The following is a 114,574-nucleotide window of genomic DNA, read 5'->3' on the forward strand; positions in this document are numbered from 1 at the left end:
CTGCGCCCAAACATCCAATGTGATCACCTTCCATAATGGTCAGTGGCCTCATTTTCAGTTGGCGTTTTTGGCCCTATTTTCGGTTGGCGTCAACAGATTCGAAGGGTATTGGCTTCTCGAAGTGAGTGGGCAGCTCATCCTGCAACTTGTCCTGGATTTTCAAGTGACTCTGGTTCTCGAACACTTCAGAATCACAATCGAAGAGAGCTTCGTTCTTGAGCATCCCGATGGCACTTCGCATGTAGTCAAGCCCGGCGGCGATTTCGACCAACTCAGTCCCGTTCTGCCGCTCTCACGGTCCAAGGTGGTAGCTGAGGCAAAAGCGTTCGACGACGGGCGGCTTGAAATCGTCATCCGGGACGGCTTGCGGCTGAGTGTGGTGCCAGAACCCGAGTCGGTGTTCGAATCGTGGAACGTCACGGGCCCGGACGGACTAATGGTCGTGTCCTTACCCGGAGGTGAGCTAGCCCTGTGGGGCAACCCGAAAGCCCATCCCTAAGCGGGCAGGACGTTGTAGTTTCCGAAACCTCTTACGGTATTGCAACGAAGAACCAGTTTGGATCTGTCGGATCTGATGGAGCACTTTTCAGCCCATAGGGCCCGGACGGTCGCCAAAACTTACCCACGCAAGATCAGAGCAACTCGGCGTCTTGAAAACCCTTTATCGGTTCTGCCGCAACTCGTATCCCGTTGCACCCCGAAGCATCCTGATCGTCCACGGTGGCTCACCGGCAGGCTTGATTGGAACTGCAAGGTATTCCATCTCGTAGGCAGACGAAAGCGATTTACGGAATACGCGAGTGAACACCTCATTACTCAGCGACTCATAGAGAGCGTGTTCGAATGCATCACTTTGACCAAGTTCGGTGGTGAGGAACTTCGCCATCTCATGGTTAGCACCAGACATGAACTTCTTGGTCATGGCCTTGCCCCAAACCGCCAGCCCCACAGTCACTAACACCAGCACAAGGGCAAAAGGGATGAAACTTTGTGTGGCAAGCAAGACTGCTTCGATGACCACGAACAACAGAAGGATCAACACTGTTGGTATGTGCGCGGCGTTGCGTTTCTTGAGGATCTCGTCAGGGAGAAGCAACGTGACGTAGGGGCGGTCCGTTTTATCCTTTGAAGCCGCATCATCCATACCTGGCTACCTTACCGGTCGGCCTGGGTGCACAAGGTCACAGCACCCAATGCTTAGCTGCCTACTTCTGCCGCTGTCCGGGCGTACGAGGTGCTGCGGTTCGACTACGCCACCGACCTTCCGGGGGTTGATGCGGCTTTACATCTGCCCCGCCGGGTCGGCCTCGCGGACCCCTACGCCCTTAAGCAGAAATACGCCATCCCGAGTACGCCCCGATAGCCCTCTTCATACGCAGCGCGCTGTTCCTCATATCGCTGACGGACGTGCTCCGCGGCGGGATGGTGGTCATCATGTGCTTCCAGCCAACGGGTGAACTTGTCGCGATACCCGGCCTCGAAGACGTCCCACTCCTGAACGGTTGCCTGATCGTCGTCCACCACCTCGAAGCCGGCGGCGCGGATCTGCTCGCGTAACGCATCTCGCGTCAGGTACTCGTCGTCACGTCCAGCCAGAGGGGCGGTGGCAGCCGGATGAGGTGTTGCTGACCAGATCGCCTCGCCGTAGACGAGTCGGCCGCCGGGAAGCACCAGTTCTCGAAGGGCGCGCAGTGCTGCGGCGTAGTCGAGCGGCTCCGCGTCCTCTACCGGCGGCCCCCAGATCTGGCTCGCGCCGATACAGATGACAGCGTCTGCGGAGCGATCCTCGGCCTCCAGCCCGGGCACCGACTCAAACGCCACCCTGTCGAGCAGCCCACGGGTCAAGGCCTGTTGCCTGGCCCGGTCGATAGACACGGAAGAAATATCCACTCCGCGTCCCTGTGCCTGCGGTGCCGACCCCAAAACCCGAAGCAGCAGTTCACCCCATCCGCACCCCATGTCCAGAACCTCAGCCGGCGCCGGGTCGGACAGGAACGCCACAAGGTGTGCGGCTCGTTCCTCAGAGAGCGGGGTAAGCCAGGTCAGAGACTCGTAGAGGGGCGGCAATTCCAGCGAAGTACTGTCGGTCATCCCCAGATGTTCTCACGACACACAAAAGCGACGGCCTGTCCGTAAGCCGGCACAGCCAACGCTTGAAACCGGCACCCGGGCGACAGGCCGCAAACGCAAGCGGACGACGGCGGGAACCTCCCGCCGTCGTCCGCTGCTGTTTGGCTTTGGCTACTTCAGCGCCCCCTCCCGCACTGCCGCCGGCGTGAACGCTGCACCCGCACCCGGGAATACCGGCACGTCGATCCTGGCGTGGGTGTGGATTTCGGTGACCGTGGCCTTGGTGTGCCGGGCGATCTCCTCCATGGTGGTCACCCACATGCCGTCCAGGCCCTTCACCCGCTCGATGAGCTGCTCCAAGGCCACTGCCTTGGAGGGCCGGCCGGAGATGAACGGGTGGTTGGTGAGGACGAAGCAGCTGCCCTGCGAGTGGTGGGCTTCAGCCTCGAGCGTCCACATTTCCAGGACCTTGGCGGGGCTTTCGATGACGCCGCTGCCGGTGACTCCCGGGTAGAAGGCGTACTGCTCCCAGTCGTCCAGCGTCCAGTCCACCGGGATCTCCACGATGTCCCGCGGATCGTCGGCGGCGACGGCGAAGCGGTAGGGGGCGTCGCCGTCGAGCAGGCTCGAATCGTAGAGGAACCCGCGGTCCGCCAGCAGGCCCGGCGAGTGCCAGTTCAGCTCCCACCACGGCGCCCGGTATCCCACCGGCCGGACGCCTGCCACCTTGGCCAGGGCTTCGAGGCCGCGGTCCATGTAGCTGGCTTCGGTGGCGGCGTCGATGCCCTGCATCGGTTCGTGCAGGTAGCCGTGGTGGCCCACCTCGTGCCCGCCGTCCACGATCTGCCGGACGATGTCCGGGTAGGACTCGGCCGTGAAGCCGGGGATGAAGAACGTGGCCCGGATGTCCTGGCGCTCCAGGATCTTCAGCAGCCGCGGCACCGCCACCTTGGGCCCGTAGGACTGGTGGGTCATCAGCGACATCCGCCGCGTGCTGGTGGGGTCGTGGGCGATGGTGCAGGATTCGGCGTCAACGTCGAACGTGAAGGACGCTGCGGCCTTCTTGCCTTCCGGCCAGGTGGTGGGGTGCAGGAGGTCCGCGATGGCGGGCTGGTTCACGATGGCTTCCTTTCGGCGGGCGCAGTGCGCCCGCCTGAACAGCTGGGGTGTTGAGTGGAAGTGCGGGTCAGATGACCGGGAGGGCAGCGGCGCTGTCCGGGTTTTCGGCAGCCGCGGGTTTGGCGTCGGTGCCGGAGCCGGTGACGTAGCGGCGGTGGACCCGCGGGCCGAGGATCGCGTAGACACCGGCGCTGGTGAGTCCGCCGGCCAGCCAGGAGAGGTCCCAGCCGCCCAGTGCCACGGCGATGGGGCCCTGCATGGCGGGTACCAGGCCGTACATGAACAGCCAGGTGGCGAAGATGCCGGCCAGGAGCGAGGTGACGCCGGCCCAGTTGACGCCGGGGAGCCGGCGGGTGCCGATGCCGTCGAAGAGCCGCTCGGCCCCGCCCGGCCAGCGCTTCTCCAGCCAGAAGTAGTGCACCAGCATGACGCCGCCCCAGGCAGCCACCCAGGCCACGAGGCCGATCAGCCAGGCGTCCAGCACCTCGGCGAAGTTCTCCTGGAAGATGAAGAAGACGACGGCGGCGAGGGAGAAGACGCCCACGAACAGGTTGAGTTTGCGGCGGCTGATGGTGATGTCCAGGGCCTGCGTGGCAACGGAGAAGGTGTAGATGTTCAGGATGTTGGTGGCGATGGGGCCGTGCAGCACCATCAGCAGGACCGGCAGCGCCAGCACACCGAAGTTCTGCACGATCAGCTTTCCTGGGTCCACTTCGCCGCTGTTCGTGGCGAGGCTGGCGCCGAGGATGCCCAGCCAGACCACGGGGATGAACTGGCCCAGGACCGAGGCCAGGTAGACCTTCTTCTTGGGGACAGAGGTGCTCACGAAGCGGGAGTAGTCAGCGGCGTAGGTGAACCAGGTGATGCCCCAGCCGATGCCGATGGCGGTCATAACGGCGCTCATGGCGGCGATGCGTTCGGAGCCTTCAAGGATGTTGCCTGCGGGGCCGGCGTAGCCCCAGTCGATCTTCATGCCGAACCAAGCCACGGCGGACATCACGGCCAGGATGATGATGGTGGGCGGCACCGTCCACTTTTCGAACGCGGCGATGGCTTTGTAGCCGAACCAGGCAATGGCAACCTGGGCGGCCATGATGGTGGTGGCAACGCCGATCTTCCAGGCGTAGTTGTGGGCTTCCGGGTCCACCCAGCCGAGCGTTCCGAAGAGCGCCATCACCAGGTCCAGGATGATCCAGGTGTTGACGGCGCACCATCCGATCACCAGCAGCGCCTGGATGGCGGCGGGGAGGTAGTTTCCGCGCCGGCCGAAGGCTGCACGGGCCAGGACCATGCCGGTGGCTCCGGTCTTCTGTCCCAGCAGGACGAAGCAGCCGAACAGCAGCATGCCGATCAGGTTGCCGAGGACAAGGACGGTGACCGTGTCCGCGAAGCCGAGTCCCAGGTGGATCCCGAGCGCCCCGAGTACCCAGTTGATGGGTGCCAGGTTGGCGCCGGCCCAGATCCAGAACTGGCCGGACACCTTGCGGGTGCGGGCGGGCTCAGGGATGGGCTGGAGCCACGCTTCGTGGTCGATGGTGGAGTGGTCCGTGGTGGAGTGGTCTGTGTGGCCGTTTGCGTCAGAACCAGCGCGCCTTTGCGCTGAACTTGAAAGCTTTTCTTGCATGGGGGCCTCCGTGAGGTGGATTTCGTACTCACAAGGCTATGTGGCCCCAATCACAGTAAACAAGATACGATGTGTCGAACAGATTCCCCTTCTACGTTACGGACTGTCGTGTCAGTGTCCCTTGGTGAAATACTCGCCCATTCAGCCCTCGCCGCAGCCGATCCCGTGGTCCATCCGCTGGGCACGGACACGTCCGCTCAGCCGGTCCGCTGGGTGCACTCAAGTGAAGTCCTGGACATTGCGCCGCTGCTGCGCGGCGGTGAGCTGCTGCTGTGCGGCGGCATCACCCTGGCCACGGCCACTCCCGCCAGGCGCGGGGACTACGTCCGTGAACTGGCCCAGCGCGGCATTGCGGCCTTGGCCATCGAGACCGGCGGAGTGCTTCCCGAGGTGCCCGGGGACATGCTGGAAACGGCGGCGGAGTACGGGCTTCCGCTGGTGGAACTGCGCAAGGTGGTGCCTTTCGTGGGCGTCATGCAGGCCATCAATTCCATCCTGGTCAGCGAGTCCGCGGGTCACCTGCACCAGGCGGACGCCGCCACCCGGGCCATGGCTGCCGAGCTGGCCCACGGGGCCTCCCTGGACAAGATCCTGGGCGTCCTGGCCGGCACCACCGGGTCCGCCGTGCGCCTGGTGTCCCCCTGGGGCGTTGACCTGGGCAGTGCGCTGCCGGAGGGTTTGGAGGCGGCTGCACGTCAGGCAGCGCACGACGCCGGCACGGACGGCGGTGGGCCGGCCGACGTCGGTGCGGGGCATGGCAGTGGTACAGCGCATGACAACGGTACGGCCAACGCTGCCGGGCATGGCAGCAACGCAGCGCCCGACGGCGGCGCGGGCGGCGGCGCGGACGGCGGCGCGGACGGCGGCAGGGAAGCCGACGGCGGCGTGGCAAGTGACGCCGTCGGGACCCACGCCGGTACAGACGCGGTCGGACCAGGCGAGTTCACCGATACGGGGGACCCTACGGAGGTGCCCTCAGCTCCCGAAGTTCCAACCGGAACTGTCATGAGCGTGGACATTCCCGTGCGCGGGGTCCTGATGGGCAGGCTGGAGGTGTTGGTGCCGCACGGCGGGGACACGGCGCTGGCGCAGGTGGCCGGGGAACGCGCCGTGGACATCCTGGGCCTGGCGCTGCTGCAGCACACCCCGCCCGGCCTGCATGCCCAGGCCGGCGCCGAGCTCATGCGCGCCGTGCTGACGTCCGCACCCGAATGGCGCCTGGAACAGCTGGCACCCGGGGCTGGGTTTCCGCTCGATTCGCCGCTGGTGGTGACAGCCGTGCACGCAGCGTCCCCACAGGAAATGCGGGGGGCCATCGAAGCGTTCCTGGGCGCCGGGCGGATTCCCAGCGCCGCCTACCTGGATGACGCGGAACTGGTGGTGATGGCGGGACTCCCCTGCGCCGACACAGCCAGGGTGCGGCGTGAACTGCTTGCCTCGCTGCAGGGACTGGAAGGCAACCACGATGCGGTGATCTCCGTGGGCCCACTGGTTGACGGCGTGGCGGACGCCGCATGGTCCCTGGCCGAGGCACGGCGCGCCCTCGACGTCCGCCAGGTGCGGCGCCGCAACGCCTCACCGCGCAGGCGGCCGCCGGCCCACGGCCTGGTGGTGATCGACGCCGACGACGCAGCGGTGGAGAGCCTGGCGTTGACCGAGCTGGCAGCGTCAGCCCGGGAGGCGTTCGTCAACCATCAGCTGCGTGCCGTCCTGCAGCATGATGCGCAGCGCCAGTCCCAGCTGATGGAGACGCTGCAGGTCTGGCTGGATTCGGGCTGCAATACGGCACAGTCGGCCCGCGAACTGCACCTGGAGCGGCAGTCGATGCACCACCGGCTGCAGCGGATCTTCGATCTGTGCGGCGGCGATCCCCGCGGAACGGGCAGGCTGGCGGCGCTGCACCTGGCCGTGCGGATGGCCGGCCTGCCGTGATGCTCCGGCTGGCCGGCGGCTAAAGCAGTTCCCCAAAAATCAGCTGGCCTACGCGTGCCACCACGACATTGTAGTTCACAGCATCCTGGCGGTCCGTCCTGGTCATCACGGCAAGCGTGAGCGGACGAGCCTGGTCCGGCCACACCACGCCCGCGTCATTCACCACTCCATAGTGGCCGGCCCCTGTCTTGTCAGCGAGTTCCGCTCCCGGTGGTACAGCCGCGCCCAACCGCTTGCCGGCTGTGGTGTTGCGGAGCATCCAGCCACGGAGACGGGCCTGCCCCAGTACGCTGAGTGCGTCTCCGAGCAGGAGGGACTCGTAGAGTGCCTGGATGTCCCGTGGTGTGCTGGTATCGCGGAGATCGCCGGGACGTGCCTCATTGAGGTCCGGCTCCCAGCAGTCCAGCCGGGAGGACAGGGCGCATAGGCGCCGACTTCCGAGGGACCGCCAATGAGTTCGAGCAGGAGGTTTCCGGCAGTGTTGTCGCTGAAACGCAGGGCGGCATCGGCGAGCTCCTCCACGCTCATGTTCCGGTCCTTGTCGGCAGCGCAGATGACCGAGTCCACCACCACCTGATCCTTGCGGAAGGAGATGCGGCGCTTCCAAAACTCATCGTCATAGGCGTGGTCGCGGAGCAGCCGGGCCACAACGAGGGTCTTGAAGAGGGAGCACATGGGGAATGCGTCGCTGCCACGGTATGCGTAGACGGGGCTTTGCCCCTGCCGGCCCGCGGCGATTCCGATAGTGATGCCGTATGTGGATTCGATGTCGCCGATGGCCCGGTCGAGGCGCCGGCGGACGTTTTCCGCGACGGAAGCTTCCTCCTGCGCTGAGGCGGGGCTTGCGATGCCGGCCACCGAAGCGGCCAGCGCTCCGCCTGCACCAAGGACGAGGAATTTGCGACGGGTCGATGGGAAAGATTGCTGGGGCATGTGAATGTGTTCCATGCGGCCAGTCTGGGCCGGACCTGGTGGTTGCCTCAAAGCCATGAATGACAGGATTTATGCATTCACGGCATGATTGGGGAGATGGACCTCCTCAGCGGTGCGCGTGCCTTCGCCGCCGTCGCCCGCCGGCAAAGCTTCTCCGCAGCCGCCCGGGACGAACAGACGACGCAGCCCGTGGTGAGTCGCCGCGTCGCCGGACTCGAGGCACACCTGGGCGGCGCACTTCTTGAGCGGAATACACGTCAGGTGCGGCTGACTGCCCTCGGCGCAGCCCTCCTCGAACATGTCCACGCGCTGCTGGGCGCAGAACGCTCGCTCATCGATGCAGCAGCATCCCACCGCCGCGGCACGGTGAGGCTCCTCGTGCCAGCCGGCCTCGACCCCTCGCTGTGGGCGGCCCTGAGACTACGTGCACTCGCAGCAGGCACCGACCTTCACATCGAGGAGGAAGACAGGGAACGGCGCACGGTGCGGTTTCGCATCGGGGATGCGGATGCGGCGCTCCTTCCGGTGGAGACCGCACGGGCCGACTGGGTGGTGCCGCTGGGCCTCGCCCAGGCTACCGACAGGCTCAGGCCCCTCACACTGGCGGCTTTGCGTCCCACCCGCGCCCAGGCGCCAGAGGCAGCTTCGCGCATTGTGGTGCTGGCGGAAGACGCGTCCGGCCAGCTCCTGTCCCCGCTGCGCGAGTCCGCTGCGGCATGTGGTTTGGCAGCGCACCAGGTTTACGAGTCCCATAATGTGGTCAGCGCCCTGGCGGGAGCACTGGCGGGCGACGACTGGATCCTTTGCGCCCGGGAGCAGGCGTCCGGGTGGCGCCTGCAATGGTTTGAGGTGCCGGAACTGGCGCTCGCACGCGCCTACCGGCTCGAGGCGCGCACACCGGACGGGCTGCGGCTGTTCGACTCAGTACTTCGGCGGGACGTTGCTGCGGCGCTCGGCGCCATACGGCGGGAGCAACAGTGACTTTCCCCGCGTACGACGCCGGCGCCCGCGCCAGTGCCCTGCGCCAGGCAGCGTTGGTCCTTGAGACCGCGGGCCTTCAGGGATCGATCCTGGTGCGTCACCTCGGCACGGGCCATGAGATTGCACTGGACGCGGACCGTCCTTTCCCGCTGGCGTCCGTTGCCAAGTTGCCGCTCGCAGCTGCCGCACTGGACGCCGCGCACCGGGGTGACCTCGACCTTGCGATGCCGGTACGGATAGACGACGCCAACCGGTCCCAGGGCGGCCCGGGCATGGCCCGCTTTGCCCACCCTGCCACGATCGCCGTAGGGGATCTTCTCCGGCTTGCGATGGAGATCAGCGACAACACCGCCGCAGACGCTGTTTTCCGCCTCATCTCTCCAGCGGACGTCACGGCGTGGCTCAGGAGCCATGGCAACAGCGGCATCACCCTGCGGCATCCAATTGGCGAACTCTATGCCTCGCTCGCGACGCAGGCGGCCGTCCGCGATGCTGCCACCGTGCACTCGCTCGTGGTCCATGCCGACAGCGAAGGGCATCCTTCACCGTTGCCCCAGCTGGACATCGAACGGGCCAACGCCGGAACCGCGCGGGGGCTTGCCGATCTCCTGCAAATGGTCTGGAACGGCAGCTTCGACAATGCGGTGGCCGGACCCCTCCGCGAAATGCTCGCTGCAAACGTGTTCCGGCACCGCCTTGCGCCGGACTTTTCAGCCGACACTTCCACCTGGTATTCGAAGACAGGTTCCTTCGTCCATCTCCGTCACGAGGCAGGCGTCGTGGAGCACAGCTCCGGCCAGGCTTTGGCCGTCGTTGCGCTCACGCGGAGCCGCGTGCCGGCGGTCATCCAGCCGTCAGCCGAACAGGCCATGGGTCAGGCCGCCCGGATCCTGCACGATGAACTTGTCTAGCCCAAGCCCGTCAGGACCCGGTCAGCGTGGTGCCCGCCCACCGAGGCGGGTGGTGACCTGGGCGGCCGCGGCCATGCAGGCTTCGCCGAGGTCTTCCAGCCGTTCGCGTGAGACGCGGAACCTTGGGGCGGGGATCAGTACGACGGCGGTCACATCGCCGCGGTGGTCGTAGGCGGGCGCAGCGACGCCCACTTCGTCCATGGACGATTCGCCGTAGTTCCCGGCCCAGCCGCGCCCCGCAACCTCCGTGAGCCGGGCTTCGTAAGCCGCCAGGCCAGCGTCGTCCATTCCCGGGAAGGTAACGGCGCCGCTGCGCAGCAGTTCGCGGACCCGCTCGGCGGGCTGGTGGGCGAGGAAAACCTGGACCGAGGCGCTCATGGCGTCCCGGTAGCGGGCACCGAGAGGCGTGGTGTGTTTGATCTGGTGGGGGCTGGCGATCTGCTCCACGCAGATTGCCTCGTCACCGTTCCAGAGCATGAGGGCGCTGGTCTCCCCCGTTTGCTCTGTGAGCCTGCGCAGCACGGGGTACGCCACGCGGCGTTCGTCCATTTCGGCCAGCAGCGGCCCGGCCACGGCGATCAGCCCCAGGCCAAGGCGGAACCGGCGGGTTTCGGGGTCCCGTTCCACCAGGCCTTCCTGCTCCAGGGTTGCCAGGATCCGGGAAACGGAGCTCTTGTGCATGCCTACGCGGCCGGCGATTTCGGTGACTCCCAGCAAGGGTTCCTCGGCGCTGAAGGTGCGCAGCACGGCGATGGCGTTGACGACGACGGAGGCACCTTTGGCGTCCGCCCCGCCATTGGTGCCGGTGCCGGCGGTGCCGTTGTCACCTGCGGCATCGTTGTCCGCTGCGTCTTTTTGGCTGGTCTTTGCAGGAGTCATGGTGGACACCATCTTTCCCTAAACGGCGGAAGCGGCGCCACGTGTGCGTGACGCCGCTTCCGATGCTGGACGGTTAGGCCTCGATGATGTTCTTCTCCGGGCCGAACGGGAACTTGGTGATGTTCTCCACGGAGTTGTCCTCGCCGATGACCAAGATGTCGTGCTCGCGGTAGCCGCCGGCGCCCGGCAGGCCATCGGCCACGGTGATCATGGGCTCCATGGAAACCACCATGCCCGGCTCCAGGACGGTGTCGATGTCCTCGCGCAGTTCCAGCCCGGCTTCGCGGCCGTAGTAGTGGCTGAGGACGCCGAAGGAGTGGCCGTAGCCGAAGGTGCGGTTGGCGAGCAGCCCGTGGCTGATGTAGATCTCGTTCAGTTCCGCGGCGATGTCCTTGCAGACGGCGCCGGGCTTGATGAGTTCCAGGCCGCGCTTGTGCACCTCCACGTTGATGTTCCACAGTTCGAGGGAACGCTCATCCGGCTGGCCCAGGAAGAGGGTGCGCTCCAGGGCGGTGTAGTAGCCGGAGGTCATGGGGAAGCAGTTGAGCGAGAGGATGTCGCCCTGCTGCAGCTTGCGGGTGGTGGCCCAGTTGTGGGCGCCGTCGGTGTTGATGCCGGACTGGAACCACACCCAGGTGTCGCGGACTTCCCGGTCCGGGAAGGTCTTGGCGATCTCATGCACCATGGCCTCGGTGCCGATCAGGGCGACCTCGTACTCGGAGATGCCTTCGCGGATGGCGTTGCGGATGGCTTCGCCGCCCAGGTCGCCGATGCGGGCACCGTGCTTGATGACCTCGATCTCCTCGGCGGACTTGAACATGCGCTGGCGCATGGCGTCCTGCGAGATGTCCAGGAGCTGCGCGCCGGGGAACGCGGCGGCGATCTTCTCGCGGGTCAGGCCGGGGAGGAAGTCATCCTCGACGCCGAGGCGGGTAGCCTTGACGCCGCGCTGGCGCAGGGCCTCCTGCAGGCCGAAGTAGAAGTTGTCGCGCCGCCAGTCGGTGTAGACGATGTTCTCGCCGTAGGAGGTGCGCCACGGCATGCCGGCGTCGATGTTCGCGGTGATGGTGACCGAGTCGTCGGCGGTGACGACGAGGGCGTAGTTGCGGCCGAAGGTGGTGAAAAGGAAGTCGGAGTAGTACTTGATGCCGTGGTAGCTGGTCAGGATGACAGCATCCAGGCTCTTGGCGGCCATGATCTGGCGGAGGCCGCCCAGGCGGCGCTCGAACTCGGCGTCGGAGAACGTGAGCTTGCCCTTGGAGCCGTTGTGGAGGACCTTGAGGCGCTCGAGTTCGGAGATGGACGAGGCGTTATCGGCGGTGATAGTCACTGTTGTGCCTTTCGTTGATGCTTCTGGATTGTCCAGTGCGGTTTTTGTGGATCGGAAGGGTGGTTGGGGGGCCTTGCGGCGGGCCGGTTTATACCGGCGGGTCAGACGTGTTTAAGGGGCTTGCGCGACGTCTCGGTGGCGAACAGGACGGCCGCCAGGGACACAGCTGAGGCTGCAACCAGGTACCAGCCCGGGGCGATCTTGCTCTGTGTCATCGCGATCAGCAGCGTGGCCATGAACGGCGCAGTGCCGCCGAAGAGGGCGTTGGAGAGATTGAAGCTCACGGCAAACCCGCTGTAGCGGACCTTTGTGGGAAACAACTCGGCCAGGAAACTGGGCAGTGTTCCGTCGTTGAGCGTGAGCATGCCGCCCAGGAGGATCTGGACCAGAACGATAATCAGGAAATCCCCGGTTTCCAGCAGCATGAACGCCGGAACGGTGAGGACCATGAAAAGGATGGATGCCGTGATGAGCATCCGCTTGCGGCCGAATACGTCCGAGGCCATGCCGGTGAGGAAGATGAACCCGATGTAGCTGGCCAGGGCAATGGTGGTGGCCAGGAAGGATTCGGTGGGGCCGAAGCCCAGTTCCTCGGAGAGGTATGTGGGCATGTAGCTGAGGATGACGTAGAAGCCGACGGCGTTGAGCAGCACCGCGCCGCAGGCGATGACCAGCTGCTTCCGGTAGGTCTTGAACATGGCCAGCGCGGGAGCCTTGGTTTCGGTGCCCTCCTTCGCGGCCAGTTCCCGGAACGCCGGGGTGTCCTCCAGTTTGGTACGGATGTAGCGCCCGATGAGCCCCATGGGGGCGGCAAGCAGGAACGGCAGCCGCCAACCCCACTCATGCAGCTGGTCTGTGGTGAGCACCGCGCTTAGGAGTGCGGCGATGAGTGAGCCGAGGAGCAGCCCGGCCGCGGTGCTGGCCGGGACCACGGCGGCGTAGAGGCCACGCCGGTTAGCGGGGGCGTACTCCACCAGGAAGGCCGAGGCGCCCGCGTATTCGCCGGCGGCCGAGAAGCCCTGGACGATGCGGATGAGGAGGAGCAGTAACGGTGCCATCAGCCCGATGGATGCATATCCCGGTATCAGGGCGATGCAGAACGTCGACACGGACATGATGACGATGGAAAGGGACAGGGCCTTCCGCCGGCCGAGCCTGTCGCCGATGTGGCCCCAGAAAAAGCCGCCCAGGGGCCGGACGAAGAAGGAGACCGCGAAGACACCAAAGGTGGCCAGCAGCGCGGTTTGCCGGTCGGCCTCCGGGAAGAAGACCGAGGAAATGACAGCGGCCAGGTAGCCGTACACCGCGTAATCGAACCATTCGACGAAGTTGCCGATGAAGCTCGCGGTGACTACCCGGCGTCGTACGTCCTTGCTGGGCGTTAGGGGGCTAACGCCGCCGCCTGACAGGGGGGAACCATCGGCATCCTTGGCGATGACTCCCGCCTGGGGCGGTGTTGTTTCGTGACTCATAGAACCACCAATGAAAGTCGGAGTTGCACTGATTGCAACGTCGTTGTTTCAACATAGGTGGTGACCGCGGACACAGTCAAGAGATTCGCTGACTATTTCCGCGAACGCAGCACCGGTATTCCGGGCACCCATCGCTTGGAGGCAGCGATTCCGCAAAAGTTGATCATGTTGCACTCGAAGCAACATTGTTGAAACAGGATTGAAACCTGTTGCGGCTACGTGAACAGGCATGCAGCCTGGTCCTGCACCGGACCCTAAAACGCAAAAACAGGCGACGCCGGGATAATCCCGTCGTCGCCTGTTGTTGTTCCTGCTGTCCTAGGTGGAACTGCCGCCCAGCTTGTCCCCATCAGTGTGGGGCTGATCCGGCGGAGGCTCATCCCCGTGCGGGTGATCCTTGTGGCGGGCTTCCTGGAGGTGGTGCTCCAGCTTTTCCTCCGCATCGCGGCGGCGTTGGCCCACCGTGCGCATCTGCTGCGTGGTGGGCGTGGTGTGGGCATGCAGATGCGGGCCTGCATCATTCGGGCTGTCAACCCTGTTTTCCTGCATAGGAACATCGTCCCACCACAGCCGTGGTGCGGGTAGGGAAGGCGGACGACGGCGGGCGCCCACCCGCCGTCGTCCGCTTACAACTGTGCGCAGTCTGATGTGGGCGACTACTTGCTGAAGGGGACCTTCTCCCAGCTGAGGACGTTGGCACCCTTGGAGGCGTTGCCGGCCACGGTGAAACGGACGTAGTTGGTGGCGTTATTGGAGCCGTCCACGGTGATGCGCTGCAGGTTGTCCGCGACGGGTGAGCCGTAGATGCCAAGCCAGGGCGAGCCCTCGGCCAGGGGATTGTTCTCGGCGAAGACATGGCTGTCGCCGTTCACCAGGTAGACCGGGGCTTCAGTCCTGTTCGATTCGTCCACGATGGCTCCGACGATCCCGCGGAAGCCTGACATGGTCTCCGGGTTCGCGGACGCTGCGGCGAGCAGCGACGGGTCGAACATGTCCGCCTGGGTCATCAGCACCACGGCGCGGTCATTGCTGCGACGGGCGTCGTGGAAGGTCTGGTGGATCTGGGCCAGGACGGCGTCCGTCCGGTGTTCCACTTCGGCGAGCTGCTCCGGGGTTGCGGCCGTCTTGCCCAGTCCGGTCCAGGGCTGCAGCGAGTTGTTGCTCCCCTGGATGTTGAGCACTGAGAAGGCCACCCGGTTCTGCGTGAAGCGGACGTCCTCGGGCAGGCCCAGGCTTTCCTGGGACTTGACCGGCATGGTGGCGCCGAGGGTCTTGCCGGGGTGGTTGAAGAACACCTCGCGGATCTTGTCCAAGCGTTCCAGCGGATTGTAGGCGCCGTTGTTGGTGCGGTGGCAGTCCACCCATTCGTTGTCTCCGGGGGTGAAGACCAGCGGGTGGGTGAAGGTGTCGAACTGGGTGCGGATGTAGGAGAAGTACTCGTCGGAGCAGACGGTGGAGCCGTTCTTGATATCGCCCACATGTGCTACGAACTTCAGGTCCTTGTCCGCGTTGAGGTCCTGGATCCGTGAGGGGAACTTGGCGATTTCGGCATCGCCGTAAGGGATGTCGCCGATCACGCCGAACGTGAAGGCCTGGCCGTCTTTGGTGTCCGCCGGGGCGGAGCCGGCCATGGCGGGCGGGGAGGTGAGGAGGCCGAGCGCCAGGGTGAGCGCCGCCGTCGTGATTTTCATGGTGCGTGAAGGCATGGGGATGGTCCCGTTCTGGGTAGTTGGCTGCGCGGGTGTCAGGCGCTGCGGGCGGCGAGGAACTGCTGGAGTCCTGCGAGGTCGTCGGTGTTGATGTGGTCCACACCGGCATCGGCGAGTTCGCCCCACAGAGCGTCGCGGGCAGCACCGGGCTGGTCCTGGGTGGCCCAGAAGCGGACCCTGTATCCGTTGGCGTGCGCCTCGTCCACGTAGGCGCGGAGCTTGGCCCGCTCGGCCGTCGGCATGGGGCCGACACCCTGCCAGGTGAAGAGCTTGGTCCAGTTGTCGCTGACCAGCGGCATCAGTGCGGCAGGCATGCCCGACGCGAGGTCGCCGGAGCGGCCGTCGTAGAAACTGAAACGCTTTGCCTGCGCCTGGATGGTGGCGAGCGGGCGGTTTCCGCTGATCACCGCTGTGACCGGGCCGGTTTTAGTGCTGCCGTTGGTGTAGCGGCTCATGATGTCCCTGTGTTCGGCCAGTTCCTTCTCGATGGCCGAATATGTGGACTCGCCCTCGCTCTTGATGTCGATCAGCAGCTGCAGGCTGCCGTCCCAGTGCGGGTACACGCTGTGGCCGGGCTGGCTGCGGATGAGGTCCTGCAGCGGGTCCAGGTAGAGGCTCTCAAGGGTGACACCCTGTTTGGCATCGGCCAGATCGTGGGCCACGCGCAGCTCGCCGTCAACCAGCCAGACGTCCGCTTCAACGCTGGTGAACCCCTGTTCCAGGGCGTCGAACAGCGGGCGGCCGTGCTCATAGTCGTTGTGCGCATGGGCCTGGGCCAGGGGTTGGCCGACGACGACGGCAGAGGGCTTGGGTGCCCCGGCCTGGGCGGGTGCCACTGCCGTTCCCGCCAGCGAGGCGAGGACGGCCAGGGCAGCGAGGGTGCTTCTCACGAACACGGAGTACTCCTTGGAATGGGGGATTCTCCGCCCGGTATGCGGAGGCATGCAGGGCAAAAGGGTGCGTGAAAAGACTGCTGGGCGCGGGCAAACGGGTGGCGAATTGCCCCGGCCGAAAGAGTGGCGGGCGGATGAACCGGAGGGGATGGGACGGCGGGCAGCCGCCGGCAGGGCTCCGGACGCGGGCACGCGAACGGCCGCCAAGCGGTTGCTTGGCGGCCGTTCGGTGCTGGGCTGCCCCTAGGGGCGGATCCCGGGTCAGCGCCTGAAACCCCGCCCCTTCCAGGTCCTGTCAGATCCCGGTGTAGACGGTCTTGCCCCACGTGAAGAAGTCCAGCGCGGACCGGCCCTGCTCACGGAACGTGTTCGTTGACGAGTCCTTCACGCCGCCGAAAGGCACGTTCAGGTCCAGCCCCGCGGTGGGCCTGTTGACCTTCACCACGCCGGCCTGGGCGCGGGCAGCGAAATTGGTGGCCCGGGCCAGGGAATCGGTGCAGATGCCGGCGGTGAGGCCGTAGCGCGAATCATTGACGGCCGCCAGGCCTGCTTCGTAGTCCTGGACTTCCAGGACCGCCACCACGGGGCCGAAGATTTCCTCGGTGACAGCGGGGTCGTCCGCGGGCAGGTCGGTGAGCACGGCGGCGGGGAAGAACAGCGCACCGGAGGGGTCGCCGTCGTACTTTCCGTGCAGGAGGGTGGCCCCGCGTTCGACGGCGGCGCGCACCGCATCCTGGTCCTGCTCGAATTGCTGCCGGCTCACCACGGCTCCCATGCGCGATGTTCCGCCTGAGCCAGCGCCGTCCAGGCCGTCCCCGGCGGTGTACTGCGCGGCTTCGGCCACCAGTGCCGCGACGAACTCCTCCTTCACGCCCGGCGTGACGTAGACCCGCGACGTTGCGGTGCAGGCCTGGCCGGTAAGTCCGAAGGCGCCGGCGGCCACCACCTGCGCAGCATTGGCAGGGTCTGCGTCGTCGAGCACCAGGACGCCGTTCTTGCCTCCCATCTCAAGCTGGACGCGGGCCCGCCGGGCGTTCAGGATTTCCTGCAGCCCCAGGCCAACACGGGTGGAACCCGTGAAGGAGAGACCGGCGATGCGGGCGTCCCTGGCCAGCGCCTCCCCCACCACGCGCCCCTTGCCGTGGACCACGTTGAAGACACCAGCGGGCAGCCCGGCATCCTGCAAGGCCCAGGCCAGGTGGGTGGCGGAGAGCGGGGTGAGTTCGGCCGGCTTGATCACCACGGCGTTGCCGCTGATCAGGGCCGGGGCGGACTTCCATGCCGGGATGGCGATGGGGAAATTCCAGGGCGTGATCAGGCCCACCACGCCCAAAGGCTCCCGGCGGGTGGTGATGGTGGTGTCCGGCAGGCCGCTGGGCAGCACCTCTCCGGTGGCCGCCCAGCCGAGCGAACCGAAGAACCGCATCACGTCCGAGGCACGCTTCACTTCACCCTTGGCCTCGGCCAGGGTTTTGCCCTCCTCCCGGACCAGGTCTTCGGCGATGGCGGTCTGGCGCTCGATCAGCAGGTTGCCGGCGGCGATGAGGATGGCGCCGCGCGAGGGTGCGGGCAAGGCCGCCCAGGCAGGCTGCGCTGCCGCCGCAGCAGTGACCGCGGCATCCACGTCCGCGGCGGTACCGCTGGGCGAGACCGCTGCGATCTCGCCGGGGCGGGCCGGGTTCATCCGCTCCGTGTCCGCTTCACCCAGCCACTGGCCGTTGATGAGGTGCCGGGCGGTCATGGCTTTCCGGGAGGTAGCGGATTCGTCGGTTTCAGTGTCAATGACGGTGGAGGTCATGGTGGGTCCTTTGGAACGTTGGGTTAGAGGCTGCGGATCAGGCCGCCGTCGCAGCGGAGCGCCACGCCGGTGATGTACGACGCCGGGGCGCTGCACAGGAAGGCGGCGGCCGCACCGAACTCGGCGGGTTCCCCGTAGCGGCGGGCGGGGATGGTCTTGCGGGATTCGAGCTGGATCTCTTCCAGTGTTGCGGCCCGGCGTTTCGCGGCGGCCTGGTCCAGCTGGGTGACCCGGTCAGTGGCGATCCGGCCGGGCAGCAGGAGGTTCACCGTGACCTCATCCAGGGCCACTTCCGCCGCGAGGGTTTTCAGGTAGCCGGCAAGCGCGGCCCGTCCGGTGTTGGAGATGGCCAGGTTGGGCAGCGGTGCGGTCACGCCGCTGGAACCGATGGCGAGGATCCTCCCCCACCGCCGCTCCCGCATGCCCGGCAGGACCCGGGACACCAGGGCATGGTGCGGCTTGACCAGCAGGTCGAAGGCGGCTGCCATGTCTTCCGAAGTGAGCGTCGCTGCGGCACCCGGTCTGGGCCCTGGACCGTTGAGCACCACGATGTCGATGGGGCCGAGGTCCGCCACGGTCTGCTCGACGGCTGATTCGATGCCCTCCGGCGTGGTCAGGTCCGCTTCGATGGCGACGGCGTCGAAGCCTGCAGTGTTGCTACCGCTGCCGGTTCCGTACGCGGCCTGGAGTTCGGCCACAATCTCCTTGGCGCGGTCCCGGCGCCGGCCCACAATGGCCACGCGGACGCCTTCCGCAGCAAGCGCCCGGGCCACGGCCAGGCCCAGGCCTCCGGTGGAAGCAGCCACCAGGGCTGTTTTGCCGGCGATTCCCAGATCCATCAGTAGCTCCTTGCCGTGGTGAGTGCCGGGGACTGTGCCTGGGCCGTGGCCGTGGCGTTGCCGAGCGCATCGGCTGCCTCGCTGAGGTGGGTGTGCATGGCTTCACGCAGGCTTTCGGGGAAGCCTGCCGCCGGTGCCCGGACTCCGGAGTCCTTGATCAGGCCGCGTTCCCGGAGGCATTCCTTCCGGATGGCCAGCGCCACCTTGGCCTGCTGTTCGAAGTTGATCAGCGGCAGGTACGGCAGCAGTTCGGTGCGGGCGGCCTCGTAGCCCCGCTCCCGCCAAGCGGCCACGCAGGCGATGAGCGCCTCCGGGTAGGAGAATCCGGTCATGGCCCCGGCCGCACCGGCCTGGAGTTCATCCAGCAGCCCCTGCCCGCCCAGGCCACCAAATATGGAGACTCCGACGGCGGCGCTCAGCTCGGCGATGGCCACGCTGGTGGGCGGTGCCTCGGCTTTGACGGCGATGACGAACGGGCACGTGTTGACCACAGAGATCAGTGCCGCCGTGGCGATGCTGACGCCGCTGGCCAGCGGGTAATCCTGCAGCACCACCTTGGCGCCCGTGGCACGGTGGATGGCGTCCAGGTGGGCAATCACAGCGTCCGGCCGGGCCGAGTTGGCCTGCACCATCACTGCGGCCAGGCGTCCACCAGCCATCTCCTGCGCCGCCCGGACCTCCTCGATGGCCGGCCTGGTGGCCAGCGCGGTCACTCCCACCACCAGCGGAAGCGACGTGCATTCGACAACGGTTTCCAGGACGTGGCGCCGTTCATTAGCCGTCAGCGCGGCAGCTTCTCCGAACACGCCCAGGACCGTGAGGCCTGTGGCGCCGATGGCTTCGTAGTGCTCCACCAGTTCGGACAGGCTGTCCAGGTCCACGTCGAGGGTGCTGCCCTGGAACGGTGTGGCCACCACGCCCCACACACCCGCGGGCAGTGCGTCCGTGGACAGGTTTCTGGGCGCAAGGGATTGCTGCATTGTTCTGTTTCCTTTCGAAGCGAAAGCGTGTGAAGGTACTGGCGGAGGGACGGTGGCAGGTCAGCGGCCGGGCCACACGGGCTGGCGTTTTTCCTGGAAGGCGCGGACGCCCTCAGTCGAGTCCTCGCTGTCCAGCGCGGACATCAGGGCCGGGAGCCGGAGCCCGCGGGCTTCCGTGGCGGTGAGGTGGCCGGTTTGCGTGACCATCTGTTTGACGGCGCGCACGGAAGTGGGTGCGCAGGCCAGGATCTGGTCCACCCAGCGCTGCACCGCGGCGTCGATCTCCTCTGCTGGGACAACCTCGTTGACCAGGCCCATGGCGTGCATCTCCGTGGCGTCCGCTTTCCGGCCCGTGAGCAGCATGCCCATGGCCTGCGTGTAGGGGACGCGCCGCACCAGCTGGTGGATGCCGCCGTCGAGCGCCAAACGGCCGACGCGGGGTTCGGTCAAACCAAACTTCGCGTTCTCCGCTGCCACCACGATGTCCGCCCCGAGCACCATTTCCATGCCGCCGCCCAGCGCGTAGCCGTTGACTTTGGCGATCACCGGTACGTCCAGCGTGGTGCGGAGGCTCAGGCCGCCGAACCCGTTGGGGTCAAGGCCGGCCCAGTACTCCAGGCCAGTCTTGTCCACGGCGGACGCGGACATATCCGCCCCCACGCAGAAGGCGCGCGTCCCGGCGCCCGTGATGACCACGGCGCGCACGTCAGCGTCCTGCTCCAGCTGGTCCCAGATCTCGTTGAGCCGGGCCTGGGCGGTGCCGTCCACGGCGTTAAGGACGTGCTGCCGGTCGATTGTCACGGTGGCCACGTGGTTCTCGATGGTCAGCGTGACCTGGTCCACCCGCTCGTCGACGGTGGTTTCTTCCATGGTGGCGCTCACCGCAGGACCCCCAGTTCCTGCAACCGCTTGATCGTGGCCGCGTCGAAACCGTTCTCCAGCAGCACCTCCACGTTGTGTTCACCGAGGCGGGGCGCCACACGGCGGACCGTGGGCGGGGTGGCGGAGAGCCGGATGGGGGCGTTGAGCATCTTCACCGTGCCCACGCCGGGATGTTCGGCTTCCACGATCATGCCGTTGGCTTCGGTCTGGGCGTCGGCGAGCGCCTGTTCCAGCGTGTGGACAGGGGCGTTCAGCAGCCCCTGTTCCTCGAGCTTCCCGGTCCAGTACTCGGTGGTGTTGGTGGCAATGTGTTCCCGGAAGATGGCCTGCAGCGCGGGCTTGTGCTTGAACTGCTGCTCGAGGTTGGCGAACTCGGGGCGCCGGGTGAGGTCCTCGTCCAGGCCCAGGGCGTCGGAGATGCGGGCCAGCGGATCCGGGGTGAACCCGCCCACCATGCACACAGCGCCGTCCGTGGTTTCGAAGACGCCGCTCAGCGGCATGGCGCCCCAGTTGACCTCGTACCCGCGGTTGAGCTGCATGCATGCCTCCTGCATCTGCAGGTGCAGCATGGAGTCGTACATGGTCACCTCCACCTTCTGGCCTACGCCGGAGGTTTCGCGGGTGCGCAGTGCCAGCAGGATGCCCTGCATCAGATGCATGCCGGTGATGTAGTCGCACAGGGTAGTGGGGTAGATGGCCGGTTTCTGGTCGTCCGATTCACGCCGCCACATCACACCCGAGTAGGCCTGGGCGATGGCGTCCTGACCGCCCTTGTGCGAGTACGGCCCCACCGGGCCGAAGCCGGTGCCGGAGGCCCAGATGATGCCCGGGTTCTCCTGTTTGAGCTCTTCGTAGCCGAAGCCCATCCGCTCCATCACGCCTGAGCGGAAGTTGCTGACTACCACGTCCGCGTCCGCCATGATGGCGTGCAGGACGTTTCGGCCCTCCTCAGTGCGGGTGTCGATGGAGACGCTGCGCTTGTTGCGGTTGATGGACAGGAAGATCGGGTTGTCCTGGCCGTCCTGGTCCGGAAACGAGTTCCGCGAGATGTCCCCGGCGCCCGGGCGTTCCACCTTGATGATGTCCGCGCCGTAGTCTCCCAGCATCTGGGTGCAGGACGGGCCCATGAACACCTGGGTGAAGTCCACGATCTTGATGCCGTCGAGCGGCAGCGGGGTGGCTGGCCGCGCATCCCCAGCGAGGGGTGACGCGGAGGCGCCTGCCGCCGTCGTGCGTCCTGTTTGCCGCCCTGCGCGTTCCGCACGTTGCTCCAACGTCGCGCTGCTCATGCCAGGACCGCCGCTTCGGCGTCCACGGTGGCGTTCGACGACGGGACGTCGCCCGGGTCGGCGCCGTGCCGGCGCATGCCCTGCTGGATGTCCAGGGCGGACACGTCGCGGACCAGGACGTTGTTCTCGACGGCGAGCGCTGCGGCGACGCCGACGGCCTGGCCCATGGCCATGCAGGGCGGGATCTCGCGGGACATCTTCTGGGCTTCCGGGGTGGCGGAGTAGTGGCGGCCGGCAACCAGCAGCTGGTCCACTTCCTTGGGCAGCAGCGACCGGTACGGGTAGTAGTAGTCGCGGCCGCGGGCCACGGTGTCGGCGAAGTGGCGGCGCTGGGTGACGTCGTCCTTGGTCATGACGTATTCGCCCTGCAGCAGGCGGGTCTGCCGGACGCCCATCTGGGAGGCCACATCCAGCATGTAGCAGTTCTCGAACCCGGGAAGGTGGGCGCGGACGTACTCCACGGCCTCGGAGATCCTGTCCCGCGCAGCGAACTCGGCGGCCGTCATGTCCGCGGGGTCCGTGCCGTCGAACCCGGACATGTGCGGGGCGTTGCACCAGACCACACCGTCGATGGGGGTCTTGAGCCACCACAGTTCCCAGGCGCCGCCGAGGAGGCGCTTGATCTTGCGGTTGATCGCGCGTGCTTCCTTGGGGTTTGCCTGCTCGAAGGCCTCCGCGGCCCGGGTGTCCACGTTGCCCAGGCGGAACACCAGCGTGGTGATGTAGTTGTCCTTGGCGTAGCTGGCACCGGCCCGGGAGGCGACGTCGATGTCGCCGGTGGTGTCGATGACCACGTCCGCCATGAAGGCCTGCGGGCCCATCTTGGTTTCGGTGATGACGCCCTTCATCACTCCGTTGTCCACGATGGGGCGGGAGAACCAGGAGTGCAGGCGGAGGTCCACGCCGGCCTCGCGGACCAGGTCGTTGGAGACCCGCTTCCAGCCGTCGGGGTCGAAGGCCGCGGCATAGCAGATGGGCTTCGGGTTGGTGTGGGAGTGGAAGTCGAAGGTACCGTAGCGGCCCCACTTGTTCCACAGCTCCTCCGAGGTCTTGCGGTCATCTGCCGGCGGGACAATGGCCAGCCCCAGCTTCTGCAGGCGCTCCACGTACTCGGAGACGATGCCGGTGACTGTGATTTCCTGGCCGTTGATCATGTCATCCAGCACCAGCACCATGCCGCCGGAGGCGAGCCCGCCCAGGGATGAGTAGCGTTCCAGGAGGGTGACTTTAGCGCCGGAGCGGGCCGCGGTGACTGCGGCGGCAACGCCGGCGGGGCCACCGCCCACCACCAGGACGTCGGACCGGGAGATGACCGGGGCGGTGAGGTCCGCCGTGGTAGTGGCGAGTTCCAGGGAGCCGTTGAAGGCGTTTTCGGGCGCGGTGAAGCTGGGTGTGGTGTTCATGGGAGGGTTCCTTACTTGCCGACGAAGATGCCGTTGCTGCGGCGTGCGGCGATGTAGAAGACGATGCTGAGGATGGACAGTACGGCCACGTAGACCGGGAAGATCCAGGTGAGGTTCAGGGACTGGAACCAGACCAGAAGGTAGGAGGCGGTGCCGCCGAAGAGGGCGACGCCGATGCCGTAGCCCAGGGCTACTCCGGTACCTCGGATGTTCTTGGGCATCAGGGAGGAGCTGACCACGTTGTAGAGGGTCATGTTCAGCACCAGGACCACCGAGCCGCCCAGCAGGACCGCCGCGAATGCGCCGATGCCGGGCTGTACGTAGAGCAGCATGAGGAACACTGACGGGATGGCCAGGATGCGGGTCACCAGGAACCAGCGGGACATTGCCCTGCCGTCGGCCAGCTTGCCGATGATCCAGGAGCCCGCCACCAGGATGACGCCAAGCACTGTGGTGAGCGCGAAGACGGCGGTGGGGTCTTCCTTGAAGCCGCTGCGGGCTGCGCTGGGCAGGCCCACGTTCCAGGCGTAGTTGTAGGCCTGGGCTGCGCCCACCACGAAGATGATGGCCAGGACGGAGAGCCAGTGCTTGCGGACGCCGGACCAGACAGCGCGGGGCGTGTTGGTTGCCATTTCCTCTTCTTTGAGGGTTTCCGGCAGCGAGCGGCGCAGGTACAGGACCACAAAGCCGAACAGGGCGCCGAGGATGAACGGCACGCGCCAGCCCCAGTCCCCCATGGCCGCCCCGCCGATCACCAGGCTGCAGAGGAAGCTCACCAGCGAGGCAAGCAGGATGCCGATGTTCACGTAGAAGGACATGATGCCGGCCACGTAGCCTTCGCGGCCTTCCGGCGCCAGCTCAACGGCGTGTGAGGTGGAGAGCGGCGCTTCGATGCCGGTGGAGATGCCCTGGAGGACGCGGCACACCAGCAGGATGATGCCGGCCAGGGGGCCAATGGTGGCGTAGCTAGGCGTGACGGCGATGACCAGCGTGGTGCCGGCCATCAGCATGATGGACAGCAGCATCACCCGGCGCCTGCCGATCCTGTCGGCCAGGGTGCCCAGAAGGATGCCGCCGAGGGGGCGGAAGGCGAACCCGACGGCGAACACGGCCAGCGCATTCAGCGTTGCGGACAGCGGGTCCGTATTGGGGAAGAAGTTGGGTCCTATGAAGGCGGAGAGGAGGCCGAAGACCATCCAGTCGTACCATTCCAGGGCATTGCCGAGGCCAAGGCCCAGCAGGCCCTTGCGGACTTCGGGGGTGAACTTCTCGTGCTTTTGGGGGGATGAATGGATGGTGCGGGGTGTCGGGACAGCATTGTCCGTGGTTTGGGTGTCAAGCATGGGATTTTCCTTACGCTTGCGCCCCGGAGGGCGTAAGAGGGTATGACGCAGGAACGCCTGTTGGAGGAGGCGCCTGATGCGAAAGTGGCAAGGAGTGTCAGCGGCCACGGAGACGTGTCCGGACGGTTAGGGGTAAGCGCCGGCACCGGTTAAGGCCGGCAGGCCTACAACGCGTGGGGAGCGTTGACCCAGATGGCTACGCATACCTCTTCGTAGCTGTTCTTGTACCAGTGGGGGATTTCCGAAGAGTAGGTGATCGAGTCGCCCTCTTCGAGGCTGTAGCAGACGCCGTCAAGGTAGACGTCCTTCCGGCCCGAAATGATGTAGCAGAACTCTTCCCCGCTGTGGGTGAAGGGCGTTGCGCTGGTGTCGTGCCCTGGGGGCGTGCTGATCCATTGCGCTTCGATGGTGCCATCGCGGTCCGGGGTGAGCAGCTCATGAATTGCTTCGCCGACAGACTCGCGGGTGACGTTTTGGAGGTTGCGCCGCGCGGATCTCCGGACCACCGGGGACCTGGACTGGTCCTGGCCGATAAAGAACCTTCCCACGGGGATGTCCAGTCCGTGGGCCAGCTGCGCGAGGGTAGTGAAGGACGGGTTGGCCATTCCGCGTTCGATCTGGCTGACGATCGCCTGGCTGAGTCCGGTGATCTCCGAGAGCCGGGCCAGGGTCATTCCCCGGTCTTTTCGCATGGACCGCACCTTGTTGCCGACAGTGGCCAGCAGTTCGCTGGTGGCCGGCGGGGCGGTGGTGCTAGTCTCGGTGGTCATCGCTTGTCTTTCACTGGGTGATGCTACTCACACAACTATAGTGAAGATTTCCGGCCAGTCAACGGATTTTCCTAACTATATTGAAGATTTGCCCTTCGGTGCTCCTGCGCTGAGTCTCCGCGCCGGGCCGAAAGACACATGCAAAACCCTCTGGCCAGGGCGCATACTGTCGCCATGAGCGACGCCGCGCGAAAACCGGACCGGATCCTTTTCGCGCTGATCGGCGTCGTTGGCCTGCTGGTGGTGGTTGCGCTGGCGGTGGTCTTCACGCGCGGCGAGCCCGCCCAACTGGATGAAGCCAGCCCCGCCGGAGTAGTGCAGCAGTACAGCAAGGCCGTGATCGACGGCGACAACAGCGCCGCGGATTCCTACCTCACAGATGCCGCCCGGACCAGATGTCGCGGAGGCTTCCAGGGCGAGCCACGGCCGGCGCGCGTTGTCCTTGTCTCGACGGCGGAGCGCACCGATTCAGCCACGGTGCGGGTTTCGATCGTCCAGCAGTCCCAGGGCGGCCCGTTTGGCCCGTCCGAGTACGAGATGGAGGACGCTTTCTCGCTTCTGAAGGTCAACGGCACCTGGAAGATCGACCAGCCGCCCTACATCCTGACGGCCTGCTCAGTAGTTCCGGCTAAACAATGACCACGCCGGCAACCACCACCACCCGCGCTCCCGCCGGCGGCCTGGCCACCCTCCGCCGCCTGATCCTCTACGTCCTGCTCTTCGCCTTGGTGGTGATTGCGGCCTCGGGCGTGAGTGGACTGCTCGAACGGCTCTTCCGCACGGCGTCCGTGCTGGTCACCGGCGATCCTGCCAGCCTGGCGCTGCCCCTGGCGTTCACCCTGATCGGCGGCCCGCTGGCTCTGCTCTTGTGGTGGTTTGCCTGGCGGCGCCTCGACGACGCCGCGGAGCGCACCGCCGCCGGCTGGGGCCTGTACCTGTCCGGGATGTACGCCGTCTCGCTCATCATCGCCACCACCGCGCTGCTGAACCTTGCAACGTCTTTTATTGATACGCAGGCAAGCCAATGGCAGTCCCCGCTCGCCAACGGCCTGGTGTGGGCAGCCATTTGGCTCTGGCACCGGTGGATGTGGAAGCACCCCGCCAAGCCGTCGACGCACCTGGAGGACGTCAGGACACTCCTCGGATCGGTCTTCGGCCTGCTGCTGGGCGCCGGCGCGGCGATTGCCGCCCTCAGTGGCCTGTTGGATGTGGCCATCCGCGGGTTCCCGCTCAGCGCGGCGGTTGAGCCATGGTGGTTTGACCCGGTCCGTTCGCTGGTGTGGGCCGCGGGCGGCGCACTCGTGTGGTGGTGGCACTGGTTCAGGGAAGGCGGCCGGCACTTCCGGACCGGCCTGGCGGATGTGGCCATGATCGCCGTCGGCATCTTCATTGCGGGCATCGCAGCCCTGGGCGGTGTGGGGGTGGTGGTGTTCGTGCTCCTGCGGCTCGCCTTCGATCGCAGCGATCCTGTGAACCTGCTGCTGGAGCCACTGGCGCCGGCAATCGCAGCCGCGGCCATCGGTGCCGTGGTGTGGCGCTACCACCGGGCGGTGGCGGTCACCCGTTCCACCGAAACCAGGCGCGCCAGTCTCCTGGTGACCTCCGCCGTTGCCCTGGCCGCGGCGGCGTCCGGCGTGGGGGTGGTGGTGAACGCCCTGTTGGCTGCCGCCGTCTCGCCGCTGGCCGGCGGAGCCGCACGCACCCTGCTGCTGGGCGGCATCAGCTCCCTCGTGGTGGGCGGCCCGGTGTGGTGGCTGGCGTGGCAGCCGCGGCACCAGCCCAGGGCGGCGGGAGAAATTCCACCCGGCCGGCGCATTTACCTGGTGGCGTTCTTTGGCGTCAGCGCGGTGGTGGCCCTGATTACGCTGCTGGTGACGGGTTACCGGGTGTTCCAGTACCTGCTGGGCGATGTCTCCGGCGGAAGCCTTTTGGACCGGATCCGGGCACCGCTGGGCCTGCTCGTGGCGGCTGGGTTAGTGGCCGGCTACCACTTCGCGTTGTGGCGGCACGACCGCACGCTGCTGGCGGCCGCGGCGCCCGCCCGGCGTCGGGTGATTGACCAGGTCACGCTGGTCAGCGGCTATATCCCAGGCACCGTTGACGTCCGCGCTTTGGCGCGGGGCATCGCTGACGTCACGGGAGGCGCCAAGGTGGCCGCCTGGCTTCGGGCGGACGACGGCGGCACTTGCCTGCCGCCGTCGTCCATCCCTGCGCCGGGGTCACCGGCCGCCCAGCCCGACGACATCATTCGGCAGGTGGCAGCCGCACTGGACGATGTGGCCGCGCCGCACGTCCTGGTCATCGTGGGCCCGGGCGGCCTCGACGTGGTTCCGCTGGCCGCGCCGCCACCGGACACACAGGGCTGACGGTTATTGGCGGCCGCTCAGTTCTTGCTGTGGATGGTCAGTCCAAAGGACTGTGGCTGCGCCGGAGTGCACCCGGGGCAGCACGCGGCTGCGTCCTGCCCGCTGGTGGCATGGCTGGCGGCGGCGTCCGCATTCCCGCCGTCCCGCGGCACGGCAAGCGACTCAGCGTGGGACTCTGTGTGGGACTCTGCGTGGGGCACCGCGCAGCAGACGTCCCCGCGCCAGGCGTTGAAGCCTTCCCGGACGGCGATGCCGGCGATCACGATGGCCGCTGCAGCGTCCGCCCACCACCAACCCAGGGTGCTGTTCAGGACCAGCCCCACCAGCAACACCGCGGAAAGGTAGGTGCAGAGCAGCGTCTGCTTGGAGTCGGCGACGGCGGTCCTGGAGCCAAGCTCGCGTCCCGCCCGGCGCTGGGCCCACGAGAGCACGGGCATGATGGCCAGGCTCAGGGCGGCGATCACAATGCCGGGTGTGGAGTGCTGGGCCTCTCCCCCGCCCGCCAGGGACCGAACGGCGTCCACGGTGACGAAGGCTGCGAGCGCGAAGAAGGAGATCGCGATGATTCGCAGCGTGAGGTGCTCGCGCCGCTCAGGGTCCTTCGCGGAGAACTGCCACGAGAGTGCCACCGCCGACGCGACCTCGATGACCGAATCCAGTCCGAACCCGATCAGCGCTGACGAATCGGCCACGCCGCCGGCCCAGAGCGCAACCACGGCTTCGATGACGTTGTAGGTGATGGTGGCGGCTGCGAAGAGGCGGATCCGGCGCGTCAGGACGGACCGCCGCCCGGACCGGAGGGGCCGGGCCAGGGTTCCGCTCATGCCAGGCACTCGCCGTCGGGCGCGCAGCAGGCAGGGTCCACGGCAAGGACGACGCCGAGGAGGTCCTTGATGGCGTGGCCCAGCCGGGCGTCAGCAAGTTCGTAGCGTGTCCGGCGGCCGTCCGGGACCGAGACCACCAGCCCGCAGCCGCGCAGGCAGGTGAGGTGGTTGGACATGCTCTGCCGGGACACCCCGATGGAGTCGGCCAGATCCGACGGGTAGGACGGTGCCTCGGCGAGGGCCAGCAGGACCTGCGCCCTGGTGGGGTCCGAGACGGCGTAACCAAAGCGCGCCAGGACCGGGGCGTGGGTGAGGGTCTGCATGCCTTCGAGAGTACATCCTGGGATGTATCCATTCAAGGCTGTAGTTACCCGCCTCCCCGCCGCAGTAATCGGTCACGGGTGCTCAAGCCGGGACGTCGCCAAGGAAGCGGACGACGGCGGCCGCGTCCCGCCGTCGTGCGTGGGCCGTTCCTCTTGGGCGTCTGCTCCCCTTAGTCTTCCGTTCCCTTTGCCGGCGTTGCTGAGAGAATGACCCCATGGAAATCGCCCTGGGCCTTCTGGTCCTCGTTGCCGTGGTGTGTGCCGGCAGCGCCCTCGGCCGGAAGCTCAACGTTTCGGTGCCGCTGCTGCTGGTGCTGATCGGGGTGGCGGGTTCGTTCCTTCCGTTCATACCGGACATCGAGCTGAACCCGGAACTGGTGCTGGTGGGGCTGCTGCCGCCGCTGCTGTATGCGGCTGCGCTGCGGACATCGCTGTTTGATTTCGGCTCCAACCGCCGGGCCATCGGCCTGCTTTCGGTGGGGTATGTCATCTTCGGCACCCTCACTGTGGGGCTGGTGGTCTGGTGGCTGTTTCCGGAGATTCCGCTGGCTGCGGCGTTTGCGCTGGGGGCCGTGCTGGCGCCGCCGGATGCGGTGGCGGCGACGGCGATCGCGCGGAAGGTGGGGATGCCGCGCCGGATCGTCACCATCCTTGAGGGCGAATCCCTGGTCAATGACGCCACCGCCCTGATCTGCCTGCGCGCCGCGATCGCCGCCATCTCTGGAGTGGTGTCCGTAGCCGGAATTGCCGGAGACTTCCTGCTGGCCGTGGGCGGCGGACTGGTGGTGGGCATCGCCGCGGCCTACGTGCTCACCATGCTCCGCAAACGGATCCGCAACGTTGCCATCAACACCTCCACGTCGCTGGCGGCGCCCCTGGTGGCGTACCTGCCGGCGGAGGCGATCCACGCCTCGGGTGTGCTCGCCGTGGTGGTCACCGGCCTCATCATGGGCACCAAGGCGCCGTCCATGCCCAACGGTGCGGCGCGGCTCAGCCAGCGGAGCAACTGGAACACGGTGCAGTTCCTGCTGGAGAATTCGGTGTTCCTGCTTATCGGGCTGCAGGTGCGCACCATCGTGGACGGCGTCCAGGACGACTCCCTGGGCGCGGGCAGGATCTGGGCCGGCTGTGTGGTCATCCTGCTGGCCGTGCTGTTCCTCCGGCCGGTGTGGGTATTCCCGGCCACCTACCTGCCGCGGCTGATCCCGTCGGTGCAGCGGAAGGATCCGGCGCCGCCGTGGCAGTTTGCAGCCATCGTGTCCTGGGCCGGGATGCGGGGCGTGGTCACCCTGGCCGCCGTACTCGTGTTGCCGGAGGACCTGGAACACCGGTCAGTGTTGATCCTCGCCGCGCTGGTGGTGGTGGGCGGAACGCTGACGCTGCAGGGTGTCACGCTGCCGGCGCTGGTGCGGATCCTCCGGGTGCAGGGGCCGGACCAGCGCGAGGACGCTTTGAACCAGGCGTCGCTCATGCAGCTGGCCACCGCCGCGGGCGTCGCGAAGCTGCATGAACTCAGGACGGATGACGACCCGCCGGAGGTGGTGTCCATGCTGAAGCGGCGGACGCAGGAACGCGGGCTGGCGGCATGGGAGCGGCTGGGGCGGCCGTCGGCGGAAACGTCCACGCCCAGCGAGCGCTATGCCCGGCTGCGGCTGGCCATGCTGGAGGCGGAGCGCGAGAAGGTGCTGGAGCTCCGGCGTGGTGGCGAGTATGCGCACGAGGTCCTGAGCGCTGTCCTGGAGCGGCTGGACGTTGAGGAATCCATGCTGGACGTGTCCCTGGACGAGATTGACCCGTCGGGCGGTGGCGGCGGCGAAGGCGTGGCCAAACCCGGAGGCGAGTGCGACCACCTGGAATCCGCGGCACCCCGTGAGGTTCCCGGCGGTGCCTTCTGCGAGGACTGCGTCCGGGAGGGAACGACGACGGTCCACCTCCGCATGTGCCTGGAGTGCGGCAACGTGGGGTGCTGCGATTCCTCCCCCGCCACCCATGCCTCCAGGCACTTCGAAGCGACCGGGCACCCCGTCATGCGCAGCATCGAGCCCGGCGAGGACTGGCGCTGGTGCTACCAGGACGACCTGCTGGGGTGAAGGGGCTCGGACTGAAGGGACTCGGGATGGAGGGGCTTCGGCTGGAGGGGCTCGGGCTGGGTGAGTGGGCGGATGTGTGGCTGGCGCACGTGACGGTTGCGGTCAGTGCCGAAGGCGGGCACTGATAGCAGCGTGCGGCCGGGCACCCGCCTCAGTGCGCCCCGCTACGGAAACGACGTCAAACCCCGCGCCCCGGATGAGTCCTTCCAGGCTGGGGACCGGCCAGAAGTAGGCAGGGGCTACGGCGTGCGGGAACTGTTCCACCCGGGCGCCTTCGAAGAACCCGAGGAGGAGGGCTCCCCCGGGTGCCAGTTTTCCGGCCAGTTCTTCGAGTACGTGGGGCATGTCCGCCGGTTCGGTGTGGATCAGGGAGTACCAGCACAGGATGCCGGCCGCGGAGCCAGCGGCAACAGGAAGGTCCTTGGTGCCTGCAACCCGGAAGGAAACATTCGGGAACCGCACGCGTGCGTGCTCCACAAACTCCGGGACCGGGTCGAAGCCATCCACATCCTTGCCCTGGTCCGCCAGGAAGCTGCTCCACTGGCCAGGTCCGCAGCCCACGTCCAGCACGTGCCCCGTCAGCGGTTCAGCCCATTCCGCGATGAGGGACCTGTCCTCAGGATGGGTGGACTCAAGCGACCCGAACCGGGAAATGTACTCGGCTGCGCGCGCCGCATAAGAAGCCCGAACCTGGGCCTCAGTCCCGGGGCGCCCGTGCACGGCTTCTGGTGGCGAAAAAGCCCGGCACGCTGATCATGAAGGCGCCGACGCCGAGGACCAGCAGCATGGCGAAAGGGAGCCCGCCTTCCCTGATGCCGTATTCATCGGCAAGCAGGGCATAGTTCCAGGTTGCGACGGCGCCGCACACCAGCAGCGTCGCGCTGGCCACCAGCGCGAGCGCCCAGAAGTCAGTGCGGCGTGTCATCGGTTGGCTGGCCGCCCGCGCCGCTGCCCGCTCCGGTAACCGGCCCAGAAAGCGAGGACCAGCAGGCCCAGCACGGCGATGCCCAACCCGATCTGCGTCCCCTGCGTTACGAAGGTCATGCCTGATCCGTTGAAGGTGTCGTTGCTTAGGGGCGCGTAGGCGAACCAGCCAAAACTGGCGGTCGCCTGCTGGTTCCACGCAACAATGCACCCCACCAGCAGCGCGGCGACGCCGAGGAGAGGCATCACGGCCGCACTAAGTCTGGTGGGTTTGGCCGGCGTGTGCTGTTCAGGTTTTTCGTTGTCCCCCATGTCTGCGAGTCTAGCCGTGGGTGCTGACTGCCCTTCCCGGGTCAGCCCGTCCGGTCTAGGCTGGGCGGATGCCCGGGCACATGTTTCGAGGCCTCGCCCTCAGCGAGCGCCGCCGATGAGATTCCGGAGCAGCCCGATGGCCCCAGAACCCGAGGATGGATGATGACCATTACGCCTTCGCAGGACACCGTTCGCACGCCAGGGCCCCAGATCTATGTCAGCTTTCCCGGAACTGCGCGGGAGGCCCTGACGTTCTACCGGGACGTCTTCGGCGGCGAACTTGCCCTGCACACGTACCAGGATTTCAGCAGGAGCGACGGCCCTCCGGACGCCATCGCCCACGGAACGCTGGCCGGCGTCGTGGCGCTAGGGGGCTCGGACGCGGCAGCCGGCGAGGCGAGCGTCCGCACCGAAGGCGTCATGCTCTCGTTGCTGGGGACCGCGGAACCGTCAGTGCTGCACGAATGGTTCCGCAGGCTTTCCGACGGCGGCACCGTGGTTGATGCCCTCGCGCCAAAGCCGTGGGGCGCCTCGGACGGCCAGGTCATCGACCGGCACGGGCTCCACTGGCTAATCGGGTACGAAGGCTAACGGCGGAATCAGCTTCGACGGAGATGTTCTACCGGCCGGGCCGCCGGCCTACCCTGAATCCGGCCCAGAATGCCAGCACCAGCAGTCCAGCGACGGCGATGGCCAGGCCCGCCTGGGTTCCCTCGGTGATGAGGTCGGCACCGATGCCCGTGAACGGCCTGTTGCTGTTCGGCGCGTAGGCGAAAGAGAAGGACGCGTTCCGGTTCAGCCAGGCGGTCAGGATGCCCGCCAACACGACGGCCGCGCCCAGCAGAGGTACGACGGCGGCACGCCATTTGGTGCGTTTGGACGGCATGCGGTCTTCAGGTGTGTTGTGCTCCCCCATGGAGGCGAGTCTAGCGGGGCGCGCTCGTCCCTCCAGCGCGAAAAGCTGCCTGCCAGGCCCTGACACCCAGCTCAGGACAGGTTTAGGCTGGGCTGATGTTGACCATCGGCACTATCGTCCTCGGCGTCAACAACGTCGCCGCCGCTACCGACTTCTGGCACTCAGCCTTGGGCTATGTCCCGCGGGAACAAGGTGACGACACGTGGGTAACCCTCGCGCCGCCGTCGGGCCCTGGCGCGTTGCTCTCGCTCATGCTGAGCGAAACGCCTGTCCAGGACCGCCCGCGGATCCACCTTGACCTTTACGCGGAGGACCAGGGGGCCGAGGTGGAGCGGCTTGTCTCGATTGGCGCCCGGCGTGTGGACTGGGATCTCTATCCGGAGGACCCGGACTTCATCGTCCTGGAGGATCCCGACGGAAACCGCTTCTGCGTTATCGACAAGAGCGGCGGCTAACTACCGCTGCCTTGCTTGACCCTTGCTCCGGTGCCGCGCTCTGAGGTTCCTAGAGCATGGCGGTTTCCTCCTCCGCCAGCCGGATCAGCCGCAACTCGTCCTCGACGGCGCGCGCCGGCCAGTAGTCCTTGGCCAGACCGCTCGCCCAGTTCCTGTCCGCGTCCGGGAACAGCTTGTGCAGCAGCCCTGCCGCCTCAAGCAGTGCGATGAGGGCCAAAGTCCTCGTTTCTTGCGCCCCGGCAGCGGGGTTCTTGGTTTGCGTTGCGGGCTCCTCCGCGCTGCCATCAGCCGGATCCGTCACCACGGTTGTGGGCGTTGCTCCGCTGAGCGTTGACTCGATCCTTTTGAGGAGCGCCGCCTCGGTTTCGTGGTCCTTTTCCGGGTAACGCACCGGCCGGAACCGTGCCAGGTGTTTCTCCCCGACGTGCTCCACGATGCCGAGGGCCGCCATGCCCTCGTAGATCCGGTGAACCTGGGCGCGGCCTTCCATGATGGAAACCCATCGGGCGGGAGTGTGCGGGCGGGACTTGCCGCGGATCAGTTCCAGTTCGGGTGCAAGGTCGTCCCTGGCGGCCGATCCTGTGGCCCGGACGTGCTTGCCCAGCAGCTCGATCGCGCCAGCCAAGTCCAGCTCGGCCAGGATTGCCCCTGCCACTGTGGTTCTGAGCGCGAACAGTGGTACTTCTGGTTTTCCATCTTTGTCGTTCGTTGCCAGGAGCAAGAATTGCTGGGGCAGGTTCAGGTTCACCGCGGCTGGTGCTTCAGTGTTCATACGGCCATGGTGGACCTGCTGGGCCGCCGCAACTACGGCCTTTCGTACCTACCTCGCCCAGAGATGCATCCAGCCGGGACCTGAGTCCTGCTGATGCTTGCCGGGTCGGGACGCGCACCAAGTGCCGGTAAATTTGAGCGAATGATCCATATTGACCGGGACGATCCCGTACGCGGTGATGTCCACCAGCTTCTGAGCGAACATCTCGCGGACATGTTCGCCACTTCTCCTGCCGAGAGCGTGCACGCGCTGGACCACACGGCCCTGTCCGTCCCCTCGATCACTTTCTGGACAGCGCGCGAGGACGGCGAGTTGCTGGGGTGCGGTGCCCTCAAGCTTCATGAAACAGAGTCCCACCCAGTCGACGCCACAGAACCCCACGGCAGCGCAGTTCACGGAACGGAACGTCACGGCGCTGGCCGGCTCGGCGAGATCAAGTCCATGCGTACGGCAGCGGCCGCTCGCGGGCGTGGTGTGGCTACCCTCATGCTGAAGCACATTATCGAGCAGGCCCGCTCCCGAGACCTCGAGCGGGTCTGCTTGGAGACCGGAACCGAGGACTACTTCGCTCCGGCCCGGCGCCTCTACGCGCGCCACGGTTTCACTGAGTGTCTGCCTTTTGCCGACTACGTCCTGGACCCGAACAGCGTCTTCATGGAGCTGCGCCTTTAGCCGTTGCTGCAGCTGAGGCGGACAGGCCTTGCCTCCAACCACGAACCGCTGCCTTGAACACAGGGTTTCCGGCGACTCCGCGTGGCAAAGTTACAACATGCGCCTGCTCGTGATCTTTGGTCCGCCCGCCGTCGGAAAGATGACCGTGGGACGCGAGGTCGCACGGCAGAGCGAGTTTCGTTTGTTTCATAACCACGCGCTTATCGAGCCACTACTTGAGGTCTTCAAATACGGGACACCGCCGTTCAATCGGCTACTTGCCAATTGGCGGGAGGAAGTCGTCAAGGAAGCTGCCCTTTCAGACACGGACTTGCTGCTCACATTTGTCTGGGGCCTTGAGCAGCAGGCAGACGCCGACGAGGTTAGGAAATACATCCGCCCTTATGTCGAAAAAGGTGCGGAGGTAGCATTCGTTGAACTGGCGGCGGATCTGGATACTCGGCTTCAGCGGAATCGAACCGACTTGCGACTTGCTGAGAAGCGGTCGAAGAGAGACGTGGAGTGGTCTGACGCGAATGTTCGCGAAATGGAACGCTTTCTTATGAATACTGGCCTCGATGCCACTTTGGATCTGCCCTTACCCGGGACCGCGCTCCTAACAGAACACCGGCATATGCGCCTCGAAAACGGCGATCTCACACCACAGGAGGCGGCCGCTCGGATTCTCGCTTGGTTGGACAACTTCCCAATGCGCCGCTCGTAGCCGGCTGAAGCAGGCTGGCCAGAGGTGCTGTGCATAACGAGGTTGTCTACACGCCCGGGTTCTCCAGAGAAGGCAGGGCACGGACAGCTCAGCACACAGCTGCCCTTGACTGAGCAGTAGAACGCAGCGCCGTGTCGGCTACGGACATCCGCGGGAGCACGCGCAGACGACTCGCCAACATCAGATGCGCTCCAGATTCCTAGGCAGCAAGGTACGCAACGAGGGCATCCTCCAGCGGGCTGACGTCTCCGACGGCACCGCTAGTTCCCACGGGGTTTCCGCCTTCAAGGTTTGGAGGCATGGTCGAATCCCCGGCAAGCAGCGCGAGTGGCAACCGTGGCGGCAACCAGTCCGGTTGTTCCGCCGGGTAGTGGCGACCTGTAGGTGAGGTCCAGCCCGGCGGCTCATTCTTGCTGGCCGGAGTAGGTGTCCAGGAACTTTGATGCTTGAGCCTGTGATGTTTTGGGCACAGCTGTCCCAAGTTGCTGATTCCCGTTGCCCCGCCGTGCTGCCAGGCGATGAGATGGTCGTTCTCGTTGTCCTGTGTGTGGTTGCTGCAGCCCGGGAAGGTGCATTTGCCATCCCGCATCCTCAACCAGCGCTTCAAACTCTCCGGGAGCCGGTAGTTCGTCCTGCCGATCTCCAGCGGCGCCCCATCGCGAGGGTCCACCAGTACCCGGTAAAACGACCCCGCCCCCTCGGCAACGATCCTCCGTGCCACCGACGCGGGGACAGGCCCGAAACCGTCCACCTCCCCCGGTTCGTCCGTAACGCCAAACGTTGAGAAAGCGGGGACGGTCATCAAAATGTCAGCCTTCGGCGTCGGTGGGTTTTCCAGATCCTGCCCCACAACGCCCAAGAGCAGGTTAGCGCTGACGTCTGCCCGACGCTGGCTCAGTGTGCGCGGGTCATCGGGACTCTGCAAACCACGCGCGATGGAGGTGACCTTATTCCAGATTGCGCAGGCATTTTCACCGGGAAGTATCAAGGTGATCCGGCCCATTCCGTCAGCCTCGGGCTGATACTCCATGCGCCGCTCGGCAACACTCATTGCCCGCCGCAATTCCAGCGAGTCGGGATACTGGCGCTCCCGCCACGCACGGACCTTCCTACGGAAGCGCGACGGCACCAACTCCCCGGGAGCGGCACCACGGGCAGCATGGGGCGCGTCGGGATCAAAGAAGTGCGCTTCAAATGCTTTGACGCGGTCAGGTTCCAGGCCCGCTGTTTCATCCGCGAGAATCCGTGCATGCTGCCAGGAGATGGCGCCCGCCTGCAGCTGGTCCAACGCCGCAGGCAAAGAGTTCGTCAGCGCGTGCGCTTCACCCAACAAGGCGGAGGCCGCCCGCTCGCCGACGGTCAGCACACATGCAACCTCAGCCACCAGGGATTTCTCACGCGCGGAGGCCTCATAAGCATCGGCGGCCGGGCCCTCGATCTGGGCTGACGCCTCAGCGTACGCGGCTACCATCCGGACCTTGGCGGCCGCTGTGGCAGCTTCGACGCGGGCCAGTAGTTCCAGCCCTGCCAGGCACGATTCGGCCAACTCCCCCAACGGATCATCGCCTGATGCCGCCATGGGGCCGGAGACAAGGCCCGCCAGTTCATTAACGAGACCGGCCACCGATGCAACGGCAGCGGCCACAGTGGCCTTGCCTTCCACACCCGTAACCGCTCCGGTTTCCATACTTGAAGCATGGCAGGAGGGTCTGACATTTTAAGGGGCTGCCCGCCTAGGCAGCGAGAGGCATATCGAACAGTTGCTCGGCCAACCGGATCAGGTGCCGGGGAGCGTCTGCTGCCTCCCCTGGTTCTGCGTTGCCCAGGAACGTGACGGTCCCGTGGATAGTGCTGTCCACGTCCATCCCGGCTTCCCGAAGAAGGACTTCCGCCCGAACATTGTGGTAGATCCGGCCCGACTCATTGCTCAGGTACGCACGCCAGTCATGTCCGTCAAGCACCGCAACCTCCCCTGCCGCCACACGCTGCTGTGATGCGGCGTCCAACTGCAAGGGCCGGATATGGACGGGGTGGGCGAGCCTGGCAGGAATCACCAGGGCGCTAAGGAGGGTGTTCATGAGTCGTATGTCTTTCGTCCGTACGCTGACCGCTGACCGCTGATTGCTGGGCGAGGGGCGCGGAGTGTCCTTCGCGGATAACTGCGCGATGCACGCCGTAGCCCACCGCGGAGCGAAGTGAGCCCGGTAGTCGCCCCCTGAGCGATAAGCATCAGCTCCGGGCGCCGGAGGGCGGTTGCTGCACAGTGACGCGGGCGGCCAGACGGGGCTAGGAGTTCCCCATCCAGCCGCCCGCGGGCTTTTAGCGCTGGTTCTTGCGCGGCTTGGCGAAATTCAGTTCACTGTTTTCGTGCCTGGCCTTTTTATCGGCCCGTTTTTCAAGAATCGACTTGCCCGCTTTTTTCGCGGCGCCGCCTTTGGGGGATTTTCCGGACATCGGAATCACGCCTTTCTGTGCTTGCGTTAACCGATACCATACCCACTTTTTATTTTTATGCCAGTCCTGCGAGGAAGCACCCCCATCGGAGCGCTTCCCGCTCAAAGTCGCGCAAGCAGGCGTGACCAAGGCGGTCAACCCGGCTGACATCTTTCCACAGAAAAGCGCCTGCCGGGTCTTTTTCTGTAAGCGTCAGGTTACAGAAAAAGACCGACATAGCCTTCACTTTCCGGATTCTCCAGAAATAGCACAAAGTGGGTCATGGAAAACCAAGACCAGCCACAGTTTTTACGCCGCAAAAAACCCAACCCGGATGTTATCCAGAGGGTCAGCGCCAGAATTCGCCGAGTTTCCCGGCGAGGCCCAACCCTTGGTGATACCCAGCGCGGGCAGCGGCCGGCCGCAACGACACATCCATCGCATTGGCACCGAACATATGCTCAGAAGCGCTGTCCGGGAAGACCGTTTCCACCGTGCTGCCGCCGTCGCGCAACCCGCTGACCTGCGATGCCAGGTTCATGCCCCAGTCAGCGGGCGTCCGCGACCGGCCGGCAAACGGGGACAGGACAAGCACGCGTGCATACCCTGCCGCCAGGTCGGCATTCTCGGCGTTGGCCCGGTAGCCGCCGTCGATATAGGCACCCCCGCCGGCGCTGTACGCGAACCCGCTGGCGCAGCTGGCAGCCACGGCATCCACGAGGTCCACCCCGCTGTCGCGGTCAAACACCACAGGGTGGCCCGTGCGGGCGTCCACCGCCGTGATGAGCGTGTACCCGTCCGGCCACAGCTGGTGCGGCAACCGAGCCGCCACGGTGGCCCGCCAGCGGTCCGAAGGATCGTAGTCCGCAGCCAGGCCCAGTGCCTCGGCGCCCATTTTGCGGCGCATGTCGGCCGCGTCCACGGACGCCGCGATGATCCGGCCCGTTCGCTCCAGGTGGTTTACCGCGCCCCCGGCGGGGGACGGCCGGCGCGGGGCCGTCCCAGAGGCGGTGTCACCGGCTTCAAGCCGCAATCCTGCAGCCACCAACCCGTAAGTTGCGCCGCCTGCCGACGGTACGGGTGCGGTCAGGCCCCCAGGTACCGCGTCCGACGCCGGCCTGCGGTTTGGGGGCGGAGCGTCAAGAATTGCGGCCAGCAGCTCAGCCGGGGTTGCGCCAGAGAGTTGGGCCGCCGCCGTCGAACCGGCCGACGTCCCGATGACGAGGTCGGCGTCGGTGACATCCAGCCCGGCCTCGGACAAACCGGCCATGACGCCAATCAGCCACGCATTACCGGTGGACCCGCCGCCGCCAAGAACCAAAGCCCGCTCACCGGACCCGGGCATCCGGGGCGTGGCATCAATGCCCTGCAATTCCCGGCCCGGGCTTGCGGGTACGGCTACCGCCCGACTGGAGCCGGCCTGCAGCGGATTGTTCGGCACCCGGCCGGGATCCGCCGTCGGGCGTCCCGAACCGGCGGCCACCGCTGAGGAAGCAGCAGCTGAGGAAGGCGCCATAGAGGGCGCGTAGGTGGGCACCGAAGCGCCCGAGGAATGACCCCGAGAAACAGCATTAAAAGGTGAGGAAGAAGGTGAAGACATGGGAGTCGCCTTTCGCAAATTGCCTGTTGGGGCGCTCCCGGCGGCGGCTAGCTCAGCCGCGTGATCGTGGACTGCCGGGGAGCACCCATTACGGATACAGCGTTCATGGGTCTCACCTCCTGCAGTCGGGTCACGATCACCGGAATCGTCGCACAACCGCCTGCCCCAGCGCAATGGTCAAGGTTTTACATTCCCGAAACGAAAACTCCTAGCCGCAAACAAAATTGCAGAGTACATTTGATGCAATCAGACTTGCAGAGTGATCCACGGCACAAGCCTGCACGACTGCCCAGCAGGACACATCAGCGTTACAGGACGGGTTCACCTTGAACACCAACGCCATCAGCGAGAAGGCCGCAGCGGGATCAGCCGGCGAGGCTGGCACCTCGTCGGGCGCATGGCTCGGCGATGCGCTGCCGGATGTTCCGCTCACCAAGGCCCAGAGCCGGGTGGTGGAGATCATCACCCGCAACCCGCAGCTCTCCTCCTACGCGGACATCGCCGAAATCGCCCAGCGCGCGGACGTGAACAATTCCTCCGTGGTGCGCACGGCGCAGCATCTCGGCTACCGCGGCTGGCCGGACCTGCAGCGCGAACTCCGCTCCCGCTACCTCGTGATGATCTCCACCGAGGACACCCTCACCGAACACGGCGAACACCGCAGCCCCCTCCGGGAGGCCATCACGCACGACATCGAAAACCTGCGCCTGACGCTGGATTCCAACACCTCCGAGGAAGCCGAGGCGGCCATTGCGGCGATGGCCGCGGCGAAGTCCATCACCGTCGTCGGGATCGGCTCGTTTGCCGGGCCGGCCGGCGTCATGGCCCACCTGGGCTCCACCATGGGCTACCCCATCTCGCTCGAAAACCGCGCCGGCGTCCACCTGGCCTCCAGCACCAACAGCCTGGGCCCCGGCGACGTGCTGGTGGTCATCAACATGTGGCGCTCGGTGAAGCACATCATCATCGCCGCCGAAGCCGCCAAGCAGGCCGGCGCCACCGTCATCGCCATCAGTGACCTCCGCCGAGGCCGCCTGGCCACCGCAGCCGACCATCTGCTGGTAGTCGCCTCCGAAGGCATCTCCTTCTTCCAGTCGGTCACCGCCGCCAACTCCCTGGTCTACGGCTTGCTCGCCGGCATGGAAGCGGCCCACCCGGAACGCAGCCGGACCGCCATTCGCCGCACCCAGCAGCTCTGGAAAGACCTGGACATCTACCTCGACTAAACGCGCCGAACCAAACACGCGCACGTAAGCGGCAACGCCCGGGCAAGCAACGCACCGGCAGATCCGCACAGCAAACCAACAACCGCCACAGGCACTCAGGAGTACCCGCATGAACGAGCCACAAAACCGCCGCATCGCCGTCATCGGCCTCGGCGCCATGGGCGGAGCCATGGCCGCCACCCTGCACAACGCCGGCTGGGAGGTCACCGGGTTCGACCCCTCGGACGCAGCCCGCGCAGCGGCAGAAACAACGGGCATCAGCACCACTGACAACCTCGCCGCCGTGGCCGGGACACCCTACGCAGTGCTCTCCCTCCCCGCGGCCAGCATTGTGGAAACCACGGTTCCGCAGCTCCTCGCAGCCCCTGGCACCGTGGCGATCGTCGATACGACCACCTCCGAGCCGGGCACCAGCAAGCACATGGCCGAACTTGCCGATGCACAGGGCGCCGCCTTTATCGATGCTCCCGTTTCGGGAGGTCGCGACGGCGCCGCAACAGGCACACTGAGCGCGTTCGTCGGTGCCACGGACTCCGCCCTGGCCGCCGCAGAGCCGGTCCTGCTCGCCCTCACCGGCGGGAACTACAGCCACATCGGCGGGCCTGGCAGCGGCAACGTGGTGAAACTCCTCAACAACGTCCTGGCAGCCGCAAACCTCGCCTCCGTGGGCGAAGCACTGGGAGTCGCCAAAGCCTACGGCATCGATCCCGCGACGGCGGCAGCCAGCATCAGCGGCGCGTCCGGCGGCAGCAAGGTCTCGGCCAACATGTACCCCAACTGGGTCCTCACCGGCACCCACGATTCCGGCTTCTCCATGGGCCTGATGGCCCGGGACGCGTCCCTCGCCGTGGACATCGCGGAGCAGATCGGGGAGAAGCCTGCCCTGCTGGCAACGGTGGCCAACCAGTGGCAGGACGCCCTGGCAGTGCTCGGCCCCAAAGCCGATTTCACCGAGATCGCCCGCACCGTGGCACCCGCCATCACCCCCGCCGGTGCACCAGGGACCAGCGCAGCCACAGGCACAAGCACAGCCGCAGGCGCCCCCGAAACCACGTCCCCCGCGGCCTGAACCGCCTGGAAGACCAGCCTGAAAGACCACTCCTCCGGCCCCACAGCCAACAGCCCCAGAATCCCGTAAGGAAACAGCATCTTGAGCATCACCACAGCACCCACATCCTCCTCGGCGGCCACCGCCAAGGCAGTCCTGGACGCCGCCTTCCCCAACGGCCTGGGCGCGTTCGTTGCCGGCCGGGTTGCCACCGGCAGCGGCGACGCCATCACGCTCACCACCGCCGCCACCGGCGAACCCTTCACCACCTACGCGGACCCCGGCGCCGAGGGTGCCAACGCCATCCTGGAAAGTTCGACGGCGGGCGCCAGGGTTTGGGGCGCACTGAACGGTTTCGAGCGGGCCGCCATCCTCCGCAACGTCAGCCGCGCGGTGGAGCAGCACGCCGAGGAACTGGCCATCCTGGAATCCGCCACCACCGGAAAGCCCATCCGTGACGCCCGTGTGGAGGCCGCCAAGGTGGCCGAAATGTTCGGCTACTACGCCGGCTGGGCGGACAAGCTCACCGGCCAGACCATCCCCGTCCCGGGCAACTGGCACACGTACACCGAGCGCGTGCCGTGGGGCGTCGTCGTCGCCATCACCCCGTGGAACGCACCCCTCTTCACGGCTGGCTGGAACTCCGCCGCCCCGCTGGCCGCGGGCAACGCCGTGATCATCAAGCCCAGCGAGTTCACCCCGGCGTCGTCGGTCCGGCTGGCCCAGATCGCCCACGAGGCTGGCCTTCCGGAAGGCGTCTTCAACGTGGCCGCGGGGCTGGGGCAGACCGTAGGCGCAGCCCTCACCACCGACCGTCGAGTGGGCAAGGTCAGCTTCATCGGTTCCGTCCCCACGGGCCGCCGCGTGGCAGTGGCCGCAGCGCAGGCCGGCATCCCGGCGCTGCTGGAACTCGGCGGCAAGAGCGCCAACATCGTGTTCGCCGACGCCGACCTGGACCGCGCCGCAGACGGCGCCATTTCCGCCATCTTCTCCGGCGCGGGCCAGTCCTGCGTGGCCGGCTCCCGTCTCCTGGTGGAACGCAGCGTGCACGCCCGGTTCGTGGAAATGGTGGCTGCGAAGGCCGCCCTGCTCCGAGTGGGCGATCCCCTCAGCGCTGACACCGAGGTGGGCCCCATCATCACGCCTCAGCAGTTCGCCACGGTCACCCGCCTGATCGAGGCAGGAGTGGACGACGGCGGCCGTCGCCTCACACAGGCCACGTTGCCGGAGTCGCTGAGCGGCTCAGCGCTGAAGGGCGGCCACTGGGTGATGCCCACGCTCCTGGACGGCGTCACCCCGGCGAACCGCCTGGAAACCACGGAGGTCTTCGGGCCGGTGGTGGGCGCCGACGCGTTCGACACCGAAGCCGAGGCCATCGCCCGCGCCAACAACACCAGCTTCGGCCTGGCCGGCGCGGTGTGGACCTCGGACGTCTCCCGCGCCCACCACGTGGCCCGCGAGGTTAAGGCTGGCACCTTCTGGATCAACGCCTACAAGACCATCCACGTGGCGGTGCCTTTCGGCGGGTTCGGCGATTCCGGCCACGGCCGTTCCTCCGGGCCGGGCGTGCTGGACGAGTACACGCAGGCCAAGGCCATCTGGGTGCCCACCCGCGCGGCAGGCTCCCCCTTCCCGTCGCTGTCCTATTAGGAGACCCCATGCAAACGACTGACAGAACCCCGGCGGCAGGCGCCCTCCGCGCGGCCCTGGCGGACGGCGTCGAACGCTGGAAGCCCAAAGTGGAGGCGCTGGCCCGGAACATCCACGGCTACAAGGAAATCTCCTTCGAGGAAGTCCAGTCCGCGGAGGCCATCAGCGCACTGCTGGAGGACGGCGGCTTTGCCGTGGAGCGCGGCACGTCCGGGCTGCCCACGGCCTTCACCGCGAGCGCTGGCAGCGGCGACCTCACCGTCGCGCTGTGCGTGGAGTACGACGCACTGCCGGGCATCGGCCACGCGTGCGGGCACAACCTCATCGCCGGAGCGTCGGTGGCGGCGGCACTGGCCCTGCAGCCATATGTGAACGAACTCGGCATCACGCTCAAGGCCATCGGCACCCCGGCGGAGGAGCACGGCGGCGGCAAGGCGCTGATGCTGGAGCGGGGAGCGTTCGACGGCGTGGGGCTGGCTTTGATGGTCCACCCCGTCCAGGACGGGCTCACCTACAACCCGGCGGGGACCAGTGCCCAGGCCGTGGGCCGGTACAAGGCGACGTTCACCGGAAAGGCGGCCCACGCGGCAGCTGCCCCGCACCAGGGCGTGAACGCTGCCGACGCTGCGGTCCTCAGCCAGGTGGCCATCGGGCTGCTCCGCCAGCAGATCCCGTCCGACCACAGGATCGCCTGCTACGTGGCTGAGGCCGGGCACGTCACCAACATCATTCCGGAGAAGGCCGTGGTGGAGTTCGAGTGCCGCGCCTTCACCCTGCCGGAGTTCCATGCCCTGCGGGAACGCGTCCGCCGCTGCTTCGAGGGCGCCTCGATCGCCACCGGAACCACGCTGGAATATGAGGACACCGAGCCGCTGTACGAACCGCTGCTCCAGGACGATGACCTCGCAGCGCACTGGACCTCCGCAATGGACGCGTTCGGCAAGGACACGTCCCGGTCTTCCGGCCTCAGCGGCGGGTCCACGGACATGGGCAACATCTCCCAGGTGATCCCGTCCCTGCACCCGTGGCTGAGCATTCCCGGCGCGGACGTCCCCATCCATTCGCATGCGTTCGCCGCCCTGGCGGACACTCCCCCGGCATACGGCGTGATGTTCGAGGCAGGCACCGCCCTGGCCTGGACCGTCGCCGCCGCTGCCTCAACCCCCACCCAACGGAAACGCTTCACCCAGGCGGCGTACCGCCGTCGTACTTCCCCCCAGGAAGCTGTCACCCAGGAAGGCGCATCATGAGCACTGCCAAAACAGCCCGGACCGAAACGGCCGGCACCAGGCTGACCATCCCCATCGCCGCCCTGGCGTTCGTCATCGCCCTGACCGTCCAGTTCATCGGGCAGGCGAAGATCGATCTTGGAATCGGCGCCATCATCATCTTCCCCATGGTGTGGGGCCTGATCCTCGGCCTGCTGGTCTCGGTCCAGAAGTTCAAGCCGCTGGGCATTGACCTGCAGCGCGTGGCCGCCGCCCTGGTGGGTGTGGCGGTGCTGCTGCTGGTGGCGCGGCTGGCCTTCAACATCGGGCCCAGCCTGCCCACCCTGCTGAAGGCCGGCCCCGCCCTGCTGCTGCAGGAGGTGGGCCACCTGCTGGGCACCATCGTGCTGGCGCTGCCCCTGGCCGTGCTGCTGCGCATGGGCAAAGCCACCGTGGGCGCCACGTTCTCGCTGGATCGCGAACCGTCCTTCGCCATGGTGTCCGAGAAGTACGGGCCGGACTCGGACCAGTACCGCGGCGTGCTGGCAATGTACGTGTTCGGCACACTGTTCGGCGCCGTGTTCATCACGCTGCTCACCTCGCTGGTGGCCAACTGGAAGATCTTCGATCCGCTGGCCCTCGCAATGGGCGCCGGCGTGGGGTCGGGTTCCATGATGGCTGCATCGGTGGCGAGCATCACCGCCGCCTACCCGGGCGACCAGGAGGCTGTGCTGGGCATGGCCGCCGTCTCCAACCTGATCACCACCGTGCTGGGCGTCTACGTGGGCATCTACATCGCGCTGCCGCTGGCGGACAAGTTCTACCGAGTGCTGACCCGCAAGCAGGAAAGCCGGCAGGCAGTGGCAGCCGGTGCCGGAACCACCGCCGGGCCCAGCGCCGCCGACCTTGAACGTGAGGCAGCGCAGGCCGAGGAAAACCGGCTGTTCCGCGAGCGCGTGGCCGAATCCTCCGCAGCGATCAAGCTGCCGCTATGGCTTTCGCTGTCCGTACTGACGGTGCTCGGCATCGGCACGGCGTCGGTGGCGGCCAAGGGCTTCAGCCTCAGCATTGTGGGCGGCTACGCCGTGATGCTGGCTCTGGTGCTGGTCAGCATCGTGCTGGCGAAACTGACCCGGAAAATCTCGGCGATCGTCTTCATCACCACCATCGGCGCCTACATCTCCAGCCCGTGGTTCTTCGGGGCCGAGCCGCTGAACGCCGCCGTCAAGACGGTGGACTTCCTGTCCATCGCCACCGTGATGCTCACGCTGGCCGGCCTGTCCCTCGGCAAGGACATCCCGCTGCTGAAGAACATCGGCTGGAAGATCATCCCGGTGGGCCTGGTGGCCATCACGGCATCCTTCCTGCTCTCCACGGTGATCGCCGAGTTCGCCCTGGGGCTCTGGCACTGACACACCCACGGCCCTAGCGGCCTGCGGGATATGCAGCGAAACGGAAGCGGACGACGGCGGGGGCATCCCGCCGTCGTCCGCTTCTTTTGGTGGCGCGTTGGGAGAGCGTGTGCGCGCCGGGGACGTTCGGCCCTACGTCCGCGGGGACGGGCTTGGCAGAGTGGATTCGACAGGCACGCCATCCCGAGGAGGCCAGCGGTGAGCAGGATCTACATTCCCTACGGGACCACCGAGGGGCAGACGGCGAAGATCGCCGAGTTCATTGCGGACGTGTTCCAGGCACACGGCCATGAGGCCACGGCGGCGGATATCAAGGACGCCGGGGATGCCATCCCTGACGGGTACGACGCTGTCCTGGTGGGCGCCTCCGTCCACGTGGGCAAGCACGAAAAGTACGTTGGCGACTTCGTCCGGAAGAACCGCGACGCCCTGGAGCGGCTGCCATCCGCGCTGTTCTCGGTGAGCATGGCGGCGCACGGCGACACCGAAAGCGCCGAGGGCTACATTGGCAAATTCGAGGACGAAACCGGCTGGAGGCCCGCGCAGGTAGGGTTGTTCAGCGGCGCCATCCCCTACACCCACTACGGGTTCGTCAAACGCCTCATCATGAAGCGGATCGCCAGCAGCCAGGGTTCAACGGATACGGACACCTCCCGCGACTACGTCTACACGGAATGGGACGGCGTGAAGCATTTCGCTGAAGATTTCCTGGCGCGGCTGTAATCCAGCGGCCTGACGTCCCCGGCCGGGTCGCTTATTATGCGGATAGTTGCTGTTTCGTTTTGGGACGGCGCTTCCGCCTCCGGCGGCGCTGGCCGGGGAGGACGAAGGGTGGCCGGGGCGCACCCAGGCTCGGCCCGGACCAGTACCGCCCGCCGATCAGGATGCCGGCCAAGACACCGTACGCCCACGCCCCCGGGACCCCGACTTGGCCGGTGGCACCGCCGATCAACCCCACCGCGATGTAAACCACCGGAATCGCCAGCAACAGCCCATTCCGGATACCCAGGGGAGGCGGGAACCGGAAAAGCGCCCACCCCGCCACGGTGGCCGCGGCCAGGACGGCAACGCTGGCCGGTGCCGGTGAGAGCAGCAACAATTGCCATGCTCCGACCGCCAAGAGCACCAGCGCGCAGGCCGCGTTGAGGAGCGCGAGCCGCCAGCCGCCGTCGAACGTGCCATCATCCCTGAGGACGCGCTTGCGGGACTGCCTGAACTCCGCGCCCGTCCCCCGCCCTGACCAGACATGCCCGCCGACGATGCCGCCCACCAGAAACCCCACAAACCACGGCGCCGACGCCGGGATGGGCAGCCGGTCCGCCACATCGATGGAAATCAGGGTGAAGTAGTTCAACAGGAGAGTCCACTGCATCACGCCAAAAGCCCTGACAGACTGCGAGACCACGCGGTACAGGACGAACGCGTACACCGCGCCGATCGAAAGGAACGGCAGGGTCTGCAGAATCAAGCCTTTGGCCAGCCACGCGAACACTCCGAGCAACACAGCGATCAGGGTGCCGTAGAAAATCCGGCCGGCCCACACGTCATTCTTCAGTAAATCCTTAACCCCCATAGGGCAAGGGTAGGGGAACTAGAGGTAGTCACCGGCGCGTTCGCGGGCGATCTCCAGCAGCGTGGTCTGGAAGGCCACTTCGGCCGGGGCGTAGACCTTGTCCTGGCGCTGGGCGAGCAGGACGCGGCGCAGCGGCGCGTCGTCGCCGAGGCTGAGCACGCGGACGTCGGGGTGTTGAAGCGCGACGGCGGTTTTGGGCACCATGGCCACGCCCATCCCCACACTCACCATGGCCTGGGCTTCCTGGTAGTCGTTGGCGAGGAAGCCGATGGCCGGTTCAAACCCGGCGTCGTGGGCGGAACGCTGCAGGACCTCCACCACCGGGTGGGCCTCCGCACGGACAATCCAGGACTCATTGCGCAGGTCCTCCATGCTCACCTGTTCCTTCCCGGCAAGCGGGTGGCTGGCCGCCACCAGGATGACGGTGCTTTCGCGGAACACCTCGGTGACGCGGATGGAATCATTCTGGAACCTGTTCCACGGGTAGTCCCACAGCAGGCAGAGGCCCGTCACACCGGACTGCAGGTCCGCCACGAGCTCGTCGAAGCGGGCGCTGCGCAGCGACAGGCTGATGGCCGGGTACCGCTTCTTGAAGGCGCGGATGACGATCGGCAGGAAAGACCCCGCCAGCGTGGGGAACGTGCCTACCGTCAGGGCGCCCCGCTTGAGCCCGGCGATCTGGTCCAGGTCTGACTGGGCCGCCTTCATCTGGCGCAGGATCTGGCGCGCGTGGCCAGCCAGCACCTGGCCCGCCTCGGTGGGCACCACCCCGCGGGAGCGACGGGTCAGCAGCGGCTGCCCCACTTCCTGCTCCAGTTTGCGCAGCTGTTGGGACACCGCGGACGGCGAATACATCATCAGGTCCGCCGCGGCGGTGATGGAACCCTGCTCCACCACCTCCAGCAGCACCGCCAGGCGGCGGACATCGAAAAGTTGAGCCTCGTCGTCGTGAAGCATTGCTTTACCCCTTGGCGGAATTGGTTAAAACAGTTCATACGGACCTGCATCCCCGCGATGACAGCCGCGTAACCGAAGCCGCACGCAGCCAACCATCTGCGCTGAGAGTCAACAACCGCAGTGATTGAAGCAATGCTACATCCCCCTTTAATTATTGAACATTGTCTTAAGTTGTGATCCGGATCAATCTTTTATCAGGGCCCCTCGCAGTTACCGAGGCAATGAGGAGATGTGAAAGACCAATGAAGATCGAAGCAGAGTGGATGCGCGGAGGAACCAGCAAATGCTGGGTGTTCGAAGCCGGCCATCTGGGCCAGGGCACCAGCCTGGACTCGCTGCTCCCCCGTGTATTCGGCAGCCCGGACTCGCGGCAGATCGACGGCGTCGGCGGAGCAACCTCCACCACCAGCAAGGCCATGATCCTGCACCGTCCCGATGACGAGGACATCGACGTCGATTTCACCTTCGCCCAGGTGGGCATCGAAGAGGCCGCCGTGGATTGGGGGAGCAACTGCGGAAACTGCTCCGCTGTGGTTGGCCTCTACGCCATCGAAAAGGGCTGGGTTGTTCCCGCCGGCGACGTCACCAGGATTGTCACCCGCAACACCAACACCGGCCAGATCATCGTCCAGCGGGTAGCCACCCCCGCCGGTGCCCTGCCCATCGTCCCCGACGCGCAGATGCCGGGCGTCCCGTTCCCCGGCTACCGCGTGGGGCTCGGCTTCCAGGATCCCGCCGGGAAAACCACCGGCGCCCTGCTGCCCACCGGATCGGCCACGGACACCATCACCGCCGGCGGAACCCGCTGGACGGTGTCCATGGTGGACGCCGGCGCCCCCGTGGTGATCGTCCGCGCCGAGGACCTCGGCCTGGACCCCGCCCGGTACGAAAGCTGGCAGCCCGGCGTCGAACTCCAGCTCGACACCCTGGACCAGATCCGCCGCCAGGCCGCCGTCCGCATGGGCATGGCCGCCACCACCGCCGGCGCTGCGCGGGCCATCCCGAAGCTCGCCATCGCCGCAGCACCAGCTCCGGCTGGCCCGTCTCCGGCAGAAACAGAAGCCAGCGACCTCAACGTCATGATGCTCTCGATGGGCCGGCCCCACCCCGCGCTGGCCATCACCGGCAGCATCGCCCTGACACTGGCGGCCCGCACACCGGGCACCGTCCTGCACCAGATGACAGGCGGCACCCAGGGTGCCGCGCTGAAGCTGCGGACCCCCGCCGGGGTCCTCGAAACCTGGACCGAAGAGAACGACGGCGGAGTGCTCGTCGGCGTCGACCGCACGGCCCGGACCATCGCCACCACCGTTATCCACCTCCCCGAGGTCCTCGGCAACGCTGCCGAAGAGGCTCTCGCGGGAGCCACTCGATGAGGAGTACCCGCCATGACTAACACCGTGCAGCAGCCCACCGACACCGTTGAGGAAACCCGGGACCAGCAGTCCCCGGACCAGCGGTCACCCCGTCCCAACCGCCGCCGCCGTATCCTGCTGATGGCGGTGGTGGGCATCACCCTCCTGGGTGCGCTTGCCCTGTTCCTGGCGGGAGGCGTCTTCAACCAGGCGCCAACCGCAGGATCGGAGCCGAGCATGACCGCAGTGCAGATCATCCCGCTGATCATCCTGGTGGTGATGTTCGTCGTCGCCACCAAGTGGCCGCTCAACATCGGCGTGATGGGGCTGGTGGCGTCCTTCGGCGTCGGCTATTTCATGCTGGGCATGACCGACAAGGAGATCCTGGCGGACTTCCCGGCCAACATCGTCATCACCATCATCGGTGTCACCTACTTCTTCAGCATGGCGCAGCGCAACGGCACCATCGACATCATTGTCCAGAGCTGCGTCCGCATGGTCCGCGGCAAGACGCTCCTGCTCCCCTGGGTGTTCTTCCTGATGGCCGCAGCGCTGACCTCGCTGGGCACCTTCTCCCCCGCCGCCGTCGCCCTCTTGGCACCCGCTGCCATCGGCCTGGCCTACGAGTCCCGCATCCACCCGGTGGTGATGGGCGCGTTCCTCATCAACGGCGCCCACGCCGGCGGCTTCTCCCCGCTCTCCGTGGCCGGCGTGCTGGTGCACGACATCGCCGTGAAGAACGGCTTCCCCATCTCGCAGGGCGCACTCTTCACGGCCAGCTTCGCCATCAACCTGATTCTCTCCGTGCTGACCGTGGTGCTGTTCGCCCTGCTGGGCAAGCTGCGCGAAGGCGACGGCCAGCACGCCGACCTCGAAACCGGCCGCACCGGCCGCCCGCACGGCCAGCAGATCCTCACCCTGGCACTGATCGTTGCCATGCTGGTCTGCGCACTGGGCTTCCACATGCCCATCGGCTTCGTGGCCCTCTCCGCCGGCCTCCTGCTGGCCCTGGTGAACATCAAGGAACACCAGACCTTCATCGGCGGCGTCTCCTGGTCCACCGTCCTGCTGGTGGCCGGCATGATCACCTACGTTTCGCTCCTGCAGCACGTGGGCGTCATCGATACCCTCGCCGAGCAGGCCCTCGCCCTGGGCGCACCGCTGCTGGTGGCGCTGGTGCTCTGCTACGTGATCGGCGTCGGCTCGGCCTTCGCCTCCTCCACCGCGCTGCTCACCGCGTTCATCCCGCTGGCCGGACCGCTGCTGGCCACCAGCTCACTGAGCGCCTCCGGCACCGTGGCGGCCTTGGCCATCGCGGCCACGGTTGTGGACGTCTCCCCGTTCTCCACCGACGGCGCCCTGGTGGTGGCCAACGCCCGTGAGAACGACCGGCAGCGCGTGTACAAGCAGCTGATGATGTACGCCGGCGGCGTGGTGCTGGTTGCCCCGGCACTGGCCTGGGTCCTGCTGGTTCCCACCGGCATCATGTAAGCCGCTTTCATAGGCCCGGATGCCGCTCCCGCACTCCCTTCGCAACAGGAACCCCGAAAGTCGGGCGCAGGAGCGCGCATCCGTCAGTCAAAAGGCAGGACCCGCCACGGGTCCTGCCTTTTGGCATGTGTGCGCGGTCGCACACCCCTCCCACCCCGGCTCCGCCATCCCCGGTCAGTAGAGTTGCAGGGCACACAAAGCACCGAACAGACCGATACGACACACGATGAGCGTCCGAAACAGCAGTCTGAGCGTTGCAGAGGGCGCATAAGGGGAAATTGGGGACATGTCCGCCACACCAGGCACAAGGACCATCAGCAAACCACCAGGGCAGCCGCCCGAAGCCGGGAAAGCGCCGGACGGGAAAGGCAAGGGGCAACCGCCCGGGGCCGCCAACCACAAGGTCACCCCTTGGGTGTTCTGGCCCGCAGCGGCCATCATCTTCCTGTTTGTCCTCTTCGCCACGATCTTCCCAACAGCCGCTACGGATCTGTTCGGCAGCATCCAGGGGAACGTCATCAAATGGTTCGGCTGGTACTACGTGGCGGCCATCGCCGTGTTCGTGGCCTTCGCCCTGTGGATCGGCCTGAGCCGGTACGGCGACATCAAGCTGGGCAAGGATGAGGACGAACCCGAGTTCTCTGTCATGTCCTGGTTCGCACTCCTTTTCGCTGCCGGGATGGGCATCGGGCTGGTCTTCTTCGGGGTGGCGGAGCCGCTGAACCATTTCGCCTCCCCCCGCCCGGGCCTGGAGGGCTCGCCGCTGGTCCTCGCCCAGCAGGCAATGACGCAGACGTATCTGCACTGGGGCCTGCATGCCTGGGCCATCTACGTGGTGGTGGGCGTGTCAATCGCTTATACGGTGCACCGGCGGAACCGTCCCATCTCCATCCGCTGGACGCTGGAACCCCTGCTGGGCCGGCGCCGGGTGGCCGGCGCCTGGGGCAACGTGATCGATGTTGTTGCCCTGGTGGGCACCCTCTTCGGCGTTGCCACCTCCCTGGGACTCGGCGTCCTGCAGATCTCGTCCGGCCTGGAGCAGGCCAACATCGCCGAGGCCACCACCATGACGCAGATCGGCCTCATCCTCTGCATCATCACGCTGACCATCATTTCGGTGGTGTCCGGCGTGGGCAAGGGCATGAAGTGGCTCTCCAACATCAACCTGATCCTGGCCGGGCTGCTGATGCTGGTGGTGCTGTTCGCCGGCCCCACGCTGTTCCTGCTGCGCGAGTTCGTTCAGTCGATCGGCCACTACCTGCAGAACGTCCTCGGCCTGACGTTCAACACCATGGCCTTCTCCGGCGCCGAAGGTGAAGCCTGGCAGGCGGCGTGGACCACGTTCTACTGGGGCTGGTGGATCTCCTGGGCGCCCTTCGTGGGGATCTTCATTGCCCGCATTTCCAAGGGGCGCACGGTCCGGCAGTTCGTGGCCGGCGTCCTCCTGGTGCCCACCACCGTGGGCTTCCTCTGGTTCTCGGTGCTGGGCGGCTCGGCCATCCACCGTGAGCTGTTCGGCGCCGGAGGGCTGGTCAGCAGCGACGGCACCGTGGACACCGAGGGAGCCCTCTTCACCCTCCTGGGCAGCCTTCCGGGCGGCGGTGCCCTCACCGTGGGCGCCATCGTGCTCATCGCCATCTTCTTCATCACCTCGGCAGATTCCGGCGCCCTGGTGATGGGCATGATTTCCACCGGCGGCGACGTGGAACCACGGAACTGGCTCCGCATCTTCTGGGCCCTGGCCTCCGCTGCCGCGGCCATCGCCCTGCTCCTGGCCAACGGCCTTGAGGCCATCCAGACGGCCGCGATCCTGACGGCGGTGCCGTTCAGTGTGGTCATCATCCTCATGTGCATTTCCACGGCCAAGGCGTTCCACCTGGAGCACGCCACCCTGATGCGGGCACAGCGCAAACTGGCCCGGGACCAGATGACCGCCCACGTCACGGAGCACGTCACCGAGCACGTGCAGGAGACCATGGCCGACTCCGTCCAGGAGCATTACCAGGAACACCTGGCGGACCAGGTCCAGGACCAGATCAGCGAAGCCGTGGAGGCCCAACTGAGCGAGCGGGCGGCCACAGAGGCTTCCGCGGTCGATGCACCGGCCCGCGAATCCGCCGCCCGGGGCCGCAAACCCTAGCCGGACTCCGGCAAGCAGCAGGACAGGAAGCGTACGACGACGGGTGCCCGCCCGGCGTCGTACGCTTCCTTTTTGGTGCGCGGCGCCGCAGCCGGCCACAGGCTGGTCCGCGGGCTGCGGCCTGCTGCCGCTCCGGCTAGGATCGCGGCATGGGGTCATCGGGGGAATTGTTCGAGGGAAAGCCAACAGGATTGCCGGAGCCCATGGCGCGCGGCAGTGCCACCTACCAACTGGCGTCGGACCCGTCTCCGCCCGTCAGGCACCTTGGTGGCTATGAGCGGTTCGTCGAGTTCTGTACGGGCCATGGCGTGGGGGCCGCGGAACTGGCCGCGGATCCCGCCAGGCTCTTCCGGTTTCTGCGCAGCGTCGCCCAGGACGTCTCGGCGGACGCAGCCCTCAAAAATGCGGCGGGCGTATTCGCGGGCAACACCCTGGCACGGGCCAGGCCGGATGCGGAATGGACGGCGTACGAGGGCGCGCCCGCCATGGTGGGAACGGACGAGATGCGGTTCGAAGTTGAGCGCCTGCTCGACGCCCTGCGCGAGGCGGACGAGGCAACGCTCGAGGGGTTCATTGCCAAGGTGACTGAGTGGGCCGGGGACAAGCCCGATCCGCCGATGATGCAGCCGCAGCCGGCACCCCTGCCAGCAGCCCGCGGCTATGTCCGGCCCGAACTGCCGGAGGATACGTACTACGCGGAAGACGGCACTGCCATCCCCTATGGCCGGAGGTGGGGCGACGGACCGCCTGATCCGGATTCGTACAGCGTGACCAGCCACACCGAGAGGTTCGCGGGGCTTCATCCGGTGGCCCGCGCCCTCATCGATCACCTGGCGGCCGTGTACGACGTGGAGGTCCGCGAGGACAACGCGGTGGCGACGGATCTGGTGGTGGATGTCCGGGACGTGGTGGCTTCCATCAGGGTCACGCCGCGGGCTTCCGGCGCAGCCCCGCTGACCTTTGTGCTGACCGGTTTTCCGGGGGTTGTGGTCCATGCCGGGGTGCTGCACAGCTTCCCTTTTCCCGTGTGCGGCTGCGATGCGTGCGATGAGACCGTCCTGACCGAGGCGGACAGGCTGGAGCGGATGGTGCTCAGCGTGGTGGCCGGCGGATATGCAGAGCGTTACCCGGTGGGGCGCCGGCGGTGGCGGGAATATGCACTGACGGCGTTCGACGGATCCGGCTCTGAAAGCGGCAAAGGCGAGCCCGGTCCCATCGAGGCAGCCAGGCTCAAAGAGGCGGAACTCCGGCTCAGGGACGTCCAGGGCGGCTGGGCTCCCTGGCCGCCGCGGCAGCGCTGAGGACCCGGGGCACGGCACTGACGGAAAGCGTACGACGGCGGGCGCCCACCCGGCGTCGTACGCTTCCGTTTTTGGTGCGTGCGGCCGAAGCCCGCAAACGGCGCACCGCTACACTGGCGGATACCAGCCATCACAGGGGGAAGTGCAGTGCTGAACAATTTTCGCGAGGCAGCGGAGGCCCGGCGGGCAACACGCGGCCGCCTAATGTACGGCTACGTCTCCGCGGCCATCATTGTCGTTTTGATCCTGGCAGTCATTTTCTGGAGTATGCCTCTGTGGCTGTTCATCGCCATCGTGGTGGCCGGGATCGCGCTCGACACCGTCCTGCTCCGCAAATGGGTCAACGAGGACCTCCTCAGCAAGTCCCGGGCCGGGCAGTAGCGCCGGAGTCTGCCTGACCGGGAACCCGGCATGGAACGCAGCGTCACACAAGGTGGCCCCACCTGTATCCGGACGAGCAACGCCCTACCCTTGACACGTGACTTTGACTACGATGCGCACCGCCGCCGCGAGCTCGCTCGCCGCCGCCGGTCTCCTGCTGGCCCTCGCCGCCTGTTCCGCCCCGGCCGCCACACAACCCTCATCCGCCGCCCCCGCCTCCTCCGCGGGCGCGTCCGCCAGCGCCGGCGACGGCCCCTGCGCCGGTGTGAAGGTCATCGTCGATTCCGGTGCGCTGGACCAGGCCGCCGCGGACACCTCCGTCTGCGTGGACGCGGAAGGACCCACCCTGGCTTCGGACGTGCTGGACAAAGCTAATGTGAAGATCGAGGGCACAGCCAAGTACCCCACCAGCTTCGCGTGCCGCGTCAACGGTGTGCCCGCTGCGGACTTCGACATCAAGCACAAGGGCGGCACTGCCCGCGAAGCGTGCGATGACAAGAACACCGTTTCTTACTGGGCCCTCTGGGTGAAGCCCGCCGCCGGCACGTGGGGTTACGCGCAAGAAGGCCTGGACAGCCTGAAGCTCAACCCCGGCGAGAGCCTTGAACTGCTCTACACGGTGGACAACGAACCGGCAGCCCCCGCGGCATGACCTTCCGGCCCGCGCCGTTACGCGCAGCGGCGGTTCTCGCCGTTGTGTTTATCGCGGCGCGGGTCATCTACCGCGTTCTCTTCAACGGGGCGGGCCTCGGTGCGCCGCTCCTGCTCGACCTGCCCCCGCTGCGGCTGCCGGCCCCTTATGCCCATGTGGTCCTCCTCGGCCCGGTCTCGGCGCCCGGGGTGTGGGCGGCAGTCGTTTCAGCGCTCCCCATTGCCGCGACCATCCTCGCGTTCGGCCTGCTGAACGCCTGGGTGGACGTGGCCCGCGGCTTCGTGCACCTGGCCCGCCGCGGCCCCCTGCAGGGCATCGCCCGGATGCTGGTGGTGGCGTGGTCGGCCCTCCCGGCGCTTGCCGACGCCGTCACCTCCGTGCGCCTGGCGTTCAGGTTGCGGGGTGAACGGTTTGGACCGCGCGCCCTGGTGCCCATCCTGGAACGAACGCTGGAGCATGCCGGCCGGGTTGCCGCCGCCTTGGAGCTGCGCGGCTTCGGCAGCCGGGGTACGCCAATTTCCATTGACGACGACGGCGGCCCGCTTCAGGTGCGCGGCGCCCGGTTCAGCATTGGCGGGACGCAGCTCCGCGTGGCCGAGTTCGCGCCGCAGGCCGGGACGGTGTCCGTGATGACAGGGCCCACCGGCTCCGGCAAGTCCACCATCCTGCGGGGCCTCGCCGGGCTGCTGTCCCATGTTGACGGCGGCGAGGTGGCCGGGACGGTGCGCGTTGGCGGGCTGGACCGGGTAACGACGCCGCCGCGGGAGACGGCCCGCCTGGTCGGGGTGGTCCTGCAGAACCCCCGTGCCGCGTTCGCCACCACCCGGGTCCGGGACGAGATCGCTCTGGCCCTGGACCTCCGCGGTGTGGCAGCGGCGGATTCCAAGGCCCGCGTGCAGGAGGTGGCGGACCGGATCGGCGTTTCAGCGCTGCTGGACCGGACCATCAGCACCCTCTCGGCCGGCGAAGCGACGCTCGTGGCCATCGCCGCCGCGGTGGTGGAACAGCCGGCCCTGCTGCTGGTGGACGAGCCGCTGGCCGACCTCGACACCACAGCACGTGTCCGCGTCATCGCCGTGCTCCACGCCCTGGCGCGCGACGCCGGTGTTTGCGTCATCGTGGCAGAGCACCGGGCCGAGACGCTGATCCCCATCGCTGATGCGTGGTGGACCCTCCGCGACGCTGCACTGGTGCCGGGGACGGCTCCGGCGGCTGCTTCTGCGGCTCCCGTCGTGGCCTCCATGGTTCCAAATCCGGCTGCCGCGACCGTGCTGGCCGCGGAGAACCTCGCCGTGCACCGCGACGGCAAGCCGCTGGTCCAGGACGCATCCGTGACCCTGCACAGCGGCGAAGTGGTGGCCTTGGTGGGGCCGAACGGTGCCGGAAAGTCCTCTGTCCTGATGGCGCTGGCGCTCAGCGAGGTCAAGGGCGGCAGGGGTCAGGCCGATGAGGGAACGATCCGGAGGGGAACAGTCGACGGCGGCAGGATTGCTCTTGTGCCGGACGCCTCGGACGACCTCTTCACCAGGGACACCGTGGCCGGCGAACTGCGCGCGGCCGAACAGCGTCTGGCACGCCTGAAGGATGCAGTGCCGTTGCCAGCGGGGTATGCAGCCGAGCACCTCGCCCGGTTGCGCGGGACTGGCGGTATGCCGATTGTGCACGAGCATCCCCGGGACCTCTCCGCCGGGGAACGCCGGATTCTCGCCATCGCGCTGCAGACGCTGGACCGGCCGCAGGTCCTCCTCATCGATGAGCCCACCCGGGGGCTCGACCCGGCAGCCCGTTCGGCGGTCGCGGCGGCGTTGCGTGCTGCGGCGGACGACGGCTCGGCCGTCCTGATTGCCACCCATGATCACTCCTTCGCCCACGGCCTCGGCGCCCGGATCCTGCCGATGCGGGACGGCGTAGCGCCCGCAGCTGCGTTGGTGCCCGCGGAATCCGGTGCCGCTGTCCCTACCATCACGGCCCAGCCGCTCACGGTTCCCCGCTTCCTCGACAGGCTGCCGGACGTTCCGGCACGGCAGGCATCCCACCGCATAAGGATGCCCCGGCCTGTTGAGCTCGCCGTCCTCGCAGCTGCGAATCTGCTGGCGCTCGGCGCCTTCTGCTGGCCGCTGCTGGCGGCGGCCCTCCCATCGGATGCCGCTGCAGCCCTTCCCTACGCGGCCATGGCCATCGCACCGGTGGCGGCTGTCGCCGTCGTGGTTCTGCTGGATGGGTCGGTGCGCTCGGCGCATACCGTGGCACTGCTCGGGGTGCTGGCAGCAGTGGGGTCGGCGGTGCGGGTGGCGAGCACCGGTGTGGGCGGCGTCGAGGCTGTGTTCATCCTGCTGGTCCTGGCCGGCCGGGCGTTCGGTGCCCGGTTTGGCCTGCTGCTGGGGGCTGCGACCATCGCGCTGTCGAGTGCTCTGTGGGGCGGGATTGGTCCGTGGACGCCGTTCCAGGTTTTCGCGTGTGCGTGGGTGGGCGCCGGGGCCGGGCTGCTCCCCAGGAAGGTGCGCGGGAAGGCCGAACTGTGGATGCTGTGCGGGTACGGGATTGTGGCGTCGTACCTGTTCGGCCTGCTCACCAACCTGTGGTTCTGGCCCTTCGCGGTGGGCGCCGGCACCGGCATCTCGTACGTGCCGGGGGCGCCGCTGGGCACCAACCTGAGCAGCTTCCTGCTGTACTCACTGCTGACCTCGACGGCCGGGTGGGACACACTGCGGGCGGTGACCACCGTCGTCGGCATCATCGTGGTGGGCCGTGCCATCCTCGCCGCACTGCGCCGGGTAAAGCCTGTCTACAACAACGGCGGGATGCCGGCCAGCGGCGGAGGTGCCGCACAGGGGCCCTACGACCAGGACAGCGACCGGCTTCAGCTCCGGCTATGAGGGCATGCGGCAAAGCCGAGCGAGAGCGGTGCCCGCAGCATCCTGCACGGCCGCGCCACCGCATATGATGGCCACCAGGGTGGCAGCATGGCCACGGAGCGCGAAAGGATGCAGATGCCGGGACGGCCGAGGCAGGAAAACAGCCAAGTCCAAGGAGCTGCGGCCTCGCTGCTGAACGGTCTTGCTGTACTGGAGGCTTTCTCGGTTCAACGTCCGCTTCTTGGTGTGACCGAGGTTGCCCAGCGCGTTGGCCTCCATAAGAGCACAGTGTCACGCATTCTTGCCGGCTTAACAGAGGCTGGATATGTCCAGCGGGACGAGGAGACGGGACGCTATCGGCTCGGGCTGGGCCTTCTTGCGTTGGCCGGACCTTTACTGGCTGAACTCGATGTACGCCGCGCTGCGCTCCCCTACTTGGAGCAGTTGACCGAAAACACCCATGAAACCAGCGCAATCTCTGTCTGGAACGGTCACGAGGCCATCGTCGTGGAGCAGGTTGCCAGCCCGCATCAGGTCAAACACACTGCCACCATTGGCACCAGGTACAACAAATTCGAGAGTTCCTCGGTGCGGGTATTTATGGCAGCGATGCCGCCTGCACTCTCTGCCGAACTGCTCGAATCCGGGCAGATACAGCACACGGCCGGAGACGGCTTGCCGTCGGACCACAGCGAACACCTGCAGGAGGTGGCGCGCCAGTCCTTCGCGGTCAACGACGGTTCGACGGCGGACGAGGAGTACGGCGTCTCAGCTCCGGTCCGGGACTATCGCGGCAAAGTGGTGGGGTGCATTACCGTAGCCGCTCCCCGCTCCCGCGTACACAAGCACGCCATGACGGACGAGCTGGTTAGCGCTGTACAACATGCTGCCTCGGAGGTGTCCACCCGATTGGGCTGGTCGGCTTCCCTTTCAGGCTGATTCACCCACTCAGCCCGCCGGGGAGGTTTCTTCAATGACGCTCCCCAGGCGGGTTGATACGCGTTCAGCGGCCTGGATCACGGCTTCGCGCAAAATGGACTGGCTTTGCTGGTGCTGCACCCGCGACCGGGGCGCACTGGCCGTGATGCAACCGACCACTTCGCCACGGTAGTCCCGCACGGGAGCGGACACACCGTATTCCTCGTAGGTGGTTTCGCCGTCGTTGACTGCGAAACCCATGTCCCGGACCTCGGCAAGCTGTTCGTGGGCCTGGTCCTCATGTCCCTTGTAGCCCTCGTGCAGTACCGTCCGGCCAGCCAGGAGGCGGTCCGTCTCTTCGCGCGGCAATTCGGCGAGGAACACCCGGACCGAGGAGCTGGCGAACTTGTTATAGCGCGTGCCAATCGCCGCGCTGTGCTTGACCTGGTGGGGGCTCGCCGTCTGTTCCACGACGATCGCGTTCGTGCCGTTCCAGACGGCGATAGCGGCCGTCTCGCCGGTGGCTTCGGTGAGTTCTTCGAGGTGCGGCAGCGCGGCACGGCGTACGCCGAGCTCGGCCAGTAGGGGTCCTGCCAACCCGATCATCCCCAGTCCCAGGCGGTATCGCCCGGTGTCTTCGTCGCGCTGCACGTATCCTGCTTCGTCCAGGCCGGTGAGCATCCGGGAGACGGTGCTCTTATGCAGGCCAACAAGTTCCGAAATTTCCGTGACGCCCAGGAGCGGACGTTTGGCGACCGAGAAGGCCTCGAGGACGGTCAAACCGTTAAGCAGCGACGCTGCTGCCCCTTGGGGTTTGTCAGCGGTGGTTTGTGACTCCAGCATTAGTTCTCCCTCTTCGGGCGTCAGTGCAGGTCACCCGTACGAGCCATCGTACGGTGCCCATTCTTTTCCGGGCCGGAGGCCGAGCCGACGACAGCCGGCACCCCTTAGCGGGGTGCCGGCTGTCGTCGGGGCCCGGCCCTTCGAGCCGGACCACGAGGCTCTGAGAGTGCGGTTTGGCTCAGGCCGGGTCTGCGGGGGCAGCCACCTCGGGCTGGGGATCCGAGAGGGTCTTCGGGACAGTGTCCTCGAACTGCGGGAGGCGGTTGAGGTAGTCCACCACGGAATCCGTGGACTCCACGTCACCGAACTTGTTGTCAATGTCGTAGAGATTCCACTGCACCACGCCGGGGACGCGGTCACCGATGGTTTCCCTGGGAATGATCGGGCGGAAGCCCTTCGCAATCGCGTCTTCCACGGTGTGGCGCACGCACCCGGCAGCGGTAGCACCGGTCACGATCAGGGTGTCAATGCGGTTGGCGGTCAGAAAAAGCTCGAGGTTAGTTCCCGGGAATGCCGAAGCGCGGTTCTTCTCGAGTACAACTTCGCCTTCGGCAGGCGCAATGCGGTCGTCAATCTGAGCCCAATAGGAGTCTGCGGGAAGGGTCTCTACGGGGATCTTTGAGTACCACAGACCCATGTCGTTCGTCCCGGAAGTGGCGTCGCGGTTGCGGTACACGTTGGTGGTGTAGAAGACCGGGACGCCCTTGGCGCGTGCGGCCTCATTGATCCGCTGGACGTTGGGGATGATGGTCTCCATGCCCGGGCAGCTGAACGGGTGGCCCGGACGGGTCCAGGCGTTCGCGAGGTCGATGTGGATGACGGCCGGGCGGTTGCCGTAGCCGATCCGGCGCTTGAAGCCACGCTCGTTGTAGATGCTGGTTCCGGCTTCGAACGCCTCTTCCAGCACTGCTGCAAGGCGGGTTTCGATGTCGTTGAACGTCTCAGTCTCCGTTGTCATGTCTCGCTCCACTCTCTTAGGGACCGGGCTTTCCTGTCCGCTTTTGTTGCTGTGCAATCAAAGTAGTTGCTATTTGAGCAACTAGCAACCCCCTTTCCGGAAGATCAATTCAGTTCCCGAAACATTGCCGCCAACCATTGCGAGTTGCTTCCACAAGAACTACATTGCTTAGCAAGCAACTATGTGACCTATGGCACACAGATATTGCGGTCTAACCCCAGCGGACTCCAAGCCGGGGGCTGAATGGCCGAACGGCCCACCCAGGTTTTCCCCTTCCAAGCAGTCCTGAGCCTCACTTCCGAAAGGACCCCAGTATGAAGCGCATCGGAGTAGACGTCGGCGGCACCTTCACCGACTTGTATTTTTCAGACGACGCCCAGCGCATTGCCGTTGTGGAGAAGGTTCCGTCCACCCCGCACGATCCGTCCGAAGCCGTTATCTCGGGCATCAAGAAGCTCTGCGAGAAGGCCGGCGTCGCGCTGGCGGAGATCGACCAGCTGGTGCATGGGACGACGGTGGCGACGAACACCGCCCTGACCCACACCGGCGCCGAGGTGGGGATGATCACCACGGAGGGCTTCCGTGACATCCTGCACATCGCCCGGCATAAGAAGCCGTACAACTTTTCGCTACAGCAGGATCTTCCATGGCAGACCAAGCCGTTGATCAAGCGCCGCCACAGGCTCACGGTCAAGGAGCGAATCACCGCACCGAACGGCGATGTCCTGGTACCCCTGGACGAGGACGAGGTCCGCGAGCGTGTGCGCGAGCTGAAGGCGTCCGGCGTCGAGGCCATTGCCGTCTGCCTGCTGCACTCCTACTTGAACCCTGCCCACGAGCAGCGGATCGGGCAGATCGTCGCGGAGGAGTTCCCTGAGGCTTACCTTTCCCTGTCCAGCGAGATCGTGCCGCTGTACCGGGAGTACGAGCGCTTCTCCACCACCGCGCTCAATGCCTATGTGGGGCCCCGGGTGTCGAGGTACCTGCACCGCCTGCAGGACGAGGCCGAATCCCTGGGCTACAAGCGGGAAATCCTGCTGATGCAGTCCTCCGGCGGCATGGTTCCCATCAAGGAGGCGGCTAAGCGGCCTGTCACCCTGATGATGTCCGGCCCGGTGGGCGGCCTGATCGGCGGCATGTGGGCCGGCCGTCAGTCCGGCTTCGAGAACGTTGTCACCCTGGACATCGGCGGTACCTCGGCGGACATCGGCGTGGCCTATAAGGGTGAACTGCGCATGCGCCACCTGCTGGACACGAAGATCGGCGATCACCAGGCCATGGTTCCGATGGTGGACATCGACACCATCGGCGCCGGCGGCGGCTCCATCGCCTACGTCGACGCTGGCGGGGTCTTCCGCGTCGGCCCCCAGTCTGCAGGCGCCGTCCCGGGCCCGGTCTGCTACGGCCGCGGCGGTTCGGAGCCGACGTCCACCGACGCCCAGGTATTGCTGGGCCGTATGCGCCCTGACCGTGTCTTGGCAGGCTCAGGGATGGACATGGACCTTGATGGCGCCCGGAAGGCGATGGAAGGCCTGGCCGAGAAGCTCAACATGTCGGTGGACCAGGCTGCCCTCGGCGCCCTGCAGATCCAGAAGTTCGGGATGACCCAGGCGATCGAACAGAACTCCGTGCGCCGGGGGTACGACCCGCGCGACTTCACCCTCGTCGCTGCGGGCGGAGCCGGCGCACTGTTCGCCTGCGAGATCGCCGCGGAACTGGAGGTCCCGAAGGTGCTGATCCCGGCCCACCCCGGCATCATGGCTGCGACGGGTCTGCTGGCCACCGACGAGAAGTACGAGTTCGTGGCCACCAACCGCTTCACGTTCACCAACGCCAACCCCGCCGCCATCCAGGCCTCCTTCGAGCAGTTGGAACGCGAAGCCAATGCCCAGCTGGATGCCGAGGACGTGCCGGCCGGACGCCGCAAGCTCGAATGGCTCGCGGATGCCCGCTACGAGGGCCAGGGCTACGAGATCCGTTTCGCCGCCCCCGCAGGACCGGTGAACCAAGCCTGGCTGGAAGATGCCGAGGCCGCCTTCCACGATGCCCACTTTGAGGAGTATGGTCACCGTTTCAAGAACGGCACCGTGGAGGTCATCAACATCCGCGTGGAAGCCAGCGCGGTGATGGATGACCTGCCCACGCCGGAAGCGATCGAGTCCGGTTCCCTCAAAGACGCCTTAGTGGAGACCCGCCCGGTGACCTTTGAACAGGGTGGCAAGCCGGTGACCCTGGACACCAACTTCTACGACCGCGACAGGATGGGCGTGGGAACCACTTTCACCGGCCCCGCCATCATCGAACAGTACGACTCCACCACAGTTATTCCTCCGGGATTCTCCGGAGCGGTGGACGCAGCCGGCAACCTTGTCATCAACTGCCCGGCCGCCACCCAGAGTGCGGAGAAGCTGGCCACGCCGATCCTGATGCGCGTGATCGGCGGCGCCTTGAACTCGGCGGCCAAGGAAATGGCCTCAGTGCTGTTCCGCATGGCTTACTCCTCGATCATCCGCGAGTCCGAGGACCTCGGCGCAGGATTGTTCGACAGGGACGGAAACGTGCTGGCCGAGTCCGACTCCACGCCCATGTTCATGGGCTCCATGCCCAAGATCGTCAAGGGCGTGATCTCGGTCCTGGGCGACGACATCCACGACGGTGACGTCATCCTGCACAACGATCCTTACCTGGGTGCCACCCACTCCCCAGATGTTGCGATCATCGAACCGATCTTCCACGACGGGGAACTCGTCGGCTTCGCCGGAGCCTCCGGCCAGCTGATCGATAACGGCGGTGCGTACTCCGGGCTGATGGTGGACATCCAGGACATCCAGTCCGAGGGCACCATCTTCCGGGCGGTGAAGATTGTGGAGAAGGGCGTCCGCCAGGAATCGCTGATCCGTCACATCCTCAACAACACCCGGACACCCACCTCCAACGAAGGCGATTTCCAGGCGATGATCGCGGCCTGCGAGCTGGCCAAGTCCCGGTATACCGCCCTCATTGAGCGGTACGGCTTCGGCGCGGTCCGCGAAGCCGGCCAGAGCTGGATCGACTACTCGGAGCGGATGCTGCGCCAGGAGATCGCCAAGATCCCGGACGGCGTCTACGAGACCGAGGTGGGCTACCTGGACGACGACGGCCGCAACTATGGCAAGAAGCTGCCGATCGTGGTGAAGGTGATCGTCGAAGGTGACGAGATTACCTACGACCTCACCGGGTCTTCCGAACAGGTGCCCACCGCCTACAACTGCGCCTTCGAGGGCACCACCGTCTCGGCATTCACGTTCATCACCCGCATGATGTTCCTGGATGAGGTTGCCTTCCCGGTGTTCGTGCCCCAGAACGAGGGCATGCTCAAGCCGCTGAAGGTGATCGCCCCGGAAGGCACCATCTTCAACCCGACGTACCCGGCCGCAACATTCTCGCGGTTCTCCCAGGTACAGCGTGCTGTCGACCTGGCCCTGCGGGCCCTCGCCCCGGTCATCCCGGACCGCGTCACCGCCGGCAACTCTGCCCATATCCACTTCATCTCCTACTCCGGGTGGGACGAGAAGCAGGGCGAGTACTGGGTCTACCTCGAGGTCAACGAGGGCTCCTACGGCGCCCGCGCCACCAGCGATGGGCCCGACTCCGTGGACAACCTCATCGCCAACACCCGCAACAACCCGATCGAGGAGCTCGAGTGGCGGTTCCCCATGCGCACCGACCGCTACGAGCTGCGTTCGGAGCCCGCGGCGGCCGGCGAGTTCCGCGGCGGGATCGGCATCGTCCGGGAAAACACGTTCCTGACCGACACCGCTATCACCTGCGAAGGTGAACGCCACGAGTCGGACCTGCCGTGGGGCGCGTTCGGTGGCCACGACGGCCTCAACGGATCGCTCGTGAAAAACCCCGGCCGGCAGGGCGAGGAGTCCTGGCCGTCCAAAGTCACCGGCCATCAGCTGCTGGCCGGCGACTCACTCCAGATCACCGTGCCCAGCGGTGGCGGATTCGGCGACCCGCACAAGCGGGACCCGCTGAAAGTCCTCGAGGACGTACTGGACGGCTTCACGTCCGCCGAGGCGGCTACTCGCGACTACGGAGTGGTCCTCAAGGAGATCAACGGCCAGCTCACGGTCGATCTGAGGGCAACCGCCGAACGCCGCGGGGTATTGGTCTCCGAGTTGAGTTCGGCAACCTAAGCCAAGCGCTGCAGTAAACGGGGGCGGCCTGGAGCCAGTTAGTGACGCTGGCCTCCAGGCCGCCCTCTTCGTTCCCTACTGATCACATCCCCACCCCTCCCCGCGAATTAGGAACCGTTATGACCACTGCCCAAACGTTTCAATTTGTCGAGTCTGATGTCACGCCCAAGGACGTCCGGCTTGCCACCTGGATTTGCTTCTTCGCCTGGACCTTCGCGGTCTATGACTTCGTCCTGTTCGGAAACCTCCTACCGATGCTGGCCACAGACCTCGGCTGGACCGCAGCACAGTCCACGGGGATCAACACCTGGGTGACTGCAGGAACTGCACTCGTGGCCTTCGGGATCGGCCCGATCGTCGACAGGATCGGTCGCCGGAAAGGCATCCTGATCGCCGTCGTCGGTGCCGCCGTGGCATCACTGTTGACCGCCACTGTTGGCTGGGTTGTGGGCCTGGCTGCCGGCCTTGGACTGGTCTTCCTTGTCCTCGTGCGGTCACTGGCCGGCCTCGGCTACGCCGAACAGGCCATCAACGCGGCGTACCTCAACGAGATGTTTGCCCACCAGAGCGATCCTGCCAAGGCCCGCCGTCGCGGTCTCGTCTACTCACTCGTCCAGTCCGGCTGGCCGGTGGGGTCCGTCCTGGCCGCCGGCTCCGTCTACCTGCTGTTCCCGGTTGGCGGGTGGGCGCTCTGCTTCGCCGTGGCCGCCATTCCGGCCGTCTTCATCGTGCTCGCCGGACGCTGGCTCAAGGAGAGTCCCCAGTTTGGCCACCGTCACCAGATCGACAAGATGATCAAGGACGGCCGGGTGGAAGAGGCGCAGCAGCTCGGCGAGAAGTACGGTATCGATGTTTCGGAGAAGGCCAGCCCACTCGTCTCGGTCTTCCGCGGGGAATCGCTGCGGTCCACCGTGACGATCGGCGGGGCGTTCCTTCTGAACTGGCTTGGCGTCCTTGCATTTGCCATACTTGGTACCTCCCTGCTGACGGCTCCGGACGGCAAGAACGTCGAGTTCGACAACGCACTGCTGATCCTCATCATCTCCAATGCCACCGCCTTCGCCGGCTACCTGTTCCACGGCTGGCTCGGTGACAGGATCGGGCGCCGCAACGCCATCGGGATCGGCTGGATCCTGTGTGCCGTCTCCTTCTTCACCATGCTCCAGGCACCGAACGGGAACTTCCCGCTCATCATCGGGCTGTACAGCGCAGGGCTGTTCTTCCTTATCGGCCCCTTCTCCGCCCTGCTGTTCTTCACCGGTGAGAGCTACCCCGTCCACACCCGTGCCACGGGCAGTTCCATCATCAACGCCTCCGGCCAAGTCGGAGCGATCCTCGGCGGCCTGCTGATCACCGCCGCACTCTCAGCCGGAGCCGGTTGGATCAACGCCACCTTTTGGTGGGGCGTCCTGCCGATCCTGGCCTCCGGCATCCTGATATTCGCAGCCCGGAACATCGACCCCAGCACGGTCCGAGCGGACTGACAAGGCCAAACCCCGCGCTACAAACAGCATCCGCACGGCGGAAACTTCCTGGCTGCCAGGGAGTTTTCGCCGTGCGGATCTTTTTTGTCAGCGGGCCCTGAACCGGGGGGCCGGCCCCACGTGAATCACTCCCTTGATTTCCGCGTAGGGTCGGTACGTATCGAGGCTGCGCTGATGGATCTCGGCTGCCAAGCAAGAACGTTCAAAGGGGGGGAAGTAGATCTATGGAACAAATCTTCATGGGAGTAGCCGGAGGCGTCGGAGTGATTGTCGGCGTCCTGATGATTATCAACCGGTCATCCTTGACCAAGTTCATGGCTGATGCCCAGCGAGCCACCTTCGGCAAGGCGGGCGACAAAGTTGCCGCGCAGGCAAACCCGTGGATGACTGCAATAGTGGGTGCCGGATTCGTCCTCCTAGGCGCCGCGATGGTTGTCCTGGCGTTGGCTGGCGCCGACATCTAGAGAGCGCCACGGGACGTCTGACCAGCCCCAACGGAACTCAATATTGCCACTCCGGCGAGTACCGTCGTCGTTCGCTTCAACCAAAATGATCCTCGGGTTCAAGGCTGCCCACCAGGCCCTTATGGGTCACCAAAGCGAACGGCCGCTGCCCGGACCTCTTCAGGTCCGGGCAGTGGCCGGTTTACTTGCTCCGTTTAGGCTCGGAGCTCTTAGGCCCGGGGCAGTGATTCTGATGCTGCTGAGCCCACGCGTGCTGCCGGCATTGGGTCGTCGTGGTACCGGCGCAAGGGCCGTCCTGCGGTCTCAGGAATGAGGAAGGTGGCCACGAGGAACGATACAACGGCGATAGCTGCAACATAGATGGCGGGAGCAAGCGAGTATCCGGTTGCCGCCACAAGCCATGTTGCCAGGAACGGTGCGGTACCACCGAACACCGCGTACGTGATGTTGTAGCAGGTGCCCGACGCTGCGAACCGCACATCGGTGGAGAACATTTCCGACATCAGAACCGAGGTCACCACGTTAGCGGTTACTGCACCGACACCTATGAGCAACTGGCTGGCAACGGCGGTTGCAAACGCTCCCTGCTCGGCGATCATGTACGCCGGGATCGTGAGAATGGCGAGGAGACCGGCTGCGGTCTGCATAGTGCGGCGGCGTCCAATCCGGTCCGAGACACGGCCCATGAACGGGGCCAGCGCCGTCGCGAGGGTCAGCGAGATCAAGCTCGAGAACAGGGCGAGGTGCTGGGGCAGGCCCACCACTTTGATCAGGAAGGTGGACATGTAGGTGGAGTAAATGTAGAAGGAGAGTCCCGTGAGCATTACGAATCCGCCCAGGCGCAGCATCGCCGGCCACTGGGTGCGGAAAACGTCCCCCAGGGACGGGGCGGGACGCGAGGCGGTGTCATCGAGCATCGCCTGGAACTCAGGGGATTCGTGGAGCTTGGCGCGGATGTAGAACGCGATCAGGCCCATCGGCACCGACAGCAGGAAGAGCACGCGCCAGCCCCAGTCACCCATGGCCGCGGCCGGCAGGAAGAAACTGAGCAGCGCCCCGAGTCCGGCGGCGAGTGCGAACGACGAGAACGTCGCCGCCGACATGGCGGACGAGTACCGGGCCCTGTGGTTGTCGGGGCTGTGCTCGACAACATAGATGGTGGCACCCGCGTATTCTCCGCCGGCGGAGAAGCCCTGCAAACACCGGGCGAGCACAAGCAGGACGGCAGCCCAGATACCGATCGTCTCCTGGCTTGGGATGAGGCCGATTGCGGCCGTCGACCCGGACATGAGCAGGACGGTCAGCACCAGGATCTTCTTGCGTCCAAGGCGATCGCCCAGGCGTCCGAAGAAGATGCCACCCAGGGGACGTAGCGCGAATGCCACAGCAAACACGGCGAAAGTCTCCAGCAGGCCCGTGACTGGATCCTTGGATGAGAAGAAGGTAGCAGCAATATGGGTGGCCATATAGCCGTAAATCGCGAAGTCGAACCACTCCACTACGGTCCCCGCAAAGGACGCCCGCACCACTTTCCGCAGGCGCTCCGGGCTCACCTTCTCCAGCGAGTTGTCTGCAAGATCGCGTTCCATGTTGTCTCCATTCAGGGGATAGCGCCAAGATCGCGCAAGGGCTTCACTTCAATGCAGATCAACGTTGATCACACAACAACATATTTCCCACAGTAGCAACAGTCAAGGGTTGTCTATTTATTACTCCCGCCCGTGGAGGCCTTCTTGAAAGTGCGCTGGGTGGGACACGCTGCGCACCGTCACCACCGTCGTCGGCACCATCGTGGTGGATCGCGCCATCCCCGCGACGCTGCGCCGGGTAAAGCCGGTCTCCGGCGGGATTTCGAAAGACCGCGCCCGGGACGTCAAACAAAACCCCCTATTCACGCTTCAGAAAAATAGGGGGGTCTTGCTACGGAAATTGTTCATTGCACGGATTAGCTTTTAGGTAGTCGTCTTCCGCGGCTGCAGGCCGAGCGTTAGGACCAAATTCAATGAGGACCAGAAAGCTTCTAGCTCCGGCAATTCTTCCAAATATCACTGCTGTTTCCCTGTCCGTGCTGTTGCTCGCCGGATGTAGCGCGCCTGTCGCGACACCGCCTCGAGAAAGTTCACCAACACCATCTGCCACAGTGACGCAACAACCGTCACCAACCAGCCCCGCCCCCAGTCCTTCGCCCACGACCGCACCGCCCACGTCATCGGAGCGGGCGGCGACGGCATCCTGGCCGGAAGTGGTGGCCGAGGTGCAGTCCGGGGTGGGACAACTGAGCGTCACAGGCTGCGCCGTGAACTCCACCGGCACCGGCTTTCTGGTCGCTCCCGATCTTGTGGTCACTGCGGCCCACGTCGTCGACGATGCTGCAGCCATCAGCATCGACTTTGGCGGCACCTCGGTAGGCGGCGTGATCTTGGGGTTCAATGAACTTGCAGACCTGGCACTAGTTCGCCTGGAGTCTAAAGCGGCAGGCCATCAGTTCCAGTTTCAATCCTCGGAGCCACCAATTGGAACCGAAGTTGCCGCCCTCGGCTTTCCCCAGAGAGAGTCGCTAACCCTTACCAGGGGTGTTGTAAGCGGGCTGAACCGCGATATCAACTTCGGGAGCGGAGTTATCGGCAACATGCTGCAAACTGACACCGCAATCAATCCAGGAAACAGCGGTGGACCTCTGCTCAACCTGGAAGGGAAAGTCACCGGAGTGGTTAGCGCGACCCGGAAGGACTCGGAAGGCATGGCCTACGCAGTCACCGCACCCAGAGTTACTGAAGCGGTATCAGAATGGCAAAAACGGGGAGTGCCGATGGCACCCGTTGATTGCGGGGAGGCCCCTGCGCCAAATTCCGGGATATTCCCCATGAAAGTCAGCTCGAACCATGATCAGGCCAACAACATCGGCCAGGCCTTGTTACTGCACGGCCAAGGCATCAACCGCGGCGCTTACTCTGCAGCTTTCAAACAATTCACGCCGGAGTTGGGGGCAAGTTTCGGCGGCGAGGCAAAGTGGAGTGAAGGACTCGGCTCGTCTTACTGGACGAAGCTCGAGGTAGTCAACGTGACAGGAGCAGGAGATTCCCTGGAAGCCAACGTTCTTTTGCAGACACGACAGGACGCCGGACATGGAGTCGATGGACAAACCTGTTCCAATTGGCGAATCACTTACACCATCGTGTGGGATGGAGCAGCTTGGCGCATAGCCGGAACTTCCTTGCCTCACGGCAAGCCCCAACCCTGCAGCTAGGACTGCCGTTCTCGGGAATCACAGCTACGCCAGGGCAGCGTCGGCAGCTTGGGAAAAAGCTGCAGCGCGCACAAAAAAAGCGGACGACGGCGGGTGGGCACCCGCCGTCGTCCGCTTTTGTAACTCTGACGCTTCAGGTCAGGCGTTGGTTTTCCGTTTCAGCCAGCCCCAAACGGCCGTGGCGACGAACAGGACCAGGCCGATGATGGCCAGCCACAGCAGTCCCTTCACCACGAATCCGAGGACGGAGAGGACAAGCCAGATGATAAGCAATGTGATGATAATTCCCATACGGGAAGCTTAGGCCCTCTGAGCAGCGGAAACGGGCACCAACTCACATCATGAAGTACTTGGCCTCCGGGTTGTTGGAAGGCGTAAGTACGTAACGGGCTGGATCGGCACAGCCTTGACGGTCATAGTGGGAGGATCCTTAGGATTCGTTGTTTCCCGTGGATAGTCTGGGATTGGACGCCACCCGACGGAGGGTCAGTGAGAATGTGATCGACGCAGTTGCTGCGGTAATCGGCCGGAACAACGTGACCATATCCGGGCGGGATGATGGGCCCGTGATGATGTTTGCCCACGGTTTTGGCTGCGACCAGGCGATGTGGCGGAAGCTGCTGCCCCATTTCGCTGATGATTACCGGCTGGTGCTTTTCGACCATGTGGGTGCAGGACACTCGGATATCAGCGCCTATGACTGGGAGAAGTACGGGTCCCTCAGCGGGTACGCCTCGGACCTGCTGGAGATCTGCGCCGCCCTTGAACTGGAGGACGTCATCCTGGTGGGCCACAGTGTCAGCACGATGATCGCCGTGTCCGCCGCAGTACAGGACTCCAACCGCTTCTCCCGCCTGGTCCTGCTCGCCCCTTCGCCGCGTCATACGGATGACCCGTACGACGGTTACGTGGGCGGGTTCTCGCGGGAAGACATCGAGGGCCTGCTGGCATCCCTGGACAGCAACTATTTCGCCTGGGCCGCAGCCCTGGCGCCCATGGTCATGGGCAACCCGCAGGAGCCGGACTTGGCGGAGGACCTGCGGGCCAGCTTCTGCCGGACAGATCCGACCATCGCACGGCATTTCGCAGGGGTAACGTTCTTCTCCGATACCCGGCCTGAACTGAAAAAGGTGCACACCAACTGCCTGATTCTGCAGTGCTCGGACGATCGGCTTGCCCCGCCGGAAGTGGGCGCCTACCTGCACAAGAATCTGGAACACAGCACCCTGGTGCAGCTTCAGGCCACCGGGCACTGCCCCCACGTCAGCGCTCCGGAGGAAACGGCCCAGGCGATTCTGCAGTACCTCGACACCCGCCCGTGACAGCCGCAGCCGGCCGTCACACCTTGAAGTACTTGGCCTCCGGGTGGTGGAACACGAACGCGTCGGTGGACTGTTCCGGGTGCAGCATCAGCTCGTCGCTGAGGATCACTCCCATCCGCTCGGGCTTGAGGAGTTCCACCACCTTGCGGCGGTCCTCCATGTCCGGGCAGGCGGGGTAGCCCAGCGAGAAACGGGCGCCCCGGTAGTCCAGCTTGAACAGGCCGGCCTTGTCCTTGGGTTCCTCTGCGGCGAAGCCCAGCTCCTTGCGGATCCGGGAGTGCCAGAACTCGGCCAGGGACTCGGTGAGCTGCATGACCAGCCCGTTGAGCTCGTAGTAGTCGCGGTACTGGTTGGCGGCGAACATCTTGGAGGTGAACTCCTCGATCTTCGAGCCGGCGGTGACGAGCTGTACCGGCAGCACGTCGATCTGGCCCGAGTCGCGGGACCGCACAAAGTCGGCCAGGCAGAGGTGCCGATCGCGGCGCTGGCGCGGGAAGTTGAAGCGCAGCCGCTCGGTGCCGATGGGGCCGCTTGAACCGCCGTCCGGGGCGAGCAGGCCCGAGGTGCCCAGGACGCCGTCGCGGTCTTCGCCGTGGTGGAGCACCACCACGTCCTCGCCTTCGGTAACCACCGGGAAGTAGCCGTACGCCACCGAGGCGTCCAGCATGCCCTCGCCGAGGATGCGGTCCAGCCAGTAGCGCAGGCGCGGCCGGCCCTCGCGTTCCACCAGTTCCTCGTAGGAGGCGCCGTCCTCGCCGCGGCCGGGCTTGAGGCCCCATTGGCCCATGAAGGTGGCGCGTTCGTCGAGGAAACTGGCGTAGTCGTTCAGGGCCACGCCGCGCACAATGCGGGTGCCCCAGAACGGCGGCGCGGGCACCGCATTGTCAGTTGCGACGTCGGACCGGCCGGGCATTGCCTCGGGCTCGGTCACGGTGAACCTGGGTCCGCCCTGGTGGATGCGCTTCTTCAGCGGCGGCAGGCCGACGGTGTCCGGGTCCTCGCCGCGGGCCACGCGGACCAGCGGTTCCATCAGGGCCAGGCCCTCGAAGGCGTCCTTGGCGTAGCGGACGGTGCCTTCGAACTGCTCGGCGAGGTCCTGCTCCACGTAGGCGCGGGTGAGGGCTGCGCCGCCCAGGATGATGGGCCATTTCTTCGCCAGGCCGCGGGTCTGCAGCTCGGCGAGGTTGTCCTTCATCACCACGGTGGACTTCACCAGCAGCCCGGACATGCCGATCACGTCCGCGTCGTGTTCCTCGGCGGCGGCGATGATCTCGGCGATGCCCTGCTTGATGCCGATGTTGATGACGTTGTAGCCGTTGTTGGTGAGGATGATGTCCACCAGGTTCTTGCCGATATCGTGCACGTCGCCGCGGACGGTAGCGATCACCATGGTTCCCTTGCCGGAGGAGTCCGACTTCTCCATGTGCGGTTCCAGCAGGGCCACCGCGTTTTTCATGACCTCGGCGGACTGCAGCACGAAGGGCAGCTGCATCTCGCCGGCGCCGAACCGCTCACCCACCACCTTCATGCCCTCAAGGAGCTGGTCATTGATGATGGACAGCGGGGACATGCCTTCGCTGCGGGCCAGGTCCAGATCCGATTCCAGGCCCTTGCCCTCGCCGTCGATGATGCGGCGCTGCAGGCGTTCGCCGGTGGGCAGGGCGGCGAGTTCCGCGGCGCGCTGGTCCTTAAGCGCTGCGGTGTCGACGCCGGCGAACAGGTCCAGCATGATGGCCAGCGGATCGTACGTGATGTTCCCGTCGGCGTCGTATTCTCGGCGGTCGTAGACGAGGTCCAGGGCCACCTTGCGCTGTTCCTCCGGGAGGGAGGCGAGCGGGACGATCTTGGCGGCGTCGATGATGCCGCTGGTGAGGCCGGCTTGGACGGCTTCGTGCAGGAACACGGAGTTGAGCACCATGCGCGCGGCCGGGTTCAGGCCGAAGGAGACGTTGGAGACGCCAAGCGTGGTGTTGATGCCGGGGTACTTGGTGGTGATCTGGCGGATGGCCTCGATGGTTTCGATGCCGTCGCGGCGGGTTTCCTCCTGGCCGGTGGCCACGGGGAAGGTAAGGGCGTCCACGATGATGTCCTCGACGCGCATGCCCCAGTCGCCCACCAGGGAGTCCACCAGGCGGGAGGCGATGGCCACCTTGCCGTCGGTGGTGCGGGCCTGGCCCTGTTCGTCGATGGTCAGGGCAATCACGGCGGTGCCGTGTTCCTTGACCAGCGGCATGATGCGGGCGAAGCGGCTGTTGGGACCGTCGCCGTCCTCGTAGTTGACGGAGTTGACCACCGGGCGTCCGCCGATGTGCTCGAGTCCGGCCTGTAGGACGGGCGGTTCCGTGGAGTCGATGACCAGCGGGAGGGTGGAGGCCGACGCGAAACGGGAGACGATCTCCTTGATGTCCGCGACGCCGTCGCGCCCTACATAGTCGATGCAGACGTCCAGCAGGTGCGCACCCACGCGGACCTGCTCCCGGGCGATGTCCACGCAGTCGTCCCAGCGCTCTTCGAGCATCGCCTGGCGGAACGCCTTGGAGCCGTTGGCGTTGGTGCGCTCACCGATGGCCAGGTAGGCGGACTCCTGATCGAAGTTCACGTGGTGGTAGAGGGAAGCAATGCCGGCCTCACGCTCGGTGGGCGTGCGGGCCGGCTCCGTTGCCGCCTTGGCGGGCACGGCCTGTTGGCGGAAGGGCGCAAGACGTTCGACGACGGCGGCCAGGTGCTCCGGCGTCGTACCGCAGCAGCCGCCCACCAGGCCGAGGCCGAATTCGCGGACGAACTGCTCGTGGGCCGTGGCGAGTTCGCCGGGCGTGAGGGGGTAGTGCGCGCCGTTGGGGCCGAGGACGGGCAGGCCGGCGTTGGGCATGCACGCGATGGCGACGGTGGACTGCTTGGAGAGGTGGCGGAGGTGCTCGCTCATTTCGTCCGGGCCGGTGGCGCAGTTCAGGCCGATGGCGTCCACGCCGAGCGGTTCCAGGGCGGTGAGTGCGGCGCCGATTTCGGAGCCCATGAGCATGGTTCCGGTGGTCTCCACCGTCACCTCCACGAAGATGGGGAGGCGGATTCCCCTGGAGACGATGGCCTGCTTGCAGCCGTTGACCGCGGCTTTGGTCTGCAGGAGGTCCTGGCTGGTTTCGATGAGGAACGCGTCCGCGCCGCCGTCGATGAGGCCTTCGGCCTGGAGGGCGAAGGTCTGTTTGAGGTGTTCGTAGGTGGTGTGGCCCAGGCTGGGGAGCTTGGTGCCCGGGCCCATGGACCCCAGGACCCAGCGCATGCGGCCGTCGGCTTCTTCTGCCGCTTCGGCACGCTCACGGGCTATTTTTGCGCCCTTTTGTGCCAGCTCTTCGATGCGGTCATCGATGCCGTAATCGGAGAGGTTGGACCAGTTGGCGCCAAAGGTGTTGGTTTCTACGGCGTCGATGCCGGCGGCGAAGTAGGCGTCGTGGATGTCCGCGAGGACGTCCGGCCGGGTGTCGTTGAGGATCTCGTTGCAGCCTTCGAGGCCCTGGAAGTCATCCTCGAGCGACAGGTCCCGGCCCTGCAGCATGGTGCCCATGGCCCCGTCGGCAATGACGACCCTCTGGTTGACCGCATCCAGGAGCGCCTGCGCGCGGACGGGACGGGCGACGGAGTCTATGTCGAGCGCAAAACGGGGCATCTCAACAGGTTACGTGTGGGGGCTGACACGTTGCGCTGTGTGTCCGTGTACTACGACGGCGGCTGGTGGTGGGCGTCGGACTATAGCTTCGTGTGGTTCACTCACCGATGACCCGCCGCAGGGATGCCAGGTTCTGAGTGCCTGTTGGAGCGTTTGCCCAGGGGTCTGCCCTGTCAGCCTTTAGGTGCCCAGTGCATCCAGCCACTCCCCCGGAGGTGCCATTCGGACGGAGTCATGACGCTCATCCCAATGATTCGTTTTCCGAGGACCCGGTTACCTCACTAAACTAAGAATATTGACAAAAGGTATTGGGGTAAGGGAGGGCCAGCTGTTCGCCTCGCGATGACCTTCACACAACCAAGAAAGCGAAGACGCATGGAACGAACGAACGTAATCGCTGGATTTGGCTTTAGTGGATACCGGAGTTTCTGGAGTGAAGAGCCTCAGCTTATAGGGCCCATGTCCAAGGTGCACTTGGTTGCAGGACCTAACAATAGTGGAAAGTCCAATATCTTAAGGTTCGCACACGGAATGTTCAGCGCACGCAGGGAGCAGTTCCTAGAAGAGTGGAATGCAGCTGGCAGCTTAGATCTTCCTATTGGCCAGGCGTCTATATCTCCTTCTACTGTCTCACTCGGGCTACGCGCTGATGAACAGACAGCTGCGTTGCTCCTGTCAACTTTCGATGACACGAACAGAAGTGAAGGCAATGACATCGAAGCCCTCATTCACCTCTTGAGTCGCCCCGCTTTCCGCCGCCCGGGCTCGGACCTTGCGTGGCTCAATTATGACCTGTCCTTACGACTCTCCTCTGAACACGAAACGGCTGCCGGCCAATATGAAACGAGCGGCGAACTAGGTCGCACCGTTCGTATTGATCTGCACCGTCTTTGGGAGACCGGTGGCTACAAGACTCGCATGGGCTTCGGTGAGCAAACCCCGGTCACCTCCTTGCTGCACGCCCTAGCAATTCCCAACTACCTGCCGACTGTCGAACTCATTGAAGGAAATCGTCGAATTCGGCAGAGCGAATCCGAAACAGCTTCTCACAGCGGAGCTAATCTCATTATCAAATTGGCTGAACTTCAGAGCCCCTCCAATCAAGATGAGGCTAAACTGCGGAAGTTTCAAGAAATCAACAACTTTCTGCGAAACGTCCTCGAGGACCCGAGTGCTACAATCCACATTCCTTACACCCATGATCAGATTCTCGTTAGGAGTCAAGGACGAGTATTACCTCTTGAAAACCTGGGCACCGGAATTCACGAGGTTATCATCTTGGCTGCGGCGGCCACGGTAATCGAAAAGAAACTTGTGTGCATCGAAGAGCCTGAAGTGCACCTACACCCCGTCCTGCAACGTAGACTAATCCGGTACCTGAAGTTTAATACAAACAATCATTATCTGATTGCAACCCACTCTGCCCATATGTTGGATACTGAGCTTGCTTCTATCTCGCACGTTTCCCTAGAAAACACCGGTTCCTCAGTCGCGCCTGCAGTAACACCTACGGAACTGGCTCAGGTCAGCGCCAAACTTGGATACAGAGCCTCGGATATAGTTCAAGCGAATTGTGTTATCTGGGTTGAAGGGCCATCTGATCGCTTCTACATTCGTCGGTGGATAGAACTCAGAGCGCCAAGATGCATCGAAGGCGTTCATTACACCATCATGTTCTATGGAGGGTCTGTGCTCAGCCATCTGTCGGCGAATGACCCCAGAGCCGATGCAGATCAATTCATTTCGCTCCGGCGCCTCAACAGGTACATGGCTGTGGTAATGGACTCGGACAAGACTGAGTCCAACAAGAGCTTGGGGGAAACCAAGTTGCGTGTGATCGAGGAACTAGCCAAAGACGCTGATAGTCATACATGGGTTACGGCTGGGTACACGATTGAGAACTACATACCCCGAGATCTCCTGTCCAAAGCACTGGTGGATCTGTATCCAAATGCAACCAGCACTTGGGACGGCGGTCAGTATATAAACCCACTCAAAAATAGCGAGCACACCGGTACCCCCGAAAAATTTAGGAAGTCAGACGTCGCTGAGGCTGTTACGAGCATTTGGCAGGAGTCGCACGAATGGCTCTACGACTTGGAGCAGGCCATCATGAAGTTGATCGAATTTGTTGCATCCGCAAATCACGTGCGTCCCTCTGACTTTGAGACCTGACTTTCGTACCAGTCCTGTCCACGGTTTGTAGGCGCGTTGATCAATCATTGCATACCCAAGAAGAGAAACCGGCGTTTGTTGCCGATAATGCGAAAATGGCAAATTGAAAGTTAGGCGTCACTCCTTATTGCAGGACGGGAGGTGCCCGTGCAAAAAGTACACGGGCTTTAGGCTACATTTTATTATCGACCTGCACCAGGCGATATCATTCATGGCCTTTCTAACCGCCTGGCCACCGGTCCCTCAACCTGCGCGACCGGAGCGTTAACTGAGTCTCCTACACTGATGCAGCCATTAGCGAACAAATCTTCGTTGGAGTGGTGCTCAAGCTAGGGTCTTGGCATAGCCGAACTTCACGATCATGGAGACTGGTATGGCCCGGATGTCTGCAAATGTTAGGGAGCTGAAGCGGAAGTCACTTTCATCGCTTCGCGCTGCTGTCACCGCCTTTAACTCCCTCGGCACGGATGGCCGGACAACTGCAGTTCTGCTCAATCTGCAGCACGCCTTTGAGATGCTGCTCAAGGCATCCTTAGATTCCGCCAAGGTAACAGTGTTCGACAAGCGCTCCGAGAAATCCATATCGTTTGAAGCAGCGATCCGAAAATGCCAAGAGACACCGGGAATCAAAGTGTCCGACGGAGATGCGGGAACCATGCGCGTCATCGATGCGTGGCGTGATGCCGAACAGCACTGGTATGCCACTGTGGACGAGGGCCTAATGTACTTGCACGTCCGCGCAGCCATCACACTCTATGACGAGTTGCTGCACAAGGTGTTCGGTGAACGGCTCGGAGATCATCTACCAGCACGGGTGCTCCCCATCAGTGCTGAGCCTCCCCAGGACTTTCAGATTTTGGTCGACCGTGAGTACAAGCGCATTGAAGAACTTCTGCATCCCAACCGGCGGGGAAAGGCCGAAGCTCATTCTCGCATCCGTGCCCTGCTGGCCATGGAGTCGCATACGGATCCAGATGCAGCCGAGATTCGAGAAGCCGATGTCCGCCGTGTGGAAAGGGGCGTCCGCGCTGGTAGACCTCGCACTCAGGTCTTCCCGAAGCTGAGCACCGTGGGATCAAATGTCTCCGGTCAAGGGCTCACCGTCGAAGTAAAGCTGGTTAGGACCGGCGGTTTGCCGGTAACTTATGTATCCGCTGGTAGCGACGTCGAACCTTCCGCCATCCGAACGGTTGATCTGGAGAAGAAATTTTACATGGGGCCCTATGACTTGGCCGACAAGTCCGGCATCGACCGAACCCGGGCGACAGCCGTCCGCCGCCACCTTAATCTCGACAGCAACGATGACGTGCATTCCCACCGCTTTGTCTTCGGCTCCACGTCTCTTATGCGCTATTCAGACAACGCGCTGAGAAAAATGAAGGAAGCAAAGGATTCCCTCAACTTGGCCGAATTATGGAACGCGCACCGAACCCCTCCCAAAGGGAGAAAGCTAGCGCCATGCAGTCAGCCTGGCTGCATGGCGCCCTAGTCTGCTGCGCGTCCTTGGTTGGTCTAGGGTGAGGGCTTGTGCTGTGCCAATACCCGGATGTGGACTTTGGTAACGGGTGGAACGGCATCGTGGGATGCTTCGCGACATCTGGAAATTCCTGACGACAGACTCGTTCGGGCAGGGCATTTCCGTGGCCCTTTTGGCCGGCGCGGGCGTCATTACTCGGTAATTCGGGGAAGAGGCTGGAAGCAACCCAAAATCGACCGCTGCCCAAGCCAAGGCCACACCAACTTCGACGATTGCAGCATCGCGTCGGCAGGCTCGATGCGTCACTGCCGCGAGTACTGGATGAACGCCTGCACGTCACCCAGCTGCATCGCCCCGGACGCCACCTGCAGGCCACCCACCACCGCGATCCCCACGTACACCAAGTTCCCGGTGAACGTCATGGCCGGCATGATCAGCCCGGAAACGAGCTGCGCCCCCAAAGCTCGATGCCGTCCCAGCGGCAAAAATTCGTGGGAAGGGAGGGTGTCCATCAGATAACCAACACGGCCGACGAAAGCAGTTCCCTCGATAAGCACCTGGCACAAGCAATCCACGGTGGACTTCCTGTCCTTTCTACTTTGTTGGTTGTCTACGTGTAGTTATGTAAGCCTGCGGTAGGGTATATCAAGGTGTACAACCTGAACGGGATATCCGGAGCGAGCCGCTTCGTCCGCCTGCTCGGATAGATCCAGCTCGATTGCGAGACGGTCCAGACGAGCCATACGCGTTCTATCCTCCCGTCCATCCTTTGCTGACCAAGAACCAACATCCGGCCAAAGGACAATGTAAACCCCGTTCGCCGAAGGATAGTCTTTGAGGTAGCGGCCCACGAGCTGTTCGGGAATTGCACTCATAAGTTCTACACTCCACGCCCCCTTCACTTCGACAACCACTCTTATGGGAGAGTCCTGGGCCCGGAAGGCCTCTATGAGCAGGTCGGTCCGTTCCGGAATCCCACTACTCGAATTTCGGCGCACCTGGACTTCTCTGTTTACAACTACACTTTTTGTTTCCAAGCGATCTCGAAGCCTGTTGAGCAGATAGTCACTGACCTCATCCTCCGACTTGGGCCGCATGACACGCGTTTCCCAAAGAAGATGTGACTCAGGGGTATTGCCCACAATTCGTTCCTGTATGTCGACCAGGGCCTCGCGGACGATATTGCTCAACTCTTGATCTGATCTTGCCATCCTAGAATGTTTGTCTTGACCTAATTGAGCTAATGCCCCGATGGTGAGCGGTTCCCACTCCGATTCCCTCTTTGCCCTTAGTGCGCGTGCCAGCCCGGCTTTACGCCAACCTTGTTCAGTGTGTCCGGCAGCGAACTTAGAGAGTGCCTCGACGGTTTCCGCTGTTCCACGCTCTATCAATATCTCAAAAAGCCGGTCTCGCCAGCGGCCAGCCTGCTCCCTTTTAGTAACCGTGTGAGCCCCCTCGACGTGTTCATCTTCCGTCCTAGGAAACTGCTCCTCCATCCACGCATGAAAAGTGCCCAATTGCTTGTCATCTAGACCCAGGTCTCCTTGATCCCGGTCAGCAAGGTCCAGGACGGAGGCAACCGCAACCGTGGGGTTCCTTGCCATTACGCCCCAGATTTTTGGCCAAGAAACCGGGGCATCACATGCCATCAATACTTCAAATGCAATAGTGAGACGATCGGAACCGCCATGAATCCCCTCCTCCACCCATTGATAGAGGATCGGCCTTCCGAGTTCGGGATCACGCTGCATGAGAATAGCCGCTACGTCACGGGCCGCGACTGACAACTTCGTCTGCAGAAGGCTTGCAAGGTCGGTAGCCAAATCGACGCCCCATAGGACTTCGCACTCATTTTCGACGAAGGGTCTACGGCCTGCTGCGTCTTCAGTAGAAATGATATGAAGTAAGGCTCTCTTCAAGAGCCCCCGGGCATGCGGAAGCGCCTTTCGCATCAGCACCTCTTGGTCGGCCGCAGATGCTCCGTTTACCGTAGGCCTCCAGGCCACAATTATCGGCGCCCATTCGAGCCAGCTTTCCGGGCTAAGTTCTTCCAGTTTCTCAGGGCGCATACGGGACAAAAGAATCAAGGCACGGTAAGCGCCCTCCGAGGAAAGAGTGTGCAAATCCTTTGAGAGCCAGATGTCCGGTTGGCACTTCGCCCGCATCAGATATTCAACTGCCCCTTCGACCAATCGCCGGCGAGTGGAATCTGTGAGATGCTCCCAACGCTCGTGTTTCGTGATATCGGGCTGAAACGGCTCATGTAAGCGCCGCGTTCCGGGCAGCGCCGCTGTCAGTAAGAGTGCATGAGCGTATGCGTCTAAGTTTCCCTCCTCGAAAAGATCTAAATTTGAATCGATCCAACTATTCACTTCGTCGGGACCAGCAAGAGACGCCACCTTGATAGCCCTCCGCCGATACCGCGACCAGGTTTCTCGCTGCTTGTCCGCAGCAGCAGACGTGAGTTCTACGCTGCCGCACCAGTACGCCAAAGCGCCCTTCAACAGAACATGATCAGCTGGCAAAGATGCGAGGCAATTTGCGTGCTCAAATTTGTCAGGGCTAAACGTATGTTCAATGAGAACGCTCAGCCCTCTCGCCAGTGCCCCCTCCGCCTGATCAATTTGGGAAACGAGCCAGAGAAAGTCGTATTCCTTTAACAGACCGTCTTGATCGCGAGTCGAGACGAGGGCGAGTAGTTCATCTTCTGTTGCTTCGATAGCCAAGGCCAATAAAACCGCATGTCTACGGGAGTCTTCCCACGCAGGAGGCTTCATCGCGTGTGACCCAATCGCGGGCTGATACGTTCGCAATCGCAGACGGATGGAAGCCATGGCGGCATCTCGGGCAGCGTCGTTCTGCATGTTGTCAGCGCAGAGGCCCAGTGCAGCATCGCGAAGGTCAGAGAACCATTCGTTATTGGCCACTGGCAGTTGCAGCCAGCTGGCCGCGGCGTCGAGGTCCGCTTCGCGAAGGGAGTCCGCCAACTTTCTCACGATAAGGGAATAGTGTCCGAAAAACCATGGAGCCGGCTCTACGTTGATGTACCTGAGCGCATCTGCAGTGGACAAACTGTGAGGCCAAGAGGCTTCAATAATGGCGCCGCGTAGCTCCCGTTTAGGATCATCTCCGAGCAACGCCGGGTTGTCGAGTAGAGCCAAGAGATGCGGCCCCTGCCATCCAATTTTGAGCAAGGTCAAGATACATCGGTATCGCACATACTCGGGCTCCGCTGGATCAAGAGATATTGCTATTAGATCCGCTTCAAGGTCTGCGGCATGTCCTTGGCCGGCTAAGTCCAACGCCAACAGTCGCACGTCTTCAATTTCGGACCTCAGCTCTGGGCGAAGCTGGTCAGCGAGCGATGAGTGCCTGAGGTTCTCAAAGGTTGTACCCCATTCTCGAACGAAGGTTCCTTTGGCGGCCTCATGTATCAGTGCTTCTACCACTGTTCGTCGCAACGCATCATCCGGGACATCGATCTCGCTGGCCACTGATTGAGCATCCTGATGACATAACCACTTAAATTCCTCAGGCTGCATTGAAACAAGCCACGCAGCCACTCGCCGCACACGCGGGAATATCTTCCCGTCCTGGGCAACCAGAAGAGACCTAATTTGTCGCACCCCAAGTGCTTGATCGATACACCATCTTGCGGCTAGAAATTCCGGGAAGGTCGCGTGTGCCCATGCCAGCCGGTAGCTTCCTGCCCCTTGGAAGAGTGCAGTCCTCGCCAGCGCGGCTACTCTGCTGGCAGCTAGGTCCCTACCTCCACTCTGAGGGAGAGCGGATACAAACACGACGAGATCATCTAGGGCAAGGTCTCCCTCTAAGACGTCGCCCACAGGCCCAATCCAAAGTCCCTGCCGACCTGAGAACAGCATGCATGCGGCGGCGCACTGAGCGGCAGCAAGAATTTCTGAAGGAGGTGGAGAACCTAGTCCGCCTCCGCGACGCTGAGAACTCCGTTCGTCGCACATTGCACGGAGGCCCGCTGCATACGCTTCTGACCGACTCACGGGTATCTCGCCCGCGGTCTGGTAACTCCTCATAAGCAGATCAAGTGACAATGGCATAGCAGCTAGCGGCGCGAGCCCGTGACCCTCCAACGCGGCAATGAATCCTTCGGAATCATCCAAATCTGCCGTCGCCCGCACAGCATCCTCGCGACGAAAGGGTGCTATCTCCAAGACGGCTGAGGCCGGACGCTCCTTAACCCACTCGCTTAGGTGTGCAGGCAGTTCTGCAGTTCTACAGGTAATGCGGAGCCAAAGCCTTTCCGCTGGCCACGCTTCCACCTCCTCCATGAATATGGAGGCGAGATGCGGAACTCGTTGCTGTGCCTCGTCAAAACCATCCAAAATGAGGCACATCTCAGCAGATCCAGCTAACCAATCCACTACTAAAGGCGCCTCCGTCAACTTCCTAATGAATCTATCTTCACTTCCTATAGCTGCGGCATTAATGCGATGTATGACCGCTACGGAGGAAGTCGGCAACAATGCTCTGTCGCCGATATAGGTCGACTTGCCGGATCCAGGGGGCCCTAAGAGTATGAGGTTTCGTTTACCAACCAAATCGGATTCCGTAAGGACCTCAAGAGGAACTCCTAAGGGATTAGGAGCGAACGCTTGCCGAAGGGAAAGAAATCCGTCCGTTTCGCGGTGTGTCGACCCGTTAGGGTACCAAAATCGGGATTCAACCTTTCTTAGTGACATTTTTCTCTCAACTAATTCTTAAAAAGGAACCTGAATGTAAACCTAGCATCAACTTTTCTCAAGATGAGCTGTAATTAGTATCGTTTACTCTCGAAACATGGTTCATGAACGTTGTCTCGGCCGAAAGAACGATCAACTGCCCCGGATCCATAAACCGAAACGCGTTAATCCCTTCCCTGATATCGAACCTCGTCTTCTTCTGGCAAGCAGCATCTAAGCCCAACCTTAAACCTCCGCCGCCGGAGCCGCGAACTGCGCCTCATACAGGCGCGCGTACGCCCCGCCCGCAGCCAACAAAGAAGCGTGCGTCCCCTGCTCCACTATCTGGCCGGCTTCCATCACCAGGATGAGGTCGGCGTCGCGGATCGTGGACAGGCGGTGCGCGATCACGAAAGAGGTCCGGTCGGACCGCAGGGCACTCATGGCCTTCTGCACCAGGACCTCGGTCCGGGTGTCCACGGATGACGTCGCCTCGTCCAGGATCAGCACGGACGGCCGGGCCAGGAACGCCCGGGCAATGGTCAGCAGCTGCTTCTCCCCCGCCGACACATTCGAGCCCTCGTCCTCCAGGACCGTGTCGTACCCGTCTGGCAGTGACCGCACGAACCGGTCCACATACGTCGCCCTCGCCGCCTCAAGCACCTCCTCCGAGGAAGCCCCAGGCCGGCCATACGCGATGTTGTCCCGGATGGTCCCGCCGAACAGCCACGTATCCTGCAGCACCATGCCTAGCCGGGAGCGCAGCTCGCGCCGCGGCACCGAGGTGACGTCCACGCCGTCGAGCGTTATCCGCCCCGCGTCCAGCTCGTAGAACCGCATCATCAGGTTCACCAGCGTGGTCTTGCCCGCACCGGTGGGGCCCACAATCGCCACCGTCTGGCCCGGCTCCGCCACCAGAGACAACCCGGAAATCAGCGGTTTCTCCGGCGAGTACGAGAAGGACACGTCCTCGAACACCAGCCGCCCCCGCCCGAACACCGGCCCGTCGGAATCAGCCGGCTCCACGGATTCCTCCTCCTCATCCAGCAGCTCGAACACCCGCTCGGCGGACGCCACCCCGGACTGCAGCACGTTGGCCATGGACCCCAGCTGCGCCAGCGGCATGGTGAACTGCCGCGAGTACTGGATGAACGCCTGCACGTCGCCCAGCTGCATCGCCCCGGAAGCCACCTGCAGCCCGCCCACCACGGCGATCCCCACGTACACCAGGTTCCCGATGAACGTCATGGCCGGCATGATCAGCCCGGAAATGAACTGCGCCCCGAAGCTCGCCTCATACAGTTCCGCGTTCTTCTGCCGGAACCGCTCCTCCACCTCGCGCTGCCGGCCGAAAACCTTCACTAGCGCATGCCCGGTGTAGATCTCCTCGATCTGCCCATTTAACTCGCCTGTGTTTTTCCACTGCGCCACGAACAGCTTCTGCGAGCGGTTGGCAATCAGCGCCGTGATCACCAGCGTCAGCGGAATGGTCACCAGGGCGATCAGCGCCAGCGTGGGCGAGAGGATCACCATCATCACCAGCACGCCCACCACGGTCAGCACGGACGTGACCGCCTGGCTGATGGTCTGCTGCAGGCTCTGCGAAATATTGTCCACATCGTTGGTGACCCGGCTCAGCAGCTCACCGCGCTGGATCCTGTCGAAGTACCGCAGCGGCAGCCGGTGGATCTTCGCCTCGATCTCCCCGCGCAGCCCGTATACCGTCCGCTGCACCACCCCGTTGAGCACATACGCCTGCACCCACATGAACGCCGACGCCAGCACATACAGCACCAGCCCCCACGTCAGCACACTGCCCAGCGCCACGAAGTCGATTCCCTGCCCCGGCGTCAGCGCCATCGGCGCGAGCATGTCCGCCTTCTGGTTCTCCCCCGCCGCCCGCAGCTGCGCCATCAGCTGCTCCTTGGTCACCCCGGCCGGCAGCTGCTTGGACACCACCCCGGCGAAAATCAGGTTGGTGCCCTCGCCCAGCAGCCGCGGCCCGATCACCGAGAGTGCCACGGACGCCACCGCCGTCACCAGCACCACCAGCAGCCACGCCCGCTCCGGCCGCAGCTTCCCCAGCAGCCGCCGGGCGGACGGCCAGAAGTTCATCGCCTTCTCCGCCGGGATGTTCATCCCGCCAAAGGGTCCGCCGCGCCCCGGGCCGCCTGCCGGACGCGGGATGCGTACGACGGCGGCGCCCGCGGCCGGGGCGGCAGGTGCGGCTTTAGTGCCGGTTGAGGGAGTGGGTTCCGGGCTCATACTGTCTCCTCCGCCGCCAGCTGGGAGTTCACGATCTCGCGGTACGTCTCCGACGTCTCCAGCAGCTCGCTGTGCGTTCCGCGCCCCACGATCCTGCCGTCGTCGAGCACTAGTATCTGGTCCGCGTCCACAATGCTGGACACGCGCTGGGCGATGATCACCAGCGTGGCACCTGACGTACTTCGCTTGAGCGCCTGCCGCAGCCGGGCGTCCGTGCCGGTGTCCAGGGATGAGAACGAATCGTCGAATATATACAGTTCGGGCCGCTTCACCAGGGCCCGGGCGATGGCCAGCCGCTGCCGCTGCCCGCCGGAAACGTTGGTGCCGCCCTGGCTGATGGCCGCATCCAGCCCGCCGTCCATCCGCTCCACGAAGTCCCGTGCCTGGGCAATCTCCAGCGCCGTCCAGCATTCGTCATCCGTGGCGTCCGGCTTGCCGTACTGCAGGTTGCTGCGGACCGTGCCGCTGAACAGGTAGGGCCGCTGCGGCACCAGGCCGATGTGCCCCCAGAGCAGGTCCGGGTGCAGCTCCCGCACATCCACGCCGTCCATCAGGACCGAGCCGCTGGTCACGTCGAAGAGCCGCGGCATCAGGTTCACCAGGGTGGTCTTGCCCGAGCCGGTGCTGCCGATGATCGCCGTGGTCTGCCCCGCCCGCGCGGTAAAGCTGATCCCCGTGAGGACGGGCTGATCGGCACCCGGGTAGGCGAATCCGGCGTCGCTCATCTCCAGCTCACCGCGCCGCCGCCCGCCCGGGAACCCTGCGGCGCTGACGGGCCGTTCCGGCGGCCGGACGCTGGACTCCGTCCCCAGCACCTGGCCGATCCGGTCCGCCGAGACAGCTGCGCGCGGGATCATCACGGCCATGAACGTGGCCATCATGACGGACATCAGGATCTGCATCAGGTAGCTCAGGAACGCGATCAGGGTACCCACCTGCATGGACCCGTCCTCAATCCGGAACGCACCGAACCAGATGACCGCCACGGAGGAGACGTTCAGCACCAGCATCACCACGGGGAAGGCGAGCGCCATCAAACGCCCGGCCCGCAGCGCGGTGTCCGTGACGTCGTCGTTCGCCTGGCCAAAGCGCGCCGTCTCGATGTCCTCGCGGACGAACGCCCGGACCACCCGGATGCCGGTGAGCTGCTCGCGCAGGACCCGGTTCACGGTGTCGATCCGCTTCTGCATCTTCCGGAACAGCGGCACCATCCGCCCGGTAATCAAGCCGACGGCTACCAGCAGCACCGGGACGGCCACGGCAATCAGCCAGGACAGCTGTGCGTCCTGCCGGATGGCCATGATGACGCCGCCGATGCTCAGCATGGGGGCGGTGACCAGCATGGTGGCGGACATCAGCACCAGCTGCTGGACCTGCTGCACATCGTTGGTGGAGCGGGTGATCAGGCTGGGCGCCCCGAACCTGGTGACCTCCTGCTCCGAGAACTCCCCCACCCGCTGGAAGATGGCGCCGCGCAGGTCCCGGCCCGTGCCCATGGCGGCCTTCGCGGCGAAGTACACGGCAATCACCGAACAGACAATCTGCAGCAGCGTGACGGCCAGCATCACAGCGCCGAGGTTGAGGATGTGGGTGATGTCGCCCTTGGCCACGCCCTCATCAATGATGTCCGCGTTCAGCGTGGGCAGGTACAGCGACGCGATGGACTGCGCCAGCTGGAAGACCACGACGGCGGCCAGCAGCTTGCGGTGCGGCCGCAGGTATTCAACAAGCAGTTTCCAGAGCATGGGCGGCTCCCACCTGACGGAGTGTCCACAAAACGTGGTGCGAGCGTCAGTTTACGTCCGGAAACTGGGACTTGGGCCGGTGCCGCCGGAGAAAACCCGGAGGTTCTCCCACGGCGTACACCCCGGCAGGTGAGGGGCTTTGTGGGGCCCGTTCCTACGTCCAGAAATCGGCGGCCTTGGCGGTGTCCTCCTGGAACTCGCTGACCTCCGTGACCTTGCCGTCCTTGAGCGTGAACACCAGGACGCCCTCCTGCTCCATGGACTGGCCGTTCCGCTGTGCCTGCGCTTTCTGCAGGCCGACCGTGTGCTGCTCCCCGGCGATGACATCCTTCAGCTCCACCTTGGTGGTGCCTGCCGACCGGGAGAACAGTTCACCGAAGTAGGCCATGATCTCTTCTTGGCCGTTCTTGTCGCCCGCCAGCCCGCCGCTGCCGCCCACGTGGTAGACCGCGTCCTGCGCAAACAGCTCCATCAGGGTTTGGACATCCCCTGAATTGAAAGCCTCGTACCCGCGCCGCACCACCGCGGCGTCTTCCTAATTTCCCATCCCGAACCCTTTCCAACACCTTCGCGGGGTCCCAGCGGAGCAATTTTAGGCCTGCCGGATGAGCCTGGCTAAGGGCTTTTGGCCCCTAACTCGGTCCCCGGCGGCAGCGCTCCAACTAGGGGATCAGGCGGTCCGCACGGTAGCGGTCAAACAGGTCGGTGAAGGCATCCACCGTCCGCCGGTACCCCGTGAAGCCGGCGTCGCGGCTCTTGCCCATATCCGTCACTACCTCGATGTTCCGCCCCAGGTCGCCGTCAGTGTGCCACCAGGACGCGACGCGGCCCAGGTCCGGTTCTGCCAGGTTGTGGCGCGCGGCAAGTTCCCGCCACTGGTCCTCCCGCCCCGCCATGGCCTGCTCAAGCGGACGGGGCTCCCCCTGGTACCCCTCCCACTCCACACCAAAATAGGCTGCGAGCTTGGGCCACATCCAGCGCCAGCGGAACACATCGCCGTTGACGATGTTGAAGGCTTCATTGGCGGCGCCGGTAGTAGTGGAGGCCCACAGCATGTGCTCGGCGAGCAGGCCGGCATCCGTCATATCGGTCAGGCCGTTCCACTGGGTCTCGGATCCGGGGAAGACGAACGGCTGCCCGCTGTCCCGGCACAGGGTGGCCTGCGCGGCGAGCGTGAGGCCCATGTTCATCGCGTTGCCCACCGCGTGTCCGATCACGGTGTGGGCGCGGTGCACTGACCAGGTGAATCCCTGCTCAGCCGCCGCTGCCCAGAGTTCGTCCTCCTGGGCGTAGTAGAAGTTGTTCACCGGAAGCCGCGGTTCCTCCTCATGGAAGGGCGTGTCCGGCATTTCCCCGGCGGCGTACGCTTCGAACGGTCCCAGATAGTGCTTGAGCCCGGTCATCAGGGCAACGTGGGCCACGTCCTTGCCCCGCAGCGCCGCAAGCAGGTCACGCACCATACCCGCGTTCACGGCGATGTTCTCTTCCTCCGTGGCGCGCCGCGTCCATGCGGTGAAGAAGACATGGGAAGGGTTCTCCGGAGCAAGCACAGCGGTCAGCGCGGAGGCCGAGGTCAGGTCCGCGGAGAGCCACCTGACGCCGGCGCGCTCGGGTCCGGGCCGGCGGGACAGTGCCAGGACTGCCCAGCCTTCGCCCACCAGGGTATCCACCAGGGCGGAACCTGAGATTCCGGTGGCCCCCACCACCAGGGCCGTCCGTCCGTTACCCGCTGCTGTTCCTGATCCGATGGTCATGGTGCTCCTTCTGTTAGGTGCTGTGTATCCGCGCGACAGCACGGCCTCACGCTGTGGCGGAGGCCCGCGCGCTGCATCGCGCCGGGTCAAAGGGCCACTGGGGACCCTCTAGCGACAAGCCCCGGCATCGGGCAGATATTCCGCCCTACCCCGTGACGGTGCCGGCGCAGGCCACACGAGTCCCGCTGTGAAACACCTCCGGCGGGACTGTTACGCGGAGCGCGGAAAGTGGTTGCTGCGTACCTGCGGCGTTGAGCCTGTTCGCCCGGCCCGCACGGCGGAAGCCGAAGAAATTAGGGGTCTCATCCGCCCAGCTGTCTATGTTCCAATGGGAGGGTTGCACCGGCTGCCCGAGTCCAACCGCGGCCTCGGCCCAACGGAAGGAAGAAGCACATGACCGATTCCCCAGAGCATCCTCAGGTTCCCACTCCTGCCAGTGCGCAGGGTGCAGACCAGAAGGCCGAGGGTGGCTGCCCCGTGATGCATGACAGTGCCACTGCGCAGGGCAGCGAGAGCGAAAACCCGGCCATCGACGCACCCCAGCCCAAGGGGCACCGGCCGCGGACCATCGCCGACTGGTGGCCCAACCAGCTGGATCTTTCCGTCCTTCACGCCAACCACCCGGCCGGCAACCCGCTGGGCCCGGACTTCAGCTACCGGGACGAATTCCAGAAGCTCGACGTCGAGGCGCTCAAGCAGGACATCACCGAGGTCCTCACCACGTCCCAGGATTGGTGGCCGGCGGACTTCGGCCACTACGGCGGACTGATGATCCGGATGAGCTGGCACGCGGCCGGCACCTACCGCGTCCATGACGGCCGCGGCGGAGCGGGCGACGGCGGCCAGCGGTTCGCGCCGCTGAACAGCTGGCCGGACAACGCCAACCTGGACAAAGCCCGCCGCCTCCTGTGGCCGGTAAAGCAGAAGTACGGCCAGAAGCTCTCCTGGGCAGACCTCCTGGTCCTCGCCGGCAACGTGGCCCTCGAGTCCATGGGCTTCAAGACCTTCGGGTTCGCCTTTGGCCGGGAGGACGTGTGGGAGCCGGAGGAGATCTTCTGGGGACCGGAAGATGCCTGGCTGGGCGACGAGCGGTACGTCGCCGAAGGCCAGATGGCCGACGAGGTGGGTGCCACGGAAATGGGGCTGATCTACGTCAACCCGGAGGGCCCCATGGGCAACCCGGACCCGCTGGCAGCGGCGGCGTTCATCCGCGAAACGTTCAAGCGCATGGCCATGAATGACGAGGAGACCGTGGCGCTGATCGCCGGCGGCCACACCTTCGGCAAGACCCACGGCGCCGGCAGCGCGGACGACCATGTGGGCCCGGAGCCGGAGGGTGCAGACCTCGAGTCGCAGGGCCTCGGCTGGCTGAGCACGTACGGGTCCGGCAAGGGTGCGGACACCATCACCTCCGGCCTGGAAGTGACCTGGACGGACGTGCCCACGCAGTGGAGCAACCGGTTCTTCGAGATCCTGTTCGGGCACGAGTGGGAGCTGGTGGAAAGTCCCGCCGGCGCCAAGCAGTGGGTGGCCAAGGACGCCGAGAAGATCATCCCCGACGCCCACGATCCCGAGAAGAAGCACCGGCCCACCATGCTCACCACGGACCTGTCGCTGCGTGTGGACCCGGAGTACGAAAAGATCTCCCGCCGCTTCCTGGAGAACCCGGACCAGTTCGCGCTGGCGTTCGCCAAGGCTTGGTACAAGCTGCTGCACCGCGACATGGGCCCGGTGGGCCCGCACCTGCTCGGCCCGTGGGTTCCGGAGGCGCAGCTGTGGCAGGATCCTGTTCCCGCCGTCGGCCATGAACTGATCGGCGAGGAGGACATTGCCGCGCTGAAGGCCAAACTCCTGGACTCGGGCCTCACCGTCCCGCAGCTTGCCGGGACGGCGTGGGCGTCCGCCGCCACGTACCGCAAGACGGACCGGCGCGGCGGCGCGAACGGTGCCCGGATCCGGCTGGAACCGCAGCGCAGCTGGGAAGCCAACGAGCCCGAACAGCTCTCCACGGCGCTGCAGACGCTGGAGCGCGTGCAGGAGGAGTTCAACTCCGGCCAGGCCAACGGCAAGAAGGTTTCGCTCGCGGACCTGATCGTCCTCGGCGGGGCCGCCGCGGTGGAAAAGGCAGCGTCCGACGCCGGGGTCCCCGTCACGGTGCCCTTCCGTCCGGGCCGCACGGACGCGGCGCAGGAACAGACGGACGTCGAGTCCTTCGGCTACCTGCAGCCGCGCGCGGACGGGTTCCGGAACTACATCCGTCCCGGGGTGAAGCTGCAGCCCGAAACCCTGCTGCTGGACAAGGCCTACCTGCTGGACCTCTCCGCACCGGAGATGACGGCTTTGGTGGGCGGCATGCGCGCGCTCGGCACCAACGTGGGCGGCTCAGGCCACGGTGTCCTCACCGACAAGCCGCAGGCCCTGACGAACGACTTCTTCGTCAACCTTCTCTCCCCCGGCACCAAGTGGAAGGCCTCGGAGAACGAGGAGAACGTCTATGAAATCACGGATGTCTCCACCGGCGAGGTGAAGTGGACGGCCACCGCCGTGGACCTGGTGTTCGGCTCCAACTCGCAGCTCCGCGCGCTGGCGGAGGTCTACGCCAGCGGCGATGCCAAGGAGAAGTTCGTCCATGACTTCGTGGCCGCCTGGGCCAAGGTCATGGAACTGGACCGGTTCGACCTGAACTGATCCCTTTTCGGCGGCCCCGGGTCGCTGAACCGGCGTCAACGAAATGGCGGCGAAACCATACCGGTTTCGCCGCCATTTCCGTGTCCTGTTTTGGGTGAACCAGCCGGACGGGCTCACGCCTTCTCGGGCCCCCCGGGCCTCCAGGGCGTGTGCGTGTGCGACAGCCACACCGCGCCCGGGTTCAGCGAGCGCACCAAATGCTGGCCCTCCGTACCGGGGTTGTCGAGTTCGCCAAACCACACGGCCGTGTCCCCGGCGATCACGGTCGGCACTCCGCCCCCATCGATGACCACGATCTGCGAGCCGGCGGTATGGCCCGGGGCGGGAAGCAGCCGTATCCCGGGAAGCAGCTCATGCTCCCCGTCGACCGGGACGTAAGTGATTCCGGGCGGGTCCACCCACTCCGGAATGGTGTAGTCCTCCTGGGTGCGGGCGTCCTCGAGTTCACGGCGCTGCACATAGATGGGCTTGCCTGCAAAGAGGTGGTTGCCGCCGCAATGGTCGAAATGCAGGTGGGTGTTGACCACCATGTCCACGCTGCCCAGGTCGAAGTCCTGGTCGCTCAGGAGATGGAGGCGGGGATCCATGTCCGCCACCGCCGGATGAAGCTCAGTCAGGCCGGTATCAACGAGTACGCGGCCCTCGGGGTGGTCGATGACATGCACGTAGACCGGCATCAGCTCGCCCTCGGCCACCAGGTCGGCAACACGAATCGGAGTAACGCTGATTGCAGGGGAAGAATTCATGCGTGGACCTCAGTTCCGCATCATGGCCGTGATGCCTTGCGGGAGCAGCAGGGCGCCGCTCCTGGCTGCGGTGGCTGATGCTCCGTCCAGAATTGCACCGGTTCGGGCGCTCCGCTAGGTGGCAGCGGCAATGAGGGACGCCATCTGCTTCCCGGCGTCGCTCCCGGGCGCCGGCGTGTAGACCACCAGATGCAGGTCCGGCCGGTCCGACGGGGACAGCTGGTGGTGCTCCAACTGCAGCACGCCCACGGCAGGATGGTGGAACAGCCGCTCGCGTGATTCGAAGCCCAGGATGTCGTACCGGTCCCACCCTTCCCGGAATTCCGGGCTGGCATCCTTGAGCCGTTCCACGAGGTTCTTGACGTCCACGTCCCCCAGCCGCTGGCCCGTTTCGGCGCGGAACTCCGCCAGGAATCTCTTGCTGGTCACCTCCCAGTCGGGCAGCAGGTCCCGCACGTAGGGATCGGTGAACACCAGCCAGAGGAGGTTGCGGTCTGCAGCAGCAACCGTGGCGATGTTGGGGAAGAGCGCCGCGTAGGCGTTGTTCCAGCCAGCGACGCCCCAGTCCGGGAACAGCGCGAAGGACGGGTTAGGGTCCAGGGCATCGAGCAGCCGCTGGAGATGGGCAGGCGCTGTAGCGGCCGCCGTCGTGCTCGGTCCGGCGGAGGCATATCCGCCGAGCGACAACACATAATCCAGGCCGGTGTCCGAAAGATGCAGCGCCCTGCTGACGGCTTCCAGCACCTGGCGGGACGGGCTGATGTCCCGGCCCTGCTCCAGCCACGTGTACCAGGTGACGCTCACGCCCGAAAGGAACGCCACCTCTTCACGGCGCAGGCCCCGGTCACGCTTGCGGGCTATGGGCGGGAGTCCGTAGTCCACCCGGAGGGCCTGGTCGCGGCGGGCCCGCAGGAAGAGGCCCAGCTCTTTGCGGCGCCCGGAATTCTGCATCTGCAAATACTATTACTCTGGTACTCCCACTACTAGTAGCAAGGCCGTCTTCCTCTTGCGGCGGCGCCAGAGAAGGATGGTCATCATGCCTGCACTACGTTCAAAGACAGTTACCCACGGCCGCAACATGGCCGGAGCCCGCGCACTGCTGCGCGCGTCCGGCGTCGCCAACTCGGATATCGGCAAGCCGATCATCGCCGTGGCCAACTCCTTCACCGAATTCGTCCCCGGCCACACCCACCTCGCCCCCGTAGGCCGGATTGTCTCCGACGCGATCCTCGCCGCCGGCGCAGTGCCGCGCGAGTTCAACACCATCGCGGTGGATGACGGCATCGCCATGGGCCACTCCGGCATGCTCTACTCGCTGCCGTCCCGTGACCTGATCGCCGACTCGGTGGAGTACATGGTCAATGCGCACTGCGCCGACGCCCTGGTGTGCATCTCCAACTGCGACAAGATCACCCCGGGCATGCTGATGGCCGCACTGCGCCTGAACATCCCGGTGGTATTCGTCTCCGGCGGTCCGATGGAGGCCGGCCGCGTCACCCTGACCGACGGTTCCGTCCGCTCCCTTGACCTGGTTAACGCGATTGCCGATGCGGTGGACGAATCCATCTCCGATGAGGACATCAACCTCATCGAAGAAAACGCCTGCCCCACGTGCGGCTCCTGCTCCGGCATGTTCACGGCCAACTCCATGAACTGCCTCGCCGAGGCCATCGGCCTGGCCCTGCCGGGCAACGGCTCCGTGCTCGCGACCCACACCGCACGAAAGGCGCTGTACGAGAAAGCGGGCGCTACCGTCGTCGAGCTCGTGAAGCGCTACTACGACGGCGACGACGACTCGGTGCTGCCGCGCAACATCGCCACCGCCGAAGCCTTTGACAACGCCATGGCGCTGGACATCTCCATGGGCGGTTCCACCAACACCATCCTGCACCTGCTGGCCGCTGCCCAGGAAGCCGGCGTGGAATACGGCCTGGCCGAGATGGATGCCAAGTCCCGCCAGGTGCCCTGCCTGGCCAAGGTGGCCCCGAACGTTGCCGGAAACATGACCTATTACATGGAGGACGTGCACCGTGCCGGCGGCATCCCCGCGCTGCTGGGCGAGCTGAACCGTGGAGGCCTCCTGCACAAGAACGTCCATTCCGTGCACTCCACCGACCTGGACGGCTGGCTGGACGACTGGGACATCCGCGGCGGCAAGGCCACCGAAGAGGCGCAGGCCCTGTGGCACGCGGCTCCCGGCGGCGTCCGTTCCTCCACCGCGTTCTCACAGTCGAATGAGTGGACTTCCCTGGACACCGACGCGGAGGGTGGCTGCATTCGCTCGGTGGAGCACGCCTTCTCCAAGGACGGCGGCCTGGCCGTGCTGCGCGGCAACGTGGCGGTGGACGGCGCCGTGGTGAAGACCGCCGGCGTGGACGAATCCATCTGGACCTTCTCCGGCCCTGCCGTGGTGTGCGAATCCCAGGACGAAGCCGTGGAGAAGATCCTGAACAAGCAGATCAAGGAAGGCGACGTGGTGGTGATCCGCTACGAAGGCCCCAAGGGCGGTCCCGGCATGCAGGAAATGCTCTACCCGACGTCGTTCCTCAAGGGCCGCGGCCTGGGCAAGAAGTGCGCGCTCATCACGGACGGCCGCTTCTCCGGCGGCACCTCCGGCCTGTCCATCGGGCACATCTCGCCCGAGGCTGCCTCCGGCGGAACCATCGCCCTGGTGGAGGACGGCGACATCATCAGCATCAACATCAGCCAGCGCTCCCTGCAGCTGGAGGTCTCCGATGAGCTCCTGGCCGAGCGCCGCGAGAAGCTGCTGATCAACGGCGGCTACAAGCCCAAGGACCGGGAGCGCCACGTCTCTGCTGCGCTGCGCGCCTACGCCGCCATGGCAACCTCCGCGGACAAGGGTGCCGTCCGCGACGTGTCCCTCCTGGAGCACTAGGCTTTAGCGATCAGCAGGACCCCCGTCCGGAGTTTTCCGGGCGGGGGTCTTTTGCGTTACAGCAGGTCAAGAGGGCAATTGTCCGGAAACCTGCCAGAATGGCCGGATGATTACCGAGCACGCCCTGCTTCCCGTCATCCCCGGCCAGGAAGAGGAGTTCGAAGCCGCCTTCGGCCAGGCCCGGCACATCATCGCGGCCATGCCGGGCTTCATTTCGCTGTCGCTCTCGCGGTCGATCGAGTCCCCCGGCACTTACCTGCTGCTGGTGGAATGGGAGACGCTTGAAGACCACACCGAAGGGTTCCGCGGCTCTCCCGAATACCAGCAGTGGCGGGCCTTGCTGCACCGGTTCTACGAGCCGTTCCCCGTGGTGGAGCACTACACCCATGTGACGTCGGCCCGGCCCGCCGATGCCCACTCCGGCACTTCGAAAGACCCGGCCTGATCCGGTGGGCAGGCTCGCTGTGGTCACTGGGGCCAACCGCGGACTGGGATTCGCAATCGTCCACGAGCTCGCGGAGCACGGGTGGGACGTCCTCGCCCTGACCCGCACTTCCGCTGAACCTGCGGGCGGACCCTGGCCGGCCGGCGTCGTACCCGTCCAACACGACGTCCGGTCCGAACCGGCGCCCGCGCTCACGGCGGCTGTGGGCCAGAGGCCCGTTGACCTGCTGGTCAACAACGCGGCGCAGGGCGCCCCGCGCGGCAAACTGGGTGCCATCGAGGCTGACGGCCTTCTGAACGCGGTGGATGTGAATGTGGCCGGCCCGCTGCGGCTGACGCAATTCCTGCTGCCAAACCTGCTGGCCGCTCCCGATCCCGTCGTGGTCAATGTGTCGTCCCGGCTGGGTTCCGTGACGGCGCAGGCGAATGGCGATTTCGCGGATCTTTCCACCAGCTACGCGTACAAAGTGTCCAAGGCTGCCCAGAACATGCTCACCGTTTCCCTGGCCCAGGAGCTCCAGGACCGGGTCCGCTGCTGGGCGGTGCACCCAGGCAAGCTCGCCACAGCCATGGGGCAGTCCGATGCCTCGAAGCGTCCCGCCACGGCCGCGCGGCAGCTGCGGGAACTCGTCGACTCCCAATGCCGGACGTCTCCCCGGTTTTGCTCCCTCGGCGAGGAAGACCTGGCCTGGTAGCCGGGACCGCGGCCCGGCGCCATTAGCCTTGAACCGTGAGCATCAAGGCTGTCCTTTTCGACCTGGACGATACCCTCTTCGACCATCTGGCATCGGCAAAGGCAGGGCTTCATGCCTTCACGCGGCATCTCGGACTTGCAGCTTCCGATGACCTGGCCCAGGCCTGGTTCACGGTCGAGCGGGCCAGTTACGACCGCTTCCTCGCCAAGGAGTTGACGTTCCAGGAGCAGCGCCGGGAACGGCTCCGGCATTTCCTCCCGCTGGCCGGCCATGCCGTACCTGCGGGAGAGGAGGCGTTGGACGAACTCTTTGCGGTGTATCTGGAGTACTACGAGCGGTTCTGGCAGGCATTCCCTGACGCTGGGCCCTGCCTGCAGATGCTTCGCGATGGCGGCGTACTGACGGCCGTGGTCTCGAACGGAAACCACGGACAACAACTGGGGAAGATCAGGAACGTCGGGCTTGAGCCGGCGCTGGACGCAATCTTCACTTCGGAGTCCATCGGCCATCCCAAACCCATGCCGGAGGCCTTCCTGAAGCCGTGCCGGGCCTTGGGTGTTTCTCCGGCGCAAGCACTGTACGTGGGCGACAACTTCCGGGTTGATATAGAAGGCGCCCGCAATGCCGGGCTCCAGGCTGTTCACCTCCAACGGGGAGGCAACCCAGCACGCGGGACACTTCAGACGCTGAAGGAGCTCATTCCACTGATGTCGTCTCATGCGGTGCCAGGAGCGTAACTGCTCACCTGTTAGGATCGGCTGCGGATCGTGGGAAGGCCCCCACGCGAGTCGAAGCTCGAGCGCGGGGGCCTCCTTGTTGCCTCCGCATTGGGGGAATTGGAAGCAACTAAAAATCTACCCGCTGGTAACCTCCGGAAATGCCGATTTGGGCGGCGGGCGGGGAATCTTGACTGAAATTTGAGCCCGGGCGCGGGCTGACGCTGCGGTTCAGTCCGTTTCCGGCCCCTTGGTCGAGTCCGGGTCCTCTTCGGGCTCGAAGGTGTTGGGTTCGGCGTCCGCGCCGATCCCCACGCCGTCGTTGCCGCCGGGGACCCCGCCGTCGCCCTTCGCTTTTTCCTCTGCCGCCTGGTCCCCGTCGTCGGGCAGTGAATCGGGTGAGTTGATGGTCATCGTTGCTCCTCCATTGGCCGGGCCTCCACGCTAACAGCCCCTGCCGCGAAAGGCTCCGGCCCGGCGCCAACTTTTTGGCGCACGACGGCGGTCGGCGGCTTGGGAACGGGTTCCGGAACGCCGCAACCCGCCGTCGTCAGCCGTTCTTTAGCGCTTCGGCGAGCATGACGATGATGCCGCTGGGCCCGCGAACATAGGAGAGTTTGTAGATGTCTTTGTAGGTGGCCACGCCGCGCAGCGGGTGGCAGCCGTGCTTCGCAGCGATCTCCAGGGCTTTGTCGATGTTGTCCACGGAGAAGGCGACACGGTGCATGCCGATTTCGTTGGGCAGCGTGGGGGCCGTCTCGATCGCGTCCGGGTGGATGTATTCGAAGAGTTCCAGCTGGCCGTGGCCGTCCGGGGTCTGGAGCATGGCAATTTTGGCATGGTTGCCGTCGAGGCCAACGGCGGTGTCGGTCCATTCGCCGCTTACCGTATCCCGCCCCACCACCGCGAGGCCGAGATCGGAGAAGAAAGCTATGGTTTCCTCCAGGTCGCGGACGGCGATGCCCACGTTCTCAAGCTTGATGGTCATAGGTGCACGCTACCGAGGCCGGTGGTCCGGGTCCAGTGGTCGGCGGTCTGACCAGACTCCAGAATTTTCCGTCTTCCAACTACAGCACACGCTTGCAGCCGTAATGGTCTACGCGTAAAGTCTACACCGTAGACAATTGCGCTCGGCGGTCTTTATCCTCCCGGTCTGCGTACCAAGTCACCCCGGGTTTTTTGTGCAGGGCACCCGAGATTCCCGCTATAGCCACATGGTGGGGCCGTGCACCTAGCGAAGGACGCCACCATGTCGCATTCGCAGTTCAGTACCTTCCTCCGGGAAGCCACGTACCTTGACGCGTCATCGTGCGCGAATATGGACCCGGACAAACTCTTCGGGCTCTACACCAGTTGGTGTTTCATCAATCAGCAGCCTCTGGGCACGGAGTCGAACTTCTGGGCGGCCATGGAAGCACTCGGTACACAGCACGGCAACGGGTTGCGCATGAAAGGCGCCACGGCCGTGGATTACATCATGGCAACCTACCCCAAACTCGTCTGACAGCCAGCAGTGCAGCGCAGCCAGCACCTCGCCCGCCTGCCAATGCTGCCGGGAGGGAAAGGGCCTCCCGTAAGCCCACGCATCTGGACAACGGAGCCCCTGATTCATTTGGCAATTTCGCGCCATGTGCAGTGGGTTGCTCGTAAGCCCGGATCCCGGAGGCATCCGGCAGGGGCCGCCATTGGCTCCGCTGCCGCAAGAACTGAGGGGTGACAATGAATCCACGGTACCCGCACCGGTGGGCCCGGTTCCTGATTTCCACAGGCCTTGCCACGGTTTTTGATATCTGGCTCGAATACTGGGCGTCAGGTGGATGCGCCGATGAGACGATGCTGGATGCTGGATGCTTTTTCCACGGTGCCATCGTCCTTCCCGCACTTGAGGACGCTCTTCTGCTTGAAGCATTGAAGGGCCTCCCACCCCCTTGGTAGAGCGGCGAAACACTTGCGTTTCAGGGAACGTGGATGCTTTTTCTGGACATTTTCAGTGGATGGCGGAGCCGCAGCCAGGGCAGGACCAGGTGCCAGGAGACGCTCGCGGAGTGTCCGTTATGGAACCGGCGTTGGTATCTCATAGTGGCCGCGCCGGCGGCGCGGCTTGCTGAAAGGAACTGCCGGATGTCAGAGGAACGCGTCTCTTACGGTTTTCCGCTACCTGGAGGGGAGGTATGCCCGACCGGCTCGTTTCGGCTGTCGCTCGGGACCGGCAAGTGCGAGTGGTCCGATGGCCTGTACCGGATCCACGGTTACACCAGGGGTGAGGTCGTGCCCACGCAGGACCTGATTTTGGCACATAAGCACTCGGAAGACCGGGACGCGGCCCGGCAGCTTATTGCCACCCTGTCCCGGGATGGTGGGCAGGCATCAAACTTCCATCGCATCATCGACAGCAATAGTAAGGAACACCGCGTCCTGACCGTTGCCGAGGCCGACCGGGACAGCACCGGCGAGGTATCGACAATCCACGGGCTGATGATCGACCTGACCCGGGCGATGGCCATCGAAAGCGGTCACGCCGCCGCAGCCGCATTAATCAACGCCTACGGCAGCCGCGGCGTTATCGAGCAGGCCAAAGGCATCCTCATGGGTCACTTCAACATCGGCCCGTCTTCAGCTTTCGACCGGCTTGCCTTGCGCAGCCAAAACACCAACACCAAGGTCGCAGTGGTCGCGGCCAGGCTGGTTACCGCTGCCGAACACGGACACATCCATGAGGTCCTGCACGGTTGGGCCACACCTCGCTAACACCAGGAACCAAAGGACTCAGATCCAAACCTGAAAGTTGTGACCTAACACCCTCCAAGCGGCTGCCTCCGTGGCGCGCTATTTGTACGCCGTCTCTACGGCTCGGGTGGCCAATTGATCTGAAGTCCCGTCGGAAGTTCTAATCACCCAGTGGCCCTCATCATCCGTTTCGTCAGCGAACGGGTTGGAACCATCCTGCGGGGGCGGGGATATGACGTGGGCGTAGTAGAACGTGTTGTCGTTGCAGAAGCCAAGGAACGGGTAGTCCCCTACGGGAGGCATCGCAGATTTGCTGCTCGCTGCGCACACGGTGCCATCGGTCAGCTTCAGGTAGACAGGCCTGCCTAGTGCTCCAGGGCTTTTGGAGGGCTCAATTCCCCTGACTTTGAGCCCGTCCAGGATCTTCCAGCTCAGGTCTTGCTCGAGGCAAGCATATTCTTCGGATGCCGCCGGGCTGCGGAAGCACAGCGCTTCTGGGTAGTGGGCCACACCAGGGACGCTGAAAACACACATGTCGGCGTCAAATCTTTCGGTGACCCGTGACGGGTCGCACCAGTTATCCTCCGACGGGGTAACCGGCACAGCTGGCGGCCTGCTATCCAATAATTCGTGGGCCCAGGGGTCGACAGACACGACCTGTGTGCCATGGGGAGCTGCTGGCGTGGTTCGTTGGCCGTTTCCGGTGGTGGCGGTGCAGGCAGTCAGCGCCACAATAGCGGCCAGGAAGCAGGAAATGCGCGTGCGATGCATCTTGACCTCCACTGAGGGACGATTCCGCAAGTGTGCAGGCTGCCATTCGCGACTGGATAGGGGTTTGAACCCCTCTCCACAGGTTGGGGGCGTGCCCCTAACAACCCGGATCTCTGGTCAACATGTGGATTTTCAGGTCCAGTCCGATGAGAAGTCGAGCGGCGGCCACCAGCGGGTCCGTGAATGCACCGGGAACCTGCGGCCGGTGACTTCGGTGGGCGTAATGCGGATCAGGTGATCCTTGGGTCCCGGCAGCCACGGTTCACGGTCCGGGTCGGCCAGCTCAACGGGTGCTTCGCCCTCCGGCACCTGGCCCGGGATGCCCTTGACCACCACGCTCCACACCTCCGTGCTGTAGGTGCCCAGCCCGTCCGTTTCAAAGGCGACAGGCGTGCTGCTGAGCAGGGCGTTGAGCTTCGCGCCGGGGGCCGTGCGGAACAGGATGGTGCGGTCCACAGGCACGAAGTTAACAGGGAAGATCTCCGGAACCGCCCGGTTGATCACCGCCAGCCTGCCAATGTACGCGGATTCCAGGTATCGCCAGCACTCGTCTTCGGTGAGGGTCTCGGCTTGCGGCTGCTGCTGTGGGGTGGCCATGGCCGTGATTCTAGGCCGGGGAGCCGCGGCGCAACAGGGCCGTGTTGCCCCAACCGCCAGCGGACCAGAAACCGATCAGCCGTTCCCGCCGGGCGGCCGGATGATCCGCCGCTGCGTGGCAGCGGCAATGGCCGCGGTCCGGTTGTCCACGCCGAGTTTGCCGTAGATGTGGACCAGGTGCGTCTTCACGGTCGCCTCGGAGATGAAGACCTGCTTGGCGATGGCCCGGTTGGACAGGCCGGTGGCCAGCAGTTCCAGCAACTGCACCTCCCGCGGGGTCAGCGAAGTGCCGGGGTTGCTGATCCGGTCCATCAGCAACGCGGCCGCCCTCGGTGCCAGGGCCGTGCCGCCGGCCGCAGCCTGCAGGACGGCCTGCCGCAGCTGTTCGGGCGGGGCATCCTTCAGCATGTAGCCGCTGGCGCCGGCCTCCACGGCAGCGAGGATGTCCGCGTCGGTATCGTACGTGGTGAGGATCAGCACCGGCGGCGGTGCAGCCAGTTTCCGGATCTCGGCGGTGGCGGTGACCCCGTCCATCCCCTGGCCCATCTGCAGGTCCATGAGGACCACGTCCGGCGGCTCCCCCAGCGCGGACAGCCGGTCCAGTTCCTTCAGCGCCGCCCGCCCGTCGGACGCCTCGGCGGCGATGGCGATCCCCTCAAACCCCGCCAGCATGGCCCGCAGCCCGGCCCGGACCACGGGATGGTCATCCACCAGGAGCACACGGACTTCACTCACGGAATTCACCATCCAGCGGCAGCCGGATGGCCACCACGGTGCCCTCGCCGGGACCGGATTCCAGCTCCAGCGAGCCGTTCAGGGCATCCACGCGTTCCCGCAGAGAGCGCAGCCCGAACCCGCCACCGTCTCCTCGCACGGCAGCCGCCGCAGCGTCCGGCTCGAAGCCCGCGCCGTCGTCGTAAATGTCCATGGTCACCTCCGTGCCCAGGAAGGCCAGGGTCACGACGGCGGTGCGCGCCCCCGCGTGCTCGCGGACGTTGGCGAGGCTCGCCTGGGCCGCGCGCAGCAAGGTGACCCGGACCGGCTGGGGCAGGTCCAGGGGATCACCGTCCACCTCCACCCGGCAGCGCAGCGGCAACCCCGCCGCTGCGGCACCTGTCTCGGTGGCGGCGCACAACCGTCTCAGTGCGTCTACCAGAGTGCTGCCCTCCAACTGCGGCGAGGACAGGCCGCGGACAAAGCTGCGGGCCTCGGCCAGGTTCTCCGCCGCAGTCCGCTGCACCAGCTCCAGCTGCGAGGCAGCCGCGCCGGAGTCGCCGCCCGCGAGGGACTGTTCGGCCGCCCGGCCCAGCAGCACGATGCTGGACAGTCCCTGGGCCAGGGTGTCGTGGATTTCGCGGGCCAGCCGCTCCCGCTCCGCGAGCACGCCGGCCTCATGCTGGGAACGGGCCAGCTCCTCACGCGTCCGGTGCAGCTCATCGGCCGCGCGCCGCTGGTTCAGGGCCTCGCGGTACAGGGCAGCGTAGGCCAGCCCCGTGATGACAGCGAAAATGGCGCCGAGCGCGGGCCCCACGACGGCTGCCACATGCGGAACGGGGGCACCGCTTGCTGCCCACTGGGAGGTGATCACCGCCGCCGTCATCAGCGTGATGGTCAGCAGCGCCGTGCGCCGGGGCAGCAGGTGAAGGTGCAGGAAGAAGATGGGGAACGCCAGCCACGCGAAGTCGGCACTGCCGGCCAGCAGGACGGCCCACAGCCCCGTCACCAGCACCAGCCACAGGAGGGCGAAGCGACGCGGATCCAGGGTGGCCCGGCCCTCGGCGTGGCGCTTCTCGAGGACCGTTCCGGCGAGGTACACCGCGGCGAGGACCACCGCCACCGCCGCCCAGAGCCAGCGCAGTGGATCTCCGGCCATCAGGATCCGGACCAGGGCAACACCCAGCAGCACCGCGAACCCGGTGTGCAGGGTGACCCGGAGAACCTTCAGGATCGCGGCGGACGACGCATTCTCCACGGCGACCAGCGGTCCCCGCGACGGGCTTCCGCCGGTTCTGTCCGGGGATGTCTGTAAGGGCGCGGCGGGCATTCCCCCAGCTTATGCCGGGGCTGCCGGCAGCGGATCAATCAAATGGTTGACTCCGGACTCCACCCCATGGCCGCCGGAGATCAACCGTCTCCGCGATGCCCCGGCTAACGCCCGGCGGGAGAGTGGAATTACTCAATTCCACTCCTGCTGAGAGAAGAACAACGTGTTCCTGGCAATCCGCGATATCCGCTTCGCCAAAGGCCGGTTCGCCATGATGGGCGGCGTCGTAGCCCTGATCACCCTGCTGCTGGTGATGCTGACCGGCCTGACGGCCGGCCTGGCCGAGCAGTCCACCTCCGCCATTGGCAAGCTCGGCGGCGCCGCCGGGTCCAGGCCCGTTGACGCCGTCGCGTTCGGCGCACCGGGTACTGGCACTCCCAAGGCCTCGTACACGGAGAGTTCGGTGACCGCCGGGCAGGTGGACCGCTGGAAGGACCAGCCGGGGGTGGCCGCCGCCGAGCCGCTGGGCATCACGCAGACCCGGCTGCAGACCGCTGATGGTTCCGGGACGGCCAACGTCGCCGTCTTCGGGGTCCCGGCCGGCAGCCCGCTGGCCCCTGCTTCCGTGGCGCCCGGGACGGCGGTGCTCGGCGCCTCGGTAGCGGACTCGCTGTCCGTGAAGCAGGGCGACACGGTAGGCGTCGGCGGCGTGGAACTCGCCGTCGCCGCCGTGGTCCCGGACCAGTGGTATTCGCACACCAGCGTGGTGTGGACGGACCTTCCCCAGTGGGCCAGGGTGGCGCACGTGTCCGACGGCGGGCAGCTGGCCACGGTGGTTGCCGTCACCTTTGCGGACGGTGCCCACGTGGACGAGCCAGCGGCTAATGCCACGGCGGGCACGGTGAGTGAATCCCGCACCGGGTCCTTCCAGGCTTTGGGATCGTACAAGAGCGAGAACGGGTCGCTGACCCTCATGCAGGCGTTCCTCTACGGCATCGCAGCGCTGGTGATCGTGGCGTTCCTGACGGTGTGGACCATCCAGCGGACCCGGGACATCGCCGTACTCAAGGCCATGGGAGCGCCCGCGTCCTACATCCTCCGCGACGCCATCGCCCAGGCCGCCCTCGTCCTGGTGGCAGGTGCCGCCTCCGGCGGGGCTGTGGGCGTTGCTGCCGGGTCGCTGGCCGCGCAGGCCGCCCCCTTCCTGCTGAACCTTGGCACCACGGTGCTTCCCGTCGTCGGGATCATCGCCTTGGGCCTTGCCGGTGCGGCCCTGGCCGTCCGGCGCGCCACCCGGGTGGATGCGCTCCTGGCCCTCGGCGGCAACTGAAAACCCCACTTCCTGAAAGGAAACCCCATGCCTGCTTCCCCCACCCCCGCTCCCCTTGATCTCATTGACGTGACCCTCGAATACCCCGACGGCACCGGAACCACCACCGCCCTGGACCGGGTCAGCCTCACCGCACACGCCGGCCAGCTGGTATCGCTCGTAGGCCCCTCGGGCTCCGGGAAATCCAGCCTCCTGGCCACCGCCGCCACCCTGGTCCGGCCCACCCGAGGGCAGGTCCTCATCGACGGCACAGACACCTCCGGCCTCAAGGACAAGGAGCTGACGGCCCTGCGGCGCAGCAAGATCGGCATCATTTTCCAGCAGCCCAATCTGCTCCCCTCCCTGACGGCCGCCGAGCAGCTCATCATCACCGACCACCTGCGCGGCAGGCCAGCAAAAGCGGCCCGCGACAGGGCGGCGGGCCTGCTGGACGTCGTCGGGCTCTCCGCGAGCGCCCGCAAGCTGCCGCACCAGCTCTCCGGCGGCCAGCGCCAGCGCGTCAACATCGCCCGCGCGCTGATGGGCAGCCCCAAGGTGCTGCTGGTGGATGAGCCGACGGCGGCGCTGGACCATGAGCGCAGCGAGGCAATTGTCCGGCTGCTTCGCCGGGTCACCACGGAATTCTCGGTGGCCACGGTGATGGTCACGCATGACACCGAGTTCCTGCCGCTGACGGACGCCGTGGCCACCATGCGGGACGGACGGCTGGCGGCGCCGATCCTGGCCAGCGCCTGAGCGGGGTGGGAACAACGCAGACAGCCCCGGCGGGGTCTCCCGCCGGGGCTGTCTGCGTCCGTGACGCGGCTGATGGCTAACCCTTCGGGGTCACCTGCAGGCGGTCGAAGGAGACCTGCTTGCCGTCCTTGTCCAGGACCACCACATCATCGCGGCCGTTCTGGACCCCCGCCGGGAGGATGAACTCCACGGTGTTGGCGGTGGTGGGGAAGAGCCAGCCGATCCGCTGGCTGCGCTTGTTGAGGTAGACGTAGTACCACTGCCCGTAGCCGAGCCCTTCAAGGACCACCTTCTGGCCGTTCCTGTACTTGTCCTGCGTCTTCAGGTCGAACGGCGGCGCCTGGCCGTCGAAGTCCTGGACCGTCAGGGCGGGTTCGGTCTCCGGCTGGGCGGGCTGGAGCTCAAGCTGGATTCCGCCGCCGCTCACGGAAACGGTGGCACGCTTGGTTCCGTTGTCCCCGGTGGCGCTGAAACGTACTGCGTCCAGCTTCCCGGCGGCGATATCAGCTGCGGTGAGCACGTAGTCCCTGGTGGCAGTCACAGTGCTGCCGGCTGCGAGCGACGGTTCGCTGATGCCTGCGTCCGGGGCAGCCACCCCGGTCAGCGGGACATTGCCCGCGTTGCCCAGGGTGTAGGAATACGTCACAACGTCGCCTGCGGAGGCGTACCTGTCGCCGTCCTTGTCGGTCCAAACAGCTGCGACGGTGCCTTCCAGGCTGACATCGCGCACTTTCAGGTCCACTTCGCCGCCGTTGACGGCGTAGGTCCGGGTGCTCTGGCCCGCTGCGCTGACGTCCCAGCTGGTTTGCGGAATGAAGAAGCCCTGGGCTGCTTCCTCCGCGGTGACGGTGTGCCGTGGCGTGGCGCAGGTGTAGCCCTGGCCCGCAGGCAGCACGCTGTACCGGCAGTTCCCGGGACCGTCAGGCACGAGGGGGCTGAAGTTGCCCGCCGTGGGCACCACCTTTTCCACCAGGGGGCTGGTGTTGGCGACGTCGAACTTGTAGGGCAAGGCCTCCCCTGCCGTGTACGGCTGCGCGGCGAGGTCCCGGCCGGCGTCATTCCGGCTGCCCGTGATCGTGGCGGAAACCAGGCCGTCGCGCAGGGCCACGGCCGCTCCGGTGAACGCCACCATTTTGGTGAGCGACGGCGTCGCGCTGGCCGTGATGCTGAAGGTGGCCTGCGGCACGAAGTAGCCGCGGGCAATTTCATCGGCCGTCACCGTGTGCCTGGCCGTGGTGCAGGTGTAGCCGGCACCGGCGGCCAGGTTGTTGTACCGGCAGTTAGGGCTGCTGGGCGCCCCGGGGGCGGGTGGCAGGAAGCCGGCGTCGAAGTTGCCGGAAACGGGTACTGAGTTTGCCGTGACATTGGCCGTGCTCTTCACGGTGAACGTGTAGCTGACAACGTCGCCAGCCTTGTACGGGCTGGCCGCCACGTCGCGGTCCGGCGCGGCCCCGGTGATGGTGAGGCCCACCTGCGGTGCCACCGGCACCGTGGCCGTGAAGGTGGCCTGCGAAACCCGGCCGTCCGCCGTCGTGAACGCTGCATTAAGGTTTTGCGGGCCGCTGGCGTTCGCCGCCGCGGTCAGGTCCACGTTCACGGTTGCGGAGGCACCGGGCGCGACGTCGGGTACGGGCACCGTGGTGGCGGACCAGCCGCTGGGGGTGTACACGGTGGCACTCGCGCCGGAAAGCGTGGCGGCTTCCTGGTTGGTGACCGTCACGGCCACCTGCCGCGTGGCACCCGGGGCGGTGGTAACGGCGGGAACGGAAAGCGGTGCGCAGGCGTAGTTCAGCCAGGCATCGTCAAAGGCGGCGAACGGCATGTTGTCCGTGTAGTTGCCCTCGTACAGGACGCCGAACCGGCCCTCATCCAGCCGGGTCACGGTGGAATAGGCCGAGAATCCGGCGCGGATGGTGCGGACGCCTGGCCAGGTGGCGCCGTCGTCGCAGGACACACGGGCCGAGACGTTTTCGCGCCCGGTCTTGGAATTGGCGTTGGTGAAGATCAGCTTCTTCGCGTCGGCGGTGCCTTGTGCGGCGTTGGGGAACATGCGGGCGATGGCCCCGTTGTTGGCGGGGTCCGGAAGCTCGGTGTCCTGCGTGACCGGGCCGTAGGTGGCGCCGCCGTCGGTGGAGACCGCAACCTTGCGGTATCCCTGGTTGGCGTTGTCACGCGAGTTGAGCAGCACGCGTCCGTCGGAGAGTTCCACTGTCTTGTTTTCGTCCATCCGGTCGCCCACGTTGGCGCCCTTGTGCCACGTGGCGCCGTGGTCGTCGGAGAAGACGCTGTAGGCCTGGATCCTGTTGCTGCCGTCCGCCTGGCGGATATCCCCGGCGTACTGCTGGATCAGGCGGCCCTTGTACGGGCCGTACTTGAGCTGGATGCCCTCGCCGGAGGAAGCGAAGTTGGAGCGGACATCGCCGGCGGCCGGGCTGGTCTTGCTGGTGCCCGGCTTGGTGACGTCAGTGATGAGGCGCGGCTGGCTCCAGGTAAGGCCGCCATCGGAGGACTCAATGACCGCGGAGGAGATGACGGACCGGTCAGCGTCATCGTTGCCGAACTGGCTGCCGCCGAAGCCCTGGTCCTTGGAATACACGAAGAATGCGAAGACCTTTCCGGCCTCGGCGTCCACCACGTAGGACGGATCGCTGTAGCCGTACTTTGCAGCGGCGGCGTCGCCCACATGCCCGGCGGCGATCACCTGCACGGGCCCCCAGGTCCGTCCGCCGTCAGTGCTGCGGCGCTGCACGATGGAGTTGGGGTTGGGGGCATCGGCGGAGCTGCCGGGCCTGCCGTCCCATGCCGCGAGGACCACGCCGTTGCCCACATAGGACAGTGCGGGGATGCGGTAGAAGAAGTTGCTGGCGGTCCTGTCCGCGGCCAGGTTGGTTTCCTGGAAAGCACCGGGAGGAACCGTGGGGCTGTTGGACGGGATGGGTGCCGCCTGGGCGGGGAGCCCGGTTCCGGCGAGGAGGGCCAGGGCGAGGGCGCCTGTGCCCGCAGCCTGCCCCATCGATCTTTTCCTGGTTCTATTCGTGGTAATTCGCAAACCCATGTCCTTTCTGGACGCCGCGCTGCGGCTCGAATGGAGGTGTGTAACGCCGTCATGCTGAACCCAAATGTGATTCCTGCTACATACGACGTCCTACCACCTTAGGCATGGAGGGACCGGAAAGCTAGACTCAACATGTGACGTCCTATCTCCTCACCTCCAAACCCTCGGCCATGCCTGCTGCTTTACCGGTAGCTGTACCCGCAGCCGAGCACGTCCTCGCCGTCCGGGGCCGCGGGGGCTACCGCCAGTACCGGATCCCGGCGCTCGCCGTCACCACACGGGGCACTGTCCTCGCCGCCTACGACGGCAGGCCGAACCTCGATGACCTGCCCAGCCCCATCGATCTCCTGGTCCGGCGCAGCACAGACAACGGGCAGACCTGGAGCGGCCAGGAAGTGGTGCGGAGCGGCACTGGCCTGGAGGGCTTCGGTGATCCGAGCCTGCTGGTGGACGCCGAAACCGGACGCATCTTCCTCTTCCACGCGGCCGGAACCCGCGCGGGCTTCTTCGAGTCAGCCACCGGGATGGCGCCGGACGACCCCACCATCCAGCACACCGACCTCAGCTGGTCCGACGACGACGGCGCCACCTGGCAGCACCGTCGCCTCACCGCGGAGCTGAAGGGCAGCTCCCCCGCCGGCCGGGAAATCACGGGCATCTTTGCCGCCGCCGGGCAGGGTATCCAGATCCACACCGGACCCTTCAAGGGCCGCCTGGTGCAGCAGTTCGTCCTCCTGTGCGGAGGGGAGATCATGGCCGCCTCCGCCTACAGCGACGACCAAGGCGAGCGCTGGACTCTGGGGGAATTCATCAGCGCCGGAACCCATGGCGCGGCACCCAACGAGAACAAAGTGGCGGCCCTGGACGACGGGCGGCTGATGCTCCACAGCCGGGCAACGCCCCGCCGCCTGGCCGCCACCTCCACGGACGGCGGCCACAGCTGGAGCCCGCTGGCACCCGTCGGGGACCTCCCGGATCCCAGCGACAACGGCTCGCTGGCCCGCTTCGACGGGCTCCCGTCCATCTCCGGTCATGCCGATACGGCGACGGACCGGTGGCTGCTGGCCACCAACAACCGGGACACCGCACTGCGCCGCAACACCGTCCTGGGCCTCTCGCCGGACAACGGCAGCACCTGGCCTGCCGGGCTGGTGCTCTGCCCGGGAAGCTCGGCGTACTCCACGGCCACCCGGCTGCCGGACGGCAACATCGGAGTCCTGTACGAACGCCAGGGCTACCGCGAAATCGTCTTCGCCTCCATTCCCTCGCGTCAGCTGACGGACCAGCTGGCAACGCCGCCGCACCCGCAGCCGTCCACACCTGAACCGGCCGCCGGACTCACGTTCCACATGGAGCTCCGGTCCATCACGCCGGGCCTTCCGGAGGAGTGGCATAACGCCGGCGAGTTCCACGTCATGGCGGACGACGGCGGCGACTGGGGTGCGGCGTCGAAGGAAATCGGGCAGGGCTACTCCGCCGGGCAGGGCCAGGTGCTGGGCACCCGCGAGGCGCAGGACCTCAATTACGGCCCCATCATCCCCGGCTACAAGGCAGGCGACATCCTCGCGTTCACGGGCAGGGTACGGAACGACGGCGGCACTACAGCCACAGGGGTCAGGCTCACCGGGCCGGGGGCCGCGGCTTTCCCGGCCCGGGACCTCCTGCCGGGGGAAGCGGCACTGTACTTCACGCCGTCGTACACCCTGACCTCAGAGGACGTGGAGCAGGAAACCGTGGACATCACCTTTACCGTGGAAGGAACCAGCGGGGACACGGCATGGCGGCTCTCCAGGCTCTTCCGGTTCACCATGGCCACCGGGGATGTCAGCGTGGAAGACGCCCCTCCGGTCAGCTCCCCTCGATAAGGGCGCACATCTGCCGCAGGCGGTCAACACGGTCCTGCACCGTCAGGCCCTCCCGCGGCAGGCCAACCTTGAAGCCAATGAACGGCGCCATACCGGCGGCCGCGAGGCACCGCTGGATTTCGGCGCGGTTGAGCAGTGAGCCCGGCGGCGACCCTTCCACCTCGGCGGCCGGAAGGTGCGCGTCGATCCACGGGTAACCGAACTCCGTGGCGTCCGGTGCGCAACCGGAAAACATGACGCCCGCCAGGACGCCCGCCTCCCGGGCCAGCGCAATATGTTCGGCGGCAGTGTCCGGGTTGCGGGTTTCGATGACGGACCGCGCCCAGTTGATGACAAGGCCCACCCGGCCGTCAGCCTGCTCACGGAGGGAGCGGACCACGTCCACCTCGTCGGCAAACTGCAGGAAGCCCTTCTCCGGCCTGCCGCCGGGCCGGGGAGCGTCGCAGTGTTCCACCAGCACCCGCGTGCCGCCCCAGTCCCACTCGAGAATCTCGCTCAGCGATGCCCCGAACATGGCGGCGTCGGCGCCCGGATACGGCGCTGAATGCAGCTCGACGGCTTCCACGTTCCTTCCTTCGCCCCGGAGGCTGAGCACGTAGGCGTGGAGCCCGGCCACGAATTCGAGTGCTTCGCGCCTGCCGCCGGCGTCCGGGGAGGCCAGCCCGAACGCAGCCGATGCGTTCATCCGCTGCATGGTGCCCGGTATTGAGGTCACGACGGCGGACCATCCCCCGGGTGCCCCGGCGGGCCAGGGGTTGCCCCCGTGCGGGCCATACGGAAGCTCCAGCCCCCGCACGGCCTGGACGGTTGCGAGCCCACGGTAGAACTCCTGCTGCGACCCGGCGGGCTGGGCCGGATAGGCACCGACGATAAGGGACATTTCAAACTCCATTGCTTGGAAGGGCGGTGTGCTTGCAGGGCGGTCCGGTTTGCGTGAGCCGCCGCACTTGACGGCTGGCTGTGATCGCCCTTACAGTCTTTCTACGAGCTAGGACATCCTACATCCGATAAACATCTTTTGAATGGTGAGGCACATGAACAACATCAAGAACCTGCCGCTGGTCAATGACGCCAGCCGCCGGAACTTCCTGAAGCTGGGCGGGGCCATGGGCCTGGCCGCAGCCTTCGCCGGCTCCCTCGCAGCCTGCGGCGGTCCCGCCGCCACCACAACGGGCGCCACCGAAAACACCTCGCCCGTCAACAAGGACCTCACCATCGAGGCCGGCATCTCCTACGCGCTGTCCACCGGGTTCGATCCCATCTCCTCCTCCGGCGCCACCCCGATGGCCGCCAACCTGCACGTCTTCGAAGGCCTTATCGAACTGCACCCCGCTACCCGTGAGCCGTACAACGCCCTGGCCGCCGCGGACCCCAAGAAGGTCAGCGACACCCAGTACCAGGTGGCCATCCGGGATGGTGCCGTCTTCCACGACGGTACGCCGGTCACCGCCGAAGATGTGGTGTTCTCATTTACCCGCGTGATGGACCCGGCCAACAAGTCCCTGTTCTCGCAGTTCATCCCGTTCATCCAGGAGGTCAAGGCCCTGGACGCCAAGACCGTGGAGTTCACGCTCAAGTACGCGTTCCCCGGCTTCGGCCCGCGCATCTCCGTGGTGAAGGTGGTGCCCAAGGCGCTGACGAACTTCCCGTTCGGTTCCGAGCAGCTGAAGTCCTTCGACGCGAAGCCCGTAGGCACCGGCCCGTACAAGCTCATCTCCGCCGTCAAGGACGACAAGATCGTCTTCGAAGCCAACCAGGCCTACAACGGCCCCATGCCGGCGCTGGCCAAGGGCATGACCTGGCTGCTGCTCTCCGATGCCGCCGCCCGCGTCACCGCCATGCAGTCCGGCCGCGTCCAGGCCATCGAGGACGTCCCCTACCTGGACATGGAGGGCCTGAAGTCGGCAGCCACCGTTGAGTCCGTGCAGTCCTTCGGCCTGCTGTTCATGATGTTCAACTGCAACGCCGCACCCTTCAACAACAAGAAAGTCCGCCAGGCCCTCCACTACGGCCTGGACAAGGACTCCATCATCAAGAAGGCCCTGTTCGGCAACGCCAAGCCGGCCAGCTCCTACTTCCAGGAGGGCCACCCGGACTACGTCAAGGCCAAGAACGTCTACGGCTACGACGCCAAGAAGGCCGAGGACCTCCTCAAGGAAGCCGGCGTCACCAGCCTCGAGTTCGAGCTGCTCACCACTGACACCGCCTGGGTGAAGGACGTGGCACCCCTGATGCTCGAATCCTGGAACAAGATCCCCGGCGTCAAGGTCACCCTCAAGAACCTGCAGTCCGGCGCCCTGTACACGGACCGCGTGGCCAAGGGCGATTACAAGGTTGTTGCCGCACCGGGTGACCCCTCGGTGTTCGGCAACGACGCGGACCTGCTGCTGAGCTGGTTCTACGCCGGTGACACCTGGATGAAGAACCGCGCCTTCTGGGGCGACGCCCCGGAGCGGGCACAGCTGGTGGACCTCATGTCCAAGGCCGGCCGCGCAACCACGGACGACGCCAAGAAGCTCACCGGCGAGATCGTGGACCTGGTGTCCGAGGAACTCCCGCTGTACCCGCTGTTCCACCGCCAGCTTCCCAGCGCCTGGGATTCCAAGAAACTCAGCGGCTTCAAGCCCCTTCCCACCACCGGAGTGTCCTTCGTTGGTGTGGGCCGCACCGCCTAGCCCTACCCACCGGAGACTACATTGAGCACCATATTGCGACTGCTGGGCCGACGGCTCGCAGCCCTGCCGCTGATGGTCCTGGGCATCACCCTGCTGGTGTTCCTGGTCCTGCAGGCAGCCCCCGGAGACCAGGCAAGCAGCGCCCTGGGCGAGGGCGCCAGCGAGGAAGCCAAGGAACAGTACCGCCAGGCAAACGGCCTGAACGATCCGCTGCCGCTGCAGTATGTGCGGTTCCTGGGCAAGCTCCTGCAGCTGGACCTCGGCGTCACCACGCCGCCGGCGAAGTCCGTAGCGAGCATGATCGGCTCGGCGTTCCCCCTGACGCTGCAGCTGACCTTCCTGGGCGTCATCATCGCCGTGGTGGTCTCCCTGGTATTTGGCATCATCGGCGCCCTGTACCGGGACAAATGGCAGGACCAGCTGGTCCGCGTGTTCTCCATCGCCGCGGTGGCAACGCCGTCGTTCTGGCTGGGCATCCTCCTGATCCAGTGGTTCGCCCTGGGCCCGGCAGCGATGTTCCCATCCGGCGGCATTGCCACCCCGGAGTCCGGCTTCGGCGGCTGGCTCAACTCGATGGCGCTGCCCGCCCTGGCCCTCGGCATCCCGGTGTCGGCCTCGCTCATCCGGGTGGTCCGCACCTCCATGGTGGAGGAGCTGGACCGG

At 65.4% G+C, this 114,574-nt stretch carries 97 protein-coding genes and 1 pseudogene (1 of these 98 cut by a window edge); 44 read left to right on the forward strand and 54 right to left on the reverse strand.

Annotation, left to right across the window (positions count from 1 at the left end):
- A partial coding sequence (locus ACFV4R_RS17670; RefSeq protein ID WP_377204034.1) for a DUF6188 family protein occupies positions 1-499 on the forward strand: 499 nt, incomplete at its 5' end.
- A gap of 162 nt (positions 500-661) precedes the next feature.
- Here ACFV4R_RS17670 and ACFV4R_RS17675 read toward each other — a convergent pair.
- From ACFV4R_RS17675 to ACFV4R_RS17690, 4 genes are all read right to left on the reverse strand, one after another.
- Positions 662-1,144 carry a hypothetical protein gene (locus ACFV4R_RS17675; RefSeq protein ID WP_377204033.1) on the reverse strand — a complete coding sequence of 161 codons (483 nt, stop codon included), beginning with the start codon at positions 1,142-1,144 and terminating at the stop codon, positions 662-664.
- Positions 1,145-1,317: 173 nt separating this feature from the next.
- The gene (locus tag ACFV4R_RS17680) at positions 1,318-2,091 is read right to left on the reverse strand and encodes an SAM-dependent methyltransferase (protein WP_377204032.1); all 774 of its coding nucleotides are present in this window, start codon (positions 2,089-2,091) and stop codon (positions 1,318-1,320) included.
- Between the two features lie 150 nt (positions 2,092-2,241).
- Positions 2,242-3,189, reverse strand: a complete 948-nt coding sequence (locus tag ACFV4R_RS17685) for a polysaccharide deacetylase (RefSeq protein WP_377204031.1) — start codon at positions 3,187-3,189, stop codon at positions 2,242-2,244.
- Between the two features lie 67 nt (positions 3,190-3,256).
- A complete protein-coding gene (locus ACFV4R_RS17690) occupies positions 3,257-4,813 on the reverse strand; it encodes a purine-cytosine permease family protein (protein ID WP_377204030.1) in 1,557 nt (518 codons plus the stop codon).
- A 108-nt stretch (positions 4,814-4,921) separates the two neighbouring features.
- Between ACFV4R_RS17690 and ACFV4R_RS17695 the strand changes: the two genes are divergently transcribed.
- On the forward strand, positions 4,922-6,745 hold the full coding sequence (locus ACFV4R_RS17695) for a PucR family transcriptional regulator (RefSeq protein WP_377204029.1): 1,824 nt from the start codon (positions 4,922-4,924) through the stop codon (positions 6,743-6,745).
- 19 nt (positions 6,746-6,764) lie between these two features.
- Here the strand turns inward: ACFV4R_RS17695 and ACFV4R_RS17700 are convergent, their stop codons facing one another.
- Together ACFV4R_RS17700 and ACFV4R_RS17705 are read right to left on the reverse strand one after the other, a co-directional pair.
- Positions 6,765-7,298 (reverse strand): serine hydrolase, encoded by a 534-nt coding sequence (locus ACFV4R_RS17700; RefSeq protein WP_377227123.1) that lies wholly within the window; start codon positions 7,296-7,298, stop codon positions 6,765-6,767.
- Positions 7,181-7,735 (reverse strand): annotated as a pseudogene (locus ACFV4R_RS17705) (serine hydrolase); the annotation flags it as partial. The pseudogene ACFV4R_RS17705 and the gene ACFV4R_RS17700, both read right to left, overlap by 118 nt.
- Before the next feature lie 39 nt (positions 7,736-7,774).
- Between ACFV4R_RS17705 and ACFV4R_RS17710 the strand changes: the two are divergent.
- Positions 7,775-8,659: a LysR family transcriptional regulator gene (locus ACFV4R_RS17710; protein ID WP_377227120.1), complete on the forward strand. Its 885-nt coding sequence runs from the start codon at positions 7,775-7,777 to the stop codon at positions 8,657-8,659.
- Entirely contained in the window at positions 8,656-9,570 is a 915-nt protein-coding gene (locus ACFV4R_RS17715; RefSeq protein WP_377204027.1) for a serine hydrolase, read from the forward strand. The genes ACFV4R_RS17710 and ACFV4R_RS17715 overlap by 4 nt, the downstream gene beginning before the upstream one ends.
- Positions 9,571-9,591: 21 nt before the next feature.
- Here the strand turns inward: ACFV4R_RS17715 and ACFV4R_RS17720 are convergent, their stop codons facing one another.
- From ACFV4R_RS17720 to ACFV4R_RS17785, 14 genes are all read right to left on the reverse strand, one after another.
- Entirely contained in the window at positions 9,592-10,461 is an 870-nt protein-coding gene (locus tag ACFV4R_RS17720; RefSeq protein ID WP_377204026.1) for an IclR family transcriptional regulator, read from the reverse strand.
- A gap of 61 nt (positions 10,462-10,522) precedes the next feature.
- Positions 10,523-11,779, reverse strand: a complete 1,257-nt coding sequence (locus ACFV4R_RS17725; RefSeq protein ID WP_377204025.1) for an aminopeptidase P family protein — start codon at positions 11,777-11,779, stop codon at positions 10,523-10,525.
- A 101-nt stretch (positions 11,780-11,880) separates the two neighbouring features.
- Complete coding sequence (locus ACFV4R_RS17730; protein WP_377204024.1) at positions 11,881-13,251, reverse strand: MFS transporter; 1,371 nt, start codon at positions 13,249-13,251, stop codon at positions 11,881-11,883.
- A 318-nt stretch (positions 13,252-13,569) separates the two neighbouring features.
- Positions 13,570-13,800, reverse strand: a complete 231-nt coding sequence (locus ACFV4R_RS17735; RefSeq protein WP_377204023.1) for a hypothetical protein — start codon at positions 13,798-13,800, stop codon at positions 13,570-13,572.
- Between the two features lie 107 nt (positions 13,801-13,907).
- The gene (locus ACFV4R_RS17740; RefSeq protein WP_377204022.1) at positions 13,908-14,957 is read right to left on the reverse strand and encodes a hypothetical protein; all 1,050 of its coding nucleotides are present in this window, start codon (positions 14,955-14,957) and stop codon (positions 13,908-13,910) included.
- 38 nt (positions 14,958-14,995) lie between these two features.
- Positions 14,996-15,856 carry a phosphatidylinositol-specific phospholipase C/glycerophosphodiester phosphodiesterase family protein gene (locus ACFV4R_RS17745; protein WP_377204021.1) on the reverse strand — a complete coding sequence of 287 codons (861 nt, stop codon included), beginning with the start codon at positions 15,854-15,856 and terminating at the stop codon, positions 14,996-14,998.
- A 292-nt stretch (positions 15,857-16,148) separates the two neighbouring features.
- On the reverse strand, positions 16,149-17,651 hold the full coding sequence (locus ACFV4R_RS17750) for an aldehyde dehydrogenase family protein (RefSeq protein ID WP_377204020.1): 1,503 nt from the start codon (positions 17,649-17,651) through the stop codon (positions 16,149-16,151).
- 23 nt (positions 17,652-17,674) lie between these two features.
- Positions 17,675-18,490 (reverse strand): SDR family oxidoreductase, encoded by an 816-nt coding sequence (locus tag ACFV4R_RS17755; RefSeq protein WP_377204019.1) that lies wholly within the window; start codon positions 18,488-18,490, stop codon positions 17,675-17,677.
- Positions 18,490-19,470 (reverse strand): dihydrodipicolinate synthase family protein, encoded by a 981-nt coding sequence (locus ACFV4R_RS17760; RefSeq protein ID WP_377204018.1) that lies wholly within the window; start codon positions 19,468-19,470, stop codon positions 18,490-18,492. Before ACFV4R_RS17760 ends, ACFV4R_RS17755 begins: the two co-directional genes overlap by 1 nt.
- Positions 19,471-19,530: 60 nt before the next feature.
- A complete protein-coding gene (locus ACFV4R_RS17765) occupies positions 19,531-20,340 on the reverse strand; it encodes an enoyl-CoA hydratase-related protein (RefSeq protein ID WP_377204038.1) in 810 nt (269 codons plus the stop codon).
- An 8-nt stretch (positions 20,341-20,348) separates the two neighbouring features.
- Positions 20,349-21,641, reverse strand: a complete 1,293-nt coding sequence (locus tag ACFV4R_RS17770) for a CaiB/BaiF CoA transferase family protein (protein ID WP_377204017.1) — start codon at positions 21,639-21,641, stop codon at positions 20,349-20,351.
- A complete protein-coding gene (locus ACFV4R_RS17775) occupies positions 21,638-23,044 on the reverse strand; it encodes an FAD-dependent oxidoreductase (protein WP_377204016.1) in 1,407 nt (468 codons plus the stop codon). The genes ACFV4R_RS17770 and ACFV4R_RS17775 overlap by 4 nt, the downstream gene beginning before the upstream one ends.
- A gap of 11 nt (positions 23,045-23,055) precedes the next feature.
- Positions 23,056-24,387 (reverse strand): MFS transporter, encoded by a 1,332-nt coding sequence (locus ACFV4R_RS17780; RefSeq protein ID WP_377204015.1) that lies wholly within the window; start codon positions 24,385-24,387, stop codon positions 23,056-23,058.
- A 164-nt stretch (positions 24,388-24,551) separates the two neighbouring features.
- Positions 24,552-25,157, reverse strand: a complete 606-nt coding sequence (locus ACFV4R_RS17785) for a helix-turn-helix domain-containing protein (protein ID WP_015938467.1) — start codon at positions 25,155-25,157, stop codon at positions 24,552-24,554.
- 174 nt (positions 25,158-25,331) lie between these two features.
- Between ACFV4R_RS17785 and ACFV4R_RS17790 the strand changes: the two genes are divergently transcribed.
- A complete protein-coding gene (locus ACFV4R_RS17790; RefSeq protein ID WP_377204014.1) occupies positions 25,332-25,796 on the forward strand; it encodes a hypothetical protein in 465 nt (154 codons plus the stop codon).
- Positions 25,793-27,523, forward strand: coding sequence for a DUF5671 domain-containing protein (locus ACFV4R_RS17795; protein WP_377204013.1), 1,731 nt, complete (start codon positions 25,793-25,795; stop codon positions 27,521-27,523). Before ACFV4R_RS17790 ends, ACFV4R_RS17795 begins: the two co-directional genes overlap by 4 nt.
- Positions 27,524-27,540: 17 nt before the next feature.
- Here the strand turns inward: ACFV4R_RS17795 and ACFV4R_RS17800 are convergent, their stop codons facing one another.
- Both ACFV4R_RS17800 and ACFV4R_RS17805 read right to left on the reverse strand, forming a co-directional pair.
- Positions 27,541-28,347 carry a cation transporter gene (locus ACFV4R_RS17800; protein ID WP_377204012.1) on the reverse strand — a complete coding sequence of 269 codons (807 nt, stop codon included), beginning with the start codon at positions 28,345-28,347 and terminating at the stop codon, positions 27,541-27,543.
- The gene (locus tag ACFV4R_RS17805) at positions 28,344-28,670 is read right to left on the reverse strand and encodes an ArsR/SmtB family transcription factor (RefSeq protein WP_377204011.1); all 327 of its coding nucleotides are present in this window, start codon (positions 28,668-28,670) and stop codon (positions 28,344-28,346) included. Before ACFV4R_RS17805 ends, ACFV4R_RS17800 begins: the two co-directional genes overlap by 4 nt.
- 215 nt (positions 28,671-28,885) lie before the next feature.
- Here ACFV4R_RS17805 and ACFV4R_RS17810 point away from each other — a divergent pair, with 215 nt between their 5' ends.
- Positions 28,886-30,760: a Na+/H+ antiporter gene (locus ACFV4R_RS17810; protein WP_377204010.1), complete on the forward strand. Its 1,875-nt coding sequence runs from the start codon at positions 28,886-28,888 to the stop codon at positions 30,758-30,760.
- 102 nt (positions 30,761-30,862) lie between these two features.
- On the opposite strand, the gene ACFV4R_RS17815 is transcribed toward ACFV4R_RS17810, so the two are convergent.
- Genes ACFV4R_RS17815 through ACFV4R_RS17825 form a run of 3 tightly spaced genes read right to left on the reverse strand, consistent with a single transcriptional unit; the run spans position 30,863 to position 31,996 of the window.
- Positions 30,863-31,480: a class I SAM-dependent methyltransferase gene (locus ACFV4R_RS17815; RefSeq protein WP_377204009.1), complete on the reverse strand. Its 618-nt coding sequence runs from the start codon at positions 31,478-31,480 to the stop codon at positions 30,863-30,865.
- Entirely contained in the window at positions 31,458-31,685 is a 228-nt protein-coding gene (locus ACFV4R_RS17820) for a hypothetical protein (protein WP_377204008.1), read from the reverse strand. Before ACFV4R_RS17820 ends, ACFV4R_RS17815 begins: the two co-directional genes overlap by 23 nt.
- Complete coding sequence (locus ACFV4R_RS17825) at positions 31,682-31,996, reverse strand: hypothetical protein (protein WP_377204007.1); 315 nt, start codon at positions 31,994-31,996, stop codon at positions 31,682-31,684. Before ACFV4R_RS17825 ends, ACFV4R_RS17820 begins: the two co-directional genes overlap by 4 nt.
- A gap of 162 nt (positions 31,997-32,158) precedes the next feature.
- Between ACFV4R_RS17825 and ACFV4R_RS17830 the strand changes: the two genes are divergently transcribed.
- Positions 32,159-32,587 (forward strand): VOC family protein, encoded by a 429-nt coding sequence (locus tag ACFV4R_RS17830; protein WP_377204006.1) that lies wholly within the window; start codon positions 32,159-32,161, stop codon positions 32,585-32,587.
- Positions 32,588-32,615: 28 nt separating this feature from the next.
- On the opposite strand, the gene ACFV4R_RS17835 is transcribed toward ACFV4R_RS17830, so the two are convergent.
- Entirely contained in the window at positions 32,616-32,912 is a 297-nt protein-coding gene (locus ACFV4R_RS17835) for a hypothetical protein (protein WP_377204005.1), read from the reverse strand.
- Positions 32,913-33,007: 95 nt separating this feature from the next.
- Between ACFV4R_RS17835 and ACFV4R_RS17840 the strand changes: the two genes are divergently transcribed.
- Entirely contained in the window at positions 33,008-33,367 is a 360-nt protein-coding gene (locus tag ACFV4R_RS17840; RefSeq protein WP_377204004.1) for a VOC family protein, read from the forward strand.
- A 49-nt stretch (positions 33,368-33,416) separates the two neighbouring features.
- On the opposite strand, the gene ACFV4R_RS17845 is transcribed toward ACFV4R_RS17840, so the two are convergent.
- A complete protein-coding gene (locus tag ACFV4R_RS17845) occupies positions 33,417-34,139 on the reverse strand; it encodes a GPP34 family phosphoprotein (protein WP_377204003.1) in 723 nt (240 codons plus the stop codon).
- Positions 34,140-34,280: 141 nt separating this feature from the next.
- Here ACFV4R_RS17845 and ACFV4R_RS17850 point away from each other — a divergent pair, with 141 nt between their 5' ends.
- On the forward strand, positions 34,281-34,811 hold the full coding sequence (locus tag ACFV4R_RS17850) for a GNAT family N-acetyltransferase (RefSeq protein WP_377204002.1): 531 nt from the start codon (positions 34,281-34,283) through the stop codon (positions 34,809-34,811).
- A gap of 97 nt (positions 34,812-34,908) precedes the next feature.
- Positions 34,909-35,514: a hypothetical protein gene (locus tag ACFV4R_RS17855; protein ID WP_377204001.1), complete on the forward strand. Its 606-nt coding sequence runs from the start codon at positions 34,909-34,911 to the stop codon at positions 35,512-35,514.
- A 199-nt stretch (positions 35,515-35,713) separates the two neighbouring features.
- Here the strand turns inward: ACFV4R_RS17855 and ACFV4R_RS17860 are convergent, their stop codons facing one another.
- The 4 genes from ACFV4R_RS17860 to ACFV4R_RS17875 form a co-directional block, all read right to left on the reverse strand.
- Complete coding sequence (locus tag ACFV4R_RS17860; RefSeq protein WP_377227121.1) at positions 35,714-37,201, reverse strand: DUF222 domain-containing protein; 1,488 nt, start codon at positions 37,199-37,201, stop codon at positions 35,714-35,716.
- Positions 37,202-37,247: 46 nt separating this feature from the next.
- Positions 37,248-37,592, reverse strand: a complete 345-nt coding sequence (locus ACFV4R_RS17865; protein WP_377204000.1) for a hypothetical protein — start codon at positions 37,590-37,592, stop codon at positions 37,248-37,250.
- Between the two features lie 241 nt (positions 37,593-37,833).
- Positions 37,834-38,106: a hypothetical protein gene (locus ACFV4R_RS17870; RefSeq protein ID WP_377203999.1), complete on the reverse strand. Its 273-nt coding sequence runs from the start codon at positions 38,104-38,106 to the stop codon at positions 37,834-37,836.
- A gap of 190 nt (positions 38,107-38,296) precedes the next feature.
- The gene (locus tag ACFV4R_RS17875) at positions 38,297-39,292 is read right to left on the reverse strand and encodes a patatin-like phospholipase family protein (RefSeq protein ID WP_377204036.1); all 996 of its coding nucleotides are present in this window, start codon (positions 39,290-39,292) and stop codon (positions 38,297-38,299) included.
- 581 nt (positions 39,293-39,873) lie between these two features.
- On the opposite strand from ACFV4R_RS17875, the gene ACFV4R_RS17880 reads away from it, so the two are divergent.
- The 6 genes from ACFV4R_RS17880 (at position 39,874) to ACFV4R_RS17905 (ending at position 46,814) form a co-directional block, all read left to right on the forward strand.
- The gene (locus ACFV4R_RS17880; protein WP_377203998.1) at positions 39,874-40,773 is read left to right on the forward strand and encodes a MurR/RpiR family transcriptional regulator; all 900 of its coding nucleotides are present in this window, start codon (positions 39,874-39,876) and stop codon (positions 40,771-40,773) included.
- A 61-nt stretch (positions 40,774-40,834) separates the two neighbouring features.
- Positions 40,835-41,842, forward strand: a complete 1,008-nt coding sequence (locus tag ACFV4R_RS17885; RefSeq protein ID WP_377204035.1) for an NAD(P)-dependent oxidoreductase — start codon at positions 40,835-40,837, stop codon at positions 41,840-41,842.
- A gap of 81 nt (positions 41,843-41,923) precedes the next feature.
- Complete coding sequence (locus ACFV4R_RS17890) at positions 41,924-43,471, forward strand: aldehyde dehydrogenase family protein (RefSeq protein ID WP_377203997.1); 1,548 nt, start codon at positions 41,924-41,926, stop codon at positions 43,469-43,471.
- Between the two features lie 8 nt (positions 43,472-43,479).
- Positions 43,480-44,721 (forward strand): M20 family metallopeptidase, encoded by a 1,242-nt coding sequence (locus tag ACFV4R_RS17895; protein WP_377203996.1) that lies wholly within the window; start codon positions 43,480-43,482, stop codon positions 44,719-44,721.
- Entirely contained in the window at positions 44,718-46,091 is a 1,374-nt protein-coding gene (locus ACFV4R_RS17900; protein ID WP_377203995.1) for a DUF3100 domain-containing protein, read from the forward strand. The genes ACFV4R_RS17895 and ACFV4R_RS17900 overlap by 4 nt, the downstream gene beginning before the upstream one ends.
- 198 nt (positions 46,092-46,289) lie before the next feature.
- Positions 46,290-46,814 carry a flavodoxin domain-containing protein gene (locus tag ACFV4R_RS17905; RefSeq protein ID WP_377203994.1) on the forward strand — a complete coding sequence of 175 codons (525 nt, stop codon included), beginning with the start codon at positions 46,290-46,292 and terminating at the stop codon, positions 46,812-46,814.
- Between the two features lie 34 nt (positions 46,815-46,848).
- Here the strand turns inward: ACFV4R_RS17905 and ACFV4R_RS17910 are convergent, their stop codons facing one another.
- Both ACFV4R_RS17910 and ACFV4R_RS17915 read right to left on the reverse strand, forming a co-directional pair.
- On the reverse strand, positions 46,849-47,664 hold the full coding sequence (locus ACFV4R_RS17910; protein WP_377203993.1) for a hypothetical protein: 816 nt from the start codon (positions 47,662-47,664) through the stop codon (positions 46,849-46,851).
- Positions 47,665-47,682: 18 nt separating this feature from the next.
- Positions 47,683-48,621, reverse strand: coding sequence for a LysR substrate-binding domain-containing protein (locus tag ACFV4R_RS17915; protein ID WP_377203992.1), 939 nt, complete (start codon positions 48,619-48,621; stop codon positions 47,683-47,685).
- Positions 48,622-48,863: 242 nt separating this feature from the next.
- Here ACFV4R_RS17915 and ACFV4R_RS17920 point away from each other — a divergent pair, with 242 nt between their 5' ends.
- The 8 genes from ACFV4R_RS17920 (at position 48,864) to ACFV4R_RS17955 (ending at position 59,735) form a co-directional block, all read left to right on the forward strand.
- On the forward strand, positions 48,864-49,997 hold the full coding sequence (locus ACFV4R_RS17920; protein WP_377203991.1) for a PrpF domain-containing protein: 1,134 nt from the start codon (positions 48,864-48,866) through the stop codon (positions 49,995-49,997).
- Between the two features lie 12 nt (positions 49,998-50,009).
- Positions 50,010-51,467, forward strand: a complete 1,458-nt coding sequence (locus tag ACFV4R_RS17925; protein ID WP_377203990.1) for an SLC13 family permease — start codon at positions 50,010-50,012, stop codon at positions 51,465-51,467.
- Between the two features lie 286 nt (positions 51,468-51,753).
- Positions 51,754-53,607 carry a BCCT family transporter gene (locus ACFV4R_RS17930; RefSeq protein WP_377203989.1) on the forward strand — a complete coding sequence of 618 codons (1,854 nt, stop codon included), beginning with the start codon at positions 51,754-51,756 and terminating at the stop codon, positions 53,605-53,607.
- 203 nt (positions 53,608-53,810) lie between these two features.
- Positions 53,811-54,908, forward strand: a complete 1,098-nt coding sequence (locus ACFV4R_RS17935) for a DUF6226 family protein (RefSeq protein WP_377203988.1) — start codon at positions 53,811-53,813, stop codon at positions 54,906-54,908.
- Positions 54,909-55,055: 147 nt separating this feature from the next.
- Positions 55,056-55,289, forward strand: a complete 234-nt coding sequence (locus ACFV4R_RS17940) for a hypothetical protein (protein ID WP_377203987.1) — start codon at positions 55,056-55,058, stop codon at positions 55,287-55,289.
- Positions 55,290-55,386: 97 nt separating this feature from the next.
- Complete coding sequence (locus ACFV4R_RS17945; protein WP_377203986.1) at positions 55,387-55,941, forward strand: hypothetical protein; 555 nt, start codon at positions 55,387-55,389, stop codon at positions 55,939-55,941.
- Positions 55,938-58,817, forward strand: coding sequence for an ATP-binding cassette domain-containing protein (locus tag ACFV4R_RS17950; RefSeq protein WP_377203985.1), 2,880 nt, complete (start codon positions 55,938-55,940; stop codon positions 58,815-58,817). Before ACFV4R_RS17945 ends, ACFV4R_RS17950 begins: the two co-directional genes overlap by 4 nt.
- Positions 58,818-58,904: 87 nt before the next feature.
- Complete coding sequence (locus tag ACFV4R_RS17955; protein ID WP_377203984.1) at positions 58,905-59,735, forward strand: IclR family transcriptional regulator; 831 nt, start codon at positions 58,905-58,907, stop codon at positions 59,733-59,735.
- Positions 59,736-59,744: 9 nt separating this feature from the next.
- Here the strand turns inward: ACFV4R_RS17955 and ACFV4R_RS17960 are convergent, their stop codons facing one another.
- Together ACFV4R_RS17960 and ACFV4R_RS17965 are read right to left on the reverse strand one after the other, a co-directional pair.
- Positions 59,745-60,557, reverse strand: coding sequence for an IclR family transcriptional regulator (locus tag ACFV4R_RS17960; protein ID WP_377203983.1), 813 nt, complete (start codon positions 60,555-60,557; stop codon positions 59,745-59,747).
- A gap of 178 nt (positions 60,558-60,735) precedes the next feature.
- Positions 60,736-61,515: an N-carbamoylsarcosine amidohydrolase gene (locus tag ACFV4R_RS17965; RefSeq protein ID WP_377203982.1), complete on the reverse strand. Its 780-nt coding sequence runs from the start codon at positions 61,513-61,515 to the stop codon at positions 60,736-60,738.
- Positions 61,516-61,829: 314 nt separating this feature from the next.
- On the opposite strand from ACFV4R_RS17965, the gene ACFV4R_RS17970 reads away from it, so the two are divergent.
- The 3 genes from ACFV4R_RS17970 to ACFV4R_RS17980 all read left to right on the forward strand — a co-directional run bounded on the left by ACFV4R_RS17970 (position 61,830) and on the right by ACFV4R_RS17980 (position 67,644).
- On the forward strand, positions 61,830-65,696 hold the full coding sequence (locus tag ACFV4R_RS17970) for a hydantoinase B/oxoprolinase family protein (RefSeq protein ID WP_377203981.1): 3,867 nt from the start codon (positions 61,830-61,832) through the stop codon (positions 65,694-65,696).
- Positions 65,697-65,815: 119 nt separating this feature from the next.
- Positions 65,816-67,180, forward strand: a complete 1,365-nt coding sequence (locus ACFV4R_RS17975) for an MFS transporter (RefSeq protein WP_377203980.1) — start codon at positions 65,816-65,818, stop codon at positions 67,178-67,180.
- Positions 67,181-67,404: 224 nt separating this feature from the next.
- Positions 67,405-67,644, forward strand: a complete 240-nt coding sequence (locus tag ACFV4R_RS17980) for a hypothetical protein (protein ID WP_377203979.1) — start codon at positions 67,405-67,407, stop codon at positions 67,642-67,644.
- Between the two features lie 209 nt (positions 67,645-67,853).
- Here the strand turns inward: ACFV4R_RS17980 and ACFV4R_RS17985 are convergent, their stop codons facing one another.
- Positions 67,854-69,233: an MFS transporter gene (locus ACFV4R_RS17985; RefSeq protein ID WP_377203978.1), complete on the reverse strand. Its 1,380-nt coding sequence runs from the start codon at positions 69,231-69,233 to the stop codon at positions 67,854-67,856.
- Positions 69,234-69,940: 707 nt separating this feature from the next.
- Here ACFV4R_RS17985 and ACFV4R_RS17990 point away from each other — a divergent pair.
- Positions 69,941-70,891 carry a S1C family serine protease gene (locus ACFV4R_RS17990; RefSeq protein ID WP_377203977.1) on the forward strand — a complete coding sequence of 317 codons (951 nt, stop codon included), beginning with the start codon at positions 69,941-69,943 and terminating at the stop codon, positions 70,889-70,891.
- Between the two features lie 138 nt (positions 70,892-71,029).
- Here ACFV4R_RS17990 and ACFV4R_RS17995 read toward each other — a convergent pair whose 3' ends face one another.
- The gene (locus tag ACFV4R_RS17995; RefSeq protein WP_157693504.1) at positions 71,030-71,182 is read right to left on the reverse strand and encodes an LPXTG cell wall anchor domain-containing protein; all 153 of its coding nucleotides are present in this window, start codon (positions 71,180-71,182) and stop codon (positions 71,030-71,032) included.
- 206 nt (positions 71,183-71,388) lie between these two features.
- Between ACFV4R_RS17995 and ACFV4R_RS18000 the strand changes: the two genes are divergently transcribed.
- Positions 71,389-72,213: an alpha/beta fold hydrolase gene (locus ACFV4R_RS18000; protein WP_377204040.1), complete on the forward strand. Its 825-nt coding sequence runs from the start codon at positions 71,389-71,391 to the stop codon at positions 72,211-72,213.
- A 16-nt stretch (positions 72,214-72,229) separates the two neighbouring features.
- Here the strand turns inward: ACFV4R_RS18000 and metH are convergent, their stop codons facing one another.
- A complete protein-coding gene (gene metH, locus ACFV4R_RS18005; protein ID WP_377204041.1) occupies positions 72,230-75,874 on the reverse strand; it encodes a methionine synthase in 3,645 nt (1,214 codons plus the stop codon).
- A 531-nt stretch (positions 75,875-76,405) separates the two neighbouring features.
- Here metH and ACFV4R_RS18010 point away from each other — a divergent pair.
- Both ACFV4R_RS18010 and ACFV4R_RS18015 read left to right on the forward strand, forming a co-directional pair.
- On the forward strand, positions 76,406-78,049 hold the full coding sequence (locus tag ACFV4R_RS18010; RefSeq protein ID WP_377204042.1) for an ATP-dependent endonuclease: 1,644 nt from the start codon (positions 76,406-76,408) through the stop codon (positions 78,047-78,049).
- Positions 78,050-78,422: 373 nt separating this feature from the next.
- Positions 78,423-79,538: a DUF3644 domain-containing protein gene (locus ACFV4R_RS18015; RefSeq protein WP_377227122.1), complete on the forward strand. Its 1,116-nt coding sequence runs from the start codon at positions 78,423-78,425 to the stop codon at positions 79,536-79,538.
- A 290-nt stretch (positions 79,539-79,828) separates the two neighbouring features.
- Here the strand turns inward: ACFV4R_RS18015 and ACFV4R_RS18020 are convergent, their stop codons facing one another.
- The 6 genes from ACFV4R_RS18020 to ACFV4R_RS18045 all read right to left on the reverse strand — a co-directional run bounded on the left by ACFV4R_RS18020 (position 79,829) and on the right by ACFV4R_RS18045 (position 89,987).
- Positions 79,829-80,038: an ABC transporter transmembrane domain-containing protein gene (locus ACFV4R_RS18020; protein ID WP_377204096.1), complete on the reverse strand. Its 210-nt coding sequence runs from the start codon at positions 80,036-80,038 to the stop codon at positions 79,829-79,831.
- A gap of 108 nt (positions 80,039-80,146) precedes the next feature.
- Positions 80,147-83,020 (reverse strand): hypothetical protein, encoded by a 2,874-nt coding sequence (locus tag ACFV4R_RS18025; protein ID WP_377204044.1) that lies wholly within the window; start codon positions 83,018-83,020, stop codon positions 80,147-80,149.
- A 1,449-nt stretch (positions 83,021-84,469) separates the two neighbouring features.
- Entirely contained in the window at positions 84,470-86,488 is a 2,019-nt protein-coding gene (locus ACFV4R_RS18030) for an ABC transporter ATP-binding protein (RefSeq protein WP_377204045.1), read from the reverse strand.
- Complete coding sequence (locus ACFV4R_RS18035; RefSeq protein WP_377204046.1) at positions 86,485-88,233, reverse strand: ABC transporter ATP-binding protein; 1,749 nt, start codon at positions 88,231-88,233, stop codon at positions 86,485-86,487. Before ACFV4R_RS18035 ends, ACFV4R_RS18030 begins: the two co-directional genes overlap by 4 nt.
- 154 nt (positions 88,234-88,387) lie before the next feature.
- Positions 88,388-88,756, reverse strand: coding sequence for a nuclear transport factor 2 family protein (locus tag ACFV4R_RS18040; RefSeq protein WP_377204047.1), 369 nt, complete (start codon positions 88,754-88,756; stop codon positions 88,388-88,390).
- 139 nt (positions 88,757-88,895) lie between these two features.
- The gene (locus tag ACFV4R_RS18045) at positions 88,896-89,987 is read right to left on the reverse strand and encodes an SDR family oxidoreductase (RefSeq protein ID WP_377204048.1); all 1,092 of its coding nucleotides are present in this window, start codon (positions 89,985-89,987) and stop codon (positions 88,896-88,898) included.
- Positions 89,988-90,380: 393 nt separating this feature from the next.
- Here ACFV4R_RS18045 and katG point away from each other — a divergent pair, with 393 nt between their 5' ends.
- The gene (gene katG / locus ACFV4R_RS18050) at positions 90,381-92,675 is read left to right on the forward strand and encodes a catalase/peroxidase HPI (protein ID WP_377204049.1); all 2,295 of its coding nucleotides are present in this window, start codon (positions 90,381-90,383) and stop codon (positions 92,673-92,675) included.
- A gap of 113 nt (positions 92,676-92,788) precedes the next feature.
- Here the strand turns inward: katG and ACFV4R_RS18055 are convergent, their stop codons facing one another.
- On the reverse strand, positions 92,789-93,421 hold the full coding sequence (locus tag ACFV4R_RS18055) for an MBL fold metallo-hydrolase (protein WP_377204050.1): 633 nt from the start codon (positions 93,419-93,421) through the stop codon (positions 92,789-92,791).
- Positions 93,422-93,535: 114 nt separating this feature from the next.
- A complete protein-coding gene (locus ACFV4R_RS18060; RefSeq protein ID WP_377204051.1) occupies positions 93,536-94,372 on the reverse strand; it encodes a helix-turn-helix transcriptional regulator in 837 nt (278 codons plus the stop codon).
- A gap of 85 nt (positions 94,373-94,457) precedes the next feature.
- Between ACFV4R_RS18060 and ilvD the strand changes: the two genes are divergently transcribed.
- From ilvD to ACFV4R_RS18080, 4 genes are all read left to right on the forward strand, one after another.
- Positions 94,458-96,317, forward strand: a complete 1,860-nt coding sequence (gene ilvD, locus ACFV4R_RS18065; protein WP_377204052.1) for a dihydroxy-acid dehydratase — start codon at positions 94,458-94,460, stop codon at positions 96,315-96,317.
- A gap of 106 nt (positions 96,318-96,423) precedes the next feature.
- The gene (locus ACFV4R_RS18070) at positions 96,424-96,762 is read left to right on the forward strand and encodes an antibiotic biosynthesis monooxygenase family protein (RefSeq protein ID WP_377204053.1); all 339 of its coding nucleotides are present in this window, start codon (positions 96,424-96,426) and stop codon (positions 96,760-96,762) included.
- Positions 96,728-97,456: an SDR family NAD(P)-dependent oxidoreductase gene (locus ACFV4R_RS18075; protein WP_377204054.1), complete on the forward strand. Its 729-nt coding sequence runs from the start codon at positions 96,728-96,730 to the stop codon at positions 97,454-97,456. Before ACFV4R_RS18070 ends, ACFV4R_RS18075 begins: the two co-directional genes overlap by 35 nt.
- Positions 97,457-97,491: 35 nt before the next feature.
- Complete coding sequence (locus ACFV4R_RS18080) at positions 97,492-98,193, forward strand: HAD family hydrolase (RefSeq protein ID WP_377204055.1); 702 nt, start codon at positions 97,492-97,494, stop codon at positions 98,191-98,193.
- 210 nt (positions 98,194-98,403) lie between these two features.
- On the opposite strand, the gene ACFV4R_RS18085 is transcribed toward ACFV4R_RS18080, so the two are convergent.
- Both ACFV4R_RS18085 and ACFV4R_RS18090 read right to left on the reverse strand, forming a co-directional pair.
- Complete coding sequence (locus ACFV4R_RS18085) at positions 98,404-98,586, reverse strand: hypothetical protein (RefSeq protein ID WP_377204056.1); 183 nt, start codon at positions 98,584-98,586, stop codon at positions 98,404-98,406.
- 136 nt (positions 98,587-98,722) lie between these two features.
- The gene (locus ACFV4R_RS18090) at positions 98,723-99,160 is read right to left on the reverse strand and encodes a VOC family protein (RefSeq protein WP_377204057.1); all 438 of its coding nucleotides are present in this window, start codon (positions 99,158-99,160) and stop codon (positions 98,723-98,725) included.
- A 261-nt stretch (positions 99,161-99,421) separates the two neighbouring features.
- Here ACFV4R_RS18090 and ACFV4R_RS18095 point away from each other — a divergent pair, with 261 nt between their 5' ends.
- Both ACFV4R_RS18095 and ACFV4R_RS18100 read left to right on the forward strand, forming a co-directional pair.
- Positions 99,422-99,676: a hypothetical protein gene (locus ACFV4R_RS18095; RefSeq protein WP_377204058.1), complete on the forward strand. Its 255-nt coding sequence runs from the start codon at positions 99,422-99,424 to the stop codon at positions 99,674-99,676.
- A 617-nt stretch (positions 99,677-100,293) separates the two neighbouring features.
- The gene (locus ACFV4R_RS18100) at positions 100,294-100,920 is read left to right on the forward strand and encodes a PAS and ANTAR domain-containing protein (RefSeq protein WP_377204059.1); all 627 of its coding nucleotides are present in this window, start codon (positions 100,294-100,296) and stop codon (positions 100,918-100,920) included.
- A 78-nt stretch (positions 100,921-100,998) separates the two neighbouring features.
- On the opposite strand, the gene ACFV4R_RS18105 is transcribed toward ACFV4R_RS18100, so the two are convergent.
- The 4 genes from ACFV4R_RS18105 to ACFV4R_RS18120 form a co-directional block, all read right to left on the reverse strand.
- The gene (locus ACFV4R_RS18105) at positions 100,999-101,682 is read right to left on the reverse strand and encodes a hypothetical protein (protein ID WP_377204060.1); all 684 of its coding nucleotides are present in this window, start codon (positions 101,680-101,682) and stop codon (positions 100,999-101,001) included.
- Positions 101,683-101,802: 120 nt separating this feature from the next.
- Positions 101,803-102,267 carry a pyridoxamine 5'-phosphate oxidase family protein gene (locus tag ACFV4R_RS18110; protein ID WP_056080726.1) on the reverse strand — a complete coding sequence of 155 codons (465 nt, stop codon included), beginning with the start codon at positions 102,265-102,267 and terminating at the stop codon, positions 101,803-101,805.
- 75 nt (positions 102,268-102,342) lie between these two features.
- Complete coding sequence (locus ACFV4R_RS18115; RefSeq protein ID WP_349034623.1) at positions 102,343-103,002, reverse strand: response regulator transcription factor; 660 nt, start codon at positions 103,000-103,002, stop codon at positions 102,343-102,345.
- The gene (locus ACFV4R_RS18120) at positions 102,995-104,311 is read right to left on the reverse strand and encodes a sensor histidine kinase (RefSeq protein ID WP_377204061.1); all 1,317 of its coding nucleotides are present in this window, start codon (positions 104,309-104,311) and stop codon (positions 102,995-102,997) included. Before ACFV4R_RS18120 ends, ACFV4R_RS18115 begins: the two co-directional genes overlap by 8 nt.
- Before the next feature lie 163 nt (positions 104,312-104,474).
- Here ACFV4R_RS18120 and ACFV4R_RS18125 point away from each other — a divergent pair, with 163 nt between their 5' ends.
- Together ACFV4R_RS18125 and ACFV4R_RS18130 are read left to right on the forward strand one after the other, a co-directional pair.
- On the forward strand, positions 104,475-105,581 hold the full coding sequence (locus ACFV4R_RS18125) for an FtsX-like permease family protein (protein ID WP_377204062.1): 1,107 nt from the start codon (positions 104,475-104,477) through the stop codon (positions 105,579-105,581).
- 27 nt (positions 105,582-105,608) lie between these two features.
- Positions 105,609-106,316: an ABC transporter ATP-binding protein gene (locus ACFV4R_RS18130; protein WP_377204063.1), complete on the forward strand. Its 708-nt coding sequence runs from the start codon at positions 105,609-105,611 to the stop codon at positions 106,314-106,316.
- A 76-nt stretch (positions 106,317-106,392) separates the two neighbouring features.
- Here the strand turns inward: ACFV4R_RS18130 and ACFV4R_RS18135 are convergent, their stop codons facing one another.
- On the reverse strand, positions 106,393-109,329 hold the full coding sequence (locus ACFV4R_RS18135) for an exo-alpha-sialidase (RefSeq protein ID WP_377204064.1): 2,937 nt from the start codon (positions 109,327-109,329) through the stop codon (positions 106,393-106,395).
- A gap of 176 nt (positions 109,330-109,505) precedes the next feature.
- Here ACFV4R_RS18135 and ACFV4R_RS18140 point away from each other — a divergent pair, with 176 nt between their 5' ends.
- On the forward strand, positions 109,506-111,236 hold the full coding sequence (locus ACFV4R_RS18140; protein WP_377204065.1) for an exo-alpha-sialidase: 1,731 nt from the start codon (positions 109,506-109,508) through the stop codon (positions 111,234-111,236).
- Here the strand turns inward: ACFV4R_RS18140 and ACFV4R_RS18145 are convergent.
- Entirely contained in the window at positions 111,220-112,116 is an 897-nt protein-coding gene (locus tag ACFV4R_RS18145; protein ID WP_377204066.1) for a DUF4862 family protein, read from the reverse strand. The genes ACFV4R_RS18140 and ACFV4R_RS18145 overlap by 17 nt on opposite strands.
- A gap of 142 nt (positions 112,117-112,258) precedes the next feature.
- On the opposite strand from ACFV4R_RS18145, the gene ACFV4R_RS18150 reads away from it, so the two are divergent.
- Together ACFV4R_RS18150 and ACFV4R_RS18155 are read left to right on the forward strand one after the other, a co-directional pair.
- On the forward strand, positions 112,259-113,911 hold the full coding sequence (locus tag ACFV4R_RS18150) for an ABC transporter substrate-binding protein (RefSeq protein ID WP_377204067.1): 1,653 nt from the start codon (positions 112,259-112,261) through the stop codon (positions 113,909-113,911).
- Between the two features lie 21 nt (positions 113,912-113,932).
- Positions 113,933-114,574, forward strand: the 5' portion of a protein-coding gene (locus ACFV4R_RS18155) for an ABC transporter permease (RefSeq protein WP_377204068.1). It continues 315 nt past the right edge of the window; 642 of the gene's 957 nt are visible here — the first part of the coding sequence; its start codon is at positions 113,933-113,935; its stop codon lies off the right edge, out of view.

Source organism: Pseudarthrobacter sp. NPDC059871 (assembly GCF_042731175.1).
GTDB lineage: Bacteria > Actinomycetota > Actinomycetes > Actinomycetales > Micrococcaceae > Arthrobacter.

What these genes read in the sequence shown, in the direction of transcription:
- ACFV4R_RS17675 (WP_377204033.1), bottom strand. Translation starts at nt 1,144, where the DNA reads ATGGATGATGCGGCTTCAAAGGATAAAACGGACCGCCCCTACGTCACG.
- ACFV4R_RS17680 (WP_377204032.1), bottom strand. Translation starts at nt 2,091, where the DNA reads ATGACCGACAGTACTTCGCTGGAATTGCCGCCCCTCTACGAGTCTCTG.
- ACFV4R_RS17690 (WP_377204030.1), bottom strand. Translation starts at nt 4,813, where the DNA reads ATGCAAGAAAAGCTTTCAAGTTCAGCGCAAAGGCGCGCTGGTTCTGAC.
- ACFV4R_RS17710 (WP_377227120.1), top strand. Translation starts at nt 7,775, where the DNA reads ATGGACCTCCTCAGCGGTGCGCGTGCCTTCGCCGCCGTCGCCCGCCGG.
- ACFV4R_RS17720 (WP_377204026.1), bottom strand. Translation starts at nt 10,461, where the DNA reads ATGGTGTCCACCATGACTCCTGCAAAGACCAGCCAAAAAGACGCAGCG.
- ACFV4R_RS17730 (WP_377204024.1), bottom strand. Translation starts at nt 13,251, where the DNA reads ATGAGTCACGAAACAACACCGCCCCAGGCGGGAGTCATCGCCAAGGAT.
- ACFV4R_RS17735 (WP_377204023.1), bottom strand. Translation starts at nt 13,800, where the DNA reads ATGCAGGAAAACAGGGTTGACAGCCCGAATGATGCAGGCCCGCATCTG.
- ACFV4R_RS17740 (WP_377204022.1), bottom strand. Translation starts at nt 14,957, where the DNA reads ATGCCTTCACGCACCATGAAAATCACGACGGCGGCGCTCACCCTGGCG.
- ACFV4R_RS17750 (WP_377204020.1), bottom strand. Translation starts at nt 17,651, where the DNA reads ATGACCTCCACCGTCATTGACACTGAAACCGACGAATCCGCTACCTCC.
- ACFV4R_RS17755 (WP_377204019.1), bottom strand. Translation starts at nt 18,490, where the DNA reads ATGGATCTGGGAATCGCCGGCAAAACAGCCCTGGTGGCTGCTTCCACC.
- ACFV4R_RS17760 (WP_377204018.1), bottom strand. Translation starts at nt 19,470, where the DNA reads ATGCAGCAATCCCTTGCGCCCAGAAACCTGTCCACGGACGCACTGCCC.
- ACFV4R_RS17765 (WP_377204038.1), bottom strand. Translation starts at nt 20,340, where the DNA reads ATGGAAGAAACCACCGTCGACGAGCGGGTGGACCAGGTCACGCTGACC.
- ACFV4R_RS17770 (WP_377204017.1), bottom strand. Translation starts at nt 21,641, where the DNA reads ATGAGCAGCGCGACGTTGGAGCAACGTGCGGAACGCGCAGGGCGGCAA.
- ACFV4R_RS17775 (WP_377204016.1), bottom strand. Translation starts at nt 23,044, where the DNA reads ATGAACACCACACCCAGCTTCACCGCGCCCGAAAACGCCTTCAACGGC.
- ACFV4R_RS17780 (WP_377204015.1), bottom strand. Translation starts at nt 24,387, where the DNA reads ATGCTTGACACCCAAACCACGGACAATGCTGTCCCGACACCCCGCACC.
- ACFV4R_RS17785 (WP_015938467.1), bottom strand. Translation starts at nt 25,157, where the DNA reads ATGACCACCGAGACTAGCACCACCGCCCCGCCGGCCACCAGCGAACTG.
- ACFV4R_RS17790 (WP_377204014.1), top strand. Translation starts at nt 25,332, where the DNA reads ATGAGCGACGCCGCGCGAAAACCGGACCGGATCCTTTTCGCGCTGATC.
- ACFV4R_RS17795 (WP_377204013.1), top strand. Translation starts at nt 25,793, where the DNA reads ATGACCACGCCGGCAACCACCACCACCCGCGCTCCCGCCGGCGGCCTG.
- ACFV4R_RS17800 (WP_377204012.1), bottom strand. Translation starts at nt 28,347, where the DNA reads ATGAGCGGAACCCTGGCCCGGCCCCTCCGGTCCGGGCGGCGGTCCGTC.
- ACFV4R_RS17805 (WP_377204011.1), bottom strand. Translation starts at nt 28,670, where the DNA reads ATGCAGACCCTCACCCACGCCCCGGTCCTGGCGCGCTTTGGTTACGCC.
- ACFV4R_RS17810 (WP_377204010.1), top strand. Translation starts at nt 28,886, where the DNA reads ATGGAAATCGCCCTGGGCCTTCTGGTCCTCGTTGCCGTGGTGTGTGCC.
- ACFV4R_RS17820 (WP_377204008.1), bottom strand. Translation starts at nt 31,685, where the DNA reads ATGACACGCCGCACTGACTTCTGGGCGCTCGCGCTGGTGGCCAGCGCG.
- ACFV4R_RS17825 (WP_377204007.1), bottom strand. Translation starts at nt 31,996, where the DNA reads ATGGGGGACAACGAAAAACCTGAACAGCACACGCCGGCCAAACCCACC.
- ACFV4R_RS17830 (WP_377204006.1), top strand. Translation starts at nt 32,159, where the DNA reads ATGACCATTACGCCTTCGCAGGACACCGTTCGCACGCCAGGGCCCCAG.
- ACFV4R_RS17835 (WP_377204005.1), bottom strand. Translation starts at nt 32,912, where the DNA reads ATGGGGGAGCACAACACACCTGAAGACCGCATGCCGTCCAAACGCACC.
- ACFV4R_RS17840 (WP_377204004.1), top strand. Translation starts at nt 33,008, where the DNA reads ATGTTGACCATCGGCACTATCGTCCTCGGCGTCAACAACGTCGCCGCC.
- ACFV4R_RS17845 (WP_377204003.1), bottom strand. Translation starts at nt 34,139, where the DNA reads ATGAACACTGAAGCACCAGCCGCGGTGAACCTGAACCTGCCCCAGCAA.
- ACFV4R_RS17850 (WP_377204002.1), top strand. Translation starts at nt 34,281, where the DNA reads ATGATCCATATTGACCGGGACGATCCCGTACGCGGTGATGTCCACCAG.
- ACFV4R_RS17855 (WP_377204001.1), top strand. Translation starts at nt 34,909, where the DNA reads ATGCGCCTGCTCGTGATCTTTGGTCCGCCCGCCGTCGGAAAGATGACC.
- ACFV4R_RS17860 (WP_377227121.1), bottom strand. Translation starts at nt 37,201, where the DNA reads ATGGAAACCGGAGCGGTTACGGGTGTGGAAGGCAAGGCCACTGTGGCC.
- ACFV4R_RS17865 (WP_377204000.1), bottom strand. Translation starts at nt 37,592, where the DNA reads ATGAACACCCTCCTTAGCGCCCTGGTGATTCCTGCCAGGCTCGCCCAC.
- ACFV4R_RS17875 (WP_377204036.1), bottom strand. Translation starts at nt 39,292, where the DNA reads ATGCCCGGGTCCGGTGAGCGGGCTTTGGTTCTTGGCGGCGGCGGGTCC.
- ACFV4R_RS17895 (WP_377203996.1), top strand. Translation starts at nt 43,480, where the DNA reads ATGCAAACGACTGACAGAACCCCGGCGGCAGGCGCCCTCCGCGCGGCC.
- ACFV4R_RS17900 (WP_377203995.1), top strand. Translation starts at nt 44,718, where the DNA reads ATGAGCACTGCCAAAACAGCCCGGACCGAAACGGCCGGCACCAGGCTG.
- ACFV4R_RS17910 (WP_377203993.1), bottom strand. Translation starts at nt 47,664, where the DNA reads ATGGGGGTTAAGGATTTACTGAAGAATGACGTGTGGGCCGGCCGGATT.
- ACFV4R_RS17915 (WP_377203992.1), bottom strand. Translation starts at nt 48,621, where the DNA reads ATGCTTCACGACGACGAGGCTCAACTTTTCGATGTCCGCCGCCTGGCG.
- ACFV4R_RS17920 (WP_377203991.1), top strand. Translation starts at nt 48,864, where the DNA reads ATGAAGATCGAAGCAGAGTGGATGCGCGGAGGAACCAGCAAATGCTGG.
- ACFV4R_RS17925 (WP_377203990.1), top strand. Translation starts at nt 50,010, where the DNA reads ATGACTAACACCGTGCAGCAGCCCACCGACACCGTTGAGGAAACCCGG.
- ACFV4R_RS17930 (WP_377203989.1), top strand. Translation starts at nt 51,754, where the DNA reads ATGTCCGCCACACCAGGCACAAGGACCATCAGCAAACCACCAGGGCAG.
- ACFV4R_RS17935 (WP_377203988.1), top strand. Translation starts at nt 53,811, where the DNA reads ATGGCGCGCGGCAGTGCCACCTACCAACTGGCGTCGGACCCGTCTCCG.
- ACFV4R_RS17950 (WP_377203985.1), top strand. Translation starts at nt 55,938, where the DNA reads ATGACCTTCCGGCCCGCGCCGTTACGCGCAGCGGCGGTTCTCGCCGTT.
- ACFV4R_RS17955 (WP_377203984.1), top strand. Translation starts at nt 58,905, where the DNA reads ATGGCCACGGAGCGCGAAAGGATGCAGATGCCGGGACGGCCGAGGCAG.
- ACFV4R_RS17960 (WP_377203983.1), bottom strand. Translation starts at nt 60,557, where the DNA reads ATGCTGGAGTCACAAACCACCGCTGACAAACCCCAAGGGGCAGCAGCG.
- ACFV4R_RS17965 (WP_377203982.1), bottom strand. Translation starts at nt 61,515, where the DNA reads ATGACAACGGAGACTGAGACGTTCAACGACATCGAAACCCGCCTTGCA.
- ACFV4R_RS17970 (WP_377203981.1), top strand. Translation starts at nt 61,830, where the DNA reads ATGAAGCGCATCGGAGTAGACGTCGGCGGCACCTTCACCGACTTGTAT.
- ACFV4R_RS17975 (WP_377203980.1), top strand. Translation starts at nt 65,816, where the DNA reads ATGACCACTGCCCAAACGTTTCAATTTGTCGAGTCTGATGTCACGCCC.
- ACFV4R_RS17980 (WP_377203979.1), top strand. Translation starts at nt 67,405, where the DNA reads ATGGAACAAATCTTCATGGGAGTAGCCGGAGGCGTCGGAGTGATTGTC.
- ACFV4R_RS17985 (WP_377203978.1), bottom strand. Translation starts at nt 69,233, where the DNA reads ATGGAACGCGATCTTGCAGACAACTCGCTGGAGAAGGTGAGCCCGGAG.
- ACFV4R_RS17995 (WP_157693504.1), bottom strand. Translation starts at nt 71,182, where the DNA reads ATGGGAATTATCATCACATTGCTTATCATCTGGCTTGTCCTCTCCGTC.
- metH (WP_377204041.1), bottom strand. Translation starts at nt 75,874, where the DNA reads ATGCCCCGTTTTGCGCTCGACATAGACTCCGTCGCCCGTCCCGTCCGC.
- ACFV4R_RS18010 (WP_377204042.1), top strand. Translation starts at nt 76,406, where the DNA reads ATGTTCAGCGCACGCAGGGAGCAGTTCCTAGAAGAGTGGAATGCAGCT.
- ACFV4R_RS18015 (WP_377227122.1), top strand. Translation starts at nt 78,423, where the DNA reads ATGGCCCGGATGTCTGCAAATGTTAGGGAGCTGAAGCGGAAGTCACTT.
- ACFV4R_RS18020 (WP_377204096.1), bottom strand. Translation starts at nt 80,038, where the DNA reads ATGGACACCCTCCCTTCCCACGAATTTTTGCCGCTGGGACGGCATCGA.
- ACFV4R_RS18030 (WP_377204045.1), bottom strand. Translation starts at nt 86,488, where the DNA reads ATGAGCCCGGAACCCACTCCCTCAACCGGCACTAAAGCCGCACCTGCC.
- ACFV4R_RS18035 (WP_377204046.1), bottom strand. Translation starts at nt 88,233, where the DNA reads ATGCTCTGGAAACTGCTTGTTGAATACCTGCGGCCGCACCGCAAGCTG.
- ACFV4R_RS18045 (WP_377204048.1), bottom strand. Translation starts at nt 89,987, where the DNA reads ATGACCATCGGATCAGGAACAGCAGCGGGTAACGGACGGACGGCCCTG.
- katG (WP_377204049.1), top strand. Translation starts at nt 90,381, where the DNA reads ATGACCGATTCCCCAGAGCATCCTCAGGTTCCCACTCCTGCCAGTGCG.
- ACFV4R_RS18055 (WP_377204050.1), bottom strand. Translation starts at nt 93,421, where the DNA reads ATGAATTCTTCCCCTGCAATCAGCGTTACTCCGATTCGTGTTGCCGAC.
- ACFV4R_RS18060 (WP_377204051.1), bottom strand. Translation starts at nt 94,372, where the DNA reads ATGCAGAATTCCGGGCGCCGCAAAGAGCTGGGCCTCTTCCTGCGGGCC.
- ilvD (WP_377204052.1), top strand. Translation starts at nt 94,458, where the DNA reads ATGCCTGCACTACGTTCAAAGACAGTTACCCACGGCCGCAACATGGCC.
- ACFV4R_RS18070 (WP_377204053.1), top strand. Translation starts at nt 96,424, where the DNA reads ATGATTACCGAGCACGCCCTGCTTCCCGTCATCCCCGGCCAGGAAGAG.
- ACFV4R_RS18075 (WP_377204054.1), top strand. Translation starts at nt 96,728, where the DNA reads ATGCCCACTCCGGCACTTCGAAAGACCCGGCCTGATCCGGTGGGCAGG.
- ACFV4R_RS18085 (WP_377204056.1), bottom strand. Translation starts at nt 98,586, where the DNA reads ATGACCATCAACTCACCCGATTCACTGCCCGACGACGGGGACCAGGCG.
- ACFV4R_RS18090 (WP_377204057.1), bottom strand. Translation starts at nt 99,160, where the DNA reads ATGACCATCAAGCTTGAGAACGTGGGCATCGCCGTCCGCGACCTGGAG.
- ACFV4R_RS18095 (WP_377204058.1), top strand. Translation starts at nt 99,422, where the DNA reads ATGTCGCATTCGCAGTTCAGTACCTTCCTCCGGGAAGCCACGTACCTT.
- ACFV4R_RS18100 (WP_377204059.1), top strand. Translation starts at nt 100,294, where the DNA reads ATGTCAGAGGAACGCGTCTCTTACGGTTTTCCGCTACCTGGAGGGGAG.
- ACFV4R_RS18110 (WP_056080726.1), bottom strand. Translation starts at nt 102,267, where the DNA reads ATGGCCACCCCACAGCAGCAGCCGCAAGCCGAGACCCTCACCGAAGAC.
- ACFV4R_RS18120 (WP_377204061.1), bottom strand. Translation starts at nt 104,311, where the DNA reads ATGCCCGCCGCGCCCTTACAGACATCCCCGGACAGAACCGGCGGAAGC.
- ACFV4R_RS18130 (WP_377204063.1), top strand. Translation starts at nt 105,609, where the DNA reads ATGCCTGCTTCCCCCACCCCCGCTCCCCTTGATCTCATTGACGTGACC.
- ACFV4R_RS18135 (WP_377204064.1), bottom strand. Translation starts at nt 109,329, where the DNA reads ATGGGGCAGGCTGCGGGCACAGGCGCCCTCGCCCTGGCCCTCCTCGCC.
- ACFV4R_RS18145 (WP_377204066.1), bottom strand. Translation starts at nt 112,116, where the DNA reads ATGTCCCTTATCGTCGGTGCCTATCCGGCCCAGCCCGCCGGGTCGCAG.
- ACFV4R_RS18150 (WP_377204067.1), top strand. Translation starts at nt 112,259, where the DNA reads ATGGTGAGGCACATGAACAACATCAAGAACCTGCCGCTGGTCAATGAC.